At 44.0% G+C, this 115,343-nt stretch carries 100 protein-coding genes, 1 tRNA gene and 1 pseudogene (1 of these 102 running past the window's edge); 53 read left to right on the plus strand and 49 right to left on the minus strand.

What is annotated here, in order from left to right; translation table 11 throughout:
* Nucleotides 1-258 precede the first annotated feature (258 nt).
* Nucleotides 259-762, minus strand: a complete 504-nt coding sequence (locus GM612_RS01700; RefSeq protein WP_155430664.1) for a hypothetical protein — start codon at nucleotides 760-762, stop codon at nucleotides 259-261.
* 153 nt (nucleotides 763-915) lie between these two features.
* Here GM612_RS01700 and GM612_RS01705 point away from each other — a divergent pair, with 153 nt between their 5' ends.
* Entirely contained in the window at nucleotides 916-2,091 is a 1,176-nt protein-coding gene (locus GM612_RS01705; protein WP_155430665.1) for an acetyl-CoA C-acyltransferase, read from the plus strand.
* Between the two features lie 179 nt (nucleotides 2,092-2,270).
* Here the strand turns inward: GM612_RS01705 and sfsA are convergent, their stop codons facing one another.
* Complete coding sequence (gene sfsA, locus GM612_RS01710; protein ID WP_155430666.1) at nucleotides 2,271-3,008, minus strand: DNA/RNA nuclease SfsA; 738 nt, start codon at nucleotides 3,006-3,008, stop codon at nucleotides 2,271-2,273.
* A gap of 104 nt (nucleotides 3,009-3,112) precedes the next feature.
* On the opposite strand from sfsA, the gene GM612_RS01715 reads away from it, so the two are divergent.
* A complete protein-coding gene (locus GM612_RS01715; RefSeq protein ID WP_155430667.1) occupies nucleotides 3,113-3,637 on the plus strand; it encodes a GNAT family N-acetyltransferase in 525 nt (174 codons plus the stop codon).
* A 19-nt stretch (nucleotides 3,638-3,656) separates the two neighbouring features.
* The gene (locus GM612_RS01720) at nucleotides 3,657-3,845 is read left to right on the plus strand and encodes a hypothetical protein (protein ID WP_155430668.1); all 189 of its coding nucleotides are present in this window, start codon (nucleotides 3,657-3,659) and stop codon (nucleotides 3,843-3,845) included.
* A gap of 292 nt (nucleotides 3,846-4,137) precedes the next feature.
* On the opposite strand, the gene GM612_RS01725 is transcribed toward GM612_RS01720, so the two are convergent.
* From GM612_RS01725 to proB, 6 genes are all read right to left on the minus strand, one after another.
* The gene (locus GM612_RS01725; RefSeq protein ID WP_155430669.1) at nucleotides 4,138-7,209 is read right to left on the minus strand and encodes a YfhO family protein; all 3,072 of its coding nucleotides are present in this window, start codon (nucleotides 7,207-7,209) and stop codon (nucleotides 4,138-4,140) included.
* 330 nt (nucleotides 7,210-7,539) lie between these two features.
* Entirely contained in the window at nucleotides 7,540-11,232 is a 3,693-nt protein-coding gene (gene addA / locus GM612_RS01730; RefSeq protein ID WP_343031750.1) for a helicase-exonuclease AddAB subunit AddA, read from the minus strand.
* Entirely contained in the window at nucleotides 11,219-14,785 is a 3,567-nt protein-coding gene (locus tag GM612_RS01735; protein ID WP_155430671.1) for a PD-(D/E)XK nuclease family protein, read from the minus strand. Before GM612_RS01735 ends, addA begins: the two co-directional genes overlap by 14 nt.
* A 286-nt stretch (nucleotides 14,786-15,071) precedes the next feature.
* On the minus strand, nucleotides 15,072-15,416 hold the full coding sequence (locus tag GM612_RS01740; protein WP_343031752.1) for a hypothetical protein: 345 nt from the start codon (nucleotides 15,414-15,416) through the stop codon (nucleotides 15,072-15,074).
* 93 nt (nucleotides 15,417-15,509) lie between these two features.
* On the minus strand, nucleotides 15,510-16,772 hold the full coding sequence (locus GM612_RS01745; RefSeq protein ID WP_155430672.1) for a glutamate-5-semialdehyde dehydrogenase: 1,263 nt from the start codon (nucleotides 16,770-16,772) through the stop codon (nucleotides 15,510-15,512).
* Entirely contained in the window at nucleotides 16,765-17,601 is an 837-nt protein-coding gene (gene proB / locus GM612_RS01750) for a glutamate 5-kinase (protein WP_155430914.1), read from the minus strand. The genes GM612_RS01745 and proB overlap by 8 nt, the downstream gene beginning before the upstream one ends.
* A 567-nt stretch (nucleotides 17,602-18,168) precedes the next feature.
* Between proB and brnQ the strand changes: the two genes are divergently transcribed.
* The gene (brnQ, locus tag GM612_RS01755) at nucleotides 18,169-19,539 is read left to right on the plus strand and encodes a branched-chain amino acid transport system II carrier protein (protein WP_155430673.1); all 1,371 of its coding nucleotides are present in this window, start codon (nucleotides 18,169-18,171) and stop codon (nucleotides 19,537-19,539) included.
* Between the two features lie 332 nt (nucleotides 19,540-19,871).
* Here the strand turns inward: brnQ and GM612_RS01760 are convergent, their stop codons facing one another.
* Nucleotides 19,872-20,447, minus strand: a complete 576-nt coding sequence (locus GM612_RS01760) for an NAD(P)H-binding protein (RefSeq protein WP_155430674.1) — start codon at nucleotides 20,445-20,447, stop codon at nucleotides 19,872-19,874.
* A 211-nt stretch (nucleotides 20,448-20,658) separates the two neighbouring features.
* Here GM612_RS01760 and GM612_RS01765 point away from each other — a divergent pair, with 211 nt between their 5' ends.
* On the plus strand, nucleotides 20,659-21,972 hold the full coding sequence (locus tag GM612_RS01765) for an NCS2 family permease (RefSeq protein WP_155430675.1): 1,314 nt from the start codon (nucleotides 20,659-20,661) through the stop codon (nucleotides 21,970-21,972).
* Nucleotides 21,973-22,190: 218 nt separating this feature from the next.
* Here GM612_RS01765 and GM612_RS01770 read toward each other — a convergent pair whose 3' ends face one another.
* Entirely contained in the window at nucleotides 22,191-22,940 is a 750-nt protein-coding gene (locus GM612_RS01770) for a LysR family transcriptional regulator (protein WP_155430676.1), read from the minus strand.
* Between the two features lie 122 nt (nucleotides 22,941-23,062).
* Between GM612_RS01770 and GM612_RS01775 the strand changes: the two genes are divergently transcribed.
* The 3 genes from GM612_RS01775 (at nucleotide 23,063) to GM612_RS01785 (ending at nucleotide 24,517) form a co-directional block, all read left to right on the plus strand.
* Nucleotides 23,063-23,470: a tautomerase family protein gene (locus GM612_RS01775; protein WP_155430677.1), complete on the plus strand. Its 408-nt coding sequence runs from the start codon at nucleotides 23,063-23,065 to the stop codon at nucleotides 23,468-23,470.
* A 102-nt stretch (nucleotides 23,471-23,572) separates the two neighbouring features.
* A complete protein-coding gene (locus tag GM612_RS01780; protein ID WP_155430678.1) occupies nucleotides 23,573-23,896 on the plus strand; it encodes a MazG nucleotide pyrophosphohydrolase domain-containing protein in 324 nt (107 codons plus the stop codon).
* Between the two features lie 93 nt (nucleotides 23,897-23,989).
* Complete coding sequence (locus GM612_RS01785) at nucleotides 23,990-24,517, plus strand: QueT transporter family protein (protein ID WP_155430679.1); 528 nt, start codon at nucleotides 23,990-23,992, stop codon at nucleotides 24,515-24,517.
* A 200-nt stretch (nucleotides 24,518-24,717) separates the two neighbouring features.
* Here the strand turns inward: GM612_RS01785 and GM612_RS01790 are convergent, their stop codons facing one another.
* The 5 genes from GM612_RS01790 to GM612_RS01810 form a co-directional block, all read right to left on the minus strand.
* Complete coding sequence (locus GM612_RS01790; RefSeq protein ID WP_155430680.1) at nucleotides 24,718-26,703, minus strand: ABC transporter ATP-binding protein/permease; 1,986 nt, start codon at nucleotides 26,701-26,703, stop codon at nucleotides 24,718-24,720.
* A 280-nt stretch (nucleotides 26,704-26,983) separates the two neighbouring features.
* Complete coding sequence (locus GM612_RS01795) at nucleotides 26,984-27,421, minus strand: MarR family winged helix-turn-helix transcriptional regulator (protein ID WP_155430681.1); 438 nt, start codon at nucleotides 27,419-27,421, stop codon at nucleotides 26,984-26,986.
* Nucleotides 27,422-27,438: 17 nt separating this feature from the next.
* A complete protein-coding gene (locus GM612_RS01800) occupies nucleotides 27,439-28,074 on the minus strand; it encodes an NAD(P)-dependent oxidoreductase (protein WP_155430682.1) in 636 nt (211 codons plus the stop codon).
* Nucleotides 28,075-28,210: 136 nt separating this feature from the next.
* Nucleotides 28,211-29,182 (minus strand): amidohydrolase family protein, encoded by a 972-nt coding sequence (locus GM612_RS01805; protein WP_173021190.1) that lies wholly within the window; start codon nucleotides 29,180-29,182, stop codon nucleotides 28,211-28,213.
* A 461-nt stretch (nucleotides 29,183-29,643) separates the two neighbouring features.
* The gene (locus GM612_RS01810) at nucleotides 29,644-30,018 is read right to left on the minus strand and encodes a pyridoxamine 5'-phosphate oxidase family protein (protein ID WP_155430684.1); all 375 of its coding nucleotides are present in this window, start codon (nucleotides 30,016-30,018) and stop codon (nucleotides 29,644-29,646) included.
* 259 nt (nucleotides 30,019-30,277) lie between these two features.
* Between GM612_RS01810 and GM612_RS01815 the strand changes: the two genes are divergently transcribed.
* The 3 genes from GM612_RS01815 to GM612_RS01825 all read left to right on the plus strand — a co-directional run bounded on the left by GM612_RS01815 (nucleotide 30,278) and on the right by GM612_RS01825 (nucleotide 32,517).
* Complete coding sequence (locus GM612_RS01815) at nucleotides 30,278-30,658, plus strand: DUF2255 family protein (RefSeq protein WP_155430685.1); 381 nt, start codon at nucleotides 30,278-30,280, stop codon at nucleotides 30,656-30,658.
* A 373-nt stretch (nucleotides 30,659-31,031) separates the two neighbouring features.
* Nucleotides 31,032-31,691 carry a hypothetical protein gene (locus GM612_RS01820; RefSeq protein ID WP_155430686.1) on the plus strand — a complete coding sequence of 220 codons (660 nt, stop codon included), beginning with the start codon at nucleotides 31,032-31,034 and terminating at the stop codon, nucleotides 31,689-31,691.
* 502 nt (nucleotides 31,692-32,193) lie between these two features.
* On the plus strand, nucleotides 32,194-32,517 hold the full coding sequence (locus GM612_RS01825; protein WP_155430687.1) for a DUF5626 family protein: 324 nt from the start codon (nucleotides 32,194-32,196) through the stop codon (nucleotides 32,515-32,517).
* Here the strand turns inward: GM612_RS01825 and GM612_RS01830 are convergent.
* Nucleotides 32,510-33,037: a helix-turn-helix domain-containing protein gene (locus GM612_RS01830; RefSeq protein ID WP_155430688.1), complete on the minus strand. Its 528-nt coding sequence runs from the start codon at nucleotides 33,035-33,037 to the stop codon at nucleotides 32,510-32,512. The two genes, GM612_RS01825 and GM612_RS01830, sit on opposite strands and share 8 nt — an antisense overlap.
* A gap of 170 nt (nucleotides 33,038-33,207) precedes the next feature.
* On the opposite strand from GM612_RS01830, the gene GM612_RS01835 reads away from it, so the two are divergent.
* Nucleotides 33,208-33,591 carry a transposase gene (locus tag GM612_RS01835; RefSeq protein ID WP_343031773.1) on the plus strand — a complete coding sequence of 128 codons (384 nt, stop codon included), beginning with the start codon at nucleotides 33,208-33,210 and terminating at the stop codon, nucleotides 33,589-33,591.
* A gap of 235 nt (nucleotides 33,592-33,826) precedes the next feature.
* Nucleotides 33,827-34,354, plus strand: a complete 528-nt coding sequence (locus tag GM612_RS01840) for a helix-turn-helix domain-containing protein (RefSeq protein ID WP_155430689.1) — start codon at nucleotides 33,827-33,829, stop codon at nucleotides 34,352-34,354.
* On the opposite strand, the gene GM612_RS01845 is transcribed toward GM612_RS01840, so the two are convergent.
* The 5 genes and pseudogenes from GM612_RS01845 to cls all read right to left on the minus strand — a co-directional run bounded on the left by GM612_RS01845 (nucleotide 34,347) and on the right by cls (nucleotide 38,834).
* The gene (locus GM612_RS01845) at nucleotides 34,347-34,670 is read right to left on the minus strand and encodes a DUF5626 family protein (RefSeq protein ID WP_155430690.1); all 324 of its coding nucleotides are present in this window, start codon (nucleotides 34,668-34,670) and stop codon (nucleotides 34,347-34,349) included. The genes GM612_RS01840 and GM612_RS01845 overlap by 8 nt on opposite strands.
* An 842-nt stretch (nucleotides 34,671-35,512) precedes the next feature.
* On the minus strand, nucleotides 35,513-35,926 hold the full coding sequence (locus GM612_RS01850) for a hypothetical protein (RefSeq protein WP_155430691.1): 414 nt from the start codon (nucleotides 35,924-35,926) through the stop codon (nucleotides 35,513-35,515).
* A 27-nt stretch (nucleotides 35,927-35,953) separates the two neighbouring features.
* A complete protein-coding gene (locus GM612_RS01855; protein WP_155430692.1) occupies nucleotides 35,954-36,208 on the minus strand; it encodes a hypothetical protein in 255 nt (84 codons plus the stop codon).
* A 353-nt stretch (nucleotides 36,209-36,561) separates the two neighbouring features.
* Nucleotides 36,562-36,699 (minus strand): annotated as a pseudogene (locus GM612_RS12645) (helix-turn-helix domain-containing protein); the annotation flags it as partial.
* Between the two features lie 680 nt (nucleotides 36,700-37,379).
* Nucleotides 37,380-38,834: a cardiolipin synthase gene (gene cls / locus GM612_RS01865; protein ID WP_155430694.1), complete on the minus strand. Its 1,455-nt coding sequence runs from the start codon at nucleotides 38,832-38,834 to the stop codon at nucleotides 37,380-37,382.
* An 87-nt stretch (nucleotides 38,835-38,921) separates the two neighbouring features.
* Here cls and GM612_RS12215 point away from each other — a divergent pair, with 87 nt between their 5' ends.
* Nucleotides 38,922-39,077, plus strand: coding sequence for a hypothetical protein (locus GM612_RS12215; RefSeq protein WP_173021192.1), 156 nt, complete (start codon nucleotides 38,922-38,924; stop codon nucleotides 39,075-39,077).
* 159 nt (nucleotides 39,078-39,236) lie between these two features.
* Here GM612_RS12215 and GM612_RS01870 read toward each other — a convergent pair whose 3' ends face one another.
* The 3 genes from GM612_RS01870 to GM612_RS01880 form a co-directional block, all read right to left on the minus strand.
* A complete protein-coding gene (locus GM612_RS01870; protein WP_246147488.1) occupies nucleotides 39,237-40,340 on the minus strand; it encodes a hypothetical protein in 1,104 nt (367 codons plus the stop codon).
* Between the two features lie 161 nt (nucleotides 40,341-40,501).
* On the minus strand, nucleotides 40,502-41,320 hold the full coding sequence (locus GM612_RS01875; protein WP_155430695.1) for a DNA/RNA non-specific endonuclease: 819 nt from the start codon (nucleotides 41,318-41,320) through the stop codon (nucleotides 40,502-40,504).
* A 222-nt stretch (nucleotides 41,321-41,542) separates the two neighbouring features.
* Nucleotides 41,543-42,013: an AP2 domain-containing protein gene (locus tag GM612_RS01880; RefSeq protein WP_155430696.1), complete on the minus strand. Its 471-nt coding sequence runs from the start codon at nucleotides 42,011-42,013 to the stop codon at nucleotides 41,543-41,545.
* A gap of 359 nt (nucleotides 42,014-42,372) precedes the next feature.
* Here GM612_RS01880 and GM612_RS01885 point away from each other — a divergent pair, with 359 nt between their 5' ends.
* The 3 genes from GM612_RS01885 (at nucleotide 42,373) to GM612_RS01895 (ending at nucleotide 44,387) form a co-directional block, all read left to right on the plus strand.
* Entirely contained in the window at nucleotides 42,373-42,927 is a 555-nt protein-coding gene (locus GM612_RS01885) for a hypothetical protein (RefSeq protein ID WP_155430697.1), read from the plus strand.
* Between the two features lie 163 nt (nucleotides 42,928-43,090).
* Nucleotides 43,091-43,915: a phage integrase N-terminal SAM-like domain-containing protein gene (locus GM612_RS01890; protein ID WP_343031774.1), complete on the plus strand. Its 825-nt coding sequence runs from the start codon at nucleotides 43,091-43,093 to the stop codon at nucleotides 43,913-43,915.
* Between the two features lie 169 nt (nucleotides 43,916-44,084).
* Nucleotides 44,085-44,387, plus strand: a complete 303-nt coding sequence (locus GM612_RS01895) for a hypothetical protein (protein ID WP_155430699.1) — start codon at nucleotides 44,085-44,087, stop codon at nucleotides 44,385-44,387.
* Between the two features lie 154 nt (nucleotides 44,388-44,541).
* On the opposite strand, the gene lpdD is transcribed toward GM612_RS01895, so the two are convergent.
* From lpdD to GM612_RS01920, 5 genes are all read right to left on the minus strand, one after another.
* Complete coding sequence (gene lpdD / locus GM612_RS01900) at nucleotides 44,542-44,937, minus strand: prenylated flavin chaperone LpdD (protein ID WP_155430700.1); 396 nt, start codon at nucleotides 44,935-44,937, stop codon at nucleotides 44,542-44,544.
* Nucleotides 44,934-45,539, minus strand: a complete 606-nt coding sequence (locus tag GM612_RS01905; protein ID WP_155430701.1) for a UbiX family flavin prenyltransferase — start codon at nucleotides 45,537-45,539, stop codon at nucleotides 44,934-44,936. Before GM612_RS01905 ends, lpdD begins: the two co-directional genes overlap by 4 nt.
* A 33-nt stretch (nucleotides 45,540-45,572) precedes the next feature.
* Complete coding sequence (locus tag GM612_RS01910; protein ID WP_155430702.1) at nucleotides 45,573-47,039, minus strand: UbiD family decarboxylase; 1,467 nt, start codon at nucleotides 47,037-47,039, stop codon at nucleotides 45,573-45,575.
* 99 nt (nucleotides 47,040-47,138) lie between these two features.
* A complete protein-coding gene (locus GM612_RS01915; protein ID WP_173021194.1) occupies nucleotides 47,139-48,008 on the minus strand; it encodes a LysR family transcriptional regulator in 870 nt (289 codons plus the stop codon).
* Nucleotides 48,009-48,238: 230 nt separating this feature from the next.
* A complete protein-coding gene (locus GM612_RS01920; RefSeq protein WP_246147489.1) occupies nucleotides 48,239-48,655 on the minus strand; it encodes a GNAT family N-acetyltransferase in 417 nt (138 codons plus the stop codon).
* Between the two features lie 695 nt (nucleotides 48,656-49,350).
* On the opposite strand from GM612_RS01920, the gene GM612_RS01925 reads away from it, so the two are divergent.
* Nucleotides 49,351-50,631 carry a D-alanyl-D-alanine carboxypeptidase family protein gene (locus tag GM612_RS01925; protein ID WP_155430705.1) on the plus strand — a complete coding sequence of 427 codons (1,281 nt, stop codon included), beginning with the start codon at nucleotides 49,351-49,353 and terminating at the stop codon, nucleotides 50,629-50,631.
* Nucleotides 50,632-50,880: 249 nt separating this feature from the next.
* Nucleotides 50,881-52,158: a homoserine dehydrogenase gene (locus tag GM612_RS01930; RefSeq protein ID WP_155430706.1), complete on the plus strand. Its 1,278-nt coding sequence runs from the start codon at nucleotides 50,881-50,883 to the stop codon at nucleotides 52,156-52,158.
* A gap of 355 nt (nucleotides 52,159-52,513) precedes the next feature.
* Here GM612_RS01930 and GM612_RS01935 read toward each other — a convergent pair whose 3' ends face one another.
* Together GM612_RS01935 and GM612_RS01940 are read right to left on the minus strand one after the other, a co-directional pair.
* On the minus strand, nucleotides 52,514-53,842 hold the full coding sequence (locus GM612_RS01935; RefSeq protein ID WP_155430707.1) for a C1 family peptidase: 1,329 nt from the start codon (nucleotides 53,840-53,842) through the stop codon (nucleotides 52,514-52,516).
* 64 nt (nucleotides 53,843-53,906) lie between these two features.
* Complete coding sequence (locus GM612_RS01940) at nucleotides 53,907-55,079, minus strand: multidrug effflux MFS transporter (protein ID WP_155430708.1); 1,173 nt, start codon at nucleotides 55,077-55,079, stop codon at nucleotides 53,907-53,909.
* Nucleotides 55,080-55,302: 223 nt separating this feature from the next.
* On the opposite strand from GM612_RS01940, the gene lepB reads away from it, so the two are divergent.
* Entirely contained in the window at nucleotides 55,303-55,884 is a 582-nt protein-coding gene (lepB, locus tag GM612_RS01945) for a signal peptidase I (RefSeq protein WP_343031754.1), read from the plus strand.
* Nucleotides 55,885-56,011: 127 nt separating this feature from the next.
* Here lepB and GM612_RS01950 read toward each other — a convergent pair whose 3' ends face one another.
* From GM612_RS01950 to GM612_RS01965, 4 genes are all read right to left on the minus strand, one after another.
* Nucleotides 56,012-56,215, minus strand: coding sequence for a hypothetical protein (locus GM612_RS01950; RefSeq protein WP_155430710.1), 204 nt, complete (start codon nucleotides 56,213-56,215; stop codon nucleotides 56,012-56,014).
* Between the two features lie 236 nt (nucleotides 56,216-56,451).
* Entirely contained in the window at nucleotides 56,452-58,212 is a 1,761-nt protein-coding gene (gene spxB / locus GM612_RS01955) for a pyruvate oxidase (RefSeq protein WP_155430711.1), read from the minus strand.
* Between the two features lie 729 nt (nucleotides 58,213-58,941).
* The gene (locus GM612_RS01960; RefSeq protein WP_155430712.1) at nucleotides 58,942-59,703 is read right to left on the minus strand and encodes an acetoin reductase; all 762 of its coding nucleotides are present in this window, start codon (nucleotides 59,701-59,703) and stop codon (nucleotides 58,942-58,944) included.
* Nucleotides 59,704-60,091: 388 nt separating this feature from the next.
* The gene (locus tag GM612_RS01965) at nucleotides 60,092-60,448 is read right to left on the minus strand and encodes an iron-sulfur cluster biosynthesis family protein (protein ID WP_155430713.1); all 357 of its coding nucleotides are present in this window, start codon (nucleotides 60,446-60,448) and stop codon (nucleotides 60,092-60,094) included.
* A 162-nt stretch (nucleotides 60,449-60,610) separates the two neighbouring features.
* On the opposite strand from GM612_RS01965, the gene GM612_RS01970 reads away from it, so the two are divergent.
* Nucleotides 60,611-61,114 carry an acyl-CoA thioesterase gene (locus tag GM612_RS01970; protein ID WP_155430714.1) on the plus strand — a complete coding sequence of 168 codons (504 nt, stop codon included), beginning with the start codon at nucleotides 60,611-60,613 and terminating at the stop codon, nucleotides 61,112-61,114.
* A gap of 203 nt (nucleotides 61,115-61,317) precedes the next feature.
* Here GM612_RS01970 and mnmG read toward each other — a convergent pair whose 3' ends face one another.
* A complete protein-coding gene (mnmG, locus tag GM612_RS01975; protein ID WP_155430715.1) occupies nucleotides 61,318-63,231 on the minus strand; it encodes a tRNA uridine-5-carboxymethylaminomethyl(34) synthesis enzyme MnmG in 1,914 nt (637 codons plus the stop codon).
* A 30-nt stretch (nucleotides 63,232-63,261) separates the two neighbouring features.
* Nucleotides 63,262-64,653 carry a tRNA uridine-5-carboxymethylaminomethyl(34) synthesis GTPase MnmE gene (gene mnmE, locus GM612_RS01980; RefSeq protein ID WP_155430716.1) on the minus strand — a complete coding sequence of 464 codons (1,392 nt, stop codon included), beginning with the start codon at nucleotides 64,651-64,653 and terminating at the stop codon, nucleotides 63,262-63,264.
* Nucleotides 64,654-65,202: 549 nt separating this feature from the next.
* On the opposite strand from mnmE, the gene GM612_RS01985 reads away from it, so the two are divergent.
* The 5 genes from GM612_RS01985 to GM612_RS02005 are packed head-to-tail and all read left to right on the plus strand — an operon-like array spanning nucleotide 65,203 to nucleotide 67,123.
* Entirely contained in the window at nucleotides 65,203-65,463 is a 261-nt protein-coding gene (locus tag GM612_RS01985; RefSeq protein WP_155430717.1) for a GlsB/YeaQ/YmgE family stress response membrane protein, read from the plus strand.
* Nucleotides 65,464-65,486: 23 nt separating this feature from the next.
* Nucleotides 65,487-66,050 (plus strand): alkaline shock response membrane anchor protein AmaP, encoded by a 564-nt coding sequence (gene amaP, locus GM612_RS01990; RefSeq protein ID WP_155430718.1) that lies wholly within the window; start codon nucleotides 65,487-65,489, stop codon nucleotides 66,048-66,050.
* A 13-nt stretch (nucleotides 66,051-66,063) separates the two neighbouring features.
* On the plus strand, nucleotides 66,064-66,249 hold the full coding sequence (locus GM612_RS01995; protein ID WP_155430719.1) for a hypothetical protein: 186 nt from the start codon (nucleotides 66,064-66,066) through the stop codon (nucleotides 66,247-66,249).
* A gap of 17 nt (nucleotides 66,250-66,266) precedes the next feature.
* Entirely contained in the window at nucleotides 66,267-66,692 is a 426-nt protein-coding gene (locus GM612_RS02000; RefSeq protein ID WP_425500320.1) for an Asp23/Gls24 family envelope stress response protein, read from the plus strand.
* Between the two features lie 23 nt (nucleotides 66,693-66,715).
* Nucleotides 66,716-67,123, plus strand: coding sequence for an Asp23/Gls24 family envelope stress response protein (locus GM612_RS02005; protein ID WP_155430721.1), 408 nt, complete (start codon nucleotides 66,716-66,718; stop codon nucleotides 67,121-67,123).
* 95 nt (nucleotides 67,124-67,218) lie between these two features.
* Here the strand turns inward: GM612_RS02005 and GM612_RS02010 are convergent, their stop codons facing one another.
* From GM612_RS02010 to rpmH, 6 genes are all read right to left on the minus strand, one after another.
* Nucleotides 67,219-68,565, minus strand: a complete 1,347-nt coding sequence (locus GM612_RS02010; RefSeq protein WP_343031775.1) for a dihydrolipoyl dehydrogenase family protein — start codon at nucleotides 68,563-68,565, stop codon at nucleotides 67,219-67,221.
* Nucleotides 68,566-68,622: 57 nt separating this feature from the next.
* Nucleotides 68,623-69,051 carry a MarR family winged helix-turn-helix transcriptional regulator gene (locus GM612_RS02015; RefSeq protein ID WP_155430723.1) on the minus strand — a complete coding sequence of 143 codons (429 nt, stop codon included), beginning with the start codon at nucleotides 69,049-69,051 and terminating at the stop codon, nucleotides 68,623-68,625.
* Nucleotides 69,052-69,205: 154 nt separating this feature from the next.
* On the minus strand, nucleotides 69,206-69,976 hold the full coding sequence (gene jag, locus GM612_RS02020; RefSeq protein ID WP_155430724.1) for an RNA-binding cell elongation regulator Jag/EloR: 771 nt from the start codon (nucleotides 69,974-69,976) through the stop codon (nucleotides 69,206-69,208).
* Nucleotides 69,977-70,201: 225 nt separating this feature from the next.
* Nucleotides 70,202-71,005, minus strand: coding sequence for a membrane protein insertase YidC (gene yidC / locus GM612_RS02025; RefSeq protein ID WP_155430916.1), 804 nt, complete (start codon nucleotides 71,003-71,005; stop codon nucleotides 70,202-70,204).
* Between the two features lie 26 nt (nucleotides 71,006-71,031).
* Nucleotides 71,032-71,391 (minus strand): ribonuclease P protein component, encoded by a 360-nt coding sequence (gene rnpA, locus GM612_RS02030; RefSeq protein ID WP_155430725.1) that lies wholly within the window; start codon nucleotides 71,389-71,391, stop codon nucleotides 71,032-71,034.
* A 65-nt stretch (nucleotides 71,392-71,456) separates the two neighbouring features.
* Entirely contained in the window at nucleotides 71,457-71,591 is a 135-nt protein-coding gene (gene rpmH / locus GM612_RS02035; RefSeq protein ID WP_098823527.1) for a 50S ribosomal protein L34, read from the minus strand.
* A gap of 493 nt (nucleotides 71,592-72,084) precedes the next feature.
* Between rpmH and dnaA the strand changes: the two genes are divergently transcribed.
* The 10 genes from dnaA to GM612_RS02085 all read left to right on the plus strand — a co-directional run bounded on the left by dnaA (nucleotide 72,085) and on the right by GM612_RS02085 (nucleotide 83,355).
* Nucleotides 72,085-73,416, plus strand: coding sequence for a chromosomal replication initiator protein DnaA (dnaA, locus tag GM612_RS02040; protein ID WP_343031755.1), 1,332 nt, complete (start codon nucleotides 72,085-72,087; stop codon nucleotides 73,414-73,416).
* 247 nt (nucleotides 73,417-73,663) lie between these two features.
* Nucleotides 73,664-74,803 carry a DNA polymerase III subunit beta gene (gene dnaN, locus GM612_RS02045; RefSeq protein WP_155430726.1) on the plus strand — a complete coding sequence of 380 codons (1,140 nt, stop codon included), beginning with the start codon at nucleotides 73,664-73,666 and terminating at the stop codon, nucleotides 74,801-74,803.
* Nucleotides 74,804-75,091: 288 nt separating this feature from the next.
* Nucleotides 75,092-75,337 carry a S4 domain-containing protein YaaA gene (gene yaaA, locus GM612_RS02050; protein ID WP_155430727.1) on the plus strand — a complete coding sequence of 82 codons (246 nt, stop codon included), beginning with the start codon at nucleotides 75,092-75,094 and terminating at the stop codon, nucleotides 75,335-75,337.
* 4 nt (nucleotides 75,338-75,341) lie between these two features.
* Nucleotides 75,342-76,460, plus strand: coding sequence for a DNA replication/repair protein RecF (gene recF, locus GM612_RS02055; RefSeq protein ID WP_155430728.1), 1,119 nt, complete (start codon nucleotides 75,342-75,344; stop codon nucleotides 76,458-76,460).
* 57 nt (nucleotides 76,461-76,517) lie between these two features.
* Nucleotides 76,518-78,440, plus strand: a complete 1,923-nt coding sequence (gyrB, locus tag GM612_RS02060; RefSeq protein ID WP_155430917.1) for a DNA topoisomerase (ATP-hydrolyzing) subunit B — start codon at nucleotides 76,518-76,520, stop codon at nucleotides 78,438-78,440.
* A 62-nt stretch (nucleotides 78,441-78,502) separates the two neighbouring features.
* On the plus strand, nucleotides 78,503-81,163 hold the full coding sequence (gyrA, locus tag GM612_RS02065) for a DNA gyrase subunit A (protein ID WP_155430729.1): 2,661 nt from the start codon (nucleotides 78,503-78,505) through the stop codon (nucleotides 81,161-81,163).
* Nucleotides 81,164-81,458: 295 nt separating this feature from the next.
* On the plus strand, nucleotides 81,459-81,746 hold the full coding sequence (gene rpsF / locus GM612_RS02070) for a 30S ribosomal protein S6 (protein WP_155430730.1): 288 nt from the start codon (nucleotides 81,459-81,461) through the stop codon (nucleotides 81,744-81,746).
* A 34-nt stretch (nucleotides 81,747-81,780) separates the two neighbouring features.
* Nucleotides 81,781-82,305 carry a single-stranded DNA-binding protein gene (gene ssb / locus GM612_RS02075; RefSeq protein ID WP_155430731.1) on the plus strand — a complete coding sequence of 175 codons (525 nt, stop codon included), beginning with the start codon at nucleotides 81,781-81,783 and terminating at the stop codon, nucleotides 82,303-82,305.
* 24 nt (nucleotides 82,306-82,329) lie between these two features.
* Nucleotides 82,330-82,566, plus strand: a complete 237-nt coding sequence (gene rpsR / locus GM612_RS02080) for a 30S ribosomal protein S18 (RefSeq protein ID WP_054702251.1) — start codon at nucleotides 82,330-82,332, stop codon at nucleotides 82,564-82,566.
* Between the two features lie 297 nt (nucleotides 82,567-82,863).
* Nucleotides 82,864-83,355, plus strand: a complete 492-nt coding sequence (locus GM612_RS02085) for a DUF2975 domain-containing protein (protein WP_173021195.1) — start codon at nucleotides 82,864-82,866, stop codon at nucleotides 83,353-83,355.
* 149 nt (nucleotides 83,356-83,504) lie between these two features.
* Here the strand turns inward: GM612_RS02085 and GM612_RS02090 are convergent, their stop codons facing one another.
* On the minus strand, nucleotides 83,505-84,917 hold the full coding sequence (locus GM612_RS02090; RefSeq protein ID WP_155430733.1) for a DHA2 family efflux MFS transporter permease subunit: 1,413 nt from the start codon (nucleotides 84,915-84,917) through the stop codon (nucleotides 83,505-83,507).
* Between the two features lie 211 nt (nucleotides 84,918-85,128).
* Here GM612_RS02090 and GM612_RS02095 point away from each other — a divergent pair, with 211 nt between their 5' ends.
* The 4 genes from GM612_RS02095 to GM612_RS02110 all read left to right on the plus strand — a co-directional run bounded on the left by GM612_RS02095 (nucleotide 85,129) and on the right by GM612_RS02110 (nucleotide 91,165).
* A complete protein-coding gene (locus tag GM612_RS02095; protein WP_155430734.1) occupies nucleotides 85,129-87,153 on the plus strand; it encodes a DHH family phosphoesterase in 2,025 nt (674 codons plus the stop codon).
* 148 nt (nucleotides 87,154-87,301) lie between these two features.
* The gene (gene rplI / locus GM612_RS02100) at nucleotides 87,302-87,754 is read left to right on the plus strand and encodes a 50S ribosomal protein L9 (protein ID WP_343031757.1); all 453 of its coding nucleotides are present in this window, start codon (nucleotides 87,302-87,304) and stop codon (nucleotides 87,752-87,754) included.
* Nucleotides 87,755-87,838: 84 nt separating this feature from the next.
* Nucleotides 87,839-89,230 carry a replicative DNA helicase gene (dnaB, locus tag GM612_RS02105; RefSeq protein WP_155430736.1) on the plus strand — a complete coding sequence of 464 codons (1,392 nt, stop codon included), beginning with the start codon at nucleotides 87,839-87,841 and terminating at the stop codon, nucleotides 89,228-89,230.
* A gap of 753 nt (nucleotides 89,231-89,983) precedes the next feature.
* Complete coding sequence (locus GM612_RS02110) at nucleotides 89,984-91,165, plus strand: MDR family MFS transporter (RefSeq protein ID WP_155430737.1); 1,182 nt, start codon at nucleotides 89,984-89,986, stop codon at nucleotides 91,163-91,165.
* 281 nt (nucleotides 91,166-91,446) lie between these two features.
* On the opposite strand, the gene GM612_RS02115 is transcribed toward GM612_RS02110, so the two are convergent.
* A complete protein-coding gene (locus tag GM612_RS02115) occupies nucleotides 91,447-92,628 on the minus strand; it encodes an MFS transporter (protein WP_155430738.1) in 1,182 nt (393 codons plus the stop codon).
* A 200-nt stretch (nucleotides 92,629-92,828) separates the two neighbouring features.
* Complete coding sequence (locus tag GM612_RS02120; protein ID WP_155430739.1) at nucleotides 92,829-93,287, minus strand: GNAT family N-acetyltransferase; 459 nt, start codon at nucleotides 93,285-93,287, stop codon at nucleotides 92,829-92,831.
* Nucleotides 93,288-93,431: 144 nt separating this feature from the next.
* Here GM612_RS02120 and GM612_RS02125 point away from each other — a divergent pair, with 144 nt between their 5' ends.
* Nucleotides 93,432-93,833 carry a MarR family winged helix-turn-helix transcriptional regulator gene (locus GM612_RS02125; protein WP_155430740.1) on the plus strand — a complete coding sequence of 134 codons (402 nt, stop codon included), beginning with the start codon at nucleotides 93,432-93,434 and terminating at the stop codon, nucleotides 93,831-93,833.
* Here GM612_RS02125 and GM612_RS02130 read toward each other — a convergent pair.
* A complete protein-coding gene (locus tag GM612_RS02130; protein WP_155430741.1) occupies nucleotides 93,830-94,264 on the minus strand; it encodes a GNAT family N-acetyltransferase in 435 nt (144 codons plus the stop codon). The two genes, GM612_RS02125 and GM612_RS02130, sit on opposite strands and share 4 nt — an antisense overlap.
* A 527-nt stretch (nucleotides 94,265-94,791) precedes the next feature.
* Between GM612_RS02130 and GM612_RS02135 the strand changes: the two genes are divergently transcribed.
* From GM612_RS02135 to GM612_RS02150, 4 genes are all read left to right on the plus strand, one after another.
* On the plus strand, nucleotides 94,792-95,796 hold the full coding sequence (locus GM612_RS02135; protein WP_155430742.1) for a ketopantoate reductase family protein: 1,005 nt from the start codon (nucleotides 94,792-94,794) through the stop codon (nucleotides 95,794-95,796).
* Complete coding sequence (locus tag GM612_RS02140; RefSeq protein ID WP_155430743.1) at nucleotides 95,796-96,995, plus strand: aminotransferase-like domain-containing protein; 1,200 nt, start codon at nucleotides 95,796-95,798, stop codon at nucleotides 96,993-96,995. Before GM612_RS02135 ends, GM612_RS02140 begins: the two co-directional genes overlap by 1 nt.
* Before the next feature lie 534 nt (nucleotides 96,996-97,529).
* Nucleotides 97,530-98,450 (plus strand): NADP-dependent oxidoreductase, encoded by a 921-nt coding sequence (locus tag GM612_RS02145; protein WP_155430744.1) that lies wholly within the window; start codon nucleotides 97,530-97,532, stop codon nucleotides 98,448-98,450.
* Nucleotides 98,451-98,547: 97 nt separating this feature from the next.
* A complete protein-coding gene (locus GM612_RS02150) occupies nucleotides 98,548-99,051 on the plus strand; it encodes a GNAT family N-acetyltransferase (RefSeq protein WP_155430918.1) in 504 nt (167 codons plus the stop codon).
* Between the two features lie 301 nt (nucleotides 99,052-99,352).
* On the opposite strand, the gene GM612_RS02155 is transcribed toward GM612_RS02150, so the two are convergent.
* Both GM612_RS02155 and GM612_RS02160 read right to left on the minus strand, forming a co-directional pair.
* Nucleotides 99,353-100,126 carry a sulfite exporter TauE/SafE family protein gene (locus tag GM612_RS02155; RefSeq protein ID WP_155430745.1) on the minus strand — a complete coding sequence of 258 codons (774 nt, stop codon included), beginning with the start codon at nucleotides 100,124-100,126 and terminating at the stop codon, nucleotides 99,353-99,355.
* 180 nt (nucleotides 100,127-100,306) lie between these two features.
* Nucleotides 100,307-100,379, minus strand: a tRNA-Lys gene (locus GM612_RS02160).
* A gap of 406 nt (nucleotides 100,380-100,785) precedes the next feature.
* On the opposite strand from GM612_RS02160, the gene yycF reads away from it, so the two are divergent.
* The 8 genes from yycF to GM612_RS02200 all read left to right on the plus strand — a co-directional run.
* Nucleotides 100,786-101,508: a response regulator YycF gene (gene yycF / locus GM612_RS02165; RefSeq protein ID WP_155430746.1), complete on the plus strand. Its 723-nt coding sequence runs from the start codon at nucleotides 100,786-100,788 to the stop codon at nucleotides 101,506-101,508.
* A 38-nt stretch (nucleotides 101,509-101,546) separates the two neighbouring features.
* Nucleotides 101,547-103,421, plus strand: coding sequence for a cell wall metabolism sensor histidine kinase WalK (walK, locus tag GM612_RS02170; RefSeq protein WP_343031759.1), 1,875 nt, complete (start codon nucleotides 101,547-101,549; stop codon nucleotides 103,419-103,421).
* Entirely contained in the window at nucleotides 103,411-104,706 is a 1,296-nt protein-coding gene (locus GM612_RS02175; RefSeq protein ID WP_155430747.1) for a YycH family regulatory protein, read from the plus strand. The genes walK and GM612_RS02175 overlap by 11 nt, the downstream gene beginning before the upstream one ends.
* A gap of 19 nt (nucleotides 104,707-104,725) precedes the next feature.
* Nucleotides 104,726-105,556 carry a two-component system regulatory protein YycI gene (locus tag GM612_RS02180; protein ID WP_155430748.1) on the plus strand — a complete coding sequence of 277 codons (831 nt, stop codon included), beginning with the start codon at nucleotides 104,726-104,728 and terminating at the stop codon, nucleotides 105,554-105,556.
* Between the two features lie 252 nt (nucleotides 105,557-105,808).
* The gene (locus tag GM612_RS02185; protein ID WP_155430749.1) at nucleotides 105,809-106,618 is read left to right on the plus strand and encodes an MBL fold metallo-hydrolase; all 810 of its coding nucleotides are present in this window, start codon (nucleotides 105,809-105,811) and stop codon (nucleotides 106,616-106,618) included.
* 192 nt (nucleotides 106,619-106,810) lie between these two features.
* Nucleotides 106,811-108,091, plus strand: coding sequence for a S1C family serine protease (locus GM612_RS02190; protein ID WP_155430750.1), 1,281 nt, complete (start codon nucleotides 106,811-106,813; stop codon nucleotides 108,089-108,091).
* Nucleotides 108,092-108,590: 499 nt separating this feature from the next.
* Complete coding sequence (gene rlmH / locus GM612_RS02195; protein ID WP_155430751.1) at nucleotides 108,591-109,070, plus strand: 23S rRNA (pseudouridine(1915)-N(3))-methyltransferase RlmH; 480 nt, start codon at nucleotides 108,591-108,593, stop codon at nucleotides 109,068-109,070.
* A gap of 983 nt (nucleotides 109,071-110,053) precedes the next feature.
* On the plus strand, nucleotides 110,054-115,343 hold the 5' portion of the coding sequence (locus GM612_RS02200) for a mucin-binding protein (protein WP_173021196.1). Its footprint extends 2,615 nt past the window's final position; the window shows 5,290 of its 7,905 coding nt (coding positions 1-5,290); its start codon is at nucleotides 110,054-110,056; the stop codon falls past the right edge of the window.

Below are 115,343 nucleotides of genomic sequence, written 5' to 3' on the forward strand. Positions count from 1 at the left end.
GAGTTAGCTATAACTTCTTGCCAACTCTATAAGTATATCTCACTGCCCATGTCATGTCAATTAAAACTTCGAAATAATTTTCTGAGGTTTCAATATCTATCTGAAGCAGCTTATCCAATATACCGCTTTGCAAAAGGAATGTCAAACATGTATTTATAAATATTTGAAACTCATGTCCGTCGCCCTTTAGCGAAGCAACTTTAATAATATATCATCATAATAAACGTGTGTCAACGGTATTCCTCAAATTAATTCCATTTAGTGTCTAATGAATAGTTGCCGACCGTCATTGGGGTGCCGTCTCAAATATTGCTTGGTGAACCGTGCTACTGCTAATTTATCGGTTTGGTCAATCTGAGCAATTTTCATCGCCGTTAAAAGTTGACGATAAAAATCATCCGCCTTGCGATCATATAAGTTCACTAACTGATCATGATGTTGAATGACCCACTGTCGAAGTTCTTCATAACGAGCAGGGCGGACAACATTGAGTAGTAATGAGAGCGCAGTTGGAATCAAGGCAAATAATGTCGCCTTTTTCTCGTCTGCATTTAATAATTGTACGAACCGATTAATAAATAAGTCATTTAATTGAGCAGCCGTCCAATCTTCTGGCTGCATGCCGTATCCCTCCACAAGTACCTGAGCCGTGATTGTTACGATCAGTTCCACTTGCCGACGTTGATCTTCAGTTAGATTATTCATCATTGGTGTCGAATCAATTTGATCTAACCACTGGTCAAGCTGATTATCAAAGGTCATCATAATCCCTCCTCGTGGTCACAATTATATGAAAGACAAAACAATAATACAAACTCTTTACTTTCTACTAAGACCAATTCAAATCTACAGACTTATTTAGTGATATCATGTATGCTTGTTAGACGAAAACTATTAATGAAGAGGAAATTAATCATGACAGAAGTTGTTATCTTAAGCGCAGTCAGAACACCGATCGGTAAGATGGGACGCCAATTCGCTCAGCTTTCCGCCGTTGAGCTCGGGGCAATTGCTGCTAAAGCTGCTATCGCGCAGGCGCAACTTTCGCCAACACAAATCGATCAGGCAATTATTGGCAACGTGTTACAGGCTGGTTCAGGGCAAAATGTTGCCCGTCAAATTGCTCTAAATAGCGGTCTGCCCAGCACAACAACCGCAATGACCATTAACCAAGTTTGTGGTTCCGGTATTAAAGCCATTCGTTTGGCACAGTCCGCAATTGTAATGGGCGATGCGTCTATTGTACTTGCAGGCGGAACAGAGAGCATGTCAAACGTTCCCTATCTTCTTCCAGACATGCGTCGGGGAAAGGGATACGGTGAAACCAAAGTACTAGATGGCCTGGAGCATGATGGCCTCCGCGATGCATTTGGCAATGAACTGATGGGTATCACCGCCGAAAATGTCGCGCGTAAATACCATGTCAGCCGTAACGACCAGGACGCTTTTTCATATCAATCACACATGAAAGCACTAGCAGCCACCCAAAACGGACGGTTCACGGACGAAATCGTCCCGGTAACAGTCAAAGGAAAAACACCAGCCACCATCAGCACTGATGAACCAATTCGACCTGACACCTCGATGACGGCTCTTGCAAAACTTAAACCCGCATTCCAAACTAATGGCACCGTAACTGCTGGGAATGCAGCTGGCTTAAACGATGGCGCAAGTATGTTAGTTTTAATGGCTAAGGATGCCGCCGATGCAGCAGGCCTCAATTACATTGCAGTTCTAGACGGCTATAAAGAAGTTGGCATCGATCCTGCTATTATGGGCTATGCACCATACTACGCCGTGACCGATCTGCTAAAAATGCAGAGCCGCTCAATTAGTGATATCGACCGTTTCGAATTAAACGAGGCTTTTGCCGCGCAATCAGTAGCCGTTTCACGAGACTTAAAAATTCCTGCAGATCGGCTTAATGTCAACGGGGGCGCAATTGCACTGGGTCATCCGGTGGGCGCTTCAGGAGCTCGGATTTTAACCACCTTAGTTCACGAATTAGAACACGATCAGCTCAATAGTGGCATGGCCGCAATCTGTATCGGCGGTGGTATGGGCATCGCACTCTCAGTTCATCGGGGCTGATCCCTCTGCCAGAGCTAATACCACTAAATAGCACGATGTCACTGTTCGCATAATTCGTAAACAAGACAAGCAATATCAAGATAAATTAGAAGCACCATCAAAAATAAGGCTGCTAAGAGCGCCCTGGATCAGACAGGGATTTGCACTTAGAGCCTTATTGCTGTGCTTTTTGCACCTAACTACTCTTTTTCAATTGACTGAGCTTCTTGAAACGGCGCATCCAAGTCAAAAGAAACCGGTCGCCGAAGTGAAACACTCTTTGCGGTCACATTGCAGTCCAAAGCGACAACGTGAACACCCGCTGCTTTTGCGGCTTGAATAGCGGCTGCTAATTTTGGAGCACGCTGGTGATAAATAGTCATCCGCTGAGCATAGTCCATTTGAACCACGAAAAGCAGGTAAGTTATCGCACCTTCTGATACAGCGCGAATTAACTCGTGAACGTGTTTGACCGCTCGCACAGTTGGGGCGTCAGGAAAGGCGACCACGCCGTTATTTTCGAGTGTGACGCCCTTGACTTCGATCCATAGGTCCTGGCCGGTAACCGTTTCAGCCCAAAAATCAATGCGCGATTTATCGTAAACCGTTTCAGGCTTGAAGCGTTTTAATTCTGGCATGCCTGGTAAATGCAGTTGCTGAGCCTGCAAAGCTTCTTTAACGATCAAATTTGGTAACTGGCTGTCGATGTTGACCCAGTGTTTATCGTCCTTCTTTACGGCTACCAAATCATAATCCGTTTTTCGTGTTGGCTTCGGTTGATAATTCAACGCCACAGTGACACCCGGAATAAAGATCTCTCGGCCTCGGCCCGTATTCTTAACGTGCGTCGTCACCCGCTGGTCACCCAACTGACAGTAAGCAATAAACCGGTTGGGTCTTTCAATAAACGTTGCCAATTTGATGTCCTCATACTGCATTGACCACACCTCCTAGCATTTATTATGGCGCCGGAGCTTTTTAAAATGCAATGAGAAGTGTAGAATTCTATTTGAGCAAACAATTGTTTAGAAGGTGAAAAATCATGTCCGTCAGTTACTTAAGGCGCGCTGTTGAATCAGATTTACCCGCGATCAAAAGGATTATCAGCGACGCTAAAGCGTATCTTAAGGCACAAAAGATCAACCAATGGCAGGATGGCTATCCTGACGATGCCATTTTAAAGCAAGATATCGAAGATGGAATTACTTACGTCCTCATCATTGATAACCAGCTTGCTGGTACTGCTGCTCTTCATCAGGGAATCGATATCGACTATCTGAAAATCGATGACGGCAGTTGGAAAAATGGAATCGACGCGCATTACACCGCCATCCATAGAATTGCTCTTGCCGGTAATTTCCGGGGAAAACATCTTTCGGAAAAACTCATGAGTGGTCTCATTACGATCTCCAGCCTCTTAGGTTTTAAAGATATCCGAATCGATACCCATCCAGAGAATGTGGGCATGCAGCGCGTTATTACAAGTAACGGTTTTGAAAAACGCGGGAAAGTGTACATGCATAGCAGCAACGACCTGCGTATCGCCTATCAACTGTTGATTGATTAATCAAAGGGGTGAAAGTCTTATGACCAATCCGGATATAGCCGTCCAAATTAAATTAGCGATCCTCTTTGCAGTGGGTCTCATCGCTGTACTAACTATGATTACTTTCAATATTCGTCAGGATCACCGAGTCGCTTTAACTTCGACTTTACCACTCATCGTCGTTGCGGCTTTCATGCTGATGGTTTTAATCTTTCTGGCGTTACTGTAAAGGGCAGGTAAACAAACGATTTTCAAATCAACCAGATTAGAATCAAAAGAGGCTGGGCCAGAAGTCAAAATTGGTAAGTATCGAACTGATTTCTTAACCCAGAGATAGTTCATATTGTTATTTAATCTCAACTCTAACCGTACATCAAAACACAGGTTCCGGCCACGTAACCCAAGAGCACCGCAGATTCCAAAAACCAGGAATCTACGGTGCTCTTTACTGATATTCTGGGATCTAACCGAGTTTTGCCCCACTCTGTTAGTCCTATTACAAACTAAATTCACTCAGAAACTTACTTTCTTTGCTTTCGAATCACAGCCAAACCAAGCGTTATCAATAATCCAATGAGAAAAGCGGTAATCCCGATAGCTGACACGAGGCGTCCAACCTTCAAACCAGGAGTCTGATAGGTCAACCTAATTTGATGGTTCCCTGCCGGAATCTTAGCACCGACAAAACCAACGTTAACTTTTTGAGTTGCTGTTGGTTTGCCATCAACTGTTAGCTGCCACCCCTTTGAATAGGGAATTGAAGTTGTCAAAACGCTGGCTTGCCGATTATTGCTTGTGCCAGTAACTTGGTCATTAGTCACTTTCAGTTGACCCAGACTCTGTTTTTGCAACCGAGCCGTTTTTTGTTTATAGGACTGTCCAAATGGTACTGCAATGATCCGAACGTGTTTGAAACTGATCTGATTTGCCCGGTAAAATGCCAGATGAATATGAGTTCGAGCTTTCGTTGAATACCCAAGATTTAGTAACGCTGAACCCTTCTTTTCATAATCTGACATATTATTAATTCCAAGTTGTTGCACAGATGCTCTCTTGTTCATTGTGCGAACAAGGATCGCATACGACTTAAAGTAGCCGTGATTCAAATAATAGCGCCAGTAACGTAACTTTTGGCCCTTTGAAAACGGCACGTTAGCCAGCATTGCTCGCCGAGCGCGATAGGATAAGCGGGTCTTTGTCGACGGGAAGCGCGTCTTGATGCCATCAAATTCAATGTAAAGCTCGCTATTTTGATATGCCGACGGATTCTTCAAGGTAATCGTGTAATAGGCATTCTGTCCCAAATCATCACTGGTCATTTCTTTTAAACCATGCTGATTTTTAGCATTATTAGCCGCCACGATCGACCGGTTTTCTTCCAGTAACCGTACGATCGAATTCGACGGGTGCTGAAGTTGGGCATAATCACGATACTGTGCATCTTTCACGGGACTCATCACGTTTGAAAACGTCGGGTTCCTAACCAAGGAAGCAGTCGTGTTATGTGTCAGACGATAGACGCCTGCCTGCCCAAGCGTCGTGATTGGCAAGGATCGCATTTGGACAGTGTATGGTACCGTTTTAGCTGTTGTAGCAGCCTTAACGGTCTTAACACCACTTGCCTTTTGACTCGTTAGCGCACCGTCCAAGAGTGCCTGTTCCTTATTTGGCGCTGATAATTTATGATAAGCAGAATTATTCAATTGTGCGGTTTGTGTATAGGCTAACGGCAGCGCATACGGATTTCGATAAATGACGGTACCGGAGTTATTATCCAAACCATAAACCAGTTTATTGTGGAATAAGAGTACCTTACCACGCCGACTTTTGACGATTTTAAAGCCGTACGGAATCTTCGACTGACCAACTTCGTCAGCGCGGGCAAACAGGTATTTAACGTTTAGTAAAGAACTCATTGTGGTCCGATTATCCACGTTTCGAGTCGGATTATTCATCGTGTTTTCACTGTTTCTTAACGTCTGGTTGAACTTGTTAACCGTGCCACTTTGAACTGAAAAGTATGAACTGATTGAATGCATATTTAGCAGCATTGGAATGTTATTACCAGCACTTCCCATTGAATAATAATCCGTCGTGGTCGCCGTTCTGTAAAACGAACGATCATGCTTCGCTAAATAGCGGTTAGCGTAGTCATAAAATGCTGACGTCCAGTGGGTAGCAACACCCCGGCTTAATTCTGAATTTGCTGATGGACTATAGTCTGTGCTGTAAAAGCTGATGCCTGCACTAGCAGTATTGACGATCACCATTGCCAGTAGAGCGTACTTCATTCGGGCACCTTTAAGGCCGCCAAGAATACCATAGCCCACCACAACTAATGTCATGAGATAAATGCCATACATAATTAAATGGTGCGTAGATAAGTCAAAGCTGAAGCCGTTGCCGAGCCAGACTAAGGCCAATAAAATCACGGTGCCCCAAACAAACCATTTGAAATCGGCTAGATCAAGCTCTTGAAGATGATCAATAAATAAACCGGAAACCAGGGCAAACAGCAACTGTGTCAACATGACCCAACGGTTGGAAGGCGTGCTCATCACGTTCATGATGGCAGCAAATTGCGGTAATAAAAGTGCCACAGCAATTAGCAAAAACGTGATATTGATCATCAAGTAACGCTTAAAGTGCCGTAACGACCAAATCATCGCAATCAGTGATAAGCCGGCTGTTCCCATGACGACCCAATAATACATTTGACCATTAGAATTCAAAATAGCGTTTGGCAGCTTCATATAATAAATTGGCGGGTAAAATTTTAACCCGTTAGCAAAGTTCGAGCTGCCAGAACGTGATGAATTCAGCATCGATAAAATATTTGGCAACAGTACCATGGCCGCAATCATGAGTGCCATGACCACTGTGGCTACAAAATAGCCAAGGGAACGTGGCAGTGACCGCACCAGTTCGCCCTTTCGTTTTAAATCGATGTAGCGAATAATGGCAAATGCCAATGAGCCAAGTCCTAATAAATAAGCAAAATAGACGTTACTGATCAAGGCAATTGCTGTAATTGCAACTAGCCAAAGGAACGACTGCCCATGATAGATCTTATCGATAGCCACGCAAAGCAGTGGGAAGAAAATCATCGGCAGCAAGAAAAATGGGTGATGAAAACTGACATAAAAAGAATAACTGCAAAACGTATAGATCAACGAACTAATTAAGCTGCCGCTACGCTTCAAATGCATTTGACGGGCAAATACTAAAAATGCCAAACCAACAAAGTACAAACGTAAAATCGTGAGCAGCTGGAAACCAAGTTCAATTTTGCCAGCTGGAAAGAGGGCAATTAAATAACTGAAAGGATCACCAACCACGTAGTAAGCAAAGGTCGTCATTTGATCGGCACCTAGCCCTAAGTTCCATGACCAACCGAATAACGACTGGTGAGCTGTCCCACGTAAGATGCGATAGAACTCCTCCAGAATCGGATAGTGCTGTGCGATGCCATCAACGCTCCAGATATTAGTTTGGCCATTTAATCGCAACACACCAAACGAACATACTACAACGAACACGAAAGCAATAGAATAAACGACCCACACCGGGATTTTCTCATAAACTTTTCTCAAAACAAGCTCGCTCCAATTTCAAAAATTAACTGTCTATATTATGCCATGATTTCAACTTTGATAACAAACCTTACGGCAAGTTTGACCTACGCACTAATTTCTTCTTGAACAAATGAAGTCTCAACTCGTCACTGCAACTGACTGATATCCAAACCCTAAATTAGCGGTAGCTCGACAAAGAGCCACCCATAGCGTGATAAATAATTTCACTATTCCGTAATCGGCCTAACAATCTTAAGAAAGATTAAGATTTTCTCAAGATCCAGACAGATTGCAGAGAAATGGCCACTTGCCCTTGGATCGGCCCAAAGTCGGGGGTCGTTCATCCCATTAAATTTGAACTAACTGATCTGCCGAAAGCAGATAAAGATACTTCTCAAAAACGGATTGATGAAGCATTTTCTCAAGTGCTAATGCATACAATCGTAATTGTCCTTCATAACGATGCTTAATTTTTGACACTGCGTCAGAACGTTTTGAAACGTAATCAGTCTTGTAATCAAATAATATAATGCCTTCCTGGGTGACAAAATAGCCGTCAATGATTCCGTGAATTAAAATCTTAGCAGTCTTATCGGTCACTTCGCTGAACACATCGTGAGCTGGCAACAGTAGTGAAAACGGCGTCTCACGTTTTAAACTATCCTGATGTTGAAGAATCGTTTGTCCAAATTCACTCTTAAAGAAATTCACAATTTGTGGCTGATTGATCCGTGCCGCCACCGCTTCTGGCATCACCTTTTGGGTCACAAGCCGATCAATTACATGCTGCACCGCAACGAGATCTACTGGCTGAGATACATCCAGTTCCTGCAACACTAAGTGGGTTGCCGTCCCAATTTCTGCAGAGGTTGGTGCTGTCACAGTTTGCATGAAGGCTGGCTGACCTAATTCGTGCGTCACAAACCGGTTGCCCGCTTGAGTATTTTGCCAATCCGGCTGATAATCACCTAGCTGCTTAATATCCGGGTCTTCAAATAACCGCTTAATTTCAGAAACTGATTGATAAGCAGTGGTCATTGTTTCTGGCAGATGCTGGTATTTGAAATTCATGAGTTGGTTGATCTGATCGATGTTAACCTCTGAATAATCCGTCACCTGTGCTTGAGCTTTAAGGCCTACTAACCACTTTTCACCAGTCTCAGGTTTCATTCGTGGCCCCATGTTCAACAAATCATCCGCTGAATAGAAATGAATATCGAACTGGGTCTGATCATCTTTGAGCGCCGGCAAAACTTTCCCCTCCGGATTGAGTTTGAAGTTCGGATGACGCATCAAAGCCATCCCGATCCACTTCAAGAAGGTCGGTGATTTTTCACGTAAATTGGCGTTCAACACCAACGTTTCGTCATGGTTGGCCGCTGCCCAACTCTTAATAAGACTTTCTTGACCGTCACACTGTCCCACAATGTATAGCTGCTGCTCAGCACGTGTGAGCGCAACGTACAGTTTACGCATTTCCTCGGCCAAAGCCTCCTTACGCGTGGCTGCTTGAATCACTAATTTAGGTAAGGTTGGCGCCGTCACTCTGGTTTGTGGGTCAAAGTAGTCAATACCGATGCCCAGTTGATTATTCAAAACTGCTGCATCCGTGAGTTCTCGCATGTTGAACTGTTTAGAGGCATTCAGCAGAAAAACTACTGGGAATTCCAGTCCCTTACTACCGTGGATCGTCATGACCTGAACGGCATTTTCAGTCGCCCGAGTTTTGGCCTCAGCTAAATCATGCTCATTTCGCTGCATCCGTTCAATAAACCGAACGAACTGGAAAAGTCCTTTGAAGCCGTTTTGTTCGTAGTCGGACGCCCGCTCATACAACGCGTGCAAGTTAGCCTGTCGCTGTGGGCCCGCCGGCATACCCGCAACGTAGTCCAGAAAGCCCGTCACCTGATAGATCTGCCAGATCAGTGTCGCTAACTGTTTTTGACGTGCAGTCGTTTGAAACTGCCGCAGCTGAGTTAAGAAGCGCTGTACTTTGGGATAGAGATCATCTGCGTAATGATCGCCGGCATAATCGGTTTGGTATTGTTGGTCAAAGTGCAGTAATGCGGTGTAGTAATCATCGGTTTTATCCGTCACTCGTAGGTAGGCTAATTCATTTTCATTTAATCCAACGATTGGTGACCGTAAGACCGCGGCCAACGGAATATCCTGATAGGGATTATCAATGATCTGTAGTAACGACATCATGATTTGAACTTCAGTGGTCTTAAAGTAACTCTGCGCATCATTAATTTGAACCGGAATATCAGCTCGGCCAAATTGATCTTGGATCTCTAAATTACTGTTCCTAGTCGAAGACAGAATAGCAATATCTTGAAACCTCAAGCGGCGTAACTTTTGTTCTGAACGGTCCCAAATTTCAGTATTTTGAGCCAACAATTCGCGGATTTTCTGGGCAATCAATGTCACTTGTCCCTCATCGCCATCAGGAACGTCTTTGCCTGTTTGCTCACTTTCAACGCCAGTATCATAAATCATAAGTGAAGCCACGTTAGGCAACGTTTGAGGATAATTTGCACCATAAACTAATTTAGCAGGTCCTTCATACTTAATCTGACCCAACTGCTCATCCATGATTTGTGTGAAAATCAGATTGGTGAAATCATCTACGTTTTCCATCGACCGGAAATTCTCCGCCAGGGTGATTTCTTTGCCAGCGTGCGGATCAGCCTGGTAGTGATTGAATTTATCAATAAACAGTTTGGGTTCGGCCAACCTAAATCGGTAGATTGATTGTTTAATATCACCCACCATAAACAAATTACCAGGATCATCGTGCGCCAGAGTAGTGACGATGGCTTCCTGTAATTCATTAGTATCCTGATATTCATCCACCATGATCTCGTGGTAGTCCTTTGACAACTGCTGCCGAACCGCAACCGCTTCATCAGAAGTCGCCTGAAGAATGTCCAAAGCGAAGTGTTCAATATCGCTGAATTCCCAAACGTGTCGGCGACGCTTCTCGGCATCATACGCCCGCGCAAAAGTTTTCACGACCTTGGTCAGTTCCACCACAATGTCGTGACTATTCACAATGGCTGTGACCGTTTCATCTTCAGGTAGAGGCATTAGTTTAGCCGCTTGTACTAACGCGTCTTTAGCGTTATCACGATGACTGACATACCGGTCTTTAATCAGTTGATAATCATCGTACTCTGCAGCCTTTTTAGTAATGCTTGGTAAGCGACCCCATGGAAATTCATTGAGGCCTGCCCGGAGACCGTCCCAATTAAGTTCATCCATATGAAACTCAGATAAAGTCGTTAAAAGGTCATTAACATAGCTAACGGCCTTGTCGATCTGTTGTTTTGCAGCAAGTTCACGTGCCTGTTGCAATTCAGTTTGGGCAATATTCAGTTGCTGCTGAATCAGTGGCAAAACCTGTTTTTGCACCAGCTCACTGGCCATTAGCGAGCCCTTGACTTCGTAGTTTTCAGCTAGGGTATCCAACCAGCTCGCCGGGTCAGGCTTAGCGCTCATGAACTGAAACACTTGCAGCACTTTATCCGTCAAGCCGTCGTCACTGCGATCGTTAGAAAAATTAATGGCTAGCCGCTTAAAAGCACCGTCTGCATCGTTAGCATACAGTTGTTCGCGAACGTCATTCCAAACCGCATCCTTTAACAGGTCACTTTCTGATTGGTCACCAAGAATCCGAAAAACTGGATCCAGATCGATCAAATAGTAATAACGCGCAACAATTCGCTGACAAAAAGCGTCCAACGTACTGATATCTGCTACTGGTAAAACTGCCAGCTGTCGAGATAAGTAACGTTGTTCACTGTCATTAGCCTCACTGATCCGCTGTCGCAAAGCCTTCTCGATCCGCTCCTTCATTTCAGCAGCAGCCGCGCGGGTGAACGTCACGATCAGTAAATTTTCGAGACTTTCGTGTGCCACCACCATATTGATCACGCGGTCGACTAGCACTCGCGTTTTACCAGACCCAGCTGAGGCGGAGACCAGTAAATTCGTCTGATGAGTATCTAATACTTGTTGTTGACTCTTAGTGTATTTCACGACGTTTGACCTCCGCTTCAATTTGTTTCAAGATATTATTCTTACCTAATGGCGCCGTTTGGAGACGATAATTATTTTCCGGCAGCATCGGATCAAATTGCATGATGGCAGTGAACGGCGAATTGGTCATGGCTGTGGAATTCCCGCTCAGAGGTTTGTAAGGGTTCAAGGCCACCTGACCATCAAAAATCGCGTTGCCTGCGTCAACAATTTTCATTTCGGTGTAGTGAAGTAAATTATCCAGCTGTTCCATCGTGATGATCGAACTTTTCGCCGTGGTCGACCCATCTTTTTTTAACGCGAACGGAAACACTTTAGCAGCGTGACTGGGCTTAAGCTCTGGCTCTAAAGCGTGGATCAGATCCGTGTCGGCCACCAGAATTCCTTCGTATCGTTCCTTAGCCAATAACGCACTTGAGACGTCTGATTTCACGTCGGTGGGCTTTAAGCGCGGGTTTTGTAAATGCATATAAAGGGCCCCAGCCAACTGTGCTTCCTGTTCATCTGTGATCAGGGGCATATTTTGACGGACAACATCGAGATAGGTCATCATCTGCATGGCGATCCCCTCGTAAATTTCGTTAAACTTGACCGTTCGTTCACTCGACTTATAGTCTACAATGCCAACATATTCGTTATTAGGCAGCTTCAAAGTATCGATTCGATCAATCTTGCCTCTAACCCGAATATGCTTATTATTTTTCAAATCAAACGTCAATGGCGGTAGACCATTCTCATTATTCATGTGACCAAACATGACTTCCGTTTGCCGAGCTCTCATCGGCGTGTAGCGGCTCTGTTTCTGGAACGTTGCCGCCATTTGACGAACGACGCCGATCAACTGGCCCTTAATGAATTGCATCCGTTCACTGCTGTTTAAAATCGCATACTGAAGGTTATTTGAATCGTTAAGAATTTGTGAAGTAATTTCACCAATTAATTCATTAAGCTGCTGGTCGTCCAGTTTTGCCAGATCAATGTGCTCGCCATTGACCCGTTTCATCAGTAGATCCATCGCCGCATGGAAGAATTCGCCGGTATTAGCGGGTGAAAGTTCAAATTCGTCGCGTTCCCGCAGTTTCAACCCGTATTTTAAAAAGTAAGCGTACTGGTTCCGATAAAATTCCTCCAGCTTAGAGATCGAACTATTGATCGTGGTGTTATATAAACCGGTAACGATTTCCGCATCCAGTTGAACCGGCTCGTTTCGGTAGGAAATACTACCTAGTAGCTTTTCGGTTAACGGCTGAATGTCACCGTGGTTCAATACCTGGTAAACGTACTGCCATGAAGGACTCAAGTGGACGTTTCGTTCCCGGCTGTCATTACTTACCTGAATTAAATGGCGCAGCGTAGCCCGCTTAGCACCCAAATAGGGCGTTAAGTCCTGCTGATCAGCTCGGGGAGCTGCCGTATGTGTCTCAATCGGTAAATTAAAGTGTTTCTGGATGCGGTTTAAATATGGGCTGATTTGGTTTTGGGTATCATCACCCGCGTTGATTGGATAACTGAAGATCAAACGTTGACTGGGGGTCATAAAAGCCAAGTAGTTGAGATATGGTTCACCCTGCAGTGTCACGATGCCACCATCATTCAAATATTCGCCATCCGGTAGTGTCAGTTTATCGCGGTCCTGATCATTTAATAAATGAGTTGGTAACGTTGTATCAGGCATTGTCTTATCCGTCGCACCGATTATAAAGGTAATCTTACGGTTATTCATTTGGATAATGCCGCTCTCAGAAATTGTCACTTGATCCAAAGTTGAGGGAATCTGCGAATAATCGGCGCCCTCAAAACCGGCTTGCAGCAGCGCCAGAAAATCTTCGGATTGAAATAGTCGGTCACCCAAAATATTGACGTATTCGTCTAACAGGTCGCAAAACATTTGCCAGACCTGTTCTGGCTGACCAGCCTGAACCAAATCACCCGCAGTGATTGCATCATCGCGCCACGCCAATAACTGATCAGTGACGCCGTTATCGGTCATAAAGGTCACGAGCAGTTTTGCTGCTTCACGGCCGTTTTTCACCTGGTCTAGCCGTTTGAAAAAGGGTGCCAATGTGTCGCGGACAAACCTTCGAATACCATTGATTTGATCAGAAACTGTCTGGTCAGCGGTCGTCACAGTCCCAAGGTCATCACTGCGCAATTGTGCATAGGGCCAGTCCGCTTTTTGGGTCCATTTCGATCCTTGATAACCCATTTTGAGCACCCAATTTTCAGTTTTAAAAAGTGCGTCACGAAAATCTTCGATGGCCATAAAGTGCTCATCATCAAGTTTGGGAATCAAAAGTTCCGTTTTCAGTAAACGCATCACATCGGCGTATTGAAAATGCCGGCGCTTAATTTCAAAAATGGCGTCGATCAGCTCTACTAAGGGATGATCAGCCATTGATTGCTGAACATCACTAAAGTACGGAATCTCTTGAGCATTCATAATCGGTGCCAAAATCGTAGCGTACTGATCCAAATGACGGGTTAAAATTAAAAAATCGTGATAACGATAGCCCTTTTCGGCGACCAATTGCCGAATCGTAGCTGCCACCCGAGCAACCTCCGCGTAACGGTTATCAGCCTGCACGATTTGAATTCGGTTTGGCTGCTGCAAAAAAACTGTTTTGGAAGATGCTACACCAGTAGCAGATTGCTGCCAAAAGTCTTCTAATTGCTGCAGCTCTGAGGTGGTTTTCACCTCTGTCGCCCGAATATCTTTCAGGACTGGTACAGAAAGCGCGCGAGCCGTTTGATAGAGACGCATGTATGTCCGAGCCGGCTGGAAAAATAAGCTCTGCTGGTTAATGGTGTCAGGTGTAGGCGTCCCATGGTCTAAAATCAATGCGACTTTAACTTCTGCTGCTCGCTGCATCAGCGTCGTCAGCAACTGCATCTCCTGAGCAGAGAACTGAGTCTGCGAAAAACCGTCAAAATAAAAATGGGCGTGTGAGAGGTCAACGTTACTCAAGTAACCACTTAACTGATTCAACAAATCGGTATTGGCCACGTACTTATTGACCATGGCAGTTTCAAAACTATCATAGATCAGCACGAGGTCATGTAGCTTAGCGTCCAAGTCAGCACTGGTTCCAGTGAGCTTTTCAGCCACTTGCTGAAGATCAGAAACAGTGACCCGGCCGGTTTTAAGTTCCAGCAATTGACGAGTTAGCAAACTGATGAATCCCGGCCGGTCAGCTTCACCAGCAAAGAGGCGTAATTCATCTTGATGATCTAAAATGGCTTGGTACACCAGCATGTTCATCCCAGCCTGGGAGATTCGAGGTAACTGATATGCCGGTTCATTTTTCATAAAATACCATGCTAGACGGGTTAGTGAAAGGACTTGAACTGCCGATTGTGCGTAGGCGCCCTCGTCGTTTCCTGAAATGGCTGCTAACCGGGATAAAACCTGAACTTCTGACTCAAATTTAATGTGATTCGGTACTAAATAATAGTACTGATCTTCAGGGTGATCTTGATAAGTTCGCGCAAGTTCGCGCAACAAGCTTGCCTGATGATCTACACTCGCTTTACCGGTCACAAATTGTAACGTCATTGTTGTCGTTCCTTTCCACATCGCTGCTCCAAAAGCAATTTTTACACGGCAGATTACCGCACAGTTAATCACTTTAACCGTTACTCAACCACATTCGAAATTTAATAAATCCATTCTAGCATATTTGAACGTCTGTTCGGGTTGTATTTACAAACTTTACATTCTTGTTTCACGTGAAACATCTTGCGAAGCCTCCCAACCCAAGTAGGCGTTGAAGTCAAAAAAATCAGGTTTCCAGTTCAAACGCCACTGAAAGCCTGATTTCACCAAGCCTAAGGATTAGACTCTAATTCATTTCAATATGATTTTCTTTTAAAACCGCATTGGTATAGCGTTCTAAATCAGCTAATACCTCGGGATCATCATTATCGTGCGCCGCCTGACTCTCTGCGATTGCCCACCTTGCCAAATTATCTGTAATGGGCACAATATCTTGCAAAATTCGCATATCTGCCTGGTCAACGTGCGCTTTTCGAATCTCTCGAAAACTATCATAATCCGTAATTAGTCTTAAATTATCCCCGCTGTCACGTTCTGTAGATTCAAAGATTACAAAATGTGACGTTCGGTTGGCCTCATCCATTTGAGATTTAAGCAAATTCAACTGTTCAGGATTGGTCTTGATTGCCACTACACGTCACCTCTTTAATTATATTTTACCAAATTTTTATCCAGTAAACGAGGTGTCAAACAGAGATTAACGGTATTTTAAATACATTACTGCCTACTGGCGAACCTGACCATCACCATAAATAATGTACTTAGTTGATGTCAGTTCATGCAAGCCCATTGGACCGCGAGCGTGTAGCTTTTGTGTGCTAATGCCGATTTCAGCTCCGAAACCAAATTCGAAGCCGTCCGTAAAGCGGGTCGAGGCATTGATGTAGACGCAAGCGGCGTCAATCTGCTGCAGGAAGCGCTGACCGTTTTGGTAGTTATCCGTGATGATTGCCTCTGAATGCTTAGTATTATGCGCGTTAATGTGGGCGATCGCTTCGTCTTCGGAATCAACGACCTTAACTGCCATGATCAAATCGTTGTATTCCTCGTCCCAGTCTTCATCGGTCGCCTTGATCATTGTGGGAACGATTGCGCAGGCCCGTTCATCACCGCGTAACTGGACGCCTTGATCGGTCAGAGCAGCTGCAATCACCGGTAAATAATCATCCGCCACCGCACTATGGATCACTAGTTTCTCGGCTGCGTTACAGACCGATGGCCGTTGAACCTTAGCGTTAACAGTAATGTCAACCGCCATCTGTAATTCGGCATACTGATCCACGTAAATATGGCAGTTACCAGCGCCCGTTTCAATGACCGGAACCTTTGCGGTAGCAACGACCCGTTGAATCAAGCCACGACCGCCACGTGGAATTAGGACGTCCAAATACTTGGTGAGGGCCATCATTTCATTGGCCGTCTCATGGGAGGTATCGTGAACAAGCTGCACTGAATTTTCGTCCACACCCAGCTCTTTCAAAGCTGCTCGCAGCACATCACTGATAGCAATATTGGTCTCAATGGCTTCCTTGCCACCCCGCAGCATAACAGCGTTACCACTTTTAAAGCTTAACGCTGAAGCATCCGCCGTAACGTTCGGTCGGGCTTCAAAGATGATGCCGATCACGCCCAGCGGAACCCGCTGTTTGCCAATCATCAGACCAGCTTCGTTTTTCCACATTTTGTCAACGCTGCCGATTGGATCCGGTAACTGTGCAACCTGTCTCATCCCAGCTGCCATCTCGGCGATTCGCTGTTCAGTTAGCGTTAACCGGTCGACGAAGCTGGCTTTTAGGTCAACTGCATTTGCAAGGTCGCGTTGATTGGCTGCTAAAATGTCATCCGTATGAGTAACCAGCGCACTGGCCATCGCTTCCAACCCACTGTTGCGCTGCTGATTAGATAACTGCGCCAGTTGGGTCTCAGCCCGTTGTGCGCGCTGTCCCATCGTGTCTAACTGACTGCCATTGATCGTTTCACTAGCCATGTTGAACCGCTCCTTTCTCTTCAGGGGTAAACCAAGTCCCAATCGGTGTACCAGCTAAAATATCTAGAATAATTGCCGGGTCGGCGCCGCTAGCCAAAATCATCTGCCGATGATCTGACAGCATGATCTCAGCCGCGGTCAACTTTGTGACCATGCCACCAGTTCCGTACCGACTACCTTTGCCACCCGCAACCGCATACGTTTCATCATCGATGTGGTGAATCGTTGGAATTAGCTGCGCATCATCATGCTTCAAGGGGTTAGCATTATAAAAGCCCTCAATGTCAGACAGCATGATCAGTAGATCCGCATCCACGTGGGTGGCTACAATCGCCGAGAGCTGGTCATTATCGCCAAACTTCGTACGATGATCCATCTCGTCGACTGCAATTGAGTCATTTTCATTTACAATGGGAATAATATGTTTCGACAGTAACGTATCAAAAGTATCCATAACGTGTTGGTTGCTGGCCGGAAAATCAAACACGTCATGGGTCAGCAACAGTTGCCCGATCATCTGATTATAGTGGGCAAATCGCTGGTTAAACATCGTGATCAGTTTACTTTGGCCAATCGACGCTAGCGCCTGCTGTTCGCAGATCTCTTTCGGCCGTTCCTTCAACCGCATGGCGTTCAACCCAACACCGATCGCACCAGAAGAAACTAGGATTACTTCTCTCCCCTGGCCGCAAACCGTACTCAGGGCAAACGCCAGCTGGTCAATTGCACCCAAGTTTAGCCCACCATTCGGGTAAACTAAGGTGCTAGTCCCAACTTTAACCACTAACCGTTTGACGTCGAGTTGTCGTTTTTTAAGCTGTCCTGCCATTGCCATTCCCATCCTTCTGTACTAGCCGTTTCTCACCAAAAAACAATCTTCTTTGTAAACCATATTATTACTTATTTCACCTATTTTAGCAACTTATTTTGCTGGAGATTAGGCTTATAGCAGGAAAAATAATCTGCGGGTAAACTGCATTTTATTAAAAAAATTTAATTTTCCCCTTGACTTTTAATTTTAATCGCTTAATATAATCCACATAAACAAAGTTTCACCACACATATTTAAATATTTTTGATCAAAGACTATGCGTAGAAGAGTAGTCACTGGCAAAATTCTCAGGGAGCCTCACTTAGTGCGACGAGGTAATTGAACCAGCGATGAAAGTAATCTACAAGTCGTGACTGCGACGAATAATTCGGAGTGGTCACTGGGAATGCGCCCATTATAGCAATGAAGTATCGTTGATCGACCGCGCATCGGTTAGCCGTACTTTCTAAGTCAATCATCGTGAGGTGGTTGAAAATTAAGGTGGTAACACGTCAATAACACGTCCTTAGCTTTTCAAGCTAGGGGCGTTTTTTGTTACCCCAAAACATACAGGAGGTTTCACATATGAAAACATCACTTACAAGACGGCAATATATTATTTTAGGGTCACTGTTATTTGGTCTTTTCTTTGGTGCTGGTAATTTAATTTTCCCGATTCATTTGGGGCAACTATCCGCTGGTAACTGGGCGCCCGCTACGATCGGGTTCCTACTCACAGCCATCGTCTTGCCATTATTATCAATTCTAGCTATCAGTCTTACTCGCAGCAGCAGCGCATATGACTTAGCTCGCCCTGCCGGCAAAGGGTTCGCCCTCTTCTTCCTGATTATGATTCACGCGACCCTGGGGATTCTGGTTGCTTCGCCACGGACCGCAACAACGACTTTCACAATTGGCATTCAACCGTTCCTGCCAAAGGGTTGGGACACAATGGGTCTTTTGATCTTCTCATTCCTCTTCTTCGGCATTTCACTACTACTTTCATGGAACAAGAGTAAAATCACCGATTACGTTGGTAAATTGCTGAACCCAATTTTGTTGGCACTCCTAGCCTTCATCTTCTTCTTAGCCTTTATTATTAAGGGTGACATTCGTTCAATTTCACTCTTCCCATCGGCTTCAGGTGCTGGTAGTAACTTTGTCAACGGGTTCTTGCAAGGTTACAACACCATGGATGCTATTGCTGGTCTAGGCTTTGGTGTTACCATCATCACAGCCCTAAAACTCTTCGGTATGAATGAAACTAAGTCTCGTTCCAAAGCCGTTGCTAAAGTTGGTACTATCAGTATGGGTGTTGAAGCCATCATTTACATCTTCTTGATTGCACTCGGTGCTTCAAGTCTGAGCTACCTCAAGTTAACCTCTGAAGGCGGTTCTGCATTTTCCGGCATCATGGCCCACTACACTGGTATGGCTGGTATCGCTGTTCTAGGTGCCGTTACCTTCCTAGCCTGCATCACCTCATGCATTGGGATGATGGCCGCCCTTTCCGAAGACTGGGGCAACCGTTTCCCACGTTTAGGCTACCACTTCTTCTTGACCTTCAGTTCCATTGGTGCCTTCATCATTGCTAACTTCGGGTTGAGCCAAATCATTCTTTACTCTAGCCCACTACTAAGCTTCATTTATCCACTGGCAATGTCGCTGATCTTCTTAGGTCTCCTGCACCCGTTCTTGGGTAAGAACACGTTCATCTACAAGACCACGATCATCTTGACCTTTATTCCGTCCTGCTTAGATGCCATCCACACGTTGCCACCATTCTTCGCCAACATGGGGTTCTTCAAAGCCATCAATGCATGGGCCGGCAACTTTATCCCGCTGTTTAATCAAGGATTGGACTTCTTCCCATTCATGCTGATCGGCATTCTTGGTAGCTGGGCAATTAGTCGACTCTTTAACTTCGAGCCATCAGCTGACCTCGAACATAAATAATCGGTAATGTTCTTTAAACACACATATTCCTCCAACGCCTTCTCCTGGGCGACACATAGCTTCTTACATTACTAAAAACTGGCTAACGATTAGGTTAGTCAGTTTTTTATTGTCTATCATGTCTAGGTAGTAACTCTAACGACGCTAATGACAATATCTAAAATGGTTAGGTTACGACAACTCCAAGAAAGCCTACTTCAATGATAAGATTTTGCTGGAAAAACAAATTATTTTCATTTTCTTTTTTATGGTCATTGCTTTTTAAACGCTCGTGAAGCCTTGTAACTTGGAGCAACGCGGACTACATATTATCTGCCCCCAAAACAGTTGATTTAGCTCTTCCCCACGATTGCAATCGACTGATTCACATGCGTGCCATCCAAAATTTCCCCGGCTGCAACTTTTGCGTAAGTTTCTGGTGTCACTGGTTTAACGGCCACTGGTTGTCCTTCATTAACTAACTGGTAAGCTGTATCCCCCTTCGCACTTATTAGCGGCCGCAGCACCGTGTATGGCATCTCCGCTTCGTCCACGATCTTAATCGCGTACCGCTGTTGCTTCAAAAAACTGGCCGAATCATCAATCCCGGCATAGGTCCATTTACCGGTCAGCTCATGATCGATGCCAGCTACCGAGCGCATTACCGTCCGCACTTGCTGGCGCTGCCGCCGAAGGGCTTCAAAAACCGCTTCAAGCTTCCAGTCAACGTCCATGCCAGTAAAATCAGAGTAGATCACATCAACGTCTTTGACCGCTTCCTCATAGGTAGCGGCTTTTCGCGCATCACCTTGGTACTGTGCAGCGCTATTTCCATCTTCAGAAAAGCCGATCACTTCAATACCTTTTAAACGTGCGGCAATGAGTTTTGCCACCGGGTGGTCAATCCCTAATATCAAACAGCGTGTCATTTTACGCCCTCATTTCTTTAACAGCTCATCAAGTCATTTGATTATATTCTACTATATTATACTAGTTGTAACAGTCAACATCATCCGGAGCAGAGCGTTCCATTATTCGTATATTGTAAAATTTAATAATTAATGTTACGATATAAAAGGTTTCAAGAGGGTAAAACACGAACATTATATTATTTATTTCAGATAAGGGGACTAGATTTCAATGGGTCAAAGAATTGCATCATACTTTCGCTTCGATGAGTTAGGTACCAATTATAGGAAAGAATTTTTAGCAGGGCTCACCACGTTTATTTCCATGGTTTACATCCTATTCGTTAACCCCAACGTTTTAGGCGTTGCTGGTATGAATAAGGGAGCCGTTTTTACAGCTACCGCACTAGCTAGTGCTTTTGGGTGTTTTCTAATGGGTATCATCGCCCGTTATCCAATTGCCATTTCAGCTAGCCTGGGAATCAACGCTTTTTTCTCTTACACCGTAGTTTTGGGCATGAAGATTCCTTGGCAGACAGCACTGGCAGGGGTATTTGTAGCTTCGATCCTGTTTATGATCCTCACGGCCTTCAAAATCCGTGAAATGGTCGTCGACTCCATTCCTCGCGATCTGAAAATGGCAATCAGTGCCGGAATCGGACTATTTATTGCGTTTATTGGTCTGAGTGATGGTGGCCTGGTGATGGCTGATAAATCAACGATTGTCGCTCTTGGTTCGTTACATGTTGGGTCGACTTGGCTGACCATTATCGGTTTGGTTTTAACCATCATTTTGATGAGTGCCAAGGTCCCAGGTGCCATTTTTATTGGCATGGTAATCAACGTGATCGTTGGTCTTGCAACGGGCTTGATCCACGCGCCCTCTCAATGGGTCTCAGGTGTTCCAAGTTTGAAGCCAACCTTTGGTGTTGCGTTGGGACACATTGGTAATATCAACTCCATGCAGTTAGTGGTCGTGGTTTTGACATTCTTGCTGGTCACGTTCTTTGATACAACGGGTACCCTGGTTGGTTTAACTGAGCAGGCCGGAATGGTTCGCAATAATAAGATCCCCCGAATCGGCCGTGCTTTGGCAGCCGATTCCACAACAATGGTCGTTGGTTCACTGCTTGGTACTTCTCCAATGGGCGCTTTCGTTGAATCTTCAGCCGGAATCGCCGTTGGTGGTCGTTCCGGATTCACGGCTGTCGTTGTTGGTATCTTCTTTTTGCTAGGATCCTTCTTCTCGCCATTGCTAACTGTAATTACCGATCAAGTTACTGCACCAGCGCTAATTATCGTTGGTACATTGATGGCACAGTCACTTAAGAATATCCACTGGGAAAAGTTCGAAATTGCTGCGCCGGCGTTTCTGATTTTAGTCGGCATGCCACTGACATACAGTATTTCAGATGGGATCGCCCTTGGTTTTATCACTTATCCACTAGCAATGATTGCCGCAAAACGCGGTAAGGAAGTTAGTTCAATCATGTACGGTTTAGCTGTCGTCTTCGTGATCTTTCTATGGATCTTGCAAGCAGGCTAATCTTAAACTAGAATATCAAGTTCAAAAACGGTGGTCGCCAAATTCTGGTGGACCATCGTTTTTAGCGTTTAACAAGCCTAAATTATTAACTGACTATGGCTATCTATCAAACGATCTACTTTTGAACGTCACATCAAAATAATTAACGCAGTGATGACGTGAGAGCCACCACTGGAAAATGCGGATAATCTAGTGAAATCCATTTAATTTCCCGTAGTTTACGCCGTCCGCACAAACGTTGAATATGGCACTTTAAATTGAGGTAGTTGTTTGATCTGAACGAGATCTTCCCTAGCCATTAGGTAATCAGGCAGCAAGGCGATCCCCTTCCCGGCTTTGACTAAACCAATAATACTATCCCAAGAATCGATTTCTTGAACCGCTGCCATATCCTGATGCAAATAGCGCAATGTTCTGGCACGGAATGGACAATGCTTGTCAGAATTCACTAGGAATGGTGCCTCGTTTTCCTCATGTTGCTGACAGCCTAGAAATAAGGCGGTGAGATTATGACTGGAAACTTGCTGAAAAGCAGGATTCTGAAAATTAGCATAAGTCACTACTAGATCCACAGTTTCGTCTGTTAGTTGAAGAATGGCCGTTGAGCTAAGCAGATCAAAGGTGTTTTCTGCCAGCGAAAATTTACCCTGTTGCGTGACGAGCAGGTTGAACAGTAATGTTGACATCACCACCCGTCTTTTAGGGCTGCTTTGATTCTGGAACATTTTTTCTCTCACTTGTTCCGTTGCCTTCAAAACTGAAATCGCGTATTTGTAAAATACTTGGCCATTGCTGGTCGGCGCAATTCCCTGATAACTTCGGTTAAACAACCGTACATTAAACTCGTTTTCTAACGCCCTCAGCCGAGCTGTAACATTTGATTGCGCGAAACCCATCAGTCTCGCCACCCGGTTAATGGAATGTTGTTCATAGAGTTTGGTGTAAATTTGAAGATCTTGTAACTGCATGTTTTTTACCCCTATCGTAAATTACGATAACCCTATCACAAATTGGTAATATGCACCACTCAAGTCAGCCGTTATACTCACAATTGTAAATAAGGTTCAGCTATAACCAAGGAGGAATTCATATGCCATATTTAAGAGTCCGGATCGCAAGTTCAGACCAAAAACGGGTCACCACAACGCAAGTAGCCAAGATGTTAACCGATCTGGCAGTCACCAAACTAGGTAAATCAGCAAGCGATGCCGCAGTTGATGTCCGTTTTACTGATCCAGATAATTGGTTTATCGGTGGACAGCCGGTCAGCCAAAATCACGCGACCAGCTTTTTTATTGAGATTAAGATTACAGCATCGACCAATTCACGTACTGATAAGTCGGCCTTTGTGCAGGCGGCCTTTGATGGCATGTCAAAACTGTTTTCTAATATTAGTAAAACCAGTTATATTGTTTTACACGACGTTGCTTCGGACAGTTGGGGTTATGGCGGTAAGACACAGGAATACCGCTACATTACTGGCGATAAGGAAGTTTAATATCTGCTAATGTGATACAATTGAATGGTTCAAATAGGGCGGTGATCTCCGATAATTTGGAATTCACCGCCCTATTATTTCCTGGGAAATGAGGTAATAAATTTGACGATTCAAGAACATCAAGAATGGGTCAAAAACTTCTACAAAAGCCGTAACTGGTACCGGTTTAGTCCACTGATCCGCATGAATTTTTTAACTGAGGAAATGGGAGAACTCTCGCAGGTCGTGCGTACCATTGAACTGGGGCGTGACCATCCTGGTGAGCATCAAGCCACCAGTGAAGAGCTTCAAACTCATCTTAAAGAAGAGCTTTGCGACGTCTTCGATCAAACGCTCATCCTTTGTAGTAAGTATGGCCTCGACCCTGAAGAAGTCTTTCAATATGGTGAGACCAAGTTAAAACGGCGCTTTAATACGACGAACTAACTTGTATTTCCCAGCCAAATCATGTAACCTATATCACTGTTGTGACTTTCACAGCACTTAATTTAATATTTCAAAACGGAGGAAGAATTTCTTATGAATTCTAAGACAACTCACTTCGGCATCAACTCGGTCTACGATATCGCCCGCGTTGCTGTCATTGCTGCACTCTATGTCGTGATTACGATAGTCTTGGCAGCCTTTAGTTTTGGTCCGATCCAAGTCCGGTTGGCAGAAATGCTGAATCTATTGGCTATCTATAATAAACGTTACGTGATTGCTGTTCCGCTGGGTGTCGCAATTTCAAACTTGGCATCACCTTACGGCATCGTTGATATCATCTGGGGCAGCCTATCAACCTTTGTGACGATGCTCGTGCTTTACTACGTAGCCAAACACATCAAAAATTTCTACTTGAAATTGGTCGCTGGCGTTTTGATCGTCACCTTTTCAATGTGTACGATTGCGCTGGAACTGGCATGGTTGGGAAGTGCGGCTTTCTGGCCAACCTTTTGGATCAACTGGGGCACAATTGCCGTTGGTGAATTCATTTCACTGACCATTGGTGCGATTATCCTCGGTGTGATGAATCTCAAACTTAACTTGAACAAGCTATTTAACTAATAGGCGTGTGTGTAAAGACACGTCTAATTTTAGAGTATCCTATAAAGAGGGCGATTTCCTAAGTTCAGGAAATCGCCTTTTTGGTGGTTGCACGATCTCGAATTTTAATATGCCATTCAAAATTTCTAAACTGAACGAAAAATCCGTTCAGAACGGCTTTCAAGGCAATTCTGAACGGACTTTATAATCTTCTTATGACACTAATCTGCTGATAACGCATCGATTGGGTTCAATCGCGAGGCTCGTCTTGCGGGTAACAAGGCCGCAATGAACGAGATCACGATTGCTAAAATGAAAGTCATCAAAATATTTCCTGGTGTGATCTGCACCATATTGAACTTCGCAATATGATACAAAGCATGATTGAGCCAAATTGACCCGCCATACGCTAAAACAAGTGCAATAATGGCCGAGAAGAAGCCGATAAACAACGATTCTGCAGTAAACAGTCTGCGAATATCCTTCCGCCGCTCACCCAATGCACGTAAAATCCCAATTTCTTTGGTTCGCTCGGAAACGGACATGTACATCGTCACAATGATCATCAATGCGGAGACCACTAACGAAATAGCAGCAATCGCTGACAGTAAGGTTGTGGCGATTGAAACATACTGGTTGACCGTCTTCAAAATATCGCCAACGGTAATCGCCCCAAAGGCATAGTGACCCTGACTATCCTTAACGTTTCGAATTGCACTAGCCACTTTGTTAACTTGTTTGGTACTTGAAGCTTTTACTGAAACGAAACTTGGTTTTGTTGACGCCTTTGCGGCAGTCAGCATCCGCTTCATCGTGCTGTAATTTGTCCCAACTACGGAACTCGTTTGACCACCAGCACTTAACCCAGACACCGTCAATTTCTTAGAAACTTGAACGGGTCGGTTTTGATTGTCGATCCAGTTGAAGCTCAGCCGAATCTGTTTGCCAATCAGTGATTTATAATTATTTGAGCCAATCAAGGTGACAGCCTGAGTCTTGCTAAGCACAATTTGATTATTTTTCGGTGCATGGCCGTTCTTAACGGCATTACTCGTATTAGCATCGGTCCAAGTTTGCAGTCCAGAGTCGGTCTTAGTCTTCTGATTATAGGAAAGCTGATAGGCTGAGAATTGATAGCCCGGTTCGACCTTATCCACACCCTTCAGGTTATTCAGCTTAGAAATCAAAGCCGGATCGATCATCATTTTGGCGGGGTCACTCACCATGTTACTCATCTCGGATTCCATCTGGGTCATACTAATTTTCTTTTTGGTTGGGTTTTTCATCACGGTAATGGAAGTTGGATTAACCATCGAATTAATTTGATTTTGAATAAACGCATTGACCCCGTTACCCAGACCACTGAACAAGAGGACCGCAAACAGCCCAATAGCAGTCCCGATCATAATGATCAGATTGCGCCAGAAGTTAAAGGAAAAGTGTTTAAATGCATTTCGGTAGCTCGCCGTTGCTGAGAGGACTCGTGGTGGCAAGGTTTCCGGGTTTTCAGGCAACGGATAGGCTGCCTTGATCCGCTCATCACCGTTGATCTTACCATCAACCAGATGAACAATTCGTGTACCGTGGCTAGCAACATCTTGGGAATGAGTTACAGCAATGACCAGTTTGCCATCCTTAGCAATATCACTCAAGAGGTCCAAAACCTCTGCGGTGTTAACCGAATCTAAAGCTCCCGTTGGTTCATCGGCAATGATAATTTGGGGGTCACTCGCTAACGCTCTAGCAATCGCTACCCGTTGCTTTTGTCCCCCGGAAAGCTGATTAGGATGCTTTTTTAACTGATCGCCCAACCCGACCTTCTTCAGCAAATCAATGGCTCGCTGCTTGCGTTGCGCACCATTTAACTTTGTCATATCCAGTGATACCAGCACATTATCAACAATGTTCAGGTGACTGATCAAGTTATAGGATTGATAAATATAACCGATCATCCCCCGACGATAATTATCCATCTCTTTTTCTTTAGAATGGTCCAACGTTTTCCCGTTGATGACCACTGAACCAGTAAATTTGCGATCTAGACCCCCGATGATATTCATCAAGGTGGACTTACCACCACCCGACTCACCTAGGATCGACACTAGTTCACCGCGTTCAAAATCGAGATCGATGCCTTTTAAAACCGGAAATTCTTCCTTGCCAAGATAGTAAGATTTATGAATATCGTGAAGCTCTAAAAATGCCATGAGTGTCCTCCTATACATCCGTTCCACGCCTCGTAACTTCCTCACTATACGCAAAGTCGTGTATCCCGTCAATCGCTTTCTAAGTGGTCAAACTGCATAATTAATAAGTTACCTCGTTGGAAACTTATGACTTAACCTGGATTTTCGCCCCTTATGAGTCGCTCTTTAGGAAAAATCAAAGTCATTAAAAACCTCAGATTAATTACAAAAAGCCTAATACGACAGGACGCAAATCCTATCGTATTAGGCTTTATTAAATATTTAACTCTTCAGCATTTAGTTATCCCATTAACTTAATTTGCCGTAACACTGCCATAAAATCCTCACGGCTGACTTGAACCGGTGCCGCTGCGATACAGGCAGAAAGGGCTTCTTCCTGGGCATCCAAGGCGGCTTTGATTTTGGGATACATCGCCTCACCATCAGCCGTCAATCGTAGTTCATACTTACGACCGTCAGTTTTAGATTGCCGCTTATCAACTAAACCCATGCTAGCTAACCGCGCGATCTCGCGGTTAACATTCGATTGGTGCAAAGTGTCAGACCGCACCAGTTGATCCTGAGTAATTCCCGGATCATCGTGCAACTTTAAAATGAAAAAGAATTGGCTGCCATTGACACCAAATGGCTTTAAACGTTTCTCAAGTGTCCGTGTTGCAATATTAGAAGCAACGTGCAGTTGTTTTGTCATTGTATTATCATTTCTATCTGGCACCATGCCCTCACCTTCATTACCTAAGCGTTAACAACGGAAAATTGTTGACGCACGTGCTTTGGCTGCTCGATCTCATCGATCATCGCTGCTGCAAAGGTATCAAAAGTCACTTCAGTCTTACCAGCGGCACTAGTAATCACGTGGTCACCACCAACTTTATAAGCACCCTTGGCGCCCTCGGCAAAGTCTGTGGATGGTGTAATGATCGTCCAGTTGACGTTTTCGATCCACTGTAGGTATTGATACTCGTGATCCTGTTGAATTGGCGCAGCGATCCAAGGTTCATTTGCATACTGAGCCAGGGTTGCTGCTAACATGGTTTCCCCATTGTCAGTCTTCAGAATAGAAGCGCCAATGACAAATACCAAACGGGTGCTATCATCTTCGCGGAAAAAGTCTACCAAGTGAGTGGCAAGGTCTAAGTGTTGATAAGCTTTGTCAGAAGCAAACGCATCAACAATGACATCATACTTGGCTAAATCAGCCCGTGTCAAGCTCATTGCATCTCGCTCAACAACGGAAACGGTGTCGCCAAACAACTCCTTAGCTTTTTGACCATGGCGAACGATAGCAGAAACTTCATGTCCGCGACTAACAGCTTCACGTGTAGCACCTTGACCAACTTGACCAGTAGCGCCGATAATTGCAATTTTCATCATTTAAAACTCCTCTGTATTTTCAAAATTTTAGTTTAATTTGACTGTAAAATATGTTGCCGTACAGTCTGCGGCAGGTTGATGCTTAATTATCATCCACTGTTGCTGCATCACTGCACAGTGGTTTGAAACCTAATTAAAGATTAAATAGCTTCTCAGCAGTTCCGTGAGCAATGGCCTCACGCTGATTATCAGTGATATCAGCCTGTTCCAGGAATTCACGAGTCAAACTACCATCTTGAACGTATGGGAAATCCTCTGACCACATCACGTGTTCCGCACCCATTTCCGTCAAGACCAATTGCATCTGCGGCGCGGTGAACATGCCAGAAGGTGACAGATAAACCTGACGCTTGTAATAGTCCGAAAATTTCAGTGGTAGATCCGTAATGATTGGGCTGAATCCATCGATCCGTTCCAGAAACATTGGAATGAATTCACCCCAGTGACCGGAAGCAATCTTGAAGTGAGGGTACTTTTCAAATACACCAGCAGTGATCAGACGCATCATTTGAATCCCCTGTTCCATGTGCCAGCCCCACATTGCACCAGCCATCATGGTTGAACCAAGTGCCGAATAAGCTTTACTGTCATATAACATCGCTTTTTGGTCGTTGGTGATCACCCCAGGATGTAAATAAAGGGTAGTGCCAAGCTTATCGGCCATGGCAAAGATCGGTTCGAACTTGGGATCGTCAAGGAATTGACCGCCAACACTCCCGCTGATGATGCCGCCTTTCATACCTAACTTAGTCACGGCGTATTCCAGTTCCTGAGCGGCTTTGTCCGGTACATTAGCAGGAAGGGTTGCCAATCCGGCAAAACGATCCGGATAACGACTAATATTTTCAGCCAACGTTTCGTTTTGAGCGTGCGCCCCATCTACCGCGTACTTGTCAGGCAGTACTTGTGGGGAGTTACCAGCATCGGAAATGACCTGCATGTCAATCCCATTTTTATCCATATAAGCAATCTTATTACTGAAATCTACTAAGTCAGGTTTCAACTGATCCTGACGGGGATTATTATTTTTAACTTCCGAATACTGATTGAACTGTTTGATGTTGGCATCAGTGTCGTAATGTTCTTCTACTGTGATTAATTTCATCATTGTTCCTCCTTGCATTTACTAATCTAAATTCTCCTGAACAACCGCAAACATCATAACACATTTATATGCGGTCGCATAGTTATTTGTAAAAAAATATTTTTAGACTCTTCTAAAACCCATTCTGTCAGCTTCTGAGCCTAAAAATAACTTCTTACCTACTGGAAATTGACTGCCAAAATTTCGTAGTAGTTAATCTGCCTTGCATTTTATCCTGTCATTAAGTTCCTTCGACTCATTAACTGAGACGGTTACTTAACCACGAGATATATCATAGCACATATCTATGCGGTCGCATAGTTATTTGTTCAAAAATTTTTTGAATTTTCCCCAAAATCCTTTAATATCGGTGTTTATAAGCTTAAAAAAATTTACTGCAGGTGGTTCTTTAAGTTATTACCCAGCAACATAGTTTAAAAAACTTCTGCCACATTCGATACGTAACAGAAGTTTTGTTTGGCTTAAAGTAGTTGCTTGATCGACGTTGGCTTAATTTCCAAAACCTTACGTAAGAAAGGATATTTAGCCTTAATTTCGTCAAATTCAGTTCCGCTTTCAATCAACTTGGCAGTCCCAGTTAATCTGAATCCAGTACCCTGGTAACCGTCGAAACCTTCAACCTCACGGGCTCCCATTGTCACAAGTACTTGATCATTTTGGGCGAGATCCTTCTCTGCATGTGTATAGCCAGCAGCCGGAATTAAAATTCGTTCGTCATCAGTAACTGTTAAGTAAGAATTCCACGTATTGGTAATGTGCGGCTCTGCCGGCGTCCACGTGACGACTGAAACGACACCCTCATACTTGAGCACATCATAGAATTTATCAGTTAACATTATTTTATTCCATCCTTATATGATTATTTATTCCCATAATAGATTGAATCCAGGAAATTGTCAATTCAGTCGACGTTTCAAATACGTTTTATCTACTCCATTGCCTCTCAGGCATAGCTTAAGGAATAACAAGTATTAGCATGTTTAAAAATTCTGTTTTAAGATATAATTCGCCGAATAAGTTAGCTGGCAGTTAGTCGGTTTGATTGACCCAACTAGTTCAGCAGCCAGAAATAATTACAATTACGGAGGTATTTATATGACAGAATGGACGAAAGAACAATTAAATGGTTTCGCCGAGGCCGACGATTTTCACGTTTCACCTTTTCGCGAAGATGGCAAGACTTACGGCACACCAACTTGGATCTGGTCTGTCGTTGCAGACGGCAATCTTTACATCAGAGCCTACAACGGCACCAACTCCCGCTGGTATCAAGCAGCTAAGAGTGAAAAAGCCGGCCGAATTCACTTAAACGCACAGGACTACGAAGTGACCTTTACGCCAGTGGCTGGCGATGCTGCACTAACTGCAGACATTAATCAAGCCTACAACACCAAGTATGGTGATAGCCCTTATTTACCACCAATGGTGACTGATAAAGTAATTTCTGCCACTGTCAAAGTGACACCACGTGACTAGCGTGAAACATTAGTCGTTAGTAGTGGGGGTCTTCTACATTGCCGAAACGTGCTCCACAAGGCAAGGGGCTATGTGCAAGGCAACTTGCCTGCCAACCCTTTTTTCTATTCCATTTAGATATTAGAAGACATGAACAGGACAGTGATGCAGACAATTCGACTGTTATTCCTAGTCAATCAGAACAGAAGCCAGGGTTCTGGGCACGCGTAATAAGTAAATTATAAGTGTATGTAGTGGCAACCATTTACTGACAAGAGCAATTGTAAACATTTAGATTCTCCACAATTAAGGTGATTTCTTATACATTATTGATGTTGTCGACAACAAACAACTAATATGTATTAGCAATACATTAATTTGGGAGATTAAAAGTATGCAATCAATTATCAAGTACTCTTCACTAGCTTTTGCGATAGCCTTATTAAGTACCGGAGTTGCTGAATCAACAGTTACAGTAAGCCAGGCACATGCAGCAACTATAGAATCACAGGCACAGGACACTGCATCTAAGCAGTCAAGTAAGACACCAAGTCTTGTCACGGAAGATCAAGCGGCAAGTACTATTAGTAACTTTTTACAAACTGCAAGTTCGCAACAGATTCAGGCTATTCAGGAAAATATCAAGGCAAGTGCACAGGAAGAAGTAGATGGTTCAACAACAACTGTAAGTATAGATGATCTGTCTATGGAACGTGTTGCCATGAAAGTGATTTCACCGACTACCCTAATCGTAAGTAATCGTAGCAAGGGAGGGGTAAACAAAATCAAATGGCATGGTAATGCTACAAAGGGTAATGTCGATATCTATCTTAGTGCTAATTCGCTTAATATGGCGAAACAACAAGGTTTTAATATTTTAGCCCAAATTTGTTTGCTACCTTTAGGTGCGATTGGTGGGCTTACAGGAAGTCTCATTAGATTTGCTTTAAAAAACGCTTTAGGGCACATCTTTACTGGGGTACAAGCACCATTCAAAAAGGGACGTATTTTTTACTTCAGAGGTGGGAACTATAAGTCATGGTCATATCAATAAAAAAAGTTCTTATATTTATAATCAGTATAGTATTCGCAGTATGTGCAACTGTTTTCTTAAGTGCCAATTTCACATTAAAAGCCATACTATCTGTACTTTTTATAATTTTAAACTTAATAGCGTTTAATGATCTTTTTAAAATCAATCATATCAAGCAATTACTAGTAGATGATTTTAAAACGAGATTACCAATAAGTTGGGAGATTCTAGGAAGTGTAGTAGTAATCATATGGTCGCTTCAAATCGCACCTGGCTTGTCTTGGGTAGAGAATATAATTTGGATACCTTCAAACGCTATTTGTGAAATCAGTTTCTTTTACGTAATCTATAAATTAGTAAGGGCTTTTCATGAGCACTAAAAAGCCGAAAAATTTAAAGAGCCCCTTAATTATTAGACAATTAAGGGGTCCTTTTATGTAAACACTATGTAACCCTCTGTAACAAAGGCGTTCCTTATGGATGACTATGTAAGACTGTAACCTCGATTTCAGGAGGTTACATTATGAAAAAAATATTTGTCACTAGTCTCGTTATTACAGTAACACTACTTATTTCTATAACAGCTCACGCAGCTACCTATCATGTAAGTCACAATAAGTTTGGTTCTTGGAGCATGGGCTGCAATATAGTTACCAAGGGAAATAAGATAACTACAGTCAAGAACCTATCCTTAAAACCGACACTTGGTAGTATTACCAACAAATCCGTTACCATTACCAGTGGTGATGCTCATATTAGATTCACGCGACATATCCAAGCACTTAGCTATCATAGTAATGTAAAAATTAGTGTTACAGGTTCAAAAGTTTATGTAACTACTAATTAGTGCGGTAAACATGGGTTTCTGTAGGAGATAACCAGTTATCAGAGACATAAATACTCGTTCCAAGAATACTAACCATAATAATAACGATACTTATCAAGTAAATCGTTTTATACAGACTGTTATATTTACTGTTTCGCCACATAACATAAAGCGGCATCACAATACCGATAGGTGGGATAATTGCCGAAACAAGGGCTAGAATTATCAAAAATAAACCTTCATCACTATTTTGAAATAGTGTTTTGTTGACCTTTTTTAATTTTCCGCGCTTATCCTTAATCGCAGCTTCATTTACACTGATTTTTTCCTTCATTTCGTCATTATCCTTAAGTAAGTTATCGATAGATACTTCATATAATTGACTCAAATAAACTAAATTATCGATATCTGGATAACCGCGATCATTTTCCCACTTAGAAAATGATTGGCGAGATATGTGCATAATTGTTGCAGCGTCGTTTTGTGACAACCCAGAGTTTATTCTGGCACTCCGTAAACGCGTTCCTAAAGACTCTTGCATTATTTTGCCTCCGTATCAGTAAATACTCTAATATCATACGATGATAGCATAACTAATTTGAAATAGAAGAACTTTATGATGAAAAACGATGTCTCTACTCAAAATTATGGCGGACAACTACTATGAGCGACAGACAAACAAAAGGGTCGATTATATAGTAATCGACCCTCATCGCTAAATGTCTCGATCTTGATCCACGCTTTTGCAGGACGTATGAAACTTATCAAGCCATTCTGACTGCTGTTAGAGAACGTGATGTAAGCACACTTCAAGCGACACTGAATGCTTATCATCCCCAGGGAAATCGCATGGATCAAGCCATCAAATCTTTGAAGAAATATCAGTCTCAGGTTCTCAACGCCCTGCGAATGGAGTACTCTAACGGCTTCCTAGAAGGTATTAATAGTCAAATCAAAAAGATTAAGAATATGGCTTATGGCTATAGAAACTGGTTAAACTTTATCAATCGTATTTTCCTAGAAAGGGGCTGGTTCAAGCCGGTTAAAAAAGCCACTGTAAACCAAAAAAGAGTACCTAGACCAATTAAGGTCTAAGTACTCTCATTAAGAACTATCAACTTTTCTTGATGAAGAGTAGTCACCAGGTAACTACCTGGTTGCATCAATAAGTCAAACAAATACTCACGGCATAATTAAAAGTAGGTTGTCAAGTAGCGTGAACAACGGCGTATGCGCTTAACGATATGAATCCGTTTATCTATCAATGTTAAAAGTATGTTATTATCGTAGAAGTTTATGATATTAAGTTAGGTAATCTGGAGGATAAATTATGCAAGAAACACTGGGGACACGACTGCGGAGGGCTAGAGTACACTCGGGTCTATCTCAAAATGATGCGTCTACAATCATGCACGTATCGCGACAATCTTTCTCAAAGTGGGAAAACGACAGGGGCTATCCGGATATAGATAACCTTGTCTATCTAAGTTCATTATATGAAGTATCAATTGATAGCCTATTAAAAGATAATGACGAGATGAGAGAGAAAATAGGTGCGAATGAGGCTGAATTTACGGATAAGCGCAAACGGCTAAAGAAGGTTAATAAGGAGTTGTTCCAGAATCGCGATGAAGGCCTATTTCTAATGATATTAGCGCTGGTCTCAGCGATTGTGCCACCGATTGGAGTTTTTGTACCGTTCTATGTAATGTGGCGCAACAGCCGATACAACAGTCTTTATAAGACGATATACTTGACAAGCGTCATAGTTGTACTTGTTAGTCTTGTTGGTACAGGTGTTTATGCGTTTGATAACTGGCTATCGCCGACAGATACGCACGTCTATCGCGTTAATTAGTTGTCACATAGACTTTAGACTTTGATACGCTAATCTTGATGCTTTGGTTATATGCGAGTGTTTTAATGTGTTTAGCGAATCTGATATGAGCGTCCCCTCCGGATATTTTAACTGCAGGACTGGAGATAGACCCGATAATCGGCTTTATTGATAACTTCTTTACAGCAGTGATCTTATCGCCTTTAATGACGACATTACAGCTGAACCGCCACGATGGGAGTTTGCTCTGGGCAACATGGTAGGTTGCAGCTTGAGCGACTGTTGAGAATGCAAATGAACATACGACAATTAAACCTGTAATAAGTGATTTTTTCATGAACGTAACCTCCTGAAATCGAGGTTACGTTCTTTTTTTTGTACGCATAAGGAATGCTTAATTTACAGGGGTTTACATGTAGTTTACATCCTAAAAAGTAATCAATTCGTTCCTTTTTTCAATTGGAATTACCGCGTAACTTATAGAATGTTAGCTAACTTATTTCATTAAGCAATTACAGGACTGATTATTTTAATCAATTCAACTACCTGGCCATTTAAAGTAGCCGGAAGTGCATGCTTGATTATTGGTTTTATCCTTAGTGAACAATTCTTTGGATACTTTAAAAAATGACAAAACCATCACACAAATAAAGAAAAAGGCACTTTGCTATGAGAAGTGCCTTTTACTTACTCAATAAAGATTTTCGTTAGAACATACTGCACTATAAAAATAGTAACAACATGGCGCAAGGAAAGTTAAATTAGATAGCTCTTGTGTCTATTTGTCATTAGCAAATACTCTCCTTGCTACTGCCAGCGAAAAGTCGTCCCAGTGCATGAAAATTGTAACTGGCCGTTAATTAATAGCCAGCAGCAAAGGCTAATACTATCACTATGGGTAAAAATAAAAAATAGGAAGTAGCATACCTAAAATAAGACATAGAATTAGATTTAGGTTAGTTTTGCAAAGACGATAGATAAGCAGGTCAACACACATAAAATAAGAAAACGAGATTAGTCCCATCGCAAAATTATGAGTTGGTCTGAAGAAGTTTAACACAATGGCTAAAGCTAGTGCAGTCCCAGCTATTATTTGCATGAAACGATATGACTTATGGGTAAACTGTGTGGCAAACGTTTCTTTTATTGACTTCAAATTAATCATGATCAACTCCTAGATTATTGGTGACTAATCCCTTTATATTTCCAGCCCCGAAATTTGAAAACGCGCCCTGTTTTAAAATGCTTAATATTTTCATCGAGAGCTAATTTTACAACCTTGCCCAATGCATAATTAAGTACGCCGGCGGCATCACCGCCAGCTCCGCCACCAGTAAGAGTCAGTAAAGCATACATCGCTACTGATACAGCAGTATTTGCTGGTAGATTTTTTAGCCAATTTAGCCACTTGGCACTTAAATAAATATCAACATTACCTTTTTTAGCTGCCCCATGCCAAACTATTCTGGTTTTACCTGCTGACCGAGCGCTTACGATTAAAGCAGAGGGATCCAATACGGACATATAGGCTCTTTGAATGGAAATGTCTGAAACTATTGCAATAGTATCATTGCCATCTTTTTCTACGTTCATAGAAGCTTTAATTTTTTGTTGAATCTGTTATTTTTGTGTCTCTGTTGCTGATTCTAACTTAGCTGAAATTAAATTCCAAGCCTGATCCTCTGTTACTAAATATGGTGCTGCCCGCAGATCACTTCGCATAGCTGTAGATTCTGTATTTTTAGTAGCTGCTTGAGTTGTATCAGGTGTTGTAGCAGCATGAGCTTTTTGTACACTTACGCCTGATTCAATAATACCAGTACCTAGTAGTGCAGTAGCAAAAGCTAATGATGAATATTTAACAAAAGATTTCATAAGAAAAACTCTCCCTAAAGTTTGATGACTAATACGTATTAGTGAGTTGCTGTTAACAACACTAGATTATACGTAAGTAGTTACTCTGGGGAGAATCGGAGTGCTTACCTACTGTTTTGACAACCATTAGTTGCACTAAATACAGGAAATTAGTAAATAGAAGTTGAATAAAAAGAACCTAAAACCAGTGGTTCAAAAGCATTCCTCACTACAGTTCGTCGCAGGACCGGCTAAACCTCTAGTCACTACTGTACCACCGTCCTTTACTGTACGAAATTTAAGCTCACGTAAACTTATCAAATCTCATACCCTAGTAATGTCGCCCGACTTTCAAGTGATACCTATCCTATTACTGAAAGTCGCCGTAATTCGCGTGAAATCGTACTAGGACTTCGTTTCAACCGTAAGGTAATATTACGAATTGTGAGATGGCGTGAGTGCAAAACAAGAATACTTTCGCGCTCATCTAGTGTAAGATGATGATAGCTCATGACGAGTACTCCTTTATGTTTTTCTTGGTCGTTAAACATTGTACCCGTCATGGGCTTTCTTTTGTTCAATTAGTGTTGCACTTAGATTATAAATTCGTCGTATACAAAAAGAAGTATCAAAATGACCGTCGTAATTTTGACACTTCTACTTTAGGATATTTGACGAAGAGCCAAAAAAGAACCGCTCCCGATATCGTTATCAGGAAGCGGTTCTCCGTATCTAAACCGGTCGCAACTCTCGCGACCCTTCGTACCTGTAGAAGGTTATCGACCAATTTCTTGTAAATCTTGGATCTTAACCACTGGGGTTCGTACTCTCGTCGGCTCGAGGTTACCCGCCGAACACCGATTCTATCTCCTGTTATTCGACGCCTCAATTCTACTTCTAGCAGCCCAACAAGGAAACAGCCTATTACCCATTTGTTTCTACTCACAATTCGATTGGTCTAGCATCACTAAGCATCGAACTGTTGTTGCTTCACAGCAACGATACTACTCATAAATCTAATTGGTCTTATCTAACCTTCCAACATTATAATACCTGAAAATGTAACCGATTTCAAGCAAAATGAACTGTTTTTACCCGCGGATTTTCAAGAAATTATATCGGCTTAAAAGCCTTGATCTCATAGGCTTTTACAACACCATCTTCAATTTAACTCCAATCATCTAGCCACCACTCACAAAATCGGCGACAGTAGCCGGCAAAAACTTTGCTTAAAGCGCAGATATAACGATTGCTCATCAAACATTTTGGCCGTTATCAACCGACTCAGCCGCTGATCTTCTTCAAATAATTTAGCCAACTGTGTCGTGATTTTTTCATCATAGATAAAGGCGTTGACTTCAAAATTCAGTTTGAAACTGCGGTAATCCAGATTTGCCGACCCGACAGAGGATAGCCGATCATCAACCACCATCGTCTTTGAATGCATAAAGCCACGTTCATAATAGTAGATTTTAACCCCAACTTTAGCTAATTCATGGGCATAATACTGAGTCGCCCGGTAAACGAACGGGTGATCCGGCATGTGCGGAATCATAATTCGAACGTCAACTCCGGCCATGGCTGCAATTCGCAATGCATCCATCACGCTATCATCAGGGATCAGATACGGGGACTGTATCCAGACACGCCGTTTAGCCGTCTGAATCAAACGGATATAGCCCATTTTGATCTGCTGCATTTCCGAATCAGGGCCACTGCTAACGATCTGCATATTCGTATCGCCCTTCACACGTGTCAGTGGAAAATACCGCTGTTCAATATGGTCGGAGGGTAGTAACCCATTTGAAGCGGTGGCGTTCCAGTCTAAAATAAAGCGACCCTGAAGACCGAAAACGGCTGAGCCGGTAATTCGTAAATGGGTATCACGCCAGTAGCCAAACTTTTTATGCCGTCCTAGGTACTGATCACCGATGTTAAAACCGCCAACGTAACCAATTTTGCCATCGACCACGACAATCTTACGGTGGTCACGAAAGTTCAAACGAAAATCGGTAAAGGCCGAGCGCGCCAGAAACGGTTCAGCGTACCCACCAGCTTGTAGTAGGGGCTTGAAAAAAGAGCGGTACGTTCCCAAGGAGCCAAAGGGGTCATAAATTACCCGAACCTCGACTCCGGAACGGGCCTTTCGTACCAGTAAGTTGCGAATCTGATTGCCGATCTGATCGTCATAAAAGGTGTAAAATTCAACGTGAATACTACTTTGTGCTCGCTCCATATCCTCAATCATTTCGTGGAAGAGCTGCTGGCCATCCGCCAAAATCTTAACCCGATTTTTTCGAGCTAGAAACGCGTGATTTGCATTTTGAAACATTGTCACCATTGATTTGACGGAATTAGAAACCAAGTCCGCGGGCAGGTCTTCATTCCCAATGGCTTTTCGTTGCTCAGTCAGCAGTTCATCCAGTTGAAGCTGAACGTCACTTTTAACTTTAAATAATTTATCTTTAGGCAACTGCCGTCCTAAAAAGGCGTAGATCAAAAACCCAACTACGGGCAGTAGAAATAACACCAGTAACCAGGCCCAGATGGCAACGATATCTCGACGTTGCCTAAAGATAATAATAATTGCTAAAATAACGTTGATGACATAGATACCTTCACCAATCATTGTCATCGTAATTTGCATACAATTCTCCCTCTTGATCCGAGTATGATACCATTGAGGAAATTATAGCACACGCATCATCATTCACTTTGAGAAAGGAAGTCCCAAATGTTTACTTCACTCGCCCCAGCTCTCTATGGTATCCATGGCGTTGGAACCTTTCGTATCTTCCACTGGTTATTCCGGGAAAATCCAGTGGTCGGTTTCGGCTTTTTGCTGGCTATTATCCTCTACGGTATTTATCGGTATAATAATCGTCGTTAAAACAAAATGGAGGCTTCACGGCTAAAGAACCACAAGGGCTGTCACGGACAAAACTTCAACATGGAAGTTTTGTCCGTGACAGCCCTTGTTTGATCTAATTCAGTCCTTGAATTACGAGCCAGGAAACACTGTTAATCATGCCTCAACGCTCAAGTTTTTTTAATAAACGGTCGTCGAAACTAAAACTTCAGGATGATGATTACTCAATAGGTACCCATGACCAGATGCATCATAGGCTAAGCCCTCCGTTTCACGCTTCGGTGTTAGACCGGACCATTCGAAGGAGCCGTTTGACAAAGAGCCATGACCATTTAACCGTTTAGCGGGGAAACTGGCGATCGAATCATCAGAAACGAGGTATAAACGCGCTCGCTTCGGATTATAGCCCATACTTTGAAGCCGTGTACCAGGCATCCGTCTAAGAATTTGGTTAGTGCGCCTGAAGACGACGTGATGCGGGGAAATTTTACCCTTAAAGATATTGGCACCATCACCTGGATTATCCCAGAAGTAAGCACTGCCGTACTTGTCAAAGGTGAGTGTGTGGCCGCCATAAATCAAAGCTCCGTGAGACCTGAGGTGGAAACTGATTGCCCAAGTCGGTTGGAGGGTTTTGGCACTAATATGTTGAATATAACCCGTCGATGAGACCGGAACCCGTGGCGCGCGTTCATTGTCTCGCCACATATATAAACCATGATTCTTCAAATTATAAGCTAATGACTGACCATGACCCGTATCAAACAACCCACCCGCTTTAATTGCCTGTTGAATATTTCTTTGAAGCAGGGAATATTTACCATGGTGCTTAACGTAGGCTTGTCGAAGTTCAGTTGGTTTTTGGGTGACTCCTAACTGTTCCAGTCGCTTCATATTAAATCGCACGATTCGCCCGCGATTCTTCAACTTGGTGGGACAGTACACAATATACATGTACCCACTCTTAGATAGGGCAATGGATTGCGGATTACCCCAAGCTTCATTGCTTTTACCAGGTTCTGGTAACAATAACCTACTCTTAAACGTCACTTTTTTACCCGAAACAGCTTTTATTTGGTTCAACCCACGGCTGGACCTAACGTGAGCGTAACTTCTCGGTACCTTGACGTAGTGCACCTTGGAATCATTGACCATCCGTGATCGGTGCCAAATCAAAGCTGACGATCGTTGGTGGTAGACTTTCGCCGAAGCTGTCACCCCTACTGACAGCCCCAGTGTCAAGCTCGTGACCAGACCCACGACTCCCAAAATCAAACGTTTCATAAATATGCTCTCCTCCCAAAACATTTTGAAATATGTATCTATAATAGGTCAGTTTTGTCACAACCTTCAATAGAATCTTAAAAAATTTTTAAATCTTTTTTATTAGAAATGCAAAAAGAGCCACTTAACTGTCAAATTATGACAGAAAAGGACTCTGAAATTTACTGCGTCGCACTTATACTCGTAGAGTGACCAGATGTGTAATCGATTTTGACACCAGGTTGAACGTTGAAAATATATACGTTGAAACGAATCTCACTGCTGCCAACTGATTGAGCCTGCATTTGGACCCCTCTTGCTAACAGTTCCTGACTTCTAAAGACCGGTGTGACACGATAACGAACATAGTCAGTCGGGTGAGCTTTCAGATAAGTTGCAATCTCAGTTTCATAGTCTTCCATACCTGGTGAATTAAGCGACCGCGTGCCTGTCATCAAATTTTGGGGATTATTATTTTGACCGGTCAGCTGGTATCCAATCAAGTGGCAGCGATTATACAACCAATCCGATTCACCATGATACCGAATTCGCTTATTATGCCAACCGGTTGGATCAATATATAAACGCTCACGCTGCGCATGGGGCATCAGTGATTTGCCAAGTAACGCATCGGCTCCCGTAACCCGATTATACTGGTCCAGATCATGATACTGCTGCCAGGGACCCTTGGCCGTACTCAAATCATCCTCACTAAACCCCGGATGATTATGATTAACCATCACCACTTGCTGACCATGGTAACTCAGACGAGCCAACTGGGTAGTTTTGGTGATGGTCTCGTTTTCAGTTGACCTCCCCTTCCCAAGAAAGGAAGAAATAATAGCTGAAGCTCTATTTTGCAGGGTTGTTTGACTAGTCGACTGATCAGTTGGACTCCGTTTTGAGCGCTCGTTATTTTCAGTCGTTGATACCCCAACGAGGACAGCAATCGCAATCACTAGCCACGTCAAAACCGGTTGACGGCGGCGTCTTCTTGGCATCTACTCCACTCCCTAAAAAAGATACTTTTTATTCTAACAGGAAACGTGTGTTCGATATAGTCTTGACTTTTTAGGAGAATTAAGAATTATTGCTAAACTTTTCATCGAGGTACAAAAAGAGCTGTCCCAGATCAGATTACTGACCTCGTACAGCCCTCATTAATCATCAAAGTGCAATCGCCAACGCAATATCGTTAACGGAAAAATTGCATTTACTAAAAACTACTCGACCTGATTCTTTTTAAAATACCGTTCTTCGGCCTGCTGCCTTAAGGCAACGGCCTCATCGAATGAATGTGTCGCACGGTTTAGCACATAGCGGCCATGATACATGAGACGGGCAATGTAAGTTTCTGATTTTTTATCAAAAGAAACGCCAATGACACCTGTATGATTGCGCTTTGAACGAATAATTGACGAGTATCCGACCCCGTCTTCATTGACCAGCGCACCGCCTTGAGCCTTCAAAAACCGTTCGTTGGTTCTGGCATTTTGACGTGATACCTCACGCCGAAGGCAACCGCAACTTCGCGTAATCCCCTTGCGTAGAGCATAACCTTCGACGACCACGTGATTCCCACAATCACAGACACAGTTCCAGCAAACATTACCGTTTCTAGCGACCGTGTCCGCCCTGTTTTGAACCACCAATCTGCCAAATCGTTGATTAGTTAAATCGATACAATGACTCATGAAAAAACCTTCCCTTCCTAGATATCAGAATTCCCCCAGTGTCCGTTTGGAATTTTCAGACTTTGTACTTGCTGATATTTGTCATCCCATTTACGCCCATATTATACTATCGATTTTTTACTCCGTGTCTCCCAATTTTTAGTAAAAAATTTGAAAAAATGGAGATCGAAAATGAATTTACCACTGCGAATTTGCCATCTTAATCAAGCTCAGAGATTTAACTTTAATTTACCTACCCCGATAAAGTCCGCCATCATAAGCCGTCAGGCAGACATGCTTGCTTGATTCCAGACCCACCCCTTGCGTTGCACCTACTTGCCCTGCTATACTCTATTCACAAAACTATGAGGTGATCAATTATGAAAACAACCCGGACAAGGGCATTGCTACTGAGTCTTGTTGCGGTTTTAGCGATCTTTTTAACGGCCTGTGGCAACCAGCCATCGTCAAAGAAAACCGATGAGTCTGCCAGCTTTAAAAACGAGCCAACTACAACTAAGCACACAGACGTCAAATCATCCGTGCTTTCTGGCGACGGGTTCTGGTACCTTGCTGGTAAAATCAACCACAAGAGTAATTCTGGTGTCGAAGCTATCGCCTTTGATAAGTCTTCTGATAAAGCAACGATGTACAACGTTAATAAATTCTATAAATCATACGCGGCAGCTAAAAATGCTAAAGCCTTGAACAAAGAAGGCACCGTTAAGTACACTTTTACGAAGAACAATAAAAACCAGACCGTGATCAAGTTAGCTGGCAAACTCTCTGGTATTCAGATGACCCAAACCGTCACGGTCAAGGACACCACTAAGGGAACTAACAAAGCGACGAAGTTACACATGAGCGGTTACAAGGCTGTCCGTGACGTTGATATGGACAAAACCAATGCTGTCTTTGTCGAAACTAATCAATAATTAGTGATTCCATTCAGGATTTAACCCCACATGCATATACAGAATTAATGGCGATAGATTCCCAATCTAAAGGGATTTGTCGCCATTATTATGCCGTCAAACACCCTCTTTTAGGGTATAATCAATTCTGAAGATCCCTAAAGGAGGCGCGGATTTGACAGCTGTGAATGCATATCCATATCAAGATACTTTTGAGCAGTACCTCAATCATCAGGAACTAGCTCAGGCAACGATTGCCGAATACCGTAGCGTTTTGAGCGACCTATTCAACTTTTTGAGTACCTTTAACGAGGGTTACCAAAATGACCATCGCGTCGCCACGTTGATGGACCGCGACGTTGAACAATATCTGGCAATGCTTGTCAACCAGCGACAGGTGACAAACGGCACTTATAACAAGATGCTGTCACACATCAACATTTATTTTAAATACCTGTTCACCCACGATTTGATTCAGCACTACCCCACCCTGACATTGAAGGGTAAATCTCACGATGATTTAAAGCCGCCGACAATTAAATGGCTGCACCTAATGCCAGAAATCTTGGCAAATCACCAATTGGCGATCTACACGCGGCTGACCCTATTGATGTCCGAACATTTTTACACCGTAAAGGAGTTTCTTCAGCCTGGTTTTTACCAGCAATTTGATTCCCAAGCACTGACCAAAGAGGAACGCCACTTTTGGGCCGAATATCGTCGCTTTATTACGCCTTTGCAGGAACGTCAGCACAGTCGAGACCTCTTTTTAAAGCAGCGGCTAGATGGTGACCCGCACCTGACAGCTGCGGGGTTGCATAAATACCTCAAACCAGATGAGAAAATCCTCGGTTTCTCTTTAACACCGACCCGGCTCTACCAAAGCGCGGTGGTGGAGTTTCTTTTGCAGCACCCAACCATGCCCAATGAAGCCCTGAGTCAGCTGCTCCGACTAGATCCCCAGTCACTGGACTATTACCGCCGATTGACAGCAGAATACCGAACATGATCAAATATTTAAAAATTAGGGCACCCCTTTGTAACTGACTCTGGTTAACAGCCAAGCGCGCCCGTTTATTAGTCCCAACAAAACGTCCAAAACGTTTAATTTTTGCGATGTCTTCTACTGCATTTCAACGTCGTTTACGGTATTATGAGGGCAAAGGAGTGTGATTTTTATGGCAAAGAAAGCGGTTACGATTGACTTAGAAGAACTTGCTCAGCGACGGGCAGCATTTGTCCGGGAAAATCCCTGGATCATCCCTGTGGGCGTTGCCATTCAGATGATCCCGTTAGCACTGTTGATTCACGGCCATGTTAAAACGAATATCTATCGTAAAAAGCTCCAAATTGAACGGGAAAAGACGAAACAGCTTGAGTTAAAACTGCAAAGTGATCACACCCATGGCCATCATCACGGCCACCCACGCCATCGGGGACATCACCAGCACTTTGATCCCGTGGAACCACAGCAGTTATAGAAACAGTTAAAGACTTGTCAACATCCAAAAATAAAGCGGTACTAGGTGAATTCTGTCAGCCAGAAAATCATCTAGTACCGCTTTATTTGTTTTGAACTTGGTAATAACCGGTTTTAAGCTGTTCACAGCTCGCGCGCGTTAGAAAAGCGAACGATTATTTCGCAAATTTCTCCGGAACTTTCTGCCGCGGATGGGCTGTTAGCCAATCACGAATCTGGTCACCCAGTTCGTTGACGATTGGCCCCATGGCGGCCATTTGTGCTTTTGAAATCACGTTCACGTGGACGCCACTAACGATGAAAGCATTACTCTGCAACGCCGGTTTGATCCGCTTGGCGAGCTGACGTGTCAACACACCCTCTTGATGTACGTGACCTGGACGGCTTGGCAGAGCTACAGTTTGTTCATGCCCATGCAAATCGACTGTCGTCACGACGCCGTAATGAGGCACATCACCGCCGATCAACTGGATCAAAACATCCTGGTTTTGCCGTTCCAAAACAGCTCGCAACGTGACGCCAGCTCGAGTACTTTCAAACGTCTGCGTCATTTTGAGTTCGCACCCTTCGCGTCTTTTTTAGCAGCGGCTAAGCCCTGCCAACGCCCGCCAAATGCATTTTGAATGTGTAAATGATCCAGTAGTTTCATGGTGTTATGGTCGATTAAATCATCAATCGTCTTCGGATGGTTATAAAAGGCCGGAATTGGTGGGATTATTTCAACGCCCATTCGCGCTAACTTCAGCATATTTTCCAAGTGGATCTGGTTAAACGGCGACTCGCGTGGAACCAATAGTAATGGTCGCCGTTCTTTGAGCGTCACATCCGCAGCTCGTCCAATCAACGTATCAGCCAAGCCTGTCGCAATGGCAGCCACCGTCTTCATACTGGCTGGCACAATGACCATGCCATCATGCATAAACGAGCCACTAGCCACGGTAGCACCCATCTCACGGTCATCATAAACGACATCCGCCATCTCGTTAACCTGTTGCAGTGTATAACCCGTCTGTTCCACGGCCAGATTTTGTTTGGCCCACTTACTCATGATCAAATGGGTCTCAATCCCTGGTGTGGCCTGCAACGCCTGCAGCAACCGAACGCCATAGATTGTCCCGGATGCTCCGGTAATTGCCACTACGATTCGTCTCATGAACAAACCCCCTTCTGTCAAATCATGATGCTTTTACTTCAAATATTCTTCCCAATTAGTCATCTTTTTAAATGGTGCCCGCTTGAACTTATCTCGCATGTTATATGGAACGGTGCCATCCAAAACTAACTTAGAACTCATACCGCGAATCCGGATCCTTGCAGGGTCATATTCAGGCAGTTCTGAAGGGTCAAGTGGGTGGTTACGCATCCCTTCCAGTACCATAATGTCGCGGTCAGCCTGAAAACGGGTATTGATCGTCCACATCACATCGTTCCAGTCAAAGATATCAACGTCTTCGTCGACTAGAATCACGGTCTTGAGTTCTTTAAATGCAGAGAAAGCCAATAGGGCGGCTTGGCGTTGAATCCCTTCATCCGCTTCGTCATCCTTATGAATCTGCATGATGGTCATCAGTTTACCGCCACCAGCTGGGGCGTTATAGACGTTCTTGACTTTGCCCGGAATGGCCCGATCAACTAAGTTCAAAATGGAAGCCTCAGTCGGAATCCCGGCCATCGAAACGTGCTCTTCGGAAGGACCAATGGTGGTCTGGACGATCGGTCGGTCTTGACGGTGGGTCACCGCCTTGATCTTCACAACGTTGACAGCCGGGTTAGCAACGCCGTTATAGCCTGGGAATTCAGGCATCGCAAAACCCGTATTAGTATTAATATCTTCTTGCATATGGGTGTTAGGTTCGATCTCGCCTTCAATGATCCATTCAGAGCGGGCGATCCCTAACTGATCAACGGTCGTTCCCTTGACCAATTGCACTGGTTCGTTCCGCAGAGCGCCAGCGACTTGAAGTTCGTTGTAGCCTAGCGGTGTTGTCGGTGGCTCAAAAGTGGCACCGATGGTAATGGCTGGATCTAGCCCAATATTGATCGTAATCGGCATCGGCTTATTTTGTGCTTCGTATTCCTTTAAAAAGGCACCTAAATGCCGACCACCAGGCATAATGTACATGCCGATGGTGTCCTTATCTTCAAGCACCATTCGGTGAATCGTCACGTCACTTTGCTTGTTGTCAGGACTGGATCCATAGACGACGCCCATGGTAATGTAAGGGCCTGCATCCTGAGGTGTATTTGTCGGCGCAGCTAAAATTTTTCGAATATCAAAGTTCGGGTCACTAGCTTTCATCACCACTTCTTGAGCCGGTGCTTGATCCTTTGAAACCTCTACCGGTGATACTGGATGGGTCACTGCGTCATTTAATAAATGCCCCAATGTTTTGTAATCGTGGTGCAAAATCATACCCACCCGTTTTCTGGAGGCAATCGCACCAATTAATACTCGGCTATCGGGAAATCCTTTGACGTTATTAAACATCATTGCAGGACCCTCTTGGGTGGGTCGTTCAACGGTGCCACCAGCACCAATGTAGCGGTAAACACCTGCCAGATCGGCATCCGGGTCAATCTCCTTATCCGTTTCGTGATACTGGCCAGAATGGGTCTTAAGTTCATCAATTACCTTACGCAAGTCATATGCCATTTTTTATTCCTCCAATCGGTTTGATTATCTTTATCATGCAATTATTGGTGACTAAAAACAATTCAAATTAATTCGCGTATCATTCCATATTGGAATATATTAAGGCTGAATATACGACCAAAATAGATCACTAGCCGGTGTATGGTGATCCTTCCGCCGCATAAAGACGAGTTGACTAGTCTGACCCGGTTCAAGTGGGACGGTTACGATTCCTGATAGGTCAGCAGTATTCAATGATTTAGCCATCATGATCGAAACCCCCATCCCTTGGCTGACCATTCCAAGGATCAAATCAATGCGTTCACCCTTATAGACCACTTTCGGTTTGATATTTGCCTTGGTCAGCAGCGTCATAACAGGCTGATATAAGTTAGTTGTCTCATCCAGCATTAAAAAATGGTGCGTTCGTAACCGATCAATGGTAATTTTTTCGGTGTCCGCTAGCGAATCGCCCTTTGGCATCACGACAACAAACCGGTCAGTGTCAATCACTGCTGTGTCATACTCTGGCTTTGACTCGCCAAACAGACGGGTAAAAATAACGTCACTTTCGCCTTGATTCAAAGACGGCAATAACTGCGGGGTCTCTGACTCTGCAAAATGAAGGTCAATCTTGGGGTACGCATGAGTGAACGAAGCCATCAAATTGAAGGCTTTGTACTGAGCAATTGAGGGAATGCTATGAATCGTTAATGCCATGTTACGGCTTTTTTGCTGGCGATTTAATTCGGCCATCATGGCGTTTTGGGACCCCAAGATCTCGCGAGCAAACGGCAAAATTGTTTGACCTGCCCAAGTCAATGAGATTTGACGATGACTGCGGTCGATGAGTTGCACATTCAGTTCCTTTTCAAACGCCATGATCTGCTTAGAAATAGTTGCTTGCGTTGTGTAGCGATGGGCAGCAGTCTCCGTATAACTCAGCGTTTGAGCTAAATCAACAAAGGCTGCTAACTTATTTGTGTCCATTAATGTCACTTCCTTAAACATTCCTTTTAGGCATATTTTAGCACAGACGCTGCTCATTTAAATCATCGTAGAAAATCACTGATGAGCGATTAAGAACAAAGTACTCTGAAGCTCTTCAATTCAAAAATAGGGTGGCACCATCGAATTTCCCCCTTGAAACACGTCTGGTACCACCCTATTTAAATTAAATTTGAGCTCTTAAATCCACCGCTCAGATCAGCTGACTGGTCTTAGGAAGCCGAATTTTGCACGGTATCCATCAGCGTGTAATTAGCCGGGACAGCAATTCGATCCTCACGTCGAATCACAAAGCCTTCATGGTCGTAGAATCTCAGCGCTGCCTCATTTTCAATGACGCATTTGAGTGTTAATGGCTGATCGGCTTCTTGCCGCAAGGCTTGGATCAAAGCATGACCGACACCACGGTGCTGAAATTCGGGTGCAACGAATAGCAGGTGAATAAAGTCCATGACCCGGTAAAGGGAAGCGAACCCAGCGATTTGGCCATCGAGAACGGCAACGAACAGCGCTTCACCCCTGGAATCATGGGCGAAATCCTTCAGTTTGGGGTGTGCCACCCACGGAAAATACAGTTCGCGATCACGCCGATAGATTTCAGCGGCCGCCCGTCGATCTGCTCTTTTCATTGTTCTAATTGTTATTGACGTACGTGTCATCCCCCTTTTTAGAAAGCATTATATCACGAGTGAAAAAATAAAAAGAAAGTTTAGTCGACTTAACTAGTTCTAAAAAAGGGCATTTCAGTAACTCTGTCTTTTAGTTATTATCAGAAAAATCTTTGGCTTTAAAAAATTAGCCCCATAAATCAAGTCTTACTCAAGCTGATTTAAAGTCAGATGAAAAACGAAGTTTATTATTTCTAAATTCTTACTTATTCATCGAATTAGAAAATAAATATACATTATATATATTGACTTATCAGCTGTTAAAAAAAACGGGGTTCCGAGTTGAATTAGCCTGCTTTATGCGTTATAGTATGGGCATACCAAATAACCTAATAACCAATCTATGTTCCCTTTATTAACCACTAAACTGGCTAGTAAAGCGACTTTCCATGAACGATCGTCCACCCAGACGACCGTTTTTTTTGGTGTTTGGTAAGCACTTTTGTACTGATATAAATATTTACTAATACAAACCATTTTATTCAGCAACTTTATTAAACATTGAAATTAAATGCTGGCTTTCATTTTGAAAAATAATAATTTTTCAATGATAAAATTTTACAAATGTTACCGAATTTTTGGGATAACTTAACCGTTTCTTTGCTCTTTCCAGTAATCTTTTCTGCTATACTTATTTCATCTGTGTGTGATAGGAGATGGACACCATTCAAAAACCACAAATTCGTCGGCGCTGGACCAGCATTTTAATCGCTCTAACTTGCATGTTGTTGGCCTTTGCACCTGCTAGTCCGAGTTTGGCGAAAACAAAAAAATCAAGTAAAATGAGTAACTACACGAAAGTTAAATCTGCTTATGTGATGGATGCCAAAAGTGGTCAGACGCTTTACGAAAATAACCAGGATAAAAAACTGCCCATTGCCAGTTTATCTAAAATGATGACCCTTTATTTAACGACTCAGGAAATCAAACAACACAAATTAAAGTGGACGGATAAAGTTGCCGTCGGTCAAAATTTGATCAAAATGAGTAAGAGTTACAGCCTGGGTTCTTTTAAAATCAAACGTTCCAAACAGTATACCGTTAAACAACTGTATCAGGCCGCATTAATTGCGTCATCTAATTCTGCTGCAATTGCTTTAGGCGAAGCCGTCACCGGCGGTAACAACGCTAAATTTATCAGTATGATGAATCAGCAGGCAAAGGATTGGCACATCGATGCGACTTTTGTCAGCAGTTCTGGTCTGGATAATACCGACCTGAAGCATTACGGTCTGCAATTACCAAAAACGTCTGGCAAAGCCCAAAACATGGTCAGTGCAAAAGCTATCAGTATCGTTGCTCAGCATCTAACTGCAGCTTTCCCACAAATCACCCAGTGGAGTGAAAAAGCGACTTCTAAAATTGATAATCAAACCTTGGTTAATGCCAACGCACTGCTAAAATCAGGCACTTATTATCGTGCTAGCAATCATCTCACCGGTCTAAAAACTGGTTACACAGAAAACGCGGGGCTGTGCCTCACTGTGACGTACTGGCGACATGGCCGGAAACTGATTGCCACAATTATTGGCAGTAACACCGCCTTTACTGCAATGAACGGGCTAATTACGCACGTGGACAAGACTGTCAACGCAACTGACGTGACGGAAAAGCCACAAACTTTCAAGCTTGATGGGCGTCAAATAGATGCCCAACCAGCAACTGGTAAAGCAACTGTTTGGTACCGAAAGAATCAAGACCCAAAGAAGATCAAAATCACCAACACCCTAACCGCCTCAAAATTACCAGTTAAAAAGGGTCAGCAAGTGACGATGACGCGGTATAACAGTACTGGTTTACCTAGTCAGACAAACCAGGGTGAAACGGCGACTAAAACAGTAACCAAGCCGGTTGCCAACCAAGGCAATGCTGGTGGCCGAAACTGGTTCAGTCAGTTCTTCTCAGGAATTGATAAAATGTTCTCGCATTTATTTTAAAATCCACTGTATTTCGCAAATGACGATCGTTTTTGCGTAGGTGCGACAAAATCAAAATCTGGCCATCTGAATAAAGCGCGTCGCAGATTCCAAACTAGGAATCCACGACGCGCTTTATTTACATTCTGGGATCTAGTCAAGTTTTACAGATTCTTAAAAATGAGAAATCACCCATAAATTTCACAAACATCTCATGATATTTGATATACTGACAGTTAAAGATTTTAACTAGAGGAGTTTAATCAAATCATGGATGATATTAAGATTGGCCTCGTTGGCCTTGGGACTGTTGGCAGTAGCGTCCTAAAAATGATCACGGAAAATCAAGATAAGGTGCAAAATATCACTGGGCGACGGCTCAACGTCAAAACAATCGTCGTCCGAAACATTGCTAAGCACCAAGACCAGGTACCCGAAAACGTTAAATTGACCACTGAGCTAGCAGACATCGTCAATGACCCAGAAATTAAAATCGTGGTTGAAGTCATGGGTGGCTTGCATCCGGCAAAAGAGGTCATTACGCAGTTACTGAATGCCAAAAAACACGTTGTAACTGCCAATAAGGACCTGATTGCTTCAGCTGGTGAAGAGCTGGCTGCTCTCGCTCGTGCTAACCACTGCGACCTCATGTACGAAGCGAGTGTCGCTGGTGGGATTCCAATTCTGCGGACCATCGTCACTAGTTTTGCCGCGGACCATATTACCGAAGTTAAGGGAATCGTTAACGGCACCACCAACTATATTTTGACCCAAATGCAGCGGCGTAATTGGACCTACGATCAAGCGTTAATGAAAGCGCAGGAACTTGGGTTTGCCGAGTCCGATCCCACAAACGATGTGGAGGGCATCGACGCTGCCTACAAAATGGTTATCCTAAGCCAATTTTCATATGGGACGCACATTAAACTAGCCAATATGAAAGTGGAAGGCATTTCAGCAATTCAGCAACGTGACGTGCTTCAAGCGGACGCATTTGGCTACACGATTAAATTGCTAGGTATCTCACGACGAATCAACGGCGGTGTATTTGCCGAAGTCGGTCCCGTTCTCGTGCCCAAAGACCATCCGCTAGCCACCATTAATAACGAAAATAACGCCGTCATGGTAACTGGTGAAGCGGTTGGCGAAACCCTGTTTTACGGGCCTGGTGCCGGCGGTTTACCCACTGCTAACAGCGTGTTAAGTGACATCGTTTCCGTAACAAAAAACATTGTGCTGGGAACCACCGGTAATTCTTTCAACAATTATCAAAGCGATATTGGCCGCGTAGACCCCAACGACATAGTCTACGCCTACTACCTGTCCCTTCAGATGCTAGATGCTCCCGGACAAATGCTAAAACTAACTCAAATCATGACCCAGATTGGGGCAAGTTTTAGCCGCATTGTTCAAACTAAAAACGATGATCAGACAGCTCGCGTCGTCATCATCACTCACAAAATGTCCAAAGCTCAGCTGGCTGATTTCAAACAACAGTTAGCTGCCGTGGATACAATTTCACTTTTGGGAAGTTATAAGGTTCTTTAGGTTCCTTAGGTTCCTTACGTAAATAAATAGACAGTGGTAAGCTTGCTGATTGGCTTTGCTCATCACTGTCTATTTGCGGTCGTGGTTGAATTTTGGATTTTTTTACCAGTTTGGCGCTTTGATTCTCGATTGCCGAAACGTGCTGCTCAAGGCAAGGGACTATGTGGAAGCTAGCTCTGGCATAAATCCAGACCCGGGATTTTTGCCAGATTTAGCGCTTTGATTCTCGATTGCCTAAACGTGCTGCTCAAGGCAAGGACCTATGTGCAAGGCAACTTCGCCACAAATCCAAGCCCAGGATTTATGGCGAAGTTGCCTTGCACGCCGGTCCTTAACCGCCTTGCTCCGCACTCTGCTACATTAACGGATCCCACGGTTTTAACTCCACTGGTTTGTGCTTTAAGATATTTTTCTGTTCTTCCGTGAGATACTTCTTATGCACCACTACCTCATACACGAACTGATCCATCCAATCATCCGTCATCACGAAATAGCCCTTTTCGCCATTCTTTTCACCCCACGAATTTTCTACCTTCCAGCGGTTAGGTTTACCTTCCACCAAATTCACTCCCGTCAACGTCATCGCATGCGTCACTTCCGCTTCATGATACGCAAACCGATCCGCCTTACTCAAACTTAAATCAATCCCAAACAACTCCGACTTGCGATATAACTTTGCGTCCAAGAAACCCTGCTCTCGACTCATCTGCTGCAAGACATCATTACCAAACCACACCGTTTCGCCATCCTGCAATTGGGCGATGGCCGTCCTTTTCAACTCCGCCATATCCACATTCAAAAACCGAATCTGCTTACCGCCCGCCACGTTTTCTTGACTTGCCAAACGATACAGTTCATTCAACGGTTTATCAGGAGAATTCGTCACGACAACATAATCATCAAGGTCAACATCAAATTGCTGCTGGTAGAATGCCTGCGGTGTCAATCCTGCTTCACGGTGCAGTTTTTTGTCATTGTCGCGATACTCCAAATCAAAGGTTGCCGGCGGCTCACCAAACGAATAGGCTGCCATCCGATAAACTTCGCCAACCAGTTCGTGCCGCTTCTCATTGAGTGCATCAGCACTAGCGCCATCCGCTACCATCTGACGTAAAGCAACGGCGTCTCTGCGCATTTTTAACGCTAAGGTCGTCGCAAATGCCATTGTGTGGTCGGTATTATAGGTTTCTGGCATGGCGTAAGCGGGCATCACACCATACTTTTGGACCAGCGCTGCGGCCATGGCCCACTGACCACCATCGCCCCCAGCCATTTTGAGGTAAAAGGCAACTTCGCGGTCGTTAGGCCCCTTATCAGCCGTTTCAATGATGTGCTGATAAAACATGTTTGCCCGTTCAACTTTGTCCCAAAAGAAGAGGTAGTTCTGCGATAGTTCAAAGTTTTTCACATTGTGCTGTTTTTCAAACTGATGTCGCAACGTGTTAAGTAACGAGAATTCCCAGCAACGGCCACTCTGTTTTTGATTAGTAACCGTTCCAGTGTCCACCTCAACCGAAAATTCCCGGTGAAGCCGCACTTTGGCGGCTGGATCAGTTGCCGCTGCGTTGATACCATTGGTCATGACAGCCCGACTGATCACCGCTGCATCAGGGCGCTGATTGAGCACCTGATGATACTTTTCAAAATCATGCTTAGTTAGTTCTAAAGGATCTGTATTGATCATACCAATGTCCCCCTGTTTCATTTTTAAATTTACCGTTCATTCTACTGCATTTAACCGAGATTCGCTATTCAACGTTTCGGTGCGAGAGTAACGTCGCAACCAAACTGTACAAAAATATTAAACCGGCCATTGGCGCGTAACTCGCCGAGCCAAAAAGCCCAACTAACGGTGATGAAATCCCGCCAAAGGCATTTTGCGATAGCCCGACCAAAGCTGATGCACTGCCGGCGTTTTTCGGTGTCTGGTTCATGATGATCGAGGTGGTCAGCGTTAAGAGTAGGCCAATGCAAAGGACCAAGATCCACAGCAAGCCCGCGACGGCAAGTAATGAAAAATGCAGTACTGACCCAATCAAAAGCACCAGACTGTCCGCAATCACGCAGGCTAGCCCAACTTTAACCTGCTTGTATTCAGAACAGTGATTTAATCGGCTCGGCAAAGCACTACCAATCACTATGCCAAGGCCGTTTAGCGCGTACACAAGGCCAAAACTCTGCGCCGACATATGAAATAATTGCTGGTAAATAAACGTTGATGCTGAGATATAGCTGAACAAGCAGCCATACACCACACCAGTAATAATAATATTACGCAAGAACCCGGGCATTTTGACAAGGCTCCCAAACGATTTAAAAGTGACAAAGAGGGGTCCTGTCAGTCGCTTATCAACTTTCAGCGTTTCAGGAATACCAACGATGATCAGCCCTGCCAAAATGACTCCAATAATACCAAGTAGAATAAAGACGCCTTGCCAGGGGACGTACTGAATCATGTAGCCACCAAGAATGGGGGCAATAATCGGAAAAACGCCGTTCACTGCATTCAATATTGCGTAAAAATTAGTCAGTGCGTGACCACTAAAAAGGTCGCGAGCCACAGCCCGTGACAGTACCTGACCACTAGCACCGGCTAGACCTTGAATAAACCTCAAAATAATCAGCATGGCAATGGAGTTGGTCCAGGCAATCAGAAACGACGCCAGGCCAAACACCAAAAAGCCGATCATCAACGGCCGTTTGCGCCCGAAATGGTCACTTAGTGGGCCAAAAATCAGCTGACCAGCAGCCAAGCCCAACAGGCAGGCTGTCAAACTAAGCTGGATCAGAGAAGCTGACGTGTGAAACTGCCTCATCATCTGCGGTAATGCTGGTAAATACAGGTCAATAGAAAGCGGTCCAGTGGCGCTTAGTGTTCCTAAAATCAGGATAAAACGAAGTCGATGTTGCCTTTCAGACATATCTTGTGTCGTCCTTTCTAAAGTACTCATACATATCATGATACGGAAATTTCAAATAATTACTAGTGAAACAAATTTAACAGTCAGTTAACAATTGTGAAACATCGGCTTCAATTGTTGCCACGGATAGGTTAAAGAGAGTAATATGAGGTGTATTTAATGCGCATCACTATCTTGGGTTGCAGCGATTCGCGAACCCAGCTTGGAAGGGAAATTAAAGGCTGTGAAATTCTTCAAGGAAATTATCGTGCCAGTAGCGATCGGACTCGTACTGGCATTTCTATTAAAAGCGTTTGTGCTATCACCGGTTCGCGTGGACGGACCGTCAATGGAACCCAATTTAACCAATAATGAGCGGGTCTGGATGTTTAAACAGGCTAAGATCAAACACCTGAGCGTAATCGTTTTTGACGCCCATGGTGAAGATCCAGAGGCCTCAGCTGGTACCGATTACGTCAAACGGGTTATCGGTCTGCCAGGCGACACTGTCTCTTTCGTCAACAACAAGCTATACGTTAACGATAAGGTGGTTAATCAAAGTTTCATTAGCAACAGTGAGGCCACCAGCGGAACTGGCTCTCGTAACTGGACGCTGCAGTCTTTGGCTAAGCAATACGGCTGGGGCAAGCACGTGACGGTTGTGCCAAAGGGTAAGTACTTTGTCTTGGGCGACCACCGAAGCGTTTCTAATGATAGCCGTTATTGGGGATTCGTTAAGAAAAGCAAGATTGCAGGCGTGGTTAAAGTGCCGTTCTGGACTGGGACAAAGACGCAACGCGCAAACGTTAATCAGTTGGGTTATTAAAAATGCACAGTAGGTAAATAGCGTCGTAGATTCCAACCAAGAATCTACGACGCTATTTACTTACTTTTTGGGACCTAACCGAGTTTTGTCAGAGCCACTTTTATCTGCATTTTAAATTCCATTGTTACTAGCTGCGATCCTGATCCCTTTTCATTTGATTAGAAACCTTGGCAGCTTGATGGCGCTGACGATCCATACTGCGCTGTTTTGACTTGATATATTCAGTAAAAAATTCCCCATAGTCAAGCTCGTGGCTGTTAACGCTGTCCGCTGAAACAAAGTGGTGCGAACTGCTATGCCCGCTGCTATTTTGACCAAACCAATGTGCCATTACCGTGCCCTCCTCCAAGTAATGAGAATCTATCTAAGCGTATGATAACAGATTGCTGGATACGGAACAAGACGGTTAATGACCAGTGAGTATGATTATTCTACCGTGTTATCGCCATCTTGTTCCATACACTTAGTCGATGTGCGCTTTAGAGCGAATTCAAATACAGCCGCAAACTCCAAAATAGCTTGGAGTCTGCGGCTGTATTTGCCATCCCTAATCAGTAGTTATATCGCTTACTTTTCATCGCCCTGGGCGCGGAGTAATTCACCTAATGAAGGCTGCGTCTTTGGATCAATGTGGTACTTCTCTGAGTAAGCTTTCACAGCGTCAGCACCATAGAGCTTTTCATCAAGTGGCATAAAGGCCGTGGCAATCGGGTCATCCGGCTTGATATAAGCATTGATAACGATTGGCTTCTTGTTGCCGTTAGCTTGAAGGTCCTTAACCTTGTCAAATACCTCTTTGAGGTCCGCCTTCGTCCGAACGGTAAAGCCAATTCCGCCGAGTCCTTCTGCGACCTTCGCCCAGTCAGCATCGGTCAAATCAACGCCGTAGAAATGCTGCTTGCTTTCAGCTTGCTCGTAGTAAATGAAGCCAAAGCGACTGTTTGAAAAGACCACGTTGATAACTGGTAATTCGTAACGAGCTTCCGTAATAATGTCAGGAGCAACCATTGCAAAACCACCGTCACCAGACAGTGACCATGCCTGGGCATCAGGGACACTGAGCGCGCCAGCTAAGCCGCCAGGAAGACCGAAGCCCATAGTCGCAAATAGACCAGAAATCGCAAAGCGCTGGTTCTTGTTCATTGGTAACCCACGGACGCCCCATTCAGAAACGTTCCCGGTGTCAACGGCATAGGTATCATTTGGACCAGCTAATTCAGCGATCTTCTTGGTCACCGCCTCGGGATTCAAGCCCTTACTGTCATCTTCAGCCTGTTCATCCAGCCACTTGTCCCAGTTAGCCTTGTTTTGCTGATTAGCTTTCAGCCAAGTGTCTGCCGGACGGGTCTCACCGGTGGTAATCATATCTTTCAAGTAGCTCTTAGCATCTGCAATCACGGCATAGTCAACGTCGACCGTCTTGCCGATGTCAAATGGGTTCGTGTTAACTTGGATGATCTTCAGGTCCTTTGGCCAGAAGTTCGCAAATGGAAATTCTGAAGCTAAGAACAAGATCAGATCAGCATGTTGCAGGGCTTCGAAACCAGATTTAGCACCCAGACGACCAAATGTACCGATAAAGTTCGGGTGGTCAGTGGCAATAACTCCGGTTGCTGGGACTGTGTTCATCACTGGAATGTTGAATTGCTCAGAGAACTTCGTCAGTTCATCTCGGGCACCCAATAAACCGCGCCCAGCATAAATCAATGGGTGCTTAGCGTCTTTAATCATTTGAATGCTATCAGAGATCGCTTTAGGGTTAACCGTTTGTGAATAACTGTTGGTCACGACTTTAGGCGTCTTTGATGGTTCATAATCAATTTCTTTAGTTGTTAGATCTTCAGGAAGGATAACGACAGCCACACCGCTTTGACGATAAGCCTCACGGATGGCCTCGTTGATGACATATGGAATCTGTTCCGCAGTCGTAACGGTCCGGTTATAAACTGAAACATCAGAAAACATTGGTGTTTCGTCCATTTCTTGGAAGAAATTAGTGTTCATCACCGGCTGAGCGACTTGACCAACGATGGCAAGTACTGGTACATGGTCCATCTTGGCATCATAAAGGCCGTTGAACAGGTGGGTGGCGCCAGGACCAGCTGACCCAAAGGCCACCCCGATCTTGCCAGTAAATTTGGCATCAGCAGAAGCAGCAATCGCGCCGACTTCCTCGTGGCGAACCTGAATATATTTCACCTTATCTTGTTCCAAATACAGTCCTTCAACTGTATGGTTGATTGAGCCCCCAGGAATTCCATAAATATGGTCGACGTCCCAATCTTCCAAAACCTTAACTAATGCTTGTCCTGCCATCATTTTTGTCATCTTAATCGCACTCCTCATCAGTAATAGTAAAATTAATAACTATAAAAACTTGCCTAACGATGAATAGTATAGGAGCATCATTTTGAAATGTCACGCAAAGATACTTACTTTTTGTAAGTTAATTATTTCACATGAATTCGCTTTCATTTACCAGCCTAAAATCGCTTGTTAAAGGCGTAGCTAATTTCAATATATGACATTCGATTTACTGGCTTGAAAGTCAATTTTAGGCTTTAGAATTCAAATAAATCGTCTGTGAAAGGGGTTTGTGGGTTTATGGATTTTTGAATCTTAGACGGCAAAAGGTAATGGTACAACGTAGCTGGAACCGTTCATGATATTCGGCAAAAACTAATATTTTAATATTAGGAGAAGCCAAAAAGGATCACCACAGATTTTGAACTTCACGGATTTAGTGTTATATTAAATTTAATCGTAATTTATCAAGCAGCAAGCGGCCATGAACCTGCACGGGTTCATGGCCTTTTGCTTTACCTTAGCTATTCAACCTTGAAGAGAAGTTATTTCATCACACCCTCGGTCCACGGTCAGATCGGATATGTTTCACATGAAACATTTACAAGCTCATTTAAAGATTTTTGTTTAAAAAAAGAAAACCGCAGTGAGCATGCCACCGCGGTTGATTCGTTGCTATTTAGTTTGATAAGGTCATTGGTCCATTATAAACTGTAAAATTTCCAATATAATGATGCGCTCCGGCTTCCTACCCTATGCGTATTGAATACCACCGTCAACCATGATCGATTGGCCAGTAATGTAATCAGATTTGTGATCAGCTAAGAACGATACCAAGTTGGCTACGTCGGCTGGCTGTTCACCACGGCCTAATGCAATACCGTCAATGTACTTCTGAAGTGTTGCACCTGATGGTACGTTATAGATCTTAGCCATTTCAGCATCGATTTGATCCCACATTGGTGTCAAAACGATCCCTGGGCAGTACGCGTTGACCGTAATCTTATCCTTGGCTAACTCTTTAGCAGCGGCTTGCGTTAAGCCGCGAACTGCGAATTTGGTAGCTGAGTAGATACCCAGTAATTCAAAACCTTCGTGGCCGGCAATGGAACAGGCATTGATGATCTTACCACCGTTCCCCTGTTTCTGAAATTGCTTAGCAGCAGCTTGAATCCCGTAAATATCGCCCTTGACATTAACATTGAAAATTTGGTCGACGTCTTTTTCTTCAGCGTCGATCACAGCACCGATCTTTGCAATGCCGGCATTGTTAACCATGACGTCTAATTGACCGAAGTCTGAAACAACTGAATTAACTAAATCAAATACGCTTTGACGATCTGAAACATCAACGTAGTAACCCTTTGCACCATTACCAATTTCTGCAGCAACTTTTTCAGCATTGTCCTGCTTTAAATCCGCTACAGCAACCGTTAAACCGTCTGAAGCTAATTGCTTAGCAATTCCTTCACCGATTCCTTGACCCCCACCAGTAACAATCGCAATTCGTGCCATAATATTGCCTCCTTATACTTGGTTAAACAACATGTTACCGTTTACATTAAATCATTTTCAAATCTTGATAACAAGCAATTACATCAACTTCAAACATATTTTTTGATTCGTCAGATATGGCCCAGTCCATTCTAGAAATTAAGAGTCAAAAAATAGGGTCATATAACTTTTATCGATAGAAATATTACTAGAAATTATTTATCAAAAAGAAAAGCCTATATGCCGAAAAAAACATTCCACAAGGCTTGTAATAACACCAATTTACCAGTAAACAGAGCCCCTAAAAAAACTCCAGGAAAATGCTACTTTCAAATCACTTTGCCTGGAGTTCATTTATTTAGAACAGTTTTCGCATTTTTAATAAAATGATCTAATGAGAATGATTATTTCATTTTCGTTCGTCAACAATTTCAACGTTTTGGTCAATTTCTTCACTGTTATCCGAGAGAATCAGTGTTTGATACTTCGGCTGTAATTTCAAATTCATCTGGTCAGCCAAAAACCGGCTGGAATAAGATTTGATATACATCGGTTGGAAATTCGTCTCGATCTCTTCATCATAATCGTCAAAGGGTTGATCATCGTTGATCAGTACGATTTGAAATGAAACCTGCAGGGCAACTAAACCATGATGAGAATATGGGCCTACACCGTCATCATAGCTTAAAAGCAGTCGAGTATGGTCATTCAAGTGCGGCTTAATTTTAGCAATCGCCTCAGGTGAAATTTCAAGGTGTTTTGTCATCCCTATCATCCTCTTTCGTCTTATTTTGAGTACATTATGCGGGGATTAGATACAAATTACAATTAAAATGGTTCGAAATATCGCAACATTTGAAACCGCTTTAAATCCCTGTGTAATTATATGTTAGAATAATCTTAACGATTAAATATTGGAGGTCTCAGCATGAGCGAACGTCAACTAACTTGTCACGATACACTATCCATCACTAACCACCGGGTATTCAGTTCTGATCTGAATGAACACGATACGGTCTTTGGTGGACGCATTCTTTCCATGGTCGATGACACCAGCTCAATTGCGGCTTCCCGCGCGGTGCGTCAAGTGCAAGTCACAGCTACGATGGATCACATGAACTTTATTGCGCCGTTTGCGATGCAGGATGCCATGGTGATCGAATCCTACGTCACCGGAACAAGCCATCGCTCCCTGGAAGTCTTTGTGAAGGGGTTGGGTGAGCATTTATTGACTGGTGAACGGTTTGTCGGTTTTACCTGCTTTGTTACCTTTGTTGTCCTGGCTAACCCAGCTAATCCGGCGTTGCCAAAAATCATCCCAGAAACTGATGAAGAAAAATTCATCTGCAGTGGATATGCCGATCGCATTGCTCAGCGAAAACTGGATCGGGATTATCAAAAACAATTATCAAAACATTTGAACCTTGACTAAAACACCCAAGGATTGTAAAAGGGATCCAGCCGTACTAAAACTCGACTGATCACCCAAAACTTAAAAAGCCCAAAGAACCTCGCTAACTCATCTTTCAAAGATCAGTCAGCGAGGTTCTTTAGGCTTTTAGCACATCAATCCGTTTCTGATTAGGCTCACCATTACGCTGTTATTTGCGCAATAATGCTAGGTCGTTTTGGCAATTAACTGGGAATTTTAGCGATTTTCCCCTGCTCGATATAAACGCTTAAAATAGCGATATCAGCAGGATTAACACCACTAATACGGGTCGCTTGAGCAATCGTTTCGGGTCGGATCTTATCCAGTTTTTGGTGGGCTTCAGTCGCCAGACCCTCAATGGCATCATAGTCGATTCGGTCCGGAATTTTCTTAGCTTCCATTTTCTTCATCTTGGCCACATTATCTTCGGCTTTTTTAATGTAACCAGCGTACTTGATGCGAATCTCGATTTCTTCGATCACCCGGCGGTCAAGTGGCTTGTCAGGTGCTGGGATAAAGCGCAGTAAGTCAGCATAGGTAACCTGTGGTCGGCGCAAGAACTCAGCGGCAATGACACCATCTTTTAACGGCTTTTCATTATGTGATTCAACGTAAGCGTTGACCTCAGGAGAAGGCTTGACCCGAACGGTATTTAATCGCGCAATCTCGTCTTCAACGGCCTGGCGCTTTGCCAAGAAGGTATGATAACGCTCGTCAGAAATCAGCCCGAGTTCATGACCCTTGGGTGTCAACCGCAGATCAGCATTATCATGCCGTAAAATCAACCGGTACTCAGCACGACTAGTCAACAAACGATATGGTTCGTTCGTTCCCTTGGTTACTAAGTCATCGATCATGACACCAATGTAGCCTTCTGAGCGTTTCATGACGTAGGGTGCCTTACCAAGCGCTCGTAACCCGGCATTGATACCAGCCATGATTCCTTGCCCGGCAGCCTCTTCATAGCCCGAGGTACCATTAGTTTGACCCGCAGTATAAAGGTTTTTAACCAGCTTTGTTTCCAAGGTTGGCCGCAATTGATATGGTGAAACAACGTCATACTCAATGGCGTAGCCAGGACGCATCATTTCAGCGTTTTCGAGACCCTTGATAGAATGGAGGATCTTTTGCTGAACCTCTTCTGGCATAGAAGTCGAAAGACCTTGAACGTACCACTCATCCGTATTCCGTCCCTCTGGCTCCAAGAAGAGCTGGTGGCGGCTCTTGTCCGCGAACCGAACGATCTTGTCTTCGATCGACGGACAGTAACGGGGACCGACACCCTCGATCACACCCGTAAACATTGGGGCACGATCAAGGTTCTCGCGAATAATGGCGTGTGTCTTCTCATTCGTATAGGTCAGCCAACACGACAGCTGATTCTTCAGGGCGAGATAATTTTCGTCTGGCGTCTCAAAACTGAAGTGGTTGGGCTCTTTATCTCCTGGCTGTTCTTCCGTTTCATCGTACTTAATCGTATTTCCGTCCACTCGCGGTGGCGTCCCGGTCTTAAACCGCTCGAGTTCAAAGCCGTACTTTTCCAAATTCTTAGTCAGCTTCTTAGCAGGTTGTGAATTATTTGGACCTGATGAATACATCAATTCGCCAATGATGATTTTACCTCGTGCAGCTGTACCAGCAGCAATGACCACCGTCTTAGAGTGATAATGGGCACCAGTATTAGTGATCACACCCTTGCAAACACCATCTTCTACGATCAGATCATCGACGATCCCTTGCCGCAACGTTAAGTTCGGCTCCTTTTCCAATGTATGTTTCATTTCAGCGTGGTAGGCGTGCTTATCAGCCTGAGCACGTAATGCTCTAACGGCTGGCCCCTTACCCGTATTTAACATCCGCATCTGCACGTAGGTCTTATCAATATTGCGACCCATTTCACCGCCCAGAGCGTCAATTTCGCGGACGACGATCCCTTTAGCTGGCCCACCCACTGAAGGGTTACATGGCATAAAAGCGACCATGTCTAAATTAATCGTCATTAGCAATGTTTTGTTTCCCATTCGCGCAGCTGCCAATGCTGCTTCGACACCGGCATGACCGGCACCCACGACAATGACATCGTAGTCCTTGCCTTGATACGCTTGAATCTCAGGCATGTTTGTTCCTCCTAAAATACACTGACTTCGTTATTTTCCAACACAGAATTGGCTGAATAATTGGTCGAGCAGTTCATCTTGATAGCTGTCGCCCGTAATTTCGCCAAGCTTGTTCCAGCAACGGGTCATATCGATTTGAACAAGGTCAACCGGCATGCCGGCTGCAATGCCACTTAAGACATCATCTAAGGCGTGATCAGCTTGCTTCAATAGGCCAATATGACGAGCATTGGTTACCATCACATTGCCACGGCCAGATTCAATTCCCTCGTCAAAGAATAGGTGGCTGATTTCACTTTCCAGTTGGTCAACCCCTTGGCTCTTGGTCATTGAAGCGTGAATGATTTTGGTATCACCGGCAAGCTCCTTCAGTTCATTAAGGTCTAGTTTAACGGGTAGATCCGTTTTATTAAGAATGATGATCCGCTTTTCATCCTGAGTATCAGTTAGCAATTGTCGGTCTTCATCGGTCAATGCTTCACTGGCATTCAAAACGAGTACCACAAGATCCGCAGCCCCAATAGCTTTCTTGGAACGTTCAACACCAATCTTTTCGACTTTATCGTCAGTATGATGAATACCGGCAGTATCGATCAATTTTAGAGGTACTCCGCCAACGTTGACGTATTCTTCGATCACATCTCGAGTGGTTCCAGCAACATCCGTCACGATCGCCTTATCTTCATGAAGCAGCTCGTTTAGCAAACTGGATTTACCAACATTCGGCCGGCCTACGATAGCCGTTGCGAGGCCGTCACGAAGGACTTTCCCCTGCTTAGCAGTCCGTAATAGCTGGTGGATGGAACCTTTAACTTCCTTCGCTTTTTCCAGCAACATTTTAGTGGTCATCGTTTCCACGTCATCGTATTCGGGGTAGTCAATGTTGACCTCAACTTGGGCGAGGACTTCCAAAATATCCTGGCGCAGATTCTTGATTAGCCGGGAAAGATTGCCATCCAGCTGATTGAGAGCCACTTTCATGGAACGGTCGGTTTTGGCTCGAATGAGGTCCATGACGGCTTCTGCCTGACTCAGATCGAGGCGCCCATTGAGAAATGCACGCTTGGTGAATTCACCGGGTTCGGCCATCCGAGCACCCTGACTGATGACAAGCTGCAAGATCCGGTTGGTGGCCAGTAACCCACCGTGACAATTGATTTCGAGCACGTCTTCGCGGGTGTAAGTCTTCGGAGCACGCATGACGGATACCATGACTTCATCGACTTCAGACTGGCTGTCTGGATCGATAATATGGCCGTAATTAATCGTGTGACTTTTCACGTGACGTAACGATTTACCCTTAAAAAGGGGTTCCACGGCATCAAAAGCGTGGTCACCACTGACCCGAATAATTGAAATACCACCTTCACCAGGCGGCGTAGCAACGGCTGCAATAGTGTCAAATTCACTTGTCGTCGTCATATTAGTCCCTCCATTTATATAGTAGTTGTTCAATATTTCACGCACAAAAAAAGTGCCGACTCCATGCCCCTAACAGCATGGATAAAGCACTTTGACTACTTTATCTATTTAAGATAAGAATGATTTAGTATCATAATAGACTGGAATTGGGGGGGTGTCAAGTAAAAAAGGTGCGGATCAAGGCGGTTTGGGAACGGCGTACATGGCGACTCTGGCGGAAATCCCGGGCTTGGATTTATGCCAGAGTTGACTTGTACATAGTTCCTGGCCTTGAGGAGCCCAGTTCCGCATGATAAAAGACACAACACCACCAATAAAAAACTGATTCACCGCCAACTTATCGATGCCAAAGATCTCATTTTCTCTCAAAACTACCCTGTATAAATCATCAGACCAGCAGCTCAAGCAAAAACCTTCAAAATGGAGTATACAAAAAATAACCATTTCATTCACAAATTATTCACACAATAAGTTTTAAGTTATTGTATATTAGAAATACGCCCAACATTTCTTACCGTTAGCAGTTTCATGACAGAAAGGATGATTTAGATGTTGAGTCTTATTTGGACACTGATCATTGGTGCCCTGATTGGTGTCATCGCGGGTGCAATTACCAGCCGTGATTTACCAATGGGTTGGATCGGCAACGTTGTGGGTGGTCTACTTGGTGCTTGGTTAGGTGAATCCTTACTGGGTTCTTGGGGACCCCAGTTAGCTGATATTGCAATTGTACCGGCAATCCTTGGTGCAATTATCGTCGTTCTCCTAGTCTCTTTTTTAACCCGCAGCCTAGCTAAAACTAACCGTTAGTTGCGAGAGAAAGGAGGCTGCGTATGAACAAAAGCGAGAAAGTTTTACTGCTTCTAGTCGGACTGTTAGCGATTGTGCAGAGTGTGTGGTTAATCGCTGTGATCATTCCTCTAGGACAGGTTTCAACTTGGTTACTAACAACCATTCAGACAAAGCAGACTGCAGTTGAGACATCCGCTATAGTCATCAGTGGCTTACTAACATTTATTGGGTTACTCGCGATATTCATCGCGCTCATGGCCCCCGGCAAAGTTGATCGGCTAATTTTCCGTTTTCGAAACGGGCAATTGAGTATTTCAAAAAAGGCCGTTGAAAATACTTTACGTGCGGCCATTCTTAACCAGGAAGATGTTACTGCAGTGAGTGTAAAAGTTAAAATGACAGCCCGCAGCCAGCACGTTCGTGTTACTATCAAGGCCGTCAATCGCGACGATAATGACTTGGTTGAAAAGGGAAAGCGCATTCAGGAGTTAGTGGTGGCTGAAACTAAAAGGATCCTAGCAGTGCCAGTTAAAAGGGTAAAGTTGCGACTAAAACCTTACCAAACTTTAAACCAAAAAATGCCACGACAGTCTCGAGTTGTGTAAAGGAGCGACTAGTATGAATATGACCACGGTATATGGCGGGCTAATAGGTATGCTTGTTGGGCTTGTTTGGGCGTTGGGTGGCTTTAACGCCGTCTTGTTAATGCTTACGCTGGGCGCAGTCGGCGTCATTATCGGCGCCGTTATCAGCAAATTTGGCGGTCTTAAAGCACTCATTTCTCAATTAGTTGATGGCGAATAAAGGAGTGGAACTAAATGATGGAAAACAAAAAGGCAACCCTGAGTCGAAAATTAACGTTTGACGATGCTGTGATCGAAAAAATTGTCGGTTTAGTTTGCCGCAACGTGGAAGGTATCCTGTCACTAGATGGTGGCGTAATTAGCGAATTAGCTGGCCGGTTATCAAAAAAAACGGATCCAACAAAGGGAATCGACGCCGAAGTTGGCGACACGCAGGTTGCTTTGGATATGGATGCTACCATTGAATACGGATCGGAAGCCCCCAAAATTTTTGATGAGGTTTGCAACCGAACTCAACAGGCCATTAAAAATTACACCGGGTTAGACCTCGTTGAACTAAATCTCAATATTAATGATGTGCTGACTAAAAAAGAATGGCAGGCTAAAAGTGAGCGTCAAAAAGATGAACTGGCGACCGCTGGAGCTAATGAACGGGTTCAATAATTCAACTTAAAGGAGGAATTTAGATGGCTCAAAATGACGTTTCAACAATTCTGACTTATAACGACGAAGTGCTAGCGAAAATTGCGGGTAAAACTGTCCGCGAAGTGGACGGTGTACTCTCACTGGAAGGCAACTTATTCAATTCCGTGAAGGACCGCTTTTCTGACCAGGACGATCCGACAGCTGGGGTCACTGTTGACGTTGATAACGATGAAAAAGAAGTCAAATTAGCCATGGATGCCGTGCTGGAATATGGCAAGAGCATTCCCAGTGTATTTGACAAAATCACTACTAAATTATGTGGCGCTTTAAAAGACATGACGGACTTAAAGCCCACTGAGATCAAGATTCATATCAAGGACGTCAAAACCCGTGATGAATATCTCAAAGAACAGCAAAGAGACGCTAAAGGTGATAAGAAGAAGTCCTAAATAATCACTAAAAATACCTCCCAACCAGGCGAGGTATTTTTAGTCTAAAAAAGCCCACCACACAGTTCGCAGTGAACCCTTAAAACTAATAACAATTATGCTTGGGACAGCATACCCGCCAGAAGATCCAAAATCCCACTTGTGGAACTTGGGAAAGCGAAGATCTGTTGTCGAAGCTGGCTACCAGTAAAATGACCGTTGATAACCATCGTCAAAACGTTGATCAATTCTTCGGCGTCATCTGCGTAAACACTGGCACCAACAAGGTCGCCTGCATGGTCAAAAACCAACGTCATTTCAGCGTCTAAAGCATGTTTATATTCAAATGCCAATTGTTTTCCAAACGGGACAACTTGAGTGTGGTACTCATCATCCGCCTGAGCTGTGGCCAGCGTCACGCCGACTTCAGCGATTCGAGGCATTGCAAAAACCACGCTAGGGATGGCGGGATAACTGATTGGTTCTGTGTTCCCTAAAATCTGACCAGCAATATAGTTTGATTCAAAAGTTGCGGTGGGTGTCAGCTTAGGTTGTTTTTTATCAATAATATCGCCACTCGCATAAATGTTTGGCACACTCGTTTGTAAATGATCATTGACCGGAATACCACGGCGAGAAGCTGCGATCCCCAGCTCTTCAAGCCCCAAATTTTCAACGTTAGCAACCCGACCAGTTGCACCCAGTACGTAATCCGTCTGGATCGTCAAGCCAGCCTTGGTTGTCACCGTCAATCCTTCAGCCGTCTTGGTAACGGCATTTACTGCTTCACCAAAGTGGAACTGGACACCCTGCTGGGCTAATTTAGCTTGCAAGCGGTCAACGTAGGTTTTGTCAAATGCACTTAAGGCCCGTTCAGTAAACTCGACAACGTGGACTTCACGACCCATGGTAGCGGCCATGGCTGCAAATTCAATGGCAATGACCCCCGCACCAATGAAGGTCAGCCGTTGTGGCATATCAGCCAGACTGAGAAATTCTCGGCTATCATGAATGTACTCAGCGCCGTCGATGTTTAGGGAAGCAGGTCGTTGACCCGTGCCAATCACGATTTTATCAGCAGTATAAGATCGTTCGCCCACTTTGACGGTGTGCGCATCCGTCAAAACGCCATCACCAGTAATCATTTCAATCCCCATCTTTGTGAACATTTGGCTCATCGAAGGTGCCAGCGGATCGATAACCTGGTGTTTGTAAGCCATTAGGGACGGCCAATCAATCGTCACGTTACCTTTGACGCCGCTGCCATTAAAGCGAGTAAGCTGTTCTGTCAGCTGAAGTGGGGCATCAAGAGCAATCTTGGCATCACAACCATAATTGGTACAGGTTCCGCCAACTAGGTCTCGTTCAACAATTGCCACGTGTTTACCCGCCTGTAACAGCGCAACAGCGGCGTGCCAGGTGGCGTGTCCTGAACCAATAAAAAGCACATCAAAATCCATAATAAAACCTCCAGTATTCATTTTAGTCGTGCACGACTATTATCTTAAAACAAACCGACTCTAATCACTTAGAGCCGTAATCAATTTTTCGTTAAGTGCTAGTGCTCTTTGATAATCATCCCTTGTTAACGCGTACTTGCCCAAACAGTCAGCCAAAGTCTGATGAATTGGGTCTTCATTTTCTCGGCCCTTCTCCGTTAAACTGACGACTAGTCGGCGTTTATCATTAACTGGATGCAGGCGGTTGACCCACCCGTTTGATTCTAACCGGCGAACAAGCGGCGTCAGCGTGTTGGAGCTTAAATGCAACGCGGCTCCAAGTTCGCGCAGTTCCTGATTATCATGTTCCCACAGTGCCGTCATAACCAGATACTGTGAGTACGTCAGTTTGTAAGGTGCTAACGCTTCTTGATAAAATTTATTGAATAGGCGATTGACGTTGTAGACGCTAAAACAAAGCTGGTCTGCTAAATTAACGTGGTTTGTCATCTGTTTCCTCCATATTAGTCGTGCAAGATTAATTTCTAGTATACACCCTTAGCAACAAAAAACCAGCAACGTTTTAATCATTGCTGGTATCAGATGGATTTATTTACTAGTTTCATATTTAGCAAGAAATGATGCAATCCAGGAATGTGTCGCATTAACGTAAGGTAATTACTACGGCTCGCTTGGGTTCAGTACCCGCGGAATAGGTCATCACGTGTTCATTGTCTGCCAGTACGCTGTGAATCTGTTTACGTTCAAACGAAGGCATCGGATCCAAATAAACGGGTTTCCCAGTGGCAACGACTTCTCGTGCCATATTTTCAGCTAACCGAGTCAACGTTTCAACACGTCGTTCACGGTAGTTAGCTACGTCCAAGGTCACTTCAAGCTTAGAAAAGCGCTTATGATTCAAGAAAACCTGTGCCAGACTTTGCAGTGCGTTAATAGTCCGACCATGCTTACCAATCAATAAGCCTTCCTGTTCAGTTTCAAAATTGATCGTTAATCGGCGATGAACCACCTCAACCGAACTGGTCGCATCAATACCTAATTGGTTCACGATTTCTAATAAATAAGTATTTAATTCATCAGCTACACGCTGATATTCGGCTTGGCGACTAGCTGGTTCTTGAGTCTGTGGGGCCGGTTTCTCTGGTGCTTCATCACCCGCTTTTTGGGATGGAGCCGCTGATTTGGAAATTACTGCAGAATCAGCTGGAGCCGATGGCGCTGCTTTAGCAACTGGCTTTTCAGCAGGCTGCACCAACGGTTTAACGTCAACTTGTGCCTTCCTGGCACCAAAGCCTAAAAAGCCGCGCCGTGGTTTAGCCACCACCGATACTTCCACTTGAGACCGGTCTAGTTGAAGTTGTTGAAGTGCCTCCTCGATTGCATCATCCACGGTCTCGCTCTTGAATAAAGTCATGACTGCTTGCTCCCTTCAATAAACTACTTATGTATAGTATAGCATGTGAAAGCCGGTTATCTGGCGGGTTTTGAAAATGGTAATATTACAATTTATCAAATCATAGAAAATTCAGTTGTTTTCTCCCTAAAAATGATTCTTTACAAAAAGGTCCTTGAACAACTGAACTTAATCAGTCGTTCAAGGACCCTCACAATCGTAACGGTTAAGCACCACCGTCAGAAATTACTTCCGCCGGCTTTGTTTAGCACGCCGAATTGCTTTTCTAACTTGTCGATCGTGCTCTTTTTGTTTACGATCTTTTTCCTCACGTTCGCGGCGAATCTTCCAAGGATTTTGAATGACCAAGGTTTGACCCACTTGGAAAGCGTTGGTGATCACCCAGTAAAGGGAAAGCGCACTTGGCAAGTTTAGCGCGGTGATAAAGATAATCACGGGTGTGGTTACCGTCATCATAGTCGTCATGGTATTGGACTCCGGTTGACCTTTCATCATGAGCCATGAACTTAAAAAGGTAAAGACAGCAGCTAAGATCGGCAAGACCAAGTATGGATCTCGAGAACCAAGCTGCAACCATAAGAAGTGACCTGAACGTAAAACGTCAGTCCGCCAAATGGCCTGATACAAAGCCCAGATAATTGGCAGTTGCACGATCATTGGCAAACAGCCAGCAACCGGATTAACGCCGGCTTCGCTATAGAGCTTTTGTTGCTCTTCACGAAGTTTAGCCATTGTTTCCTGGTCGCGCGACGAATACTTTTTCTGCAACGCTTTTAACTGTGGCTGAATCTCCTGGGTCTTTCGCATACTGCGAGTTTGGAAGATCATCAGCGGTAAAATAATGATCCGCACGATGATGGTGAAGACAATGATCCCCATCCCGTAACCGCCAAACACGTGTGCCAACCAAATAATTGCCCGGGAGAAGTTTAATAGGATAACACCATCCCATAGTCCCGTGCTATGCTCAGTAATCGGCTGGTTACCACAGGCGGTCAGCAGGACAGCCAACCCAACGATCCCAAACATAGTTATAAATCGTTTTAATTTTTTCACTAGTCTCCCTCGCTGTAGTCATTATCGAGCAATTTCGCAAGTTTCAAGACGTGGATCAAGTGCTTCTTAATCTCTGGCATCGGCATTTCAGAAGTGGTTGGTCGTGCAATGACCAAAAAATCCACATCCTGTTTCAAATTCGGCTTCAGCTCAGTGAGCGACTGCCGGATTCGCCGTTTGACCCAGTTTCGGTGAACGGCATTACCGATCTTTTTGCCGACCGAGATTCCCACTCGAAAGTGCGGCTGGTCCTGACGTTCCAACTGGTAAACCACAAATTGACGGTTAGCCACCGAATGTCGCGCCTCAAAGACCTCTTGAAACTCCGCTTCTTTTTTTACGCGGTAAGATTTTCGCATATTGCATCTCCAAAACGTCTGTTGCCCATTTTAAAAAAATAAAAGACCACTGATTGGTCAGTGGTCTATGCAGACAAGACTTTTCTTCCTCGTTGACGTCGACGTGCTAAAACCTTACGGCCGTTGCTCGTGCTCATCCGCTTACGGAAACCGTGAACGCGTGAACGATGACGTTTCTTAGGTTGATATGTTCGCTTCATAAAACTTACACCTCCTGATCCTCAGGCATGAAGCCAATATTTACATCTATTTACATCTCTAAATGCATTTCTAAAATATAATATCATATCTGAAGCCAACATCAAAGACTAAATTGAGAATTTCCGCTTTTTTTTGCGAGAAATAAAATTTGTTTCATGAAATAGGCCTGTGGATAACCTGTGAATTTTAGATTTGATTTTTCTGCATTTCAACAGACTTATCCACTAGTCCACAGGCTGTTGTTTCCCAAAAATAGAACCCTGTTAATTCTGGGGACGAACTTGTGAAACACTTGCTGTATCAGTGTTTGTTTTGCACAAGAGGTTGTGGATAAAAATGTTTCACAGCCATTTTTTAAAAGTTATGAACAGCCTTGTGGAAAACTTTATACCAGCCTGTGAAACAATTATCCACAAGTTAAAAAGGCTGTGGAAAACTTTTTTACAGCATGCTAAACTAAATTTATCACTTTAAAGATGGGGAGGAAGAAAAGTGCTTGATTTAGACACACTTTGGGGTGAAATCAAAGACGGTTTCCAGCAGAAAATCGCCCCGACAGCATTTAAGACGTGGATCTCATCAGCAGAACCCGTTAAATTAACGAACAATCGTCTGACAATCAAGCTACCATCGGAACTACATCGAGACTACTGGCAACGCAATTTAACCCAAACGTTAGTTGAGCTGGCTTATGAATACGCCCAAGCGGATATTCAGCCAGTTTTTGTTGTCGCAGACGAAGATGAGTCCAAGGTATCCACACTTAACCACTCCGCAGCAGCACCGACAGCGTTTAGTCAAAGTGCCAAGCTGAATCCTAAATATACCTTTGATACTTTCGTCATCGGTAAGGGTAATCAGATGGCACACGCTGCTGCGTTGGTCGTTTCAGAGGAACCTGGCGTCATGTATAACCCACTATTCTTCTATGGTGGTGTTGGGTTAGGGAAAACCCACTTGATGCACGCGATCGGTAACAAGATGTTAGCAGACGACCCGACGACTAAGATTAAATACGTCACGAGTGAAGCCTTCACAAACGACTTCATCACGGCCATTCAATCAAAGACGCAAGATCAGTTTCGAGAGGAATATCGTAACGTCGACCTACTATTAGTTGATGATATTCAGTTCTTTGCTGATAAGGAAGGAACCCAGGAGGAATTCTTCCATACCTTTAACGATCTCCACGACGATGGAAAGCAAATTGTTTTGACTTCTGATCGGTTGCCAAATGAGATTCCGAAGTTGCAAGATCGTTTAGTTTCTCGCTTTGCTTGGGGCTTGTCGGTGGACATCACACCACCTGATCTGGAAACACGAATTGCCATTCTGCGGAACAAAGCAGAGGCAGACAATATTGCGATCCCTGATGAGACTTTGAGCTACATTGCTAGCCGAATCGATTCTAACGTGCGGGAGCTTGAAGGTGCGCTTGCGCGTGTGCACGCCTACTCAAAGATGGTTCACCAGCCGATTACGACCGAGTTGGTTGCGGGCGCGCTGAAGAGTTTGAAGCTTGATAAGCGTTCCAGCGAACTCACGATTCCGCTGATTCAGGAAAAAGTCGCCAAGTACTATCATGTATCACTGACCGACTTAAAGGGCAAAAAACGGATGAAAACAATCGTGATGCCGCGCCAGATCGCCATGTATCTATCCCGCGAAATGACGGATAGCTCACTACCAAAGATCGGCAATGAATTCGGCGGTAAAGATCACACAACCGTGATCCACGCTTATGATAAGATTGCTGATGCACTTAAAACCGACAGCGATCTAGCAGCCGAGATCAGTAATTTAAAGACTGAGATCGAACGTTAATTCGTTGATGAAGGAGTTCTTGTTTGGGATCATAATTCAAGGCGGCTCCTTTTTTTAAATGTGTTAATAGGCTATTATAAAGAAGACTTTAAAAGTAGCGGTGTGGACAACTTAAAAAGTTGTGCACAGGTTATCCACATGTGTATAACTTACAGCTGAACGGTGTTTCTCAAACTTATCCACAATATCCACCGCCCTACTATTACTATTCTTTTTATTTATATTATGGATTATAAGGAGTGCAACCATGAAATTTACGATCAATCGTGCCGCGTTCATTAAAGAACTTAATAATGTTCAACGAGCTATTTCGTCAAAGACCACTATTCCGATCCTAACTGGTTTAAAACTGGTTGCCGATGATAATGGTCTAACGTTAACGGGTTCGGATGCTGATATTTCTATTGAAACGTTAATCCACGCTGATAACCCAGATAATCAGCTAGCCATTCAAAGTACAGGTGCCATTGTGTTACCCGCACGTTTCTTCAGTGACATTGTGAAGAGACTGCCAGAAGACAACATGACATTAGATGTTACAGAAGGTTTTCAAACCGAAATCACGTCTGGTTCAGCCTCCTTTACGATTAACGGCTTGGATGCCAATAATTATCCACGCTTGCCTGAAATCGATGCCACGGATGAGATCACTCTGGCCGGAGACGTTTTCAGTGAACTGATCAACCAGACTGTCATTGCCGTTTCAAATCAAGAAAGCCGGCCGATTCTAACCGGGGTGCACTTTACCCTAGTTGATAATCAGCTGTTAGCTGTCGCTACTGATAGTCATCGGTTGAGCCAACGGAAGATCAACCTACCTGAATCAGCTTCAACCACCTACGACGTGATCATCCCTGGTAAGAGTCTCACAGAGTTAGCCCGGATGATCGGTGATGACAATCCTGATGTTGAGATGCGCCTCTCAGAAAACCAGGTCCTGTTTACCATTGGTGACACACTGTTCTACTCCCGTTTATTAGAGGGCAACTATCCAGACACATCACGGCTGATTCCAGAAGATGCTACCACCACGGTCGAATTTGATGCCAAAGCGCTTCTATCCGCCATTGAACGGGCTTCGCTGCTGTCTCATGAATCACGAAACAACGTGGTTAAACTGACGCTAGATCCTGCAAATAACCAAGCGACTATTTTCGGTAACTCGCCTGACGTTGGTAACGTTGAAGAGGCACTTACTCCCAGTGAGATGACGGGTGATGAACTCGAGATTTCCTTTAACCCTGATTACATGAAGGATGCGCTGCGTTCATTTGGAGCAGCTGTAATCACGATTTCCTTTACGTCACCATTGCGACCATTCACTCTGGTGCCAACTGAAGATAAGGAAAACTTTATCCAGCTGATCACACCGGTTCGGACGTTCTAGTTTGATCTTTTCAAGATTCAAACTAAGTTTAAAGATTTCCAAAAAGCTCAAATGATCTGTCACGGTCATTTGAGCTTTTTTTGCTTTTTCAGGCTTCTAATTTTTAAAAAGAAGGGCTAAATCCACTAAAAAGCCATTATTGATTCAAAAAACGCAATTTTTAGGTTCTAAGCGTTTTTAGAGTATTTTGGGGTAAAGACCTTACAATTATCAAAAAACGCTCAAAACGCTCAAAATGAAACTGAAACTATACTTTTACCCCTAAAAAGCGTATAATTATAAGAGAAAATGAAGGTGGGTGAAGCCGTGAAAAAGGAAGTTTTCATTGAACCACCCTTTATCACTTTGGGTCAGTTACTGAAAGAAGAGGCAGTTGTTGGTTCAGGTGGTCAGGCAAAGTGGTTTTTGAAAGAACATGCGGTTGATGTGAATGGTGAACCGGATGATCGGCGTGGACGAAAACTATATCCAGGAGATACGGTCGATGTCAAAGATGTCGGGCTGTTTTTTATTCGCTTAAATCAGGCTGAATAAGCTTATGAAATTAGAAGAATTAAGGTTGCATAACTTTCGTAATTATCAAGCCTTGGACGTTTCATTTGGTCCTGGGGTCAACGTTTTACTTGGCGAAAACGCTCAGGGTAAGACCAATCTGCTGGAAGCCATTTATTTTTTGGCTCTTGCTCGAAGCCACCGGACTAGCAATGATCGTGAGCTCATTAATTGGCAAGCCGAGACGGCTCAAGTTTTAGGTCGGGTACAAAAGCACAGTGGCATCACCCCTTTGGAACTCGATTTATCCAAGCATGGTAAAAAAGCGAAAGTGAATCATTTGGAACAGGCCAAATTATCTGGTTACGTTGGTCAGCTGAACGTCATTTTGTTTGCCCCTGAAGATTTGAGCCTGGTTAAGGGCGCACCTCAAGGACGACGTCGGTTTATGGACATGGAATTTGGTCAAATGAGTCATAAGTACTTATATGATATAGCTCAGTACCGAACAATCTTGAGACAGCGCAATCGCTACCTCAAAGAATTGGGCGCCAAAAAGCAATCTGACATGGTATTACTGGACGTATTGTCCGATCAGCTGGCAGCCTATGGTTCCGAGATCATTAACGCCCGCGTGACGTTGTTGAAACGCTTGGAAGTTTGGGCTGCCCAGATTCACCAGGAGATCTCCCAACAAAAAGAACGGTTAGCCTTTCACTATGCGACGACCGTTTCAGAGGCTGACCTAGTGGATACCCAGCACACCTATGATGCTCTAAAAAAGCTTTACCGGGAACGGCGCGAAAAAGAACTTTTTCAGCGGACGACCTTGATTGGCCCGCACCGTGACGATTTAAAGTTTCTGGTCAATGATAAGGACGTTTCCAGTTTCGGTTCGCAAGGACAACAACGCACGACAGCGCTTAGCGTTAAGCTAGCTGAGATCGATTTGATGCATGAACAGACTGGGGAATATCCAGTGCTGCTGCTAGACGACGTTTTATCAGAATTGGATGATAATCGGCAAACCCACTTATTGACAGCAATTCAAGATAAGGTTCAAACGTTTCTGACCACCACCAGTTTGAGCGGTGTGGCACAGAGACTGATACACCAACCAACGGTATTTAACATCCGTAATGGCGAGATTTCGACTGATGATTAGTTGTTTCGGGATTTAGAGTGAGGAGGAACACATTTGGCTGACGAAAAAGAAAGTAAAATGGAACGCGCCCGCGAATATGACGCGAGTCAGATTCAGGTTCTAGAAGGGCTTGAAGCGGTTCGAAAACGGCCTGGAATGTACATCGGATCCACGAGTTCACAAGGTCTTCACCATTTGGTATGGGAAATCGTTGATAATGGTATCGATGAAGCCTTGGCTGGTTTCGCGGATGCTATTCACGTAACGGTGCACAAGGATAACAGTGTGACCGTGATGGATAATGGACGTGGAATTCCCGTTGATACACAGAAGAAGACTGGAAAGTCAGCACTGGAGACGGTGTTCACGATCCTGCACGCTGGCGGTAAATTTGGCGGTGGCGGGTACAAAGTCTCCGGTGGTTTACACGGTGTGGGTGCTTCAGTTGTCAACGCTTTGTCGTCCGAACTAGACGTCAAGGTTGTTCGTGACGGTAAACGATACTACATGGACTTTGCCTACGGCCGCGTTAAGACTCACATGAAGGTCATCGACACTGGACTGCCAGAAAATATTCACGGTACAACTGTGCATTTCCTGCCTGACCCAGACATTTTCCGCGAAACGACCGTCTTTGATATCAATACGTTGACCACGCGGATCCGCGAACTGGCATTTTTGAATAAGGGCTTACGCATCACCATCCGTGATGAACGTCCAGAAAAGCCAACTGAGGAGTCCTTCATGTATGAAGGCGGAATCAAACACTACGTTGAATTTCTAAACAAGAATAAAGACGTGCTGTTTGACGAACCAATATACGTTGAAGGCCAAGAAAATGGCATCACCGTTGAAGTTGCCATGCAGTATACGGATGATTTTCATTCCAACTTACTGACCTTTACGAATAACATTCATACCTACGAAGGTGGGACTCATGAGGAAGGGTTCAAACGGGCTTTGACACGGATCGTTAATGATTATGCGCGCAAGAACAACCTGATGAAGGACAACGAGGACAACTTGAGTGGTGAAGATGTTCGTGAAGGCTTAACGGCCGTTGTTTCTATCAAGCACCCAGATCCACAATTTGAAGGTCAAACCAAGACTAAACTTGGTAATTCAGATGCTCGAACCGCTACTGATCACTTATTTAGTGAACACTTTATGAAATTCCTGATGGAAAATCCCACCATTGCTCGAAAAGTGGTTGATAAGGGTTTACTAGCATCTAAGGCACGGGTCGCTGCAAAACGCGCCCGTGAAGTTACCCGGAAGAAGAGCGGACTTGAGATCAGTAATTTACCTGGGAAACTGGCAGATAACACCAGTAAGGATCCGGCCATTTCAGAACTGTTCATCGTCGAAGGTGATTCTGCCGGCGGTTCCGCTAAGCAGGGGCGTTCTCGTTTAACACAGGCCATCCTGCCAATTCGTGGGAAGATCTTGAACGTTGAAAAAGCAAGCATGGATAAAATTTTAGCTAACGAAGAGATTCGGTCATTATTTACGGCTATGGGAACCGGTTTTGGTGATGATTTTGACGTGTCAAAAGTCAATTATCACAAGCTGATCATTATGACGGATGCTGATGTTGATGGTGCGCATATTCGAACCCTGCTGTTGACCCTAATTTACCGCTACATGCGGCCGTTACTGGCAGCCGGTTATGTCTACATTGCACAGCCGCCGCTGTACCAAGTTCGTCAGGGTAAGATGCGACGCTACATTGACTCTGATGAAGAACTGCAGACGATTTTGGGGCAATTACCACCGTCGCCAAAACCGGTGATCCAACGGTATAAGGGACTTGGTGAAATGGACGCCAGTCAACTGTGGGAGACCACGATGGACCCTGAAAAGCGCCGTTTACTGCGGGTCGATCCGAGTGATGCCGCGGAAGCAAACGAAGTCTTCACAATGCTAATGGGCGACAAAGTTGAACCGCGTCGTAATTTCATTGAACAAAACGCCAAGTACGTTGAAAACTTGGATGTCTAGTGACCGTTTAAGAAGGTTTAGAAGCTTAACTGATCGGGTGAAACCAATACCCGTGATGCATTATGGGAGGTATTAATTTGGCGAATGAAGAACTGCCAAGCCGCATCACTGATGTCGACCTAGCTAAAACCATGCGAACTTCATTTCTGGACTATGCCATGAGTGTTATTGTTGCTCGGGCGCTACCAGATGTTCGTGATGGATTGAAACCCGTTCACCGACGGATTCTTTACGGGATGAGCGAACTGGGTGTCACACCGGAAAAACCATACAAAAAGTCCGCCAGAATCGTCGGTGACGTCATGGGTAAGTTTCACCCCCATGGTGACTCGGCAATCTACGAAGCCATGGTTCGAATGGCTCAAGATTTCAGCTATCGTTACATGTTAGTTGATGGTCATGGTAACTTTGGTTCAGTCGATGGTGATGGCGCAGCTGCTATGCGTTATACCGAAGCTCGTTTGAGTAAGGTTGCCATGGAAATGCTGCGTGATATTAACAAGGATACAATTGATTATCAGCCAAACTATGATGGTACTGAAAAGGAACCGGTTGTTTTACCGGCTCGTTTTCCCAATCTGCTGGTCAACGGCGCTTCTGGAATTGCCGTTGGGATGGCGACAAATATTCCGCCGCATAATCTGGCCGAAGTAATTAGCGCAATTCATATTTTGATGAAAAATCCCGACGCGACAACTGCTGACCTGATGGAAGCTTTGCCGGGACCAGACTTTCCAACTGGAGGTGTGGTCATGGGCAAGTCCGGGATTCGGAAAGCCTACGAAACTGGTAAGGGTACGATCACTCTGCGCGCAAAGGTCGAGATCGAAGAGGATAAAAGCGGTAAACAGCGGATTATTGCCACCGAAATTCCTTACATGGTCAATAAGGCTCGTTTGATTGAACGAATTGCTGAATTGGCACGTGACAAACGAATTGAAGGCATTACGGATGTTAACGATGAGTCTGACCGGGAAGGGATGCGGATCGTTGTTGATGTCCGTCGCGATGCCAGTGCTGAAGTGATTTTAAATAATCTTTACAAGATGACGCTCATGCAAACGTCATTTGGCTTTAATATGCTGGCAATCGTCAATGGCTCACCGAAAGTACTGAGTCTAAAGGAAATTTTGCAGTATTATCTGGCTCACCAATTGGAAGTCATTCGTCGCCGGACTGAATTTGACCTGAAAAAAGCAAAAGCCCGAGCCCATATTCTTGAAGGATTGCAGATTGCGCTGGATCATATTGATGAGATCATCTCGATCATTCGTAATTCACAGACTGCTGAAGTTGCTAAGAATGAACTGATCAACCGGTATCCACTTTCTGAAAAGCAAGCTCAAGCAATTTTGGACATGCGTCTGGTTCGGCTGACTGGGCTGGAACGTGACAAGGTTGAAAATGAGTATGCAGACCTGCAGAAGTCGATTACTGAATATCAGGGTATTTTGGCAAGCAAGGATAAGCAAAACCAAATCATTTATGAAGAGCTGCTAGAGATTCAAAATAAGTTTGGCGACCCTCGTCGAACTGAACTCATGGTTGGCGAAGTTCTGAGCCTTGAAGACGAAGACTTGATCGAAGAAGAAAACGTGATGATCTCGCTGACTCATAACGGCTACATTAAGCGGTTGCCAACGGCTGAATTTAAAGCCCAGAACCGTGGCGGCCGGGGCGTTCAAGGCATGGGTATTCATGATGATGACTTCATCGAACACCTAGTTTCTACTTCAACGCACGATGTTTTGCTATTCTTCACTAACGCTGGTAAGGTCTACCGGATGAAGGGCTATGAGATTCCTGAGTATGGTCGTTCTGCTAAGGGTATTCCGGTGATCAACTTGCTTAACATTGAAGATGGCGAACGGATTCAAGCCGTTATTAACGTGTCTGATGCTGCGGGGGATCAGAACAAATTCCTGTTCTTCACCACGCTGCATGGGACCGTTAAGCGAACGTCTGTTAGTGACTTTTCAAACATTCGCAGTAACGGTTTAAAAGCACTGAGTTTGAAAGATGATGATGAACTGATCAACGTTTCTATCGTTGATAAAGACCAAGCTATGATCATTGGGACCCACTCCGGGTATGCAGTTAGCTTTAAGGCCAGTGACGTTCGGTCAATGGGTCGTTCGGCTACTGGGGTTCGCGGTGTTCGGCTTCGGGATAACGATTACGTTGTCGGTTCTGCTATCCTGGAACCAAACGATAACGTCTTTGTCATCTCTGAACGTGGTTACGGTAAGCAGACACCTGCTAGTGAGTACGCAATAAAAGGCCGTGGTGGTAAAGGAATCAAGACCATCAACGTGACTGAAAAGAACGGTCCTTTAGCTGGCTTGACAACCGTCAACGGCGAGGAAGATATCATGCTGATTACCGACAAAGGCGTGATGATTCGCTTTGGCGTCGAGAACGTTTCACAAACTGGTCGAGCAACACTCGGTGTCCATTTGATTCGTTTGGATGATGACTCAAAAGTCGCCACAATGGCCGTTGTTGAAAAGGAAGCATCAGATGATGATGATGATGCGGCTCAAAACGACGCAGATAGCAGTTTAAAGAGCTCTGATGATGACCAGAGTGATCATGCTGATGGTCATGATGGTGATACATCATTGAATCGTTTGATCGATCGGGCTACTGATGATGATTCTAACGACGATGAATCGACTGATGATTCCTCGGATCCTAATTCAAACGATGATTCAGATGACTAATAATCAAGACTAATTTTTTAAAAGGACGGCAAATTTTGTCGTCCTTTTTTGCGTAGTTAGGAGTATAACCACATCTCTTGTCAGGTTTAGTTGTCTATTTGTTACTATGGGTCCCAGCAGCCAAGTGTGAGGTGAAATAACTGGTTTGCTGTGAGGAAAGACTGTAAAATACCATTGCACTTTAGTCTGAACTTTGGTAGAATAATAATCTGTGAGTAATCCATTCGGAAGACTCTCCTTGCTCTCTTAAAACTCAAAGAAGAGGGCCTGAAGTCCATAAGGAGGTGCAAATTTCATGAAGTATGAAATTACCTACATCATTCGTCCAGATCTTGACGACGCAGCTAAGAACGAGTTAGTTGAACGTTTTGACAAGATTTTGACCGACAATGGTGCAGATCTAATTGATTCAAAAGATTGGAAGAAGCTTCGTTTTGCATACGAAATTGGCGGTTACAGTGAAGGCGTTTATCACGTCGTTAACTTGAACGCTGACAACGATGCACCATTAAACGAATTCGATCGTCTTTCAAAGATCAATGACGATATTCTTCGTCACATGATTGTAAAACGTGAAGACTAATTTTGACATTTAACTACTGAGAGGAGCGGGTCGTATGATCAACCGGGCAGTACTTACCGGACGCTTGACAAGAGATGTTGATTTGCGGTATACCCCAAGCGGGGCGGCAGTTGGAAACTTTACGTTAGCTGTTGATCGGCAATTTACCAATCAAAACAACGAACGTGAAGCTGATTTTATCAACTGTGTTATTTGGCGGAAATCGGCTGAAAACTTTGCTAACTTCACTCACAAGGGATCGTTAGTAGGGTTGGATGGTCGAATCCAAACCAGAAACTACGAAAATCAGCAGGGTCAACGGGTCTACGTTACTGAAGTTGTTGTTGAAAACTTTGCATTATTAGAACCGCGTTCAGCAAATAATAATGCTGGTGCTAACAACACTAACGGTAATCAGAATGCACCCACTAGCAATGCTCCTCAAAACACAAATCCGTTTGGTGATCCAAACACCAACGGGGCGGCTAACAATAATCAAAATAACGGACAGAATCAAGCGGATCCATTTGCTAATAATGGTGATTCGATTGACATCTCCGATGATGATTTGCCGTTCTAAACGGACTGAATTGGAGGGAATACCATGGCTCAACAAAGAAGAGGTGGCCGTCGTCGTCGTAAAGTCGACTTCATCGCCGCAAACCACATCGAATATATTGATTATAAAGATACTGACTTACTGAAGCGTTTCGTTTCAGAACGGGGTAAGATTTTACCTCGTCGGGTGACTGGTACTAGTGCCAAGAACCAACGTAAGTTAACGATCGCAATTAAGCGTTCACGGATCATGGGCTTAATGCCATTCGTCGTTGAAGACTAATTGCATCAGAAAAAAACGCCTACCAACCAAACTTGGTAGGTGTTTTTTGTTGGTCTTGACTACCGTTTGGCAAAACGATTCTTGGCCTAAAGTTTAAGCAATCAATTTTAAACGGGGTTGAAAAGGTGCCATTGTCCTATGTTACAATCAAGACGATTCAAGGCATTTAGAGTGGGGTTCATGTTGCCTTGATAAGTTGACCTGATGCAGATAAAACTCGACAATAGAAAATTCTAGAACGTGATGACGATGATGGTGTGAGTAATCATGGGGCAATGCGTTACGGAAGGACAAATGATGAAAAGTCGATTGATGAAACTTGTTAGTTTAATAGCTTGTGGCAGTGTGGTAGGCTTTGGTAGCTTGGTGACATGGTTACTATGGCAAATGGCGGCTGACACGGGTAATAACCGTTTGGCTGCGCAGATCGCTTTGATCCTTGGATTAGTCATAGTCATCGGTGGCTTCATTTTCTGTACGATTCAAGCCTGGCGTTTATTTTCCATTATCAACTTGGAGGCCACTTTTCGCTACCAAACTTTATCGGTGCTGAACTGGTTAAAACGCGGAATGCTGGTCGTGACGATTGGTCTACTGATCGATTGGTGGCCAGTGTACGTCGTGGCTAACCATAATAGTTCGCCGATTATGATTTTAATTATTGTGATCATTACCGTCCTTTTCGGTTCCGTAGCCATTCTAGCAGCCATGTTTCAGGATATTTTGATCACGTCACATATTTTGAGTCACGATTCAAGCCCCAAGAAGCCGGTCAAAAAAGATCAATAAATAACTCTTTTGGCGGCTCGAAAGCGGTGATTAGAAAGCTTAGTAGATAAATCCAGTAATCTTAGAAGTCAAAAGGTGGCAGATTTCCGCGTTCAGAAAATCTGCCACCTTTTTTGTATTTGTAATGAAAAACAACTTAATAATTTAACTTAGGCTTTCTTGAATGATCGAGTCGTTAGGGCAATGATCAAAGCGATGATAGCCAAAGCTGCTGGCAAGTAAATTGCAACGTGTACGCCGGCTGTAAAGGTCGTTTGGGCATTGCCACTGCTAAGTGCTTGACCGATGCCTAACAGGCTGGTTGCCAGGGCTGTTGAAATCGCGCCAACGATTTGTTGCAAGGTGTTCATGATCGTACTACCATCACCAGATGTCCGACCAGTTAAAGAACTCAAAGCATGTGTCTGAGCGGGGGACATTGCCAGTGGGCAACCAATCATCAAAACAACGTGAGCGGCAATGATGAAACCGACACCAGTCTTTGTGTTGGTGGTCAGTAACATGATAGTACCAATTAAGGCAATGATGAACCCAGCACGGGTCAACCACTTTGCACCAATACTGTCAAAGAGACGGCCAGAAACGGCTGAAACTAAGGCGTTAACGATGCCACCTGGTAACATGATGATCCCAGTCATTGCAACCGGCAAGAGCAACCCCTTTTGCATGTACATTGGTAAGATATACATTGCTGACAAAATGATGCCAAAATCAAGCATCATCATTAGGGCACCAGCACGAAAGGCTGCGTTTTTAAAGATCTTCAGGTTCAAAATTGGTTCCTTGATGTGAACTTGACGGTAACTGTAAAAGGCAATGATGATGATACCAATAACTAATAAGCTAAGCACGACGGGAGAACCCCAACCATGCGAACTTGCAAAGCTGACCCCGGTAACAATGCTTGAAAAACCAATTACACTAGCCAAAATTGACAATACATCCACTTTAGGGTGTGAGACATCGCCAACGTTTTCTAGTGATGAGAAGGCAAAAATCAATGCGATAACGAGGAATGGGACAAACGCCCAGAAGATCCAGTGCCAAGATAACTTGGCAAGAATCAAACCAGTTAATGTCGGGCCGATAGCTGGCGCGAACATGATGACTAATGCGCAGACTCCCATTGCAGTTCCTAATTTAGCCGGCGGAAAGACTTGCATCGCCACTGTGAACATCAGTGGTAAGATCAAGCCAGTTCCAACACCTTGGATCATTCGGCCAATTAACAAAACCGCAAAATTTGGTGCTAATGCGGCAATCACTGCGCCGACCAGAAAATCAAATAAACCAAAAATGACAACTTGACGAGTCGTCCACCACTTAGTAATCAAACTATTCAATGGTAGAATAATACCAATAATCAACATATATCCGGTAACTAACCACTGAACAGTGGCGGTCGTAATCCCTAAACTAACCATTAGTTTAGGTAATGCAATATTAAGCGATGTTTCAGAAAACATCCCCACAAAAGCACCAATTAACATGCTGACCATCGCAAGTTTAGGGTGTTTAACTAATACCCGTGGCTTGCTGGCACTTATTGTTGCTTGTTCCATAATTATATCAAACCTACTTTCTCTGTCTGTTTACACAATTGGTTACAATACCAGAAAAAAATTCATTTCGTAAGTCATTTTTTCAGAAAATTCTACTTTTATCAAAAGCAAGCGCTTACTATTTTCATTCCTAGTGCCAGACCGACACCTTGTGCTCATTTGTGATAAAATATAACTACTATTATTGTCGACAAAATAGGGGAGTCTGAAGATGAAGAGATTTTTTTCAAGGGATAATTTACCCGAATTTTTAAGTAATAGACGTCTTCGTGGCATTGCGCTGTTTATGATTGCGTTGTCCGTTGCTGGTATCGTCTTGGCCTTTTTGTTTTCGTGGATTCTTGGTGTTTTGGCACTTGCGGCAGTTGTGACTAGCTTGGTATTTGCATTTAATACCATGAACGAAATTAGTTCTGACATGAACCGATACATAGCTGACCTATCTTTTCGAATTAATCGTGGAGAACAGGAAGCACTAATCGATATGCCGGTTGGTGTCTTGATTTTTGGAGCTAACGATGTCATTGAATGGGTCAATCCATATTTGCAGCAGTACTTTGGCGATCAAACCGTTTTAAGTCAGCGCTTGGACGACGTGGACGCCGAACTTGAACAGTTGATCAATGCGCATGCTGATGATGAAAAACCGACGACGGTCACTTGGAAGGACCGTCAATTTTCATTTTTAGTTCAAAAGGACTTTCGGTCGGTCTACTTGATGGAAGTCACTCATTTCACTCAGATCGAGCAGCGCTACGAGAATGAACGTATCGCTATCGGTCAAGTTTTTCTTGATAACTACGATGAAATCACGCAGTCAATGACTGATCAAGATATTTCAAATTTAAGAAATTACGTGACCAATGAGCTTTCTGTTTGGGCACAGCACTTTGGGATGTACTTGAAGCACCTAGATGATGATCACTTCTTGGTGTTCATGTACGCTAAGGCGATGAAAGCTGTGGAGGAAGATAAGTTTAGTATCTTAGACACCATTCGTGAGAGTACGTCAAAGCAAAATTTCCCGTTAACGCTAAGTATTGGAATCGCTTACGGTGGTCCCGACTTAACTCGGTTGGCTGATCAGGCCCAGAGTAACTTGGACTTGGCACTTGGCCGTGGCGGTGATCAAGTCGTTGTTCGGGCTCAAGATGAAGAGGCGCGGTTCTATGGCGGCAAGACGAACCCAATGGAAAAACGGACGCGTGTGCGTGCACGGATGATCTCACAGGCGCTTCAAGAATTAATGAACCAGTCGGATGCCATTTTCGTGCAGGGCCACCAGCAGCCCGATATGGACTCTATCGGTGCTTGTTTGGGGATTCGACGGATTGCCCAGATGAATCAAAAGAAGTGCTACATCGTTTTGGATCAAGACAATCTTCACAGTGATGTTCAACGGTTGCTTGATTCGCTGCGTGACTATCCCGAAATTTATGAAGCCATCATCACCCCTGAAGAGGCCATGAATAAGGTTACTGATCAAAGTCTGCTGGTCATGGTTGACCACTCGAAGCCGTCACTTTCAATGTCACCAGATCTTTATGAGCGGTTGGAAAATCGGGTGATGATTATTGACCATCATCGTCGTGGGGAAGAATTTCCAGAAAACCCAATGCTGGTTTACATTGAACCTTACGCCAGTTCCACCTGTGAGCTGATTACCGAAATGTTTGAGTATCAGTCACAGGAAAGTGAACCAATTAATAAAATCGAAGCCACTGCCATGTTGACGGGGATCTTCATTGATACCAAGTCGTTCTCACTCCGAACAGGATCGCGGACGTTTGATGCTGCCAGTTACCTTCGCTCTGCTGGTGCTGATTCAGTTCAAATGCAGCAGTTTATGAAGGAAAACGTTGATAGTTACTTGCAACGGAATCACTTGATCGAACTGGTCACCTTTGTTAATCAAGATATGGCAGTGATTGCTGGCGAAGAAGATGAAACCTATGATTCAGTCACAGCTGCTCAAGCAGCCGATGATCTGCTCAATATGTCTGGCGTTGATGCTTCGTTTGTGATTACGAAACGAGAAGATGGCCGCATTGGGGTCTCAGCCAGAAGTATGGGTGAGATCAACGTTCAAGTCATCATGGAAAAAATGGGTGGTGGCGGTCACCTATCTAGTGGTGCCACCCAGGTAGCTGATAGTACGGTCGCTGAGGTTAAAGATCAGCTGGTCAATATCTTGACGGGTAAGGATGAAAAGAAAGCACTCGCTACTGAGTCATAGTTCCTTTAGGGTGTATATTGAGAAATTCAAAACGTGATTTCCGCTTATTTAAACGGGTCGCGATTTATGGTAAAGTTATTAGTTAGAAGTTCCCTTTTTAGGGTCGATTATGTCATGACACGCACGGTGTCAGATGGGAGGACTTATTGTGAAAGTGATCTTTTTGCAAGATGTTCGCGGCAAAGGTAAGCGCGGCGAAGTTAAAAATGTACCAGACGGCTATGCCCAAAATTTTTTATTCAAGCAGGGGAAAGCAAAAGCTGCTACGGCCAGCGCAATAAGCCAGCTAAAGGGCCAGCAAAAAGCTGAAGAAAAACGTGAAGAAGAAGAACGCCAAGAAGCTGAAGCCGTTAAAAAGGTTTTGGAGGATCATAAGACAATCGTTCAGTTAACTGCTAAAGCTGGAACTGACGGGCGTTTGTTTGGCTCGATCCCAAGCAAACAAATTGCCCAGGCGCTTGATAAGCAGTATGGTATTAAATTAGATAAGCGCAAGATTGAGTTACGTGAGCCAATCAAAGTGATGGGCTTTATCAACGTACCCGTAAAATTACATCAAGACGTGACTGGGCGTATTCGTGTGCACATCACGGAAAAGTAATTTCAGTCACATGTGTTTCAGGGGTCGTCGGCAAATCGATTTTTCCCCGACCCCTTCGTTCATCATAACAAGGAGTAATGACTAATGAGTGAAGGGTTGAGAGATCAAACGCCACCTCAAAATATTGAGGCGGAAAAAGCGGTGCTTGGGGCCATCTTTCTAAACGGCGATGCCCTAGTCGACGCAATGGAACAGCTGACCGCTGATGATTTCTATCGTCGTGCGCACGGACTAATTTTCCAAACCATGGTTAATTTAAATGACCGTGACGAGGCAATCGATGTGGTTACGGTGTCAGATGAGCTGACCCGCCTTAATCAACTTGAAGATGTGGGCGGCATGCCATACATTGCAGAACTAGCAGCTTCTGTACCAACGGCGGCCAACGTTGGCTATTATGCAAAAATCGTTGCTCAAAAAGCACTGGTTCGGCGACTGATTCAAACGGCTACTAAAATTGTAACCGATAGCTATTCTGAAGACGTTCCAGTTGATGAATTATTGGATCAGGCTGAACAGTCGATCATGAACGTTAACGAATCACGGAATCAAGCGGGCTTTAAAGTTATTAAAGACGTCTTGAATTCTACGTTTGAGGAGATCGACAGACTTTCTCAACAGGGCGATACAGTGACTGGTTTATCGACTGGTTATCCGGATTTGGATAAGATGACCACTGGGCTGCACGATGATGAGTTGATGATTTTAGCGGCTCGGCCGGCGGTTGGGAAAACTGCATTTGCACTCAACATTGCGCAGAATGTGGGAACCAAAACGGACAAAGCTGTCGCTATTTTTAGCCTAGAAATGAGTGCTGAGTCGTTGGTTAACCGGATGTTATGTGCTGAGGGCAGTATCAACGCTAATCACCTTCGGACTGGTCAGCTTGAAGAAGGCGAATGGCAGAACTTGATTGTTGCCATGGGCAGTCTGTCTAAGGCAAAGATTTTTATCGATGATACAGCTGGCATCAAAATGTCTGAGATTCGGGCAAAATGCCGTCGACTGGCTAAGGAACAAGATGGTAATCTAGGCCTTGTGGTAGTTGATTATCTGCAACTAGTTGAAAGTACTGGTGCGGAAAACCGTCAACAAGAAGTTTCAGCTATTTCCCGGCAGTTAAAGAAGCTGGCAAAGGAGTTGCACGTGCCAGTGATTGCATTGTCGCAATTGTCTCGTGGTGTGGAACAGCGTCAAGATAAGCGACCTGTGCTGTCAGATATTCGTGAGTCCGGATCAATTGAACAAGATGCTGATATCGTTTCATTTCTATACCGTGATGATTATTATGAACGTGATGACGACGATGACGATGATAACAGTGGTGGCGGTGCAGACGACACTCAAGATGTGGGTGAAGTCGAAGTCATTATTGAAAAGAACCGTTCAGGTCCCCGGGGAACCGTTAAGTTACTATTCGTTAAGAGCTACAATAAGTTCTCTAGTATTGCGTACGGAGCAGAACAGGGCGGCTAACACGATTTATTGCTTAGCTGAGTGAGATGACGGCATTTGGATGTCACCAGTTCAAACAACCAATCCGATACCACAGAGGCTGGGATAGAACTACAATCGAACTTAACTTTCAATCATTTCAAGACTGTTATCTAGCGTAATCATAAGTTAAAACTTAAATCACACATATAGTGATCAAAAAAAGAAATTTCCCACGTGTAGGAAATTTCTTTTTTGTTGCTAGACACTGTAATCTAAACGAGTTTTATCAAATGCACTTTTAAATTTAAATAAAAAAGCGGCGAGCCCGCCGACCTTCGGAACGCACGAATGCGCCGATCTTTGGAGTCTCGCCATGGTTTGGCACCAGCTGATAGTATCGCATGGTTGCGGAATGGTGTCAAGCTTTGAAATCCGCTCATTTTAGTTATTTCGGCTGGCAACCACCATTTGAAGGATTGCCACCGAGGTGTTGAACTTAGTTTGATAATTCGCCACAAAAAAGCTCTGCCACATTAGGGGTTGTGGCAGAGTAGAGGGGGAGGATAACGTGTATTCAGGGTTGTCTTTCTAATGTTTGGGGGAGGAAAAAACATTGAAAATATCGTTATCTGTTTTAAGGGGTTAGCCAATTAACTTCTTAATTGACTATGTGTACATCATAAGCAACAATTGTGATGAAAATGTGAACTTTTTCATGCGACTTATTAAAAGAAACGTTAAGGAAAGTTAAAGCACCTCAAACACTTATGTCAAATTGAAAGGGATGAGGTCTTGAAAACAATTCAATTAAAATGGCTTCTCATTGGGGCTTTTATTGCCAGTGTTGGTAATAGTTTTATCTGGCCACTGACCAGTGTGTACCTACATAACGATTTACATCAGTCGCTAACGACAGTTGGCATTATTTTACTACTCTATTCCGGTGCTAACATCGTCGGTAGTTACGCCAGTGGCTGGCTCTTTGATCATCATAACCCCTATCACTTAATGTTGGTCGGCGTATTAGTAGCTGGAATAACCACTGCATTCCTGATTTTATATCATGGCTGGCCGGCTTATCCAATTGCGCTGATATTTTTGGGTCTGGGGACTGGTTGGCTGATGACATTGACCAACGCCTTAGGCACCACCATCAAGGGGCGTGATGGGCGTTATATCTTCAATATGCTGTATTTCTGTCAAAATTTGGGCATTGTGGTCGGTACTTCCGTGGTTGGATTTGTCTACAGCGTTAGTCTAACGTTGCCCTTTGCTATCGTCACTGCCTTTTACGTTATTTTGTTGTTGGTAGTGTTTATCAAATACCGACCAGCCGCAAATATTAGGCATAGTCCGCAGCGGGAGAAAACGGCTAGTTCAATTAAATTGTCACCTGTCAATGCTCGCGTTATCATCACCGTTTTCTTCGCTCTAGCAGTTGTCTGGATAATGTATCAGCAATGGGTTTCTAACCTGTCCGTTTATATGACGGGAATGGGCATTCCGATGCGTGATTATAGTTTACTTTGGACGTTAAACGCTGGCTTGATCGTCGTTTTTCAAATCCTGATCAACTGGTTGTCTCAACGTGTTCGTGGTGAATTTTGGCAAATTTACTTTGGTTTGTTTTTCGTTACACTATCGTTTTTCGTCTTAATTTGGGCGCATCAATATCGCATCTTTGTGATTGCTATGACTGTTTTAACGATTGGAGAAGCAACAGCTTTTCCTGCGATCCCGGCACTGGTAAACGATTTAACACCAATGACTCTTAAGGGTAAGTATCAAGGACTGACGAACGCTTGGGCATCTGCCGGTAAAGCGTTAGGTCCACTGATCGGTGGGCTAATAATTGAAGCCCTTTCGTATCGATTTCTCTTTATTCTGGCCGGAACCACCATTTTAATGATTTTGATGATGGTGATTTACGTCACGCAAGCCAACGCAAAGAAAATGACCCATTACCAAGGATGAAAATATTGGTCGGTATTCGACCAGATGTAGTTTAGTGTCGATGATTAAATGGCCGTAAAGTCAGAATTACGAGTAATAGCTGACGTTAAAAAATAAAGTACTCCAGCCGTTAAAACTAAATTAGAGTTGGGTAATCAAAGTATTGGGCTGATTCAGAGATGATTCGAACTCGGGAAATAGGACTAGTATCCTAATTTAACGGTGTTTCGGTCTACCCAAATGGATGATTTAAGTGAGAACTAACGGCTGCTTTAATGACCAAAAAGATTGACCCTTTGCGGTCAATCTTTTTTCGTATTACGCCAAGCCAGTTGGGCGCTGAATAGCGCCAGAATTGAAATGACGTAAATAATCAAAATGGTACTGACCCAGCCAAATTGGGCATAGGCTGGTTCGGGCACTAGACCGCCGAAGGTACCGCCGAGATAATATGACATTAGGTAGAGCCCCACGGCAGCTGACTTATTTTGGTGGACATGATCGCTCACAAAACCCAACGCGCAGGACTGGCCTGCGAAAACCGAGACGCAAGAACAAGTTAGTCCAAAAATCATCGCCCAGAGATTTGAAATTAACGCGACTGCTAAACCGATAATACCCAACACACAGGTAATCATAAAGGTTTTTGTCACGCCGATCTTTAGTATCAATCGCCCAATCAAGGGGGTTAGAATAGTTGGAACGAGAAACACGATGAACACGAACCCAACTGCCACTGTATTTAGATTAATTGGGGCTTCTTGAAGCCTCAATGAACCATACGTGAAAGTGGCGACCTGCTGAAATAGCAGACTGGCACCCACGAAACAAGTCAGCAATAAGCGCCAGTCATGCAAGTGGGCACCAATGCCAGTGAAGCTTGCCAAAGCAGAACGACTTGCAACGAAGCGGGTATCTTGAGGCAGCCAGCGTAGCGTCATTAGGTAAGCTAGGATTAGAATCAACACCATTGGTATGAAGATGCTGGCAATGGTATGAAAAGTATCAAAGAACAAGCCAGCAAAGAATCTGCCTGAAAAGCCGCCAAATGCCGTTCCCGCTACATAGACACTATTGAGCCGAACTGCATCTTCTGTGGCAAAGGTTTCGTTGATGTAAGCGACAGCTACCGCGAATACAAAGGGTGTGGCAATGCCTTGGATCAGCCGACCTAATAGCAATAAAACAAAGTTCGGGCTAAGCAGACACAGCACTGTCGCAACTGCCATTGCCAAAATGGCGCCAAGCATGATTTTTCGGCGGCCGTAGCGGTCGGAAATGGCACCGGCAAACGGGGCCGTGATGGCCACCCCCAGTGTAGTAGCGCTGATTGTCAAGGTTGCGGCGCTGATCGAGACACTGTAGCTGACCGCCATTTGCTTTAAAACCGGTTGCGTGGCGTATAAGTTTAATAGTGCACACATGCCTAAAAAGAAAATAGCTGAATTAGTTCGCCAGTTAGTTTTGGCGAGGGTGCTTTGCATACTGTCAACTTCTTTCTTTTGCTCAAATTAACTTTACTTTAGCACAGCCGAAGTAAATCGAGTAATTGAAATAAATTGCACGATATGTATAAATAAAAGAAAAATTATGTTTCACGTGGAACATTTTTAATGCAGTAATTAGGTAGTTAAAGTTTCACGTAAAACATTCTTTCACGTTTAACTGCGGTGACTTACGACAATTAGGAAATCATTTTTTGGTAGTGTTGACCAAGCGGCTCATGGGTCATCTTGATGTGTGGCGTAGAATTGTAAATAAATGGCTGCCCAATCGTTTTAAATCCGAAGCGCTTATAAAAATTGGCAACTGGAACTTGGGCTTCAATTTCAATGGGTAGTTGAGGAAAGTTCTCTGAAATAGTAGTCAAGACGTGATTCATCAGTTGGTTACCTAATCCCACACCACGGTGCTTTGAATCGGTGACGATGCGACCAAAGGTAATGTGATCATTGTCGAGGAAAACGCGGGCGTATGCAATCACATGCTTATCTTGATCAAAGACGTGCAGAGCCGCTAGATCGTGATCATCAACTTCTTGATAGATTCGCTTCTGAGCGACAACAAAAGTTGCCACGCGTAACCGGTAAATTTCAAACAGTTCCTGAGTTGATAGTTCTGAAAACGATTTAATTTGCCACATTTTACATTACCCCTTCTAATTAATAAAAGTATATCTATTCATTGCATATGCAATGAATACTCAAATCGTATCACTAAATCATTGTATTTACAATGACTTTCCTGTAGATTAAAGTCATAGAAGTTAAAATGAGAGGCGGATTCCATGTTTGAAATTATTCGTGATATCGGTGCCATTACGCGGCAAATCCAAAATGTCAGTAATGCAGAATTTCGAAAATTAGGGCTTGCTAATAACGCTTTTATTTACGTGATTCGAACCTATGAACAACCTGGCATGTTTCTTGGAGAATTAGCTGACTCGGTTCAAATTGATAGAACCACAGCGTTTAGAACGGTGCAGAAATTGGTCCAAAGTGGTTACTTGGAGCTCCAACATGACGCGCACGACAAACGCTTACGGCGGGTCTTCGTGACTCCAAAAGGCGCTGCTATTTATCCGGAACTCCACGCGTTTGAACAGCAGTGTTCTGACCGGCTAGTCTCGCAACTGACAGGAAAGCAACAAGCGGAACTAAAATTATTGTTGTCAAAATTAGTCTATTAATTAAACGCTGCGTGGGTCATTTTGATATGGGGCGTTGATTCAAAGATAAATGGCTTGCCAACGGTCTGAAAATCAAACTTCTTGTAGAAATCAGCTACTTGGGTCTGAGCTTCGATTTCAACTGGTAGGTGTGGGAAATGGGTTCTGATAACAGCTAGAACGTTATTCATCAACTGAGTTCCCATACCGATTCCGCGGTGAGCTGGGTCCGTAACAACACGGCCAAACGTTACGTGATCGCCGGTTTTAAAAACCCGTGCGTAGGCTGCTACTTGGTCGTCTTGATAGAAGACGTGCTGAGCAATTAGGTCCTGTTCGTCAACTTCTTGATAGATTCGCTGCTGAGCCACCACGAAGGTCGCTACTCGCAGACGGTAGATCTCAAATAGCTCTTTGGTAGATAATTCGGAAAAAGATTTTGTTTGCCACATGTGTTGACCTCCAGATAAATCAATAAAGTTATGTAATTTTGATGAGAAATACAGTTAGGTTGTTAAAAAGACTTTTTAAAATAATTTTTGAACATCAATAAATCCCATTATAGCAGCGCATAATTGGATTTCAAATGACTAAGATTAAAATTAATTTATTAAAAACGTTTGACATTTTCTCATGTTAAGAGCTACACTACTTACAACATTTCAAATACGACAACAAGATTTGACCCGGTGGATTAGGATCATAGCCTTATGAAGAGAGTACCAATTTGGTGAGATGGTATTAGGACTATGATTTGAAAGATTGAGTTTGACGGGTTCGCTTCTCGAGGCGAACTGGTGGCACCCATTATCGTGCAGCGTATCGCAAGCAGTTTTTGCCGTACGTGCTGAGGAACTACTGCAATGGTAGTTTGAAATAAGGTGGTACCGCGTTACTAAACGCCCTTTGGTCTTTGACCAAAGGGCGTTTTTCGTTGTCGAAATGATGAATTTACATAAAAACTAAAGGAGTGGTTGTAATGAAATATGGCATTATTGGCGCAGGAGCAATGGGTTATCGGTATGGTGTTATGCTTCAAGAGAATGCGGGTGTTGAAGTTGACTTCATCGACACTTGGGAACCTAACGTTAAAAAAGTCCGTGAACAAGGTGGCGTTTCAGTTGCCCGCGACCACGAGAATCGGCGAATTGTGCCGATCAATATTTACTATCCAGAAGAGTATAAGGGTCATCCAGATGTTTGGATCATCTTTAAGAAGCAGATGCAATTAGCCGAGGAACTCGAACGAGACAGTAAAGCTGGCATTTTCCATGACGATCAATATGTATTTTCAGCTATGAATGGCATGGGTCATTTCGAGAAGATCGAAAAGTACTTCCCTAAAGACCAGATCGTCTGTGGGACTGCAATGATCGCTACTCGCATGGACGGCCCAGCTAACGTCGACTTTATGGGTCCCGTTAATAGCGAAGTGATGCACATGGCACCTTATAACAATAAGCAGCCAGACGAAATCATGCAAAATATTTTTAATGATTTCACTGCCGCTAAGATGGGTCCAGTCATGGTGGACGAGTGGAAGGGCATGTGTATGTCAAAGGTCGTCTTCAACGCCGTTACTAACACGCTATGCACGATGTTTGAAATGCAGATGGGTCAGTTTATCGAGTACAAAGGTGTTAAGCAAATGTCCGAAACACTTTTCAACGAAGCTTTTGACGCCTGTGAACGCGCTGGTATTCACCTCATTGAAACCCGTCAAGAAGAGGTCGATTCCGTGATCCCAATTAGTGAATCATACAAGTACCACTACCCATCAATGTACCAAGACTTCTCTAAGGGTCGTCCAACTGAAGTTGATTACATCAACGGTTATATCGCCAAGATTGGCCGCGAACATGATTACGTTTGCCGGGTTCACGAATTTGTCGTCCAAGAAGTTCACATGGCAGAAATGATGCGCAAGTATCACAAACCACAGGAAAACGTGGCGGATCCAAAACAAGTTGAGGTGGAAGCATAATGATTAAATATCAATTTTCAAACAACGTTCCAGAAAGCGATGAAGATCCGGTTGGCAACATTTTAAAGGTGGCTGGTGATCCTAAGATCATTTCCTTTGCGGGTGGTTTACCCGCCCCAGAGTTATTCCCAGTTGAAGACCTCAAAAAAGCGACCAATGAAGTTTACGATGAAGCTGGTCGGTCAGCTTTACAGTACAGCATTGCGGCTGGTCTACCGGAGTTACGAAAGCAAATTGCCGAGCGGATGAAGCGCTCTGGAATTGCGTGCGATATTGATAACATTATGATCACCACCGGTTCACAGCAGTCGATTGACTTAACAGCGAAAATCTTCGTTAATCCCGGAGATACAGTCATCGTTGAGCAACCAACATACCTTTGCGCCCTCGATGTATTTCGCAGCTACGGCGCTCATATGGTTGGTGTGCCAATGGATGATGATGGGATGAAGATGGATGCCTTAGAGCAAGCGGTGAAGGATAATCCCAACACTAAGTTCATCTATACCATCCCCAGTTTCCAAAATCCAACTGGTCGAACGATGCCTGCAGAACGGCGTCAAAGAATGATTGAAATCGCTGAGAAATACAACGTGATGATTCTTGAAGACGATCCATACGGCGCCATTAGATTCGCTGGTCAAGACGTTGCTCCGGTCAAGACGTTTGATCAGGAAGGCCGCGTCATCTACATGAGCACCTTTTCAAAGATTTTAGCGCCGGGTCTTCGAATCGGCTGGATCGTCGCTGAGAAATCATTGGTTAAGAAGTTTACTTTAATGAAGCAAACTGTTGATGTCCACTCGGATAATTTAACGCAGCACATTATTGCTAAATACATGGCAGACTATAATATCGACGACCACATCGCAAAGATCCGAGAGGTTTACCGTAAGCGGGAGGGGATCATGATGGCTGCTATTCAGAAGTATTTCCCACAAGAAGCTCATTACAGCCATCCTGAAGGCGGTCTATTCATCTGGGCAGAAGTTCCTGGCGTTGATACCCAGACACTCTTTAACACTTGCATTGAACACGACGTTGCCTTTGTACCAGGTGAACCATTCTACGCCGATAAAGTTATTCCCGGAACGTTCCGTTTGAACTACTCTAATATGAAGGAAGATCAAATTGTTACCGGCATCAAACGGTTAGGAAATGCCATTAAAGAAGCGATTGGCAGCCAGGTCGAAGTCTAGTTTCTAGCTAATAGTCGTCCTCTCAAATCGTTAATCACACATAGTTAGAACGTTCTTTTCTTCGGGTTGACCGGAGACACATAATGGGCTGTTCATTAAAACAGTCATGTCTGACACACATAGAAGTTCCAATTTAACTCCAAGTATGAGTACACATATATTATTAGCACTCCTCAATTCTAAGTTAGTTACACATAGTAACATGGCACCACCCACATACACCTATTAATCTTCGGGGCGAGACACCACTTGGCGACGCTCCCAGATAGAATAAAACAAAGCGAGAATAGACGTTTTTCAAAGTTTGGAAAATGCTTCTATTCTCGCTTTGTTTAGCATAGATGGAGTCGATGTGCGGTGAAGATTCAGGTGCCTGATTCAGCCTGTTTTCAAATCCTTTCACAACTATACGACACGGCTCTAAGACACAGCCAAACACGTTTCGTAGCGGTTTGAAATGCTTGCATTTAACCGTTATTCAGTTTATATTATCGGCAAATTCATGAAGAGCGGTTTTGAAAGGATGCGAAACTGATGAAAGCAATTGTGATCGATCGTTATGGCAGTGCTCAAGAATTACATGAGGCAGAGTTACCGGTGCCCCAAATCGGTGCGGATGAAGTGCTGGTTCAAACCAAAGCAACCAGTGTGAACCCGATCGATTGGCGTACTCGAAGCGGTCAAGCAGGCCGTAGCTGGGATTTTCCGGTTGTGCTGGGCTGGGACGTCGCCGGTGTGATTACTCAAATTGGCGCACAAGTTAAACGCTTTAAGGTTGGGGACGCCGTGTTTGCGCGTCCGGACACTTCTTCGCGCGGGGCGTACGCAGAATACGTTGCAGTTAAGGAAGATAAACTGGCATTTAAACCGGATAATATTAGCTTTGATGAGGCCGCTGCAATTCCATTGGCGGGCACCACAGCTTACCAAGTGATCGTTGAACAACTCAAAGTCGGTGAAGGTGATAAGGTACTCGTTCAAGGCGGTGCCGGGGGTGTGGGCTTATTTGCAGTCCAAATTGCTAAGTCCCGGGGAGCTTACGTGGCAACCACTGCTAGTGCGGAGTCCCGTGACCTATTGCTGTCACTGGGGGTTGATGAAGTGATCGATTATCACCAATTTAAGGTCGCGGATGTGTTACAGAACTTTGACGCTGTATTTGACACCACCGGCGCTTTTGAAGACGGACTAGCCATTTTAAAACCCGACGGCTTGTTAGTCACGATTGTTGGCCGACCGACTCCCGCCCAACAGTCAGGTCACCCTGCAGCTCGGCACTGGTGGCTGCACCCTAGCGGTGAAGATCTAGCGGAGGTTGGAAAGCTAGTTGCCTCAGGTGCCGTCAAGGTTGTGATCGATAGTAAATTCCCGTTGACTACGGAAGGTCTTAGAGCTGCTCATGAACGTAGTGAATCCCGTCACGCACACGGTAAGATCGTTATTACGGTAAACTGAATCGGCTCAGTGTCAGTTATCTATGGTACGTGTTTTTAAGCGGCGCAGAGCGTATAATATAGGTAATCGTAAACGAAAGTGAGCCGTGAAAATGAGTATGAAAATTAGTTTTAAGTATGCCAAGAAGAAGGACCTGCCGACGATTACCGCAATTTACAATCAGGTGATTCCTAGCCGCATGGCGACGGCGGACCTTGATCCGGTTTCAGTTGAATCAAAACAGGACTGGTTTGCTGCTTTTGACCCGCAAAAGCGGCCAATTTGGGTGCTGAAAGATGACGGTAAAATTGCCGGGTGGGTCAGCCTAGAGTCGTTCTACGGCCGGCCAGCCTACCTGCACACTACGGAGATCAGTATCTACATTGATAAAAAGTATCGGCATAAGGGACTCGGCCAACAAGCGTTAGAGTTTGTGTTTGGCCAACTTAAAACGCTTGATATCGATACGCTGGTTGCGTTTATTTTTCACCATAATGTGCCCAGCTTAGGCCTGTTTAAGAAAAACGGGTTTGAAACTTGGGGTCACCTGCCAAACGTAGCCGAAATGGACGGTCAGCTACGGAGTTTGGATATTTTGGGACGACGGTTTAAAAACAATTGAAACGCAAGAGTAGAGCAATAGCGTCGTGGGTTCCTGGTCTGGAATCTGCGACGCTATTTGTTTACATGGCCAAAATCTGAGTTTTGGCGCGGTGCTTTTATTATTTCCAGGGAAATATCTGAACGCTGAGCCTGATTTAAAGTTTTAATGTTACTACTCATAACGAGATAGGCGGAGTTGGATGACTCGACGATTTCGTGAGTGTTAATGAAATGAACCTTGAAGCTTTAATAACCACCGATAAAGCTAGTGACACGATGGGTAATACTGCTATTTTCAATCAACTACGAGTTTAAATTAGTTAGAAATAGGCGGTATAAAATAGGTAACCTGCTAGCCCAAAGGCCGCTAGTCCGATACAGATACTTAGAGGACGTGTTGGGACGTGGCGGACAATAATTGGCCCAATATAACCACCAGTGAACATCCCTAATCCCAGCGGAATCACCAATAACCAGTAGACCTTCGTTGTAAAAGTATAGATAACGATCGCCACGAGGTTGGAAATTAAAGAAGTAAAATTTTTGATAGCGTTACTGACGGGTAACGAAACCGGCAGCGAAAAACTTAGAATGGAGAGAATTACGATTCCTGCGGCAGCACCGAAATAGCCGCCATAGATGCCCACAAGAAAGATTGCTAGTCCACTTAAAGTGGATTTTAAAAGCGAGGGCTTCACTGCTTTTTCTTTAATGAGAGACTGCTTTTTCTTCCTTTGGGAGAGGAGCATCAAACAGCCAGCCATAAAGATGAAAAAGGGAACGACCCGCTCAAATACTTTTGCGGGAGCCAGAGTTAACAAAAAGCTACCCACAATCGAACCTAGTAATGAGATGATTGCAACTCTAATCGTTTCTGAGCGGTGGGAGTTCAGTTCTGTCATTGAAGATAAGCCAGAACCAATTCCCGTAAAGATCAGCGCTGCGGTATTTGTCACGTTGGCCCCCACTGGTGGGATACCCAAACTGAGTAAAACTGGGTATGAAAATAACGATGCCATTCCGGCAATTGAACTGATCAGGCCTGCTGCCATGCCTGCAACGAGTAGGTACAGAAAAATCAGAACTGCATGCATATAACTCTCCGCCTCCAAGCAAAATAACACTATAGCATACGCTTTTTTAGCGGAAGTTGCCATGGTAAGTTTGGTAGCAAACGTGACAATTCCGGCCGAAATTAAAATTAGGGCACAAAAAAATCAGTTTCCCCGGTGTCGTGCACGGCGTGAAAACTGATTAGTGGTTTGTTGCTATGATGGGCAGTCAGGGGATCGAACCCTGGACCCACGGATTAAGAGTCCGTTGCTCTGCCAGCTGAGCTAACTGCCCATTTTCGTTTTTGTAAAACGTAATGGTTAAGCAATCTGCTTAATCAACGCTTACTAATATATCATGTTAAAAACAGCTTGGCAACAATTTTTTGCCAAAAAGTGGCAGAATATTTACCAGCATGCATAAGTTACGTTTTAAAATTGTTAGCTGCATTAATCATTGTAGCATACAGATAGTTTGAAATTTAATCTTACAAACCCGTGATACACGGCACTTTTGGTGTTTTCGCGTAATGTAATAGACTGTGATATAATAATGCTTGTGTAGGCATGAATCAAATATGACTACTACTCTATCTTGTAAGATCCTGCGTGGCCCGTGCTACTACGTTGGAATGACCGAAAGCACTTAAATTAAACTATTATACCTGAACGAATCGTTATCTGAAGGAGGACATATTCAGATGAAAAAAGTTATTCTCGTTGTCGACGATGAAAAACCAATTACTGATATTATTAAATTTAACCTAACTAAAGAAGGATACGAAGTGGCTGTTGCTCATGATGGGGAGGAAGCCCTTCAACAAGTCGAAGAAGTTAACCCAGATTTAATCATTTTGGACCTCATGTTACCGAAGATAGATGGTCTTGAAGTTGCCCGTCAAGTACGAATGAAACACGATATGCCAATTATTATGGTGACGGCAAAAGACTCTGAACTCGATAAGGTTTTGGGGTTGGAATTAGGCGCTGATGACTACGTTACCAAGCCGTTTTCAAACCGTGAACTAGTGGCTCGGGTCAAGGCGAACTTACGCCGTCAAAACACGGTAACTGCTGCCCAACCCGAAGAAGAAGAAAACAAGGATATTGAGATTGGCGATTTGGTTATTCATCCAGACGCTTATTCAGTATCGAAACGTGGTCAAAATATCGAATTGACCCATCGTGAGTTCGAACTCTTGCATTACTTGGCTCAACATATCGGTCAAGTTATGACCCGTGAGCACCTGCTTCAAACGGTATGGGGTTACGATTATTTTGGCGATGTTCGAACAGTTGATGTGACCGTACGTCGGCTGCGTGAAAAGATTGAAGATAATCCTAGTCACCCAACGTGGTTAGTTACGCGTCGTGGGGTTGGTTATTATTTACGGAATACAGAAAGTGAGTCAGGCCAGGCGTAATCTTACGCATGAACGACGTGTAAGGGGTAAACGATAGCGTGAAACGAAAAATTAAATGGTACCATTCGATTCAATTCAAAATCGCCTTTGTTTTTGCGATGATGTTGATCATCACTTTGGAAATTGTCGGCGCTGTTTTTGTGCAACAGTTGGAGACGCAAAACATGCGGCAATTTAAAAGCCAAATTTCGCTCCAGCGTTACGTTAGCACAAACTTAACGTCGCAATTGTCACGGTCCAATACCACCGCGGCCAATAGACAAATCCGCATCCTCTTGTCTGATGCCAATATTCCTAGCACGGCGAACGCGCAAATCCGCGTCATCGACAATAAGGGCACCATTCGAGGGACAAATGAGGCCAACAACCAACAGGTCGTTGGCCAAAAGACCACTGATGACACTGTTAAAAAGGTCATTTATAATAACAGTGCTGGCAGTGAAACAACCACTTTTGATGCGGCAACCAATCAGTATTACTACATTAAAGTTACACCATTGATCAAGCAAAGCAGCGGGAGCAGTACGCCCGTGGGTGTCGTTTACATCCGTGCTAGCTTGCAAAGTGTGTATGACAGTATTAGCAAAATTACGGCAATCTATCTTTTAGCGGCGGCCGTCGCAGTTGCGATGGGGCTGGTTTTGTCGTTTGTTATTTCCCGGGCAATTACTGTTCCAATCACCGAGATGAAGGAACAAACCCAAAGGATTGCGCGTGGTGACTATTCTGGCCAAGTTCAAATTTACGGTAATGACGAATTAGGCCAATTAGCCAGTGCAGTCAATAACCTATCTGTCCGGGTGGAAGAGGCACAAGAATCTACTGAATCCGAACGGCGACGGTTGAATTCGGTAATGGCTCACATGACTGATGGCGTTATTGCTACCGATCGGCGTGGTAACGTCACGATCATCAATGAAACCGCCGTTGAATTTCTAGATGTTGACACTGACCAGGCGATTGGCCAGTCAGTCTTGGACATTTTAAACATCCGTGACCGGTATACGCTACGTGATTTGTTAGAGGATCCAGATGAAATCATGCTGGACTTCTCAACTGATGATCACGACTTGATCTTGCAGGCTTATTTCTCGCTGATTCAACGTGAATCAGGCTTTATCAGTGGGCTAGCCTGTGTCCTTCATGACGTTACTGAGCAGCAAAAAATTGAAAAGGATCGTAAGCAATTCGTGTCAAATGTTTCCCACGAATTGCGGACGCCTTTAACCAGTGTTCGTTCTTATATTGAGGCCTTATCAGACGGGGCTTGGAAGGATCCCAAGATTGCGCCTAAATTCTTAAAGGTGACGCAGGAAGAAACGGACCGAATGATTCGAATGATCAATGATCTGTTGACCTTGTCACGAATGGATTCAGGGACTCAGAAGCTGGATCTAGAATTAGTTAATCTGAATGAACTGTTTAATTATGTTTTGAACCGGTTTGATATGATCATCGACAGTGATGAGCAAAAAGACCGTTCTGATAAGCACTATACAATTAAGCGTGATTTCACCAAACGTGATCTGTGGGTTGAGATCGATACTGATCGTTTCACGCAGGTTTTGGATAACATTATGAATAACGCTATCAAGTATTCACCTGATGGCGGTGTCATTACCTGTCGCTTGATTGAGACACAAAACAACGTAATTTTGAGCATCTCCGACCAGGGACTCGGTATTCCAAGAAATGATATTCCACACGTGTTCGACCGGTTTTACCGGGTTGATAAAGCTCGGTCTCGTGCTCAAGGCGGAACTGGACTTGGTTTAGCAATTTCAAAGGAAGTTGTCCAGTCGCTTGGTGGTAAGATTTGGGTCGAAAGTCGTGAGGGTCACGGCTCCACCTTCTACATTTCACTACCATATGAGCCATATGATGAGGGGGATGATCTCTGGGATGAAGCTTAGACAACTATGGTTACCAACTTGCTTAGGCATCGCCGTTTTAATCAGTTTGGGATTATCTGGCCTGCTGTGGACGAATCCAGCCCATTCAAATCTCAGTACTAGAATCAAAGTGACGAAGAGCACTGATAATTCAACTAACACGACATTTCAAGATATTTATCTGCCTTCTCAGATTATTTCTACTGACAAGCAGGGTAATCAAGAAGTGCTCACCAATAATCGGGTCAATGTGGCTTCTGAGTTACGTGATAAGATCAGCAAATTCACGGGTACTGACGTCCAAACTGTCAGTCAACATAATAGTAAGAAATATCTTCAACAGTTACGGCGGAAGGATACAATTCTTTTGAATTATAATTCGGCAATGACTGTGACCTTCTTTCGCAAGGCGTTTGGGAATCAATTAAAGATACCAAACCAGAAATTTAACCGGATGCAGCTTTTGTTAAACGATCCAAACCATATGTATTTGCTAAACGACCAGACCCTTCGTGTGGTTCGTGTGAAGTTAAAGAATAATCATGCTGGGAAACTGCGACACGTTTTAGCGGATAAAATGATCAAGCATCCTGCGTCATTTATAATGCTGAATGGTAAGCCAATCATTAGCTACAATAGAGCTGTAAGGGTTCGCACATACAGTTACCAACTAACGCAGCAGACTCAGAGTTATTACGCGAACCGGATCATGACGACCAATTCCAACAGCAATATGCAGATCAAGCGACACAGTAACCGCACAACGTATGACGACCATGGTTTCCGTCATATGTCGGTCAATAACAAAACGGATACGGTCACCTTTACGAACTATAATTCAACGGTTAAAAGTAGCAGTTTCCTACAAACCATGAATCACATTTATCAACAATTGGTGATGGTTGGGATGCCACTGGATAACGTGCGTTTCTACTCTTACGACAGCGGTAACGAGACCGCGGTCTTTCGGACCTACATCGGTGGTTTACCAGTTTTTGACCAAAGTGATTATGGTGCGGTTCAAATGAAGGTGCTGGATCAGACTTCATACCAGATGATCTTTTCGCTGGATAGTCTGCAGGTTCCGATTCCACCGGTACAAAATACCGCCTCCGTCGAATCCACTAAGACCCTGATGGCACAGCTTAAAGCTGCTGGTATTCGCCGCAGCAGGATTCAAGGCCTGCAACTTGGGTATCAATGGACCCGAGATAAGTCTCTACCGAAAGTGGTTGATCTTTCTCCAACTTGGTACGTTGAAATTGGCGGTCAATGGCAGACTTATCGGTCACTTATCAATGGATAGAGAAAGGGGGTAGCCGGCTGTGAACTTTAAACGTATTCAGCTGATTTTTCTAGCAATCTTCATTGCCATGGATGTCTTCTTGTTTTGGTCATTTAACCGTAGCAGTGTGGGTAATTCTGATGCTTCAAGTAGCAATAACGTTTTGGAAGAGATGCGTAAAGATCAAATCACCTTTACGAAGCCGACTACCAAGACGCATGAAGGCTATTATTTCTCGGGAAATAATGGTTCAGAGCTCCGTCAAGTGGCATCGTCACTGCAGGATCAAAGCCTTCGCTTCAACGGTACGGAATTGGTCAGTGAATTTAAGAAGCCAATCAAGTTAACCAGTGGCGAGACTAAGAAGACTTTGGATAAAGTCGTAAACAACCCGCTGGTGATTGCCAAAGGTGATCATTACAGTTACAGTTCTCGTTTATCTAGTGACAGTCAAATCGTTTATGTGCAGCGAGTGGCTGCTGGACCCGTTTATTCGCATTACGGACAAATTCGGTTTGCCGTCAATAATCAAGATCGGGTGATTGGATATAGTCAAAACTATCTGGAAAACGTTAAAATATTGAAGGAAGCTTCAAAGACTATTAGTGAGGAACGAGCGTTAACTTGGTTATACCAGTACAACGAAATTCCGAATGGTGCTAAGATCTCCTGGTCGAACTTGGCTTATACAAGGCTGCTAACAGCCCGTGGCCAGTACGTTTTCCTACCGACCTGGGTCTTTGCCGTTAAGATCAGCAGTTCATCCACCGTTGTTTTGAAGCGGGTGAACGCCTATACTGGTGAAATAATCAAAACCGGTGATGGTAATCAGAGCAGTAACTCAAACTCCGAAATTTTTACCATGACTTAATGTTTTAAGGATTGATCAAACAGCAGATCGGTTTCCAGAGGGAAATCATCTGCTGTTTTACTGTTTTCTCCGGTATTTAATGAAAATTTGAAACCAAATCAATATTTTCTAATTGCGTTTCGTCGTCAAATGCGTTGTAATAGTAACGACAAGCAATTCTTGGCGTCATCGTGAAACATTATTCACGACCCACCTGATAATAATGACGGTGAGGTCTCTTGTACTATAGAGAAAAGGGAAGTTGGACAGTGTATGCAAAAGCAAAATGACGGGTTAAAGGTAAGTGTTCTAGCAAGTGGAAGCACTGGCAACTGTACTTATTTGGAAACGCCGGAACATAAAATTTTGATCGATGCCGGTTTGAGCGGGAAAAAGATCGAGGCACTGATGCTGTCTATCGGCCGTGACTTGAACGACGTGGACTCACTATTTGTGACTCACGAACATTCTGACCACCGGAAAGGCGTTGGGATTCTAGCCCGGCGCTATGGGATGAATGTATACGCTAATCAGGGTACGTGGGACGCTATGGCTAGTAAAATCGGCAAGGTACCTCTGGAGCAAAAACACATCATTGCACCTGATTCGGTTTTGAGTCTAGGTGATATGGATGTGGAGAGCTTTAGTGTCTCCCACGATGCTGCTGAGCCGCAATTTTATGCGGTTCACAGTGGCGGTAAGAGTTTTGTGGTTCTCACGGATACAGGCTACGTTTCCGACCATGTGGAGGGTGTTATTAAGGATGCGGATGCGTACCTAATGGAATGTAATCATGACGTTGAAATGCTGCGGATGGGCAGCTACTCTTGGCCGCTCAAGCAGCGAATCCTGAGTGACACCGGTCATTTGAGCAATGAAGATGGTGCGGACGTTTTAATGGATGTCTTAGGTAACCGCACTAAGCGCATTTTCCTGGGACATTTGAGCCAGGAAAACAACATGAAGTCACTTGCACATCTTACCGTTGCGTCTCTAATGGAAGACCATGATTTCGGCGTGAATCACGATTTTAAAATCTTGGATACCGACCCTGCAAAGGCCAGTCGGTTGGTGACACTTTAATAAATTTGCAATGATTTAGTAAAAACTTATACTTTATTCGGGATAATATTCAAACATTTTTCATAACTGCTGGGTAAAATGGACTTTAAAGTAGATGGATCGCAGTCAGGGGCTGTGCCACACGAAAAAAGGGTCATCACGTTGCCTAGAACAGTGGTGATATAAAGGAGGCAAGCGCGATTTGCGCGAAGTATGGATAATCAACAAGCACCACAATCAAATGAACCAAAGCGGCAGCCAAATAGCAATCGAAGTTTACTGATCAAGGTTGCCGTGACAGCGTTAGTTGCCGGTTTAGTCGGGGGTGGGATCGCGTATGGCGGTGCCAGCTACTTTAGTAATCGTGATACGACTTCTGTTCCTGCTGGTTCTAATAAGACCGGGACAGCGACTACCAGCAATATGAAGGTCAATGTGAGTTCACAGGCTTCCAAGGCGTTTTCAACCGTTAAAAATTCCGTCGTTTCCGTTATCAATCTACAAAAGCAAAATCAATCATCCAACAGTCTCAATGGAATTTTTGGTAATAGCAGTTCTAGCGGCTCTTCGTCTTCTGGTAGTCTGGAAGCCAGCTCTGAGGGTTCAGGTGTCATTTATAAGAAGTCCGGTAACGCTGCTTACATCGTTACTAACAACCACGTGGTTTCAGGTTCCAACGCCCTTGAGGTCATCTTGAGCAATGGAAAGAAGCTGGATGCTAAACTTGTTGGTAAGGATTCGGTGACTGATTTAGCTGTGCTGAAGATCAACAGTGCCGACGTTTCAGAAGTTGCCAGCTTTGGTAATTCTAACAATATCAAAGTCGGTGAAACGGCGCTGGCCATTGGTTCACCACTGGGGTCCCAATATGCTACTTCACTGACGGAAGGTATTATTTCCGCCAAGAAGCGGACGGTGGCTACAACGGATGAGACGACTAATCAGCAGACTGGCAACGCGACGGTCATTCAAACCGATGCTGCAATCAATCCCGGGAACTCTGGTGGTCCGCTGATCAACTTAGCGGGTCAGGTTGTCGGTATCAACTCAATGAAACTGGCTAGTGATAACTCGGGTACCAGTGTTGAAGGAATGGGTTTTGCAATTCCAAGTAACGAGGTTGTCTCGGTCATTAACCAGTTGATCAAGAATGGCAAGATCGTTCGGCCGGCATTGGGTATCAAGTATGTTGACCTCTCTGAAATTTCTAAGACCCAGCAAAAGTCAATCTTGAAGTTGCCATCAAGTGTTGAAAATGGGGTTGTTGTCATGACAACGCCAAGTGCTTCCACGCCTGCTGGTAGGGCTGGTATTAAGAAGTACGATGTCATCACTGCTTTAGACGGCAAGAAGATCAGTACTAATTCGACATTGAGGGATCTGTTGTATAAATACAAGGTTGGTGATACGGTCTCAATCACTTATTACCACAATGGAAGTCAAAAGACGACTAAGGTGAAGTTGACAGAAACCACATCGCAGTTGAATAACTAAACAGGTTAAAATCATCTGATAGAAAGACTGAAACCGAACTCATTTGGTTTCAGTCTTTTTTGTAGGGAATGAAAATGCGAATATTCGGATTAAGTTTAGAATGAATTTCGGGCTTTTTAGGCGCAGGTCTCATATGCGAACCGAATAACGAAAGCGGTGTCCACAATGAAGATTCGTAAGTGGTGGAAATCCACAGGTGCCTGTGGATAACTTTGTGGATAACATCTGAGTTGGTATAATTACCGTCATCACTGTATTTAACCGGGTGTTCCTCGACAACTATCAACATCTTGTGGATAACTCGGATAATTTTTGGACCGAACATCGTTAAAACATTGATATGTCAGCGTTCCTACTGGTATAATTAATGCGTTGAACACGTCATTATGAAAATTAAATTGCAGTCTGATTGTTGAACAACGCCTAAAAAATGGAACTGTTTTCAATCCACAAGGCCTGTGGATAACTTTGTGGACAACTTAAACTGAGGGGATAAGTTATGAACATCAAGCTTGTAGTTGTGGGTAAATTAAAGGAGAGATATTTTAAACAAGGGATCGCAGAATACGCTAAACGACTGTCGCGTTTTTGCAAATTCAACATTGTGGAAGTTCCGGATGAGAAGGCACCAGAATCACTCAGTCAATCTGAGATGGATCAGGTGATGGCTAAGGAGGGAGCACACATACTTGATAAAATCAAGGAACGAGAGTATGTTTACGCTTTGGCAATTTTAGGTCAGGAGCGGTCATCCGAGGAGTTTGCGAAAGAAATTGCAGACTTGACTACTTACGGGCATTCAGACATCACCTTTGTGATCGGAGGTTCACTGGGCTTAGCACCAGAAGTATTAAAGCGAGCAGATACGCAGATTTCATTCGGGCGGTTTACGTTGCCACATCAACTAATGCGTTTGGTGCTATCAGAGCAGATTTACCGGGCATTTATGATCAATGAGGGTTCGCCATACCATAAGTAGGCATGTGCTGTTGTTAAATATTGGAAAACTAAAGTGGCCGGGAAGATCAATCTTGATCTTCCCGGTTTTTATTTGGAGGGAATAATAAATGTCACACTTAGCATTAGAACACTAGTAACCTTGATTTGTGAGCTGTTCGGGAGTTTTATCAGGGCTACACGATCATGGCGCGGCTCATCCTGCCACCAGTTAAAGCAGCTCATATTTGGTTCATTAAGTTGCCAGCTAGCAGTAATTTGGTTATGTCATCCTCCAATAAACAGAGCCAGTTTTGCCGTTTGGATGTTTCACGTGAAACATTAGTTGAGTATCATATATTTGAGTATATCAATATGATACATGTTCTAGCATTACGTTCTATATGGCAAACAAGTAAAAAAGGATCAATAAATCTAAGTTACAAGCCCAACTATTAAGCTGAATGATTAGATAGGCGGCTAGCAGGGAAGGCCTAGTGTGTTTTTGGAAAATCCTGCAATCAATAAATTACTGCTGGGCCGGACTTACTATCAGAATAATTCAAAAACTTGCCTATTTAATCCATAGCTAGTTTTAGTCTTTGTAGGACATATTATCGTTAATTAGCATCGTAATCATGGTTGATTTTGAAGCTGTGTACAGTCCTCAATAAATACCAATATAAAATTAATCGCATCGGCTGTTTATCTATCTCTAAATTTAAGCCTATAAACTTATAAATTTAATAAATTTTTTTAAATACAACAGGGAACTAAGAGATTTTTTAAAACGGGTAGGAACGCTATTGAAATTCGTTTAAAAAGCAATATCTGGTCCTCTTTATTTGCTAATTAAATGGTAGACATTTATATATAACCCGTTGTTTGGGGCTAATACTTAGGCTTGTATCTACCTTATAATTAAACTACAATTTATGCGAAACATATACGTGACATAGGTGGGCTGTTTTATGGGGATTTTTTAAAATGCCAACCTGTAATTTAGGGAACGGAGATGATTTCATATTGCGCAATAAAGTTAAAAATATGAATGAAGTTAAACGGTATAAATTGTATAAAGCCAAGGCTCATTGGGTGGTTGCCACTTTGGCTGCTTTTTCCTTTGGTCTAGCTGGTTTGACTAGCTTTAATATTAGTGCAAATGCTGCTACCACGACTGAGCAAACCCAAACGGCCAGTGCAAGATCTACTGCAACGGGTTCGGCTGATCAAACCACCGCTAAGTCTGCAGAGAATCAAGCAACGCCGGTTTCAAATGTAGGGACAACTGATGGGTCTCAGCAGCAAACGACTTCTACAAACGATTCAGCAACAAAGACTTCCGCTGCGACTAATCAAGCAGTAGTAAAACCAGCTGAAAAGCCATCAGTGAGTCAGTCATCTGCTGGAAGTGTATCGACAGCTAAGGCAGTCACTGAAAATAGCACCCCTAAATCAACCAGCGTTCAGAATGTAAAAACGACTAATTTGGGAAGTGCCAATCAGGCGACAGTTGAGCAAGTAAAACAACAGGCGAAGCAAAATTTGGCTCAAACTGGTCAAGCTCAAAAAGTGACGGCGGCTGATCCAAGTGCAGCAGCAAGTCCTTTAATTACGGCAAAAGATACAAATGGTAAAGCTAGTCTGGATCCGACTGGGACAAGTAACTTAGACAAAACCGTGACCAAGGATAATGCGTCGCAACACCTTACAGCCCATACAGTAGATGGGACCGCGTTGACCTTTAATGGCGCCAGCGTGAATATCACTAATGGTCATGAAAATACTACTAATTATAATTATACGAAGTCCACTGGTTTATTGACGGCGAACGATCCCATTGACTTCACGCAAGATTTCGGTTTAAACACGACCTTGAACGTGAAATGGGATAGTACTATGACTGATTCTAATTATGGTACGAAATATGGCTTTGGCGGTGATGGGATGGCCGTCATCTTTGAACAGCTCCCCCCAGCACAGGCTTTAAAAACAGCTCAACCCGGCGATAAAATGGGCATTACTAGTGACAATGTCGATAAAGTCGCATATATTGTGTCCAATAATGCCGAGGGCGGTTCTCCCAATGACAGTCAATATCCGCACAATACCTGGGTTATTTACCAGGCCCAAGACGGTGATCCCAGCACTGCGGTGAATACGACTGATAATGCACCGATTGAAACCAACGAGTCTAGTGCCTTAAGTGACACCAAGACTTCGGGGTCGCTTCAATACACCTTTAATATTCAATATACAGCCAGCAACAAAACTTTAACGACACAAGTCTTGGACGAGAACAATCAAGTTGTTAAAACTTGGACTTATGTTGTTCCGGATGATTATATTGGTAAATACTTCACAATGGCTGTATCTGGGAGTAGTGCAGCTTCCCATGCTGCTTATAGTGCAACCATTAATTCATACACTTATGTGGAACCTGCACCGGAGCTAAATATTACTAGCAGCGGGTTGCCAGATGGGGTTACTGGCCCAAATCAAAGTGACGTTGTTGGTGATGCTAACTCCGTGGTTGCATTTTACCCTGCCGGGACTACTGCGCCAACTAAAGATAGTAATGGTAACTCAGTTTCAGTTGCTGTTTCCGTACCAAAGGTTGGCGATTACGCTTTAAATGGGCCTCAATTTGTAACCTTGAAGGATGCTACCAACACCATTAATTTGGCTTATGTACAGACTGCGTCGGCTACGGTTTCTTTTCACGATGAAGATGGTAATACTGATTTGCCAGCCAGTGATAACCAAACTCTAACTGGGGTAGTTGGGCAGAGTCCAACATCGCAAACGATTACAATTCCAACCAATTACGTGGTCGATACAACAACCAGTAATCCAAACGTGACGGTCAACAGTGATGGGACTGTGACTTACACGGGGAAAATCACCGCTGATGATACCGATAATGTGACCCTGAATTTGAAACACAAAATCACTCAGACCAACAAAACCGTCCCGTTAACTGTTACCTATCAAGGATTACCAAGTAACTTAGCAGTAGCAAACAAAACGGCTCAGATTCCGTATACGGAAAATACTGATGCGGTTACCGGGAAGGTCACGTATACCTATACTTCCACGCCGGTAGTTATTGATAGCCCAACTGTGAAGGATTACACGCCAAGTCTGCCAAAAGTTTCCCTTACCGTACCAAGTTTGAATAGTGGGGTGCCTGGTGATACCAACGTGACGGTGACCTACACCCAAACTTCTGCCAGTGCGTTGATTTCTTACCATGATACTGATAGTAACGTTGACTTGCCAGCCAGTGACGACCAGGGTCTATCAGGGGAGATCGGACAGATTCCAAAGACCAATGCTGTGGCCATTCCACAGGGCTATGTCATTGATACCACGGCCATTAATCCCAACATTAATGTCGCTAAGAACGGTGCGGTCACTTACGTTGGCAAAATTACAGCAGATAATACGGATGACGTTGTTATAAATGTAAAGCACCACTTAACTACTGCAAATAAATCAGTTAACGTGACTGTTAAATACACCGGGTTACCAGCCAATTTAACACCAGCGGATAAACAAACGTCCTTTTCGTATACGCAAAACACAGATGATATTACTGGCAAAATCACGTATACCTATGGCCCAAGCGTCTCGGTTGATAGTCCTGATGTAGCGGGTTATACACCCGAGGCAAAGACTGAAGTTATCACTCAGCCAGACCTGGATGCTAACGGAGTGCCAACCGCAACTACTAAGTCGGTGGCTTATACACCTAATAGTGTGACAGCAAACGTGTCCATTCCAAGTAACAAGGGTAATCAAACCGTAGCAAATGTTACTGGTAAAACTGGTGATGACCTCACTGTGAACGTTCCTGGCGTTCAGGGTTATACGCCTGATAAGACCACTGTTACGGCTACCGTTAATCCGGATGGTTCGATCACCGTTGATGGACCAAGTGCTAAGTCCGGTGACAAAGGTTACGTGACATATACCGCTGATCCGCAAAGCATCAATTTAAACTACGTGGATGATGACAATAATGGCACAGCAGTTGGGACGCCGACTAAGGTTTCCGGTGTCACCGATGGTAGTGTTACTTGGACGGCAGCCGAGCCGACTAATTATCAGTTAGCTACTAACCAGGCTGCAACAGGATCAGTCACCTTTAAGGCCTCTGGTAATAGTGATATTACGGTTCACTTAGTTCATAAGCATAGTAGCACCCTACCCACTGGCTTTACTGGTAAGACTACGCGAACCATTAATTATACGGGAGCAGGTAGCAAGACTCCGACTTCAGTAACTCAGACTTTAAATTGGACAACGGATACTGATTTAGTAACGGGTACTGTTACCTATACTCCCGCTGCTGATAGTGGTTACGTGGAGGTTGATACACCAACCGTTGCCGGATACACCGCTGATCAAGCTAGTGTTCCCGCAGTTACCGAAACCGCCACTACCAAGCAGCCGGGCGATAGTAGTAACGTCACAGTAACTTACACAGCAAACAGTGTCATAGCTGATGTGACTGTACCAAGCAATAAGGGTGATCAAACAGTTAAAGGCGTAACCGGCAAAACGGGTGACCAAGTTAAGGTCAATGTGCCAGCCATTGCTGGTTACACGGCTGATAAGGCGACAGTGACAGCTACTGTTAACACAGATGGCTCGATCACGGTCAATACGCCCGATGCTAAAACTGGTGACGCTAATTACGTGACCTATACCGCTGATCCGCAAAGCATCAACCTAAACTACGTGGATGATGACAATAATGGCACAGCAGTTGGGACGCCGACTAAGGTTTCCGGTGTCACCGATGGTAGTGTTACTTGGACGGCAGCCGAGCCGACTAATTATCAGTTAGCTACTAACCAGGCTGCAACAGGATCAGTCACCTTTAAGGCCTCTGGTAATAGTGATATTACGGTTCACCTGGTTCATAAGCATAGTAGCACCCTACCCACTGGCTTTACTGGTAAGACTACGCGAACCATTAATTATACGGGAGCAGGTAGCAAGACTCCGACTTCAGTAACTCAGACTTTAAATTGGACAACGGATACTGATTTAGTAACGGGTACTGTTACCTATACTCCCGCTGCTGATAGTGGTTACGTGGAGGTTGATACACCAACCGTTGCCGGATACACCGCTGATAAGACCAGTGTTCCCGCGGTTACCAATACCGTCACCACCACGCAACCGAGCGATAGTAATATCACAGTAACTTACACGCCCAACAATGTGACGGGCAACGTAATCATTCCAAGTAACAAAGGCAATCAAACCGTTAAAAACGTTTCTGGTAAAACGGGGGATGACCTCACTGTGAACGTTCCTAGCGTTCAGGGTTATACGCCTGATAAGACCACTGTTAGTGCGACTGTTAATCCAGATGGGACCATCACGGTTGATGGACCAAGTGCGAAATCCGGTGATAAGGGTTACGTTACCTATAATCCGAATACGGTGACGGGTAACGTTACCATTCCAAGCAACAAGGGTGATCAAGTTGTGACCGGAGTTACTGGTAAAACTGGCGATCAGGTTAATGTCAATACACCTGGAATCACTGGTTATACGCCAGATAAAAAGACCGTTACCGCAACGGTCAACCCGGATGGCACCATTACCACGACGGATAAGGTTACGTATACGGCAGATGATCAAAATGTCGTTGTTAACTTTGTTGATGAAAAGGGTCAATCCTTAGGCAGCACGACTATCAAAGGGGTTACGGATGGCACCATCGACTACAGTAGTGCATTTGCCAAGGAACAAGACCTGATCAATAACGGCTATACACCAGTTAAAGGCAACGTGAACGGTTTAGCCGGTGCCGATAGTAAGTTTGATACCAATGATAGTGTTGATCAAACCTACACCGTTGAATTAACGGCAGTTCAAAACGTCAAGGTCACCACGACGATTACACCAGTTGATAGTGCTGACAATCCAATTCCTAATAGTTCAGCTACCACAGTCAATGACTTTCCTGGCACGACTGTTAACGCACCCACTGTTAAGGGTTATACCCCGACAACACCAACAGTCACCATTCCAGCCGCTAAAGACGGGAATGTCAACGTTACCTATACGCCGGATGCGCAAAATGTCGTTGTTAACTTTGTTGATGAAAAGGGTCAATCCTTAGGCAGCACGACTATCAAAGGCGTCACGAACGGCACCATCGATTACAGTAGTGCATTTGCCAAGGAACAAGACCTGATCAATAACGGCTATACGCCGGTTAAGGGCAACGTGAATGGTTTAGCCGGTGCCGACAGTAAGTTCGATACCAATGATAGTGTTGATCAGACCTACA

Source organism: Secundilactobacillus folii, assembly GCF_009720675.1.
GTDB classification, from domain to species: Bacteria; Bacillota; Bacilli; order Lactobacillales; family Lactobacillaceae; genus Secundilactobacillus; species Secundilactobacillus folii.

Coding starts and splice junctions, on each gene's coding strand:
- GM612_RS01700 (WP_155430664.1), bottom strand. CDS start 762: ATGACCTTTGATAATCAGCTTGACCAGTGGTTAGATCAAATTGATTCG.
- GM612_RS01705 (WP_155430665.1), top strand. CDS start 916: ATGACAGAAGTTGTTATCTTAAGCGCAGTCAGAACACCGATCGGTAAG.
- sfsA (WP_155430666.1), bottom strand. CDS start 3,008: ATGCAGTATGAGGACATCAAATTGGCAACGTTTATTGAAAGACCCAAC.
- GM612_RS01715 (WP_155430667.1), top strand. CDS start 3,113: ATGTCCGTCAGTTACTTAAGGCGCGCTGTTGAATCAGATTTACCCGCG.
- GM612_RS01720 (WP_155430668.1), top strand. CDS start 3,657: ATGACCAATCCGGATATAGCCGTCCAAATTAAATTAGCGATCCTCTTT.
- GM612_RS01735 (WP_155430671.1), bottom strand. CDS start 14,785: ATGACGTTACAATTTGTGACCGGTAAAGCGAGTGTAGATCATCAGGCA.
- GM612_RS01745 (WP_155430672.1), bottom strand. CDS start 16,772: ATGGCTAGTGAAACGATCAATGGCAGTCAGTTAGACACGATGGGACAG.
- proB (WP_155430914.1), bottom strand. CDS start 17,601: ATGGCAGGACAGCTTAAAAAACGACAACTCGACGTCAAACGGTTAGTG.
- brnQ (WP_155430673.1), top strand. CDS start 18,169: ATGAAAACATCACTTACAAGACGGCAATATATTATTTTAGGGTCACTG.
- GM612_RS01760 (WP_155430674.1), bottom strand. CDS start 20,447: ATGACACGCTGTTTGATATTAGGGATTGACCACCCGGTGGCAAAACTC.
- GM612_RS01765 (WP_155430675.1), top strand. CDS start 20,659: ATGGGTCAAAGAATTGCATCATACTTTCGCTTCGATGAGTTAGGTACC.
- GM612_RS01770 (WP_155430676.1), bottom strand. CDS start 22,940: ATGCAGTTACAAGATCTTCAAATTTACACCAAACTCTATGAACAACAT.
- GM612_RS01775 (WP_155430677.1), top strand. CDS start 23,063: ATGCCATATTTAAGAGTCCGGATCGCAAGTTCAGACCAAAAACGGGTC.
- GM612_RS01785 (WP_155430679.1), top strand. CDS start 23,990: ATGAATTCTAAGACAACTCACTTCGGCATCAACTCGGTCTACGATATC.
- GM612_RS01790 (WP_155430680.1), bottom strand. CDS start 26,703: ATGGCATTTTTAGAGCTTCACGATATTCATAAATCTTACTATCTTGGC.
- GM612_RS01795 (WP_155430681.1), bottom strand. CDS start 27,421: ATGGTGCCAGATAGAAATGATAATACAATGACAAAACAACTGCACGTT.
- GM612_RS01800 (WP_155430682.1), bottom strand. CDS start 28,074: ATGAAAATTGCAATTATCGGCGCTACTGGTCAAGTTGGTCAAGGTGCT.
- GM612_RS01805 (WP_173021190.1), bottom strand. CDS start 29,182: ATGAAATTAATCACAGTAGAAGAACATTACGACACTGATGCCAACATC.
- GM612_RS01810 (WP_155430684.1), bottom strand. CDS start 30,018: ATGTTAACTGATAAATTCTATGATGTGCTCAAGTATGAGGGTGTCGTT.
- GM612_RS01815 (WP_155430685.1), top strand. CDS start 30,278: ATGACAGAATGGACGAAAGAACAATTAAATGGTTTCGCCGAGGCCGAC.
- GM612_RS01820 (WP_155430686.1), top strand. CDS start 31,032: ATGCAATCAATTATCAAGTACTCTTCACTAGCTTTTGCGATAGCCTTA.
- GM612_RS01825 (WP_155430687.1), top strand. CDS start 32,194: ATGAAAAAAATATTTGTCACTAGTCTCGTTATTACAGTAACACTACTT.
- GM612_RS01830 (WP_155430688.1), bottom strand. CDS start 33,037: ATGCAAGAGTCTTTAGGAACGCGTTTACGGAGTGCCAGAATAAACTCT.
- GM612_RS01840 (WP_155430689.1), top strand. CDS start 33,827: ATGCAAGAAACACTGGGGACACGACTGCGGAGGGCTAGAGTACACTCG.
- GM612_RS01845 (WP_155430690.1), bottom strand. CDS start 34,670: ATGAAAAAATCACTTATTACAGGTTTAATTGTCGTATGTTCATTTGCA.
- GM612_RS01850 (WP_155430691.1), bottom strand. CDS start 35,926: ATGAACGTAGAAAAAGATGGCAATGATACTATTGCAATAGTTTCAGAC.
- GM612_RS01855 (WP_155430692.1), bottom strand. CDS start 36,208: ATGAAATCTTTTGTTAAATATTCATCATTAGCTTTTGCTACTGCACTA.
- cls (WP_155430694.1), bottom strand. CDS start 38,834: ATGCAAATTACGATGACAATGATTGGTGAAGGTATCTATGTCATCAAC.
- GM612_RS12215 (WP_173021192.1), top strand. CDS start 38,922: ATGTTTACTTCACTCGCCCCAGCTCTCTATGGTATCCATGGCGTTGGA.
- GM612_RS01870 (WP_246147488.1), bottom strand. CDS start 40,340: ATGAAACGTTTGATTTTGGGAGTCGTGGGTCTGGTCACGAGCTTGACA.
- GM612_RS01875 (WP_155430695.1), bottom strand. CDS start 41,320: ATGCCAAGAAGACGCCGCCGTCAACCGGTTTTGACGTGGCTAGTGATT.
- GM612_RS01880 (WP_155430696.1), bottom strand. CDS start 42,013: ATGAGTCATTGTATCGATTTAACTAATCAACGATTTGGCAGATTGGTG.
- GM612_RS01885 (WP_155430697.1), top strand. CDS start 42,373: ATGAAAACAACCCGGACAAGGGCATTGCTACTGAGTCTTGTTGCGGTT.
- GM612_RS01895 (WP_155430699.1), top strand. CDS start 44,085: ATGGCAAAGAAAGCGGTTACGATTGACTTAGAAGAACTTGCTCAGCGA.
- lpdD (WP_155430700.1), bottom strand. CDS start 44,937: ATGACGCAGACGTTTGAAAGTACTCGAGCTGGCGTCACGTTGCGAGCT.
- GM612_RS01905 (WP_155430701.1), bottom strand. CDS start 45,539: ATGAGACGAATCGTAGTGGCAATTACCGGAGCATCCGGGACAATCTAT.
- GM612_RS01910 (WP_155430702.1), bottom strand. CDS start 47,039: ATGGCATATGACTTGCGTAAGGTAATTGATGAACTTAAGACCCATTCT.
- GM612_RS01915 (WP_173021194.1), bottom strand. CDS start 48,008: ATGGACACAAATAAGTTAGCAGCCTTTGTTGATTTAGCTCAAACGCTG.
- GM612_RS01920 (WP_246147489.1), bottom strand. CDS start 48,655: ATGAAAAGAGCAGATCGACGGGCGGCCGCTGAAATCTATCGGCGTGAT.
- GM612_RS01925 (WP_155430705.1), top strand. CDS start 49,351: ATGGACACCATTCAAAAACCACAAATTCGTCGGCGCTGGACCAGCATT.
- GM612_RS01930 (WP_155430706.1), top strand. CDS start 50,881: ATGGATGATATTAAGATTGGCCTCGTTGGCCTTGGGACTGTTGGCAGT.
- GM612_RS01935 (WP_155430707.1), bottom strand. CDS start 53,842: ATGATCAATACAGATCCTTTAGAACTAACTAAGCATGATTTTGAAAAG.
- GM612_RS01940 (WP_155430708.1), bottom strand. CDS start 55,079: ATGTCTGAAAGGCAACATCGACTTCGTTTTATCCTGATTTTAGGAACA.
- GM612_RS01950 (WP_155430710.1), bottom strand. CDS start 56,215: ATGGCACATTGGTTTGGTCAAAATAGCAGCGGGCATAGCAGTTCGCAC.
- spxB (WP_155430711.1), bottom strand. CDS start 58,212: ATGACAAAAATGATGGCAGGACAAGCATTAGTTAAGGTTTTGGAAGAT.
- GM612_RS01960 (WP_155430712.1), bottom strand. CDS start 59,703: ATGGCACGAATTGCGATTGTTACTGGTGGGGGTCAAGGAATCGGTGAA.
- GM612_RS01965 (WP_155430713.1), bottom strand. CDS start 60,448: ATGACAAAACACCTTGAAATTTCACCTGAGGCGATTGCTAAAATTAAG.
- GM612_RS01970 (WP_155430714.1), top strand. CDS start 60,611: ATGAGCGAACGTCAACTAACTTGTCACGATACACTATCCATCACTAAC.
- mnmG (WP_155430715.1), bottom strand. CDS start 63,231: ATGCCTGAGATTCAAGCGTATCAAGGCAAGGACTACGATGTCATTGTC.
- mnmE (WP_155430716.1), bottom strand. CDS start 64,653: ATGACGACGACAAGTGAATTTGACACTATTGCAGCCGTTGCTACGCCG.
- GM612_RS01985 (WP_155430717.1), top strand. CDS start 65,203: ATGTTGAGTCTTATTTGGACACTGATCATTGGTGCCCTGATTGGTGTC.
- amaP (WP_155430718.1), top strand. CDS start 65,487: ATGAACAAAAGCGAGAAAGTTTTACTGCTTCTAGTCGGACTGTTAGCG.
- GM612_RS01995 (WP_155430719.1), top strand. CDS start 66,064: ATGAATATGACCACGGTATATGGCGGGCTAATAGGTATGCTTGTTGGG.
- GM612_RS02000 (WP_425500320.1), top strand. CDS start 66,267: ATGGAAAACAAAAAGGCAACCCTGAGTCGAAAATTAACGTTTGACGAT.
- GM612_RS02005 (WP_155430721.1), top strand. CDS start 66,716: ATGGCTCAAAATGACGTTTCAACAATTCTGACTTATAACGACGAAGTG.
- GM612_RS02015 (WP_155430723.1), bottom strand. CDS start 69,051: ATGACAAACCACGTTAATTTAGCAGACCAGCTTTGTTTTAGCGTCTAC.
- jag (WP_155430724.1), bottom strand. CDS start 69,976: ATGACTTTATTCAAGAGCGAGACCGTGGATGATGCAATCGAGGAGGCA.
- yidC (WP_155430916.1), bottom strand. CDS start 71,005: ATGTTTGGGATCGTTGGGTTGGCTGTCCTGCTGACCGCCTGTGGTAAC.
- rnpA (WP_155430725.1), bottom strand. CDS start 71,391: ATGCGAAAATCTTACCGCGTAAAAAAAGAAGCGGAGTTTCAAGAGGTC.
- rpmH (WP_098823527.1), bottom strand. CDS start 71,591: ATGAAGCGAACATATCAACCTAAGAAACGTCATCGTTCACGCGTTCAC.
- dnaN (WP_155430726.1), top strand. CDS start 73,664: ATGAAATTTACGATCAATCGTGCCGCGTTCATTAAAGAACTTAATAAT.
- yaaA (WP_155430727.1), top strand. CDS start 75,092: ATGAAGGTGGGTGAAGCCGTGAAAAAGGAAGTTTTCATTGAACCACCC.
- recF (WP_155430728.1), top strand. CDS start 75,342: ATGAAATTAGAAGAATTAAGGTTGCATAACTTTCGTAATTATCAAGCC.
- gyrB (WP_155430917.1), top strand. CDS start 76,518: ATGGAACGCGCCCGCGAATATGACGCGAGTCAGATTCAGGTTCTAGAA.
- gyrA (WP_155430729.1), top strand. CDS start 78,503: ATGGGAGGTATTAATTTGGCGAATGAAGAACTGCCAAGCCGCATCACT.
- rpsF (WP_155430730.1), top strand. CDS start 81,459: ATGAAGTATGAAATTACCTACATCATTCGTCCAGATCTTGACGACGCA.
- ssb (WP_155430731.1), top strand. CDS start 81,781: ATGATCAACCGGGCAGTACTTACCGGACGCTTGACAAGAGATGTTGAT.
- rpsR (WP_054702251.1), top strand. CDS start 82,330: ATGGCTCAACAAAGAAGAGGTGGCCGTCGTCGTCGTAAAGTCGACTTC.
- GM612_RS02085 (WP_173021195.1), top strand. CDS start 82,864: ATGAAAAGTCGATTGATGAAACTTGTTAGTTTAATAGCTTGTGGCAGT.
- GM612_RS02090 (WP_155430733.1), bottom strand. CDS start 84,917: ATGGAACAAGCAACAATAAGTGCCAGCAAGCCACGGGTATTAGTTAAA.
- GM612_RS02095 (WP_155430734.1), top strand. CDS start 85,129: ATGAAGAGATTTTTTTCAAGGGATAATTTACCCGAATTTTTAAGTAAT.
- dnaB (WP_155430736.1), top strand. CDS start 87,839: ATGAGTGAAGGGTTGAGAGATCAAACGCCACCTCAAAATATTGAGGCG.
- GM612_RS02115 (WP_155430738.1), bottom strand. CDS start 92,628: ATGCAAAGCACCCTCGCCAAAACTAACTGGCGAACTAATTCAGCTATT.
- GM612_RS02120 (WP_155430739.1), bottom strand. CDS start 93,287: ATGTGGCAAATTAAATCGTTTTCAGAACTATCAACTCAGGAACTGTTT.
- GM612_RS02125 (WP_155430740.1), top strand. CDS start 93,432: ATGTTTGAAATTATTCGTGATATCGGTGCCATTACGCGGCAAATCCAA.
- GM612_RS02130 (WP_155430741.1), bottom strand. CDS start 94,264: ATGTGGCAAACAAAATCTTTTTCCGAATTATCTACCAAAGAGCTATTT.
- GM612_RS02135 (WP_155430742.1), top strand. CDS start 94,792: ATGAAATATGGCATTATTGGCGCAGGAGCAATGGGTTATCGGTATGGT.
- GM612_RS02140 (WP_155430743.1), top strand. CDS start 95,796: ATGATTAAATATCAATTTTCAAACAACGTTCCAGAAAGCGATGAAGAT.
- GM612_RS02145 (WP_155430744.1), top strand. CDS start 97,530: ATGAAAGCAATTGTGATCGATCGTTATGGCAGTGCTCAAGAATTACAT.
- GM612_RS02150 (WP_155430918.1), top strand. CDS start 98,548: ATGAAAATTAGTTTTAAGTATGCCAAGAAGAAGGACCTGCCGACGATT.
- GM612_RS02155 (WP_155430745.1), bottom strand. CDS start 100,126: ATGCATGCAGTTCTGATTTTTCTGTACCTACTCGTTGCAGGCATGGCA.
- yycF (WP_155430746.1), top strand. CDS start 100,786: ATGAAAAAAGTTATTCTCGTTGTCGACGATGAAAAACCAATTACTGAT.
- GM612_RS02175 (WP_155430747.1), top strand. CDS start 103,411: ATGAAGCTTAGACAACTATGGTTACCAACTTGCTTAGGCATCGCCGTT.
- GM612_RS02185 (WP_155430749.1), top strand. CDS start 105,809: ATGCAAAAGCAAAATGACGGGTTAAAGGTAAGTGTTCTAGCAAGTGGA.
- GM612_RS02190 (WP_155430750.1), top strand. CDS start 106,811: ATGGATAATCAACAAGCACCACAATCAAATGAACCAAAGCGGCAGCCA.
- rlmH (WP_155430751.1), top strand. CDS start 108,591: ATGAACATCAAGCTTGTAGTTGTGGGTAAATTAAAGGAGAGATATTTT.